Here is a 90,000-nt window from a genome sequence, read left to right on the forward strand (position 1 = left end):
CCCGCACGCCGGAAGACCAAGGGTTCCTATCCCATGTTAATCAGGGTAGGGTAAGTCGACCCCTAAGGCGAGGCCGAAAGGCGTAGTCGATGGGAAACGGGTTAATATTCCCGTACTTGGTATAATTGCGATGGGGGGACGGAGCAGGCTAAACAAGCATGGCGTTGGTTGTCCATGTGAAAGTGAGTAGGTTGAGAGTTTAGGAAAATCCGGACTCTTAAGACTGAGACACGAGACGAGCACCCAAGGGTGTGAAGTTGTTGATGCCATACTTCCAGGAAAAGCCTCTAAGCTTCAGATTATACCGAATCGTACCCCAAACCGACACAGGTGGTCAGGTAGAGAATACTAAGGCGCTTGAGAGAACTCGGGTGAAGGAACTAGGCAAAATCGTACCGTAACTTCGGGAGAAGGTACGCTCCTATCTGTGATGAGACTTGCTCTCTAAGCGGACGGGAGCCGCAGTGACCAGGTGGCTGGGACTGTTTATTAAAAACACAGCACTGTGCAAAATCGCAAGATGACGTATACGGTGTGACACCTGCCCGGTGCCGGAAGGTTAATTGATGGGGTTAGTTTTCGGACGAAGCTCTTGATCGAAGCCCCGGTAAACGGCGGCCGTAACTATAACGGTCCTAAGGTAGCGAAATTCCTTGTCGGGTAAGTTCCGACCTGCACGAATGGTGTAACCATGGCCACGCTGTCTCCACCCGAGACTCAGTGAAATTGAAATCGCAGTGAAGATGCTGTGTACCCGCGGCTAGACGGAAAGACCCCGTGAACCTTTACTACAGCTTGGCACTGAACATTGAACCTACATGTGTAGGATAGGTGGGAGGCTTTGAAGCAGAGACGCTAGTCTTTGTGGAGCCGTCCTTGAAATACCACCCTTGTAGTTTTGATGTTCTAACGTTGGTCCCTGATCGGGATTACGGACAGTGCCTGGTGGGTAGTTTGACTGGGGCGGTCTCCTCCCAAAGAGTAACGGAGGAGCACGAAGGTTGGCTAAGTACGGTCGGACATCGTACGGTTAGTGTAATGGTAGAAGCCAGCTTAACTGCGAGACAGACACGTCGAGCAGGTACGAAAGTAGGTCATAGTGATCCGGTGGTTCTGAATGGAAGGGCCATCGCTCAACGGATAAAAGGTACTCCGGGGATAACAGGCTGATACCGCCCAAGAGTTCATATCGACGGCGGTGTTTGGCACCTCGATGTCGGCTCATCACATCCTGGGGCTGAAGTCGGTCCCAAGGGTATGGCTGTTCGCCATTTAAAGTGGTACGCGAGCTGGGTTTAGAACGTCGTGAGACAGTTCGGTCCCTATCTGCCGTGGGCGTTTGAGAATTGAGAGGGGTTGCTCCTAGTACGAGAGGACCGGAGTGAACGAACCGCTGGTGTTCGGGTTGTCATGCCAATGGCACTGCCCGGTAGCTACGTTCGGAACTGATAAGCGCTGAAAGCATCTAAGCGCGAAGCAGGCCTCGAGATGAGTTCTCACTAGACTTTTAAAGTCTCTGAAGGGCCGTTGAAGACTACAACGTTGATAGGCAGGGTGTGGAAGTGGTGTGAGCCATTAAGCTAACCTGTACTAATTACCCGTGAGGCTTAACCATACAACGCCAAACGCGTTTTGTGGCAGCGTAACAGACAGAAGTTAGTATACTAAAGTAGATTTACGATTATCAGATTTCCGAATTTTAGTTAATTGCTAAGGTGATTAACAAACAGAATACGCTTGGTGACAATAGCGTTTTGGACCCACCTGACCCCATGCCGAACTCAGTAGTGAAACGAAACAGCGCCGATGATAGTGTGGCATTTGCCATGTGAAAGTAGGACATCGCCAGGCTCCTAATTAGAGAAACCCGATTCGAAAGAGTCGGGTTTTTTGTTGCCTGTAGAAAAATAAAACACCCAACCAAGACCCTACTACTTCTATCCTTGTAGGCGTAGTGTGGCATTCGCCATGTGAAAGTAGGACATCCTACTGCGTAGCGCACCATGGCTCCTAATTAGAGAAACCCGTTGCAGCAATGCAACGGGTTTTTTTCGTATGTGGCGCGATTTTACATCACGCTTTATCCGCGAACAGACACCCCATGGCGCAGGACAAACCTGCTGCTACTTACTATCAAAATGCCAAAGCGTAGGCGTGATTGTATATTTGATTATCACTCACTCTACAACCTAACGAATTTCCACTATATTTACTCTTTGTTGCAATTTTAATCTTGGTTTAGTACCTGAGCTATGTAAAACTATTTGGGATTTTTAAACCTCAATCAGGTGACATGAATGTCTCAAATTAAAGCTTGGAAACTTATAAGCCTGTTTTGTTTGATAAGCTTGCTTATGGGCTGTCAGTCTAAAGAAGAGCAGTTAAAACAAACAATTCAACAATCTATAGAAAAAGCTGAAGTCGAGTTGAGCCAGTTAGGTACTGCGCTTGATAATGGCTCACTTCGCAATGCGACAATACTAAAGCAATACGGAAAGGTTTTAGCTGAGCAACAACCGCAACTGTCTGAGATCGCCCGTGTAATTAGCCTTGATGCGACTCGTGAAGGTGCTATCTACTCAGGCCTTACACAGCGCTTAGCCGACGTAAAGTCTACACACTTAATTCCCCCTTATGAAGATACGCTCCATCAACTTGATTTAATTCGTGATGCAGCAAAACCGTCATTATTTCAAGATGCACTCACTGATCCCATCAATATGCTTGCAGATATGTCGAATGGCACACTTGCTCGCGTTGGGGCAATTAGCGGAGCAGCTGAAGGTGAAAGTGTCGGTAATCAATTAGTGGGTAACCCTAACTATGGTCAATGGCAAACAAATAGTAGCGGCACCAGCTTTTGGGTTTGGTATGGTATGTACCGTATGTTAGGTGATGTATTTGACCGAGTTGAATATGGTCGCTGGAGCCGGCACAGAAAATACAGTTATTACAATGACTACGGTCGTTACCGTTACTCGAGTCCAAAACAGATTAAGGCACAACAAACGGTTGAGACGCGTACTCGTCAGTCTTACCAACGCCAAGGTAAACAATTCACTAGCCCATATGCCACTAAGCGCAGTGGCGCTTCAGGGTTAAGCCGTAGCAGTTATACACCGCCACGCACACGTAGTAGCTATGCTTCTAGCAGTAGTTACAGTAAAAGCTCTGGGTCATTACGTAACAGCTCGAGCAGAACATCACGTGGCATTAGCCGCGGTAAGTAGTGAAAAGAATAACCACCGGAGTTACAACACATGTATGAATTTAATGGAATAACAACTTGGTCGTTGCAAGCTATAGCGATCGACTTTGCAATCATTATCGCTTTATTTGTAAGCTTAAAATTTATTAAAGGTTGGGTGTCTAATTTACACGCCAATGATGAAATTACTGAGCGTGATAACTTTGCATTTGGTATTAGCTTTGCCGCAGGCCTTGTGGCACTTGCGATTGTTCTTAGCGGTGTCAGTAGTGGCGCATTTGCCCCAAGCTTACAACAAGAAGCATTGCAAATGTTAGGTTATGGGGTGATGGCGATTGTGCTTATTAAGCTAGGTCATTTCTTCCAAGATAAAGTGGCGCTTCGCAAAGTTAGCTTGCATGATGAAATTGTAAAAGGCAATGCAACGGCTGCACTCATTGATTTTGGCCATGTAGTGAGTGTGGCTATCGTTATTCGTTCAGCCTTATTTTGGGTGGCGACCGAAGGCTGGCATGGTATTCCAATCGTGATCGCGGCCTTTGCAATTGGCAGCATTGCGATGCTACTGATCAGCCAATATCGAGTGCAGTTATTCAAGCGTACTAATCGCAGTGGTGATTGCCTACAACAAGCGGTTATTGACGGCAACTTAGCGGTGGGTATTCGTTATGCTGGCTTTTTAGTAGGTAGTGCACTGGCATTGACCGCTGCTTCGGGTATTGCTCCTTATGCGGCTGACAACATTGTAGCTAGTTTAGGTTACTGGGCATTGAGCGCAGCAGTGAGTTTAGTTGCCTTCATTTTACTGCATTTAGTGACTATTAAAATCATCTTATCTGGTTGTGATATTTCAGATGAAGTAAATCGCCAGAAGAACGTGGGTGTAGCTGCTATCTCTGCAGCGGTTTCATTTGCGGTTGGTTCGACCATGGCAACCTTATTAGGTGCCTAATTAAGTGTCTACTACAACTACCGCCCCAAGTAGAGCGAATCTGCTTGGGCATGATTTTTTATTAATTACTGTGATGGCCGTACTCGCTGGGTGCGGCCTTATTTATGAATACCTTCTCTCTCATTACGCAGGCCGAGTGTTAGGTTCAGTTGAGAGCGCTATTTATGCTATGATCGGCACCATGATTGTGGCAATGGGGATAGGTGCATTTTTAGCTCGCTGGTTTAAAGATGCATTTACTGCTTTTGCTTGGCTGGAGAGTCTTATTGCTTTGGTTGGCATGGGCTGTATTTTAGCGATTGCTAGCATTATCGCTGTGAGTTATTCATTGCCGCATATCTTCTCCGAAATTTTTAACCTGCCGGCGGACACAGTACTCAATGGTTATGTATTCGAGAAGCTACAAGAATGGTCACGTTTCTTACCTTATGTGTTTGGTCTATTACTTGGGCTATTAATCGGTATGGAGATCCCGCTGATTGCGCGTATTCGCCAGCAAGTATATGGCCGCTTTTTAGAAAATAATGCAGGCACCATCTACGGGGCGGATTATATCGGTGCTGGTGTTGGTGCTGCGATTTGGGTGAGCATCATGCTCGCGATGCCAATTATGCAAGCTGCGGCTTGGACGGCATTGTTTAATATTATTGCCGGTCTGGTATTTTTATGGCGCTATCATCAACATGTTCGTTTTGCTAAGCTACTGTTAGTTTGCCATGTCCTGTTGTTGGTGTTTTTTGCATTTGTGCTTGTACTTGGCACAAGCTGGATGAAAAACCTCAGTAATGTTTTATATAAAGATAAAGTCATTTACTCGCAAGCTACTAAGTATCAGCACTTGGTGTTAACCGAGCGTTTGAGCCGTAATCAGCCGAATGCAATTACCGACCTTTATCTCAATGGTCGTTTACAGTTCTCAAGTGTGGATGAACAAATTTATCATTCAATGCTTGTCTATCCTGCAATGCTCGCCTCAAATCGTCACGACCGCGTATTGATCATCGGTGGTGGTGACGGGCTTGCATTGCGTGATGTTTTGAAGTGGCCAGTAAAGCATGTCACCTTGGTTGATTTAGATGGTCAACTGTTAAACTTATTTGGTAATGATGTGGGCGACTATGATGCGCCAGAAAAGATCAGAACACGCTTAACAACCCTTAATAATCACTCTATGAGTGATCCTCGCGCTGAAATACGCACTGCTGATGCCTTTTTAGAAGTCGAAGCTATGCTGGCAAAAGGTGAGCGTTTTGACACTATTTTAATTGATTTACCAGACCCTAATCACCCCGATCTCAACAAGATGTACAGTGACTATTTTTATAATCATGTGCGTCAGTTGCTCGCGTCTGATGGGGCTGTGGCCGTGCAATCAACATCGCCTTATCATGCAAAGAAAGCCTTTTTGAGTATCGCTAAAACAATGAAAGCCGCAGGCTTTGGTTATGTTGAGCAATACCAACAAAATATCCCTTCATTTGGTCAGTGGGGTTGGACAATCGCGACGACGGCCGGTAAATCAGCAAGCCAACGAATTCGTGAAACTAACGAATTACTCGTGCCATCTCGTTGGGTAAGCAAAGAATATTTATTGGCTTCTTTTGTGTTTCCGAATCATTATTTTGAACAAATAAATACGATTGAAGTCAATAGATTAGGTTCTGGGATCTTGTATGATTATTACCGCCAAGCATGGCAAGTTGAAACTGAATTGTATAAAAATTGATATTTTACAGTTGACATAATATGTCAACTGTGCAAATCTTAACTCAAGACATAATATGTCAAAACGTAAAAGGTGAGACATGGAATTAAATGAACTATCAATCAAATTAGCGTCTTTTGAAACCGAAGGTGTGAGCTTTGAGTCTTTCTTGATTGCCAACCCTGGTGAGCAAGATGTGTTACAAGTTATCGTCGATGGGAATGATGAGTTACCTATCTTTGTTACTCAAACAGAAGAGCAATTACTATGTATTAGCTACCTGTTTGCCGAAAACGAAGTGCAAGCAGATATGCGTAATGAGTTAAACGAAACGTTACTACGTTTAAATGTACCAATTCCATTGAGCGCATTTGCAAAAATTGATGATAAATACGCTATTTTTGGCGCACTATCGGTTAATTCATCGTTTGATGATATTACCCATGAGTTGGTAACACTGGCAGACAATGCGATTGATGCACTTGAAGCCGTGACCATTTATTTAAACGATTAATTAGCAATTTCTGGAGTTAAGATTATGAGTATTTTAAAGAAACTATTTACAGCTGTGCGTGGTGGCGCTCGTGAAGCAGGGCAAGCAATTGTTGATGCAAACGGTATCCGTATTTTTGAACAAGAAATTGCTGATGCACAAAATGCCCTACAACGCGCTAAGAAAAGCCTGACTGAAGTAATGGCAAAAGAGATGCAAACAAAGCGTAAAATTAGCGCATTAGACGCATCAATTGCAGAGCACGAAGCGTATGCAGGTCAAGCACTTGAAAAAGGTAACGAAGCGTTAGCATTAGAAATCGCGGAAAAAATTGGTGATTTTGAAGCTGAGAAAGCTGAAAACGAAGAAGTGTTAGCTGGCTTTAGTAACCACATCGTGCAACTAAAGCAACAAGTTAAAGATGCGGAAAAGTCGATTAAAGAAAATCAGCGCCAATTAACAATGGTTAAAACGACTGAAAGCGTGCAACAGGCAACGATGGCTGTAAACAGCACACTTAATACAAATAGTTCATCAATGACATCTGCACGTGAGTCATTAGAGCGTATTAAGCAGCGTCAACAAGACCGTCAAGACCAGTTAGGTGCGGCTAAGCAATTAGAAGCAGATACTAACGGCGATGATTTAAAAGCGAAAATGGCTGAAGCGGGCATTGGTGATACCAACCCTAAAAGCGCAGATATTTTGGCGCGTATTAAAGCAAAACAAAATAGCTAATCAGTTAACGGAAAGACAAAAGGTAACCCATGCACTGGGTTACCTTTTTTGCTTCAACAAGGAGTCAGCCAATGTTTAACTTTTTCAAATCTAAAAAAACACCGGAGCGTCAACTCACTGAGCCTAGCCAATTGCAAGTTGGTGATATGTTAAGCGTCATAGATTCATTTGCTTATCCGAGCTGGCTAAAGGGGCAAACATTACGTGTTGTTGATGTACAAACTTATCAATATCAACGTAGTGCAGAATACGAGTTGGTACTTGAAAGCGAGTCAGGCCAAGTGGTGTTTTTGCAAATTGAGTCTGATGATGGTGAGCAATGGGCAAACTTTGCGATTAAAATTCAACGCGATGATGTTGATGAGATTTTTACTCTTGATGAGTTCGCTCGTATTTTTGATGAAGACGAATTAACGGCAATTAATGTGCAAAATAGCCCAGAGCGTTTTAGTCACTTTTTAGCATCAAGCTACAAACAAACAGAAGCACCTTATGTATGTTATTTCCATAATAAGGACTACCGCAATAAGCCTTTACCTCGTTATGAAGACGAAGGCGGAGAGCCGTGTGAAATGATCTGTTTAAGCTCAGACGATGAATCACATGGTTTAAATATTGAGGTTTGGGAAGGGGGTGAAACAGAAGTATCACTGACGTTAACCAGACCCATAAGTGATATTGTTGATTTATTTCCTGGGGATGCCAAGTGAGTGATGCAAAAGCCAAGTGGCAGCGTCAGGAGCAAGCAGTTAGAGCCACGCAAATGGCGTTTGATTTAAGCTCTGAAGTGCAAAAATCAATAAAAAAACAAGCCATTGACCAAGAGCTTACCCCATCAGATATGATCCGTAAGATTTTGGAACTGGATGTTAAATCGAAAAAAACCAGACAGCGTTTATCGTTTAACTTAAATGATGAAGAGATTGCCTTATTAGCAGAGCGGTTTGGAGTTGCTGCTGATGATAAGCGCGCAGTGAAACAACAAGTTGCTGAGTTACTGATTGCACACAGTAAAAAAAGCTAAGGTTTTGCCTTTACTTCTTTAAGCCCTTACACTGAGAAAAGATGTTTTAACGAAGTGGCATAACTGTGGATATTATTTTACTTGCTTATTTAGTTATTTTTGCATTATTTGGCACCGCGGCAAGTTACTTTGTACGTTACATTTACGCTTACTGGGTGCATAACACGATGCACATAAAATACATTTATAAGGCCGGTATTTGCATCATCAGTGTGGTGATAATATCCGGCCTTATTGCATTATTTACTTAATCTCGATGGCTTGGCAGTGCTGTGAAATACACAGCGACTGTACAGGCAATACAGGCGAGCAATCATTCACAGTTAAAGACTGTTCAGCGTCTTTTTCTGCCATTGTAATTCGTTCGGCAAGTTGCTCAGCCTGTTCTTGCGCTGTGTTTAAGGTTGAATAAACAACGTAGCGGCTTGGCCCTCCACATGCTCGCTCTCCAACTTCTAATACCTTGCACTGGAAAGTTGCTGTACAGCTATTGTTGCTCGCTAACTCGTTCAATTGTTCATTTAAATCGCTTAAATCAACCTTACTAGAATTGCTTGATGTTGTTGTTTCACAACCTGTTAATGCTATTACCGCAAATATACCAGTAGTAATGAAAAGTTTTTTTAACGTTGAACGAACCATTATTGCTTATTCCTTAGTACACACTTTGCGCAGAGCCATCGATTTTAACACAAGTGTTATTAGAACACTGCGTACTGGGCGTGGTTAAATGCTGACAAATACTCATCATGTCGTTCACGGCGTTAAATCGTTTTTCAAGGGCTGTGATGTCTTTTGCAAGTTTTTCAACTTCCGCTGTGTCAGCTGTTTTGGTCGAATAAACAATAAAGCTACTAGGGCCACCACAGGCTCGGCTACCAACAGGTAATACTTTACATTGGCTGCTGTTATCACAGCGAGGGTCATCAATAAGTTGATTTAGTTGTTCATGTGTAGACTTAATCGTGGCTTGGTCTGGCGCAATTTTGTTAACATCAACAGCTGATTTTTTTACTTCAACGGTTTTTTGAGTATCAATAACTTTATTGCGATTGCTTGTAGTTTCGGCTTGCTCATTAATGACTGCATCCGAGCAGGCAGTGAGTAAAACAGGAAATAAAATAGCCAATAGAGGATAGCGCATAACATACCTAAAAATCGTTGAATAAGTACTCACTATCATACACATTGCTCAAAGTGGGGCAATAAAAACGTTAGCTTTCAGTAAGTAGCTCTGTATTTACAGAGCTACAGTAAGATGAAAGTTTTATACCGCTCCACAATAAGTAGTTATTACAAACCACCTTGGGTTAGTTTGGCAGGGTTAAGTAACTCGCTCAGTTCTTCGCGCGAAATATCAGTATGCTCTGCAGCAACATCAATAATTGGACGGCCCTCTTGGTAAGCTAATTTGGCAATTTTTGCTGCTTTGCTATAGCCGATCACCGGATTGAGCGCGGTAACCAGAATAGGGTTTTTTGCGAGAGCTTTATCAACATTGCTTTGGTTTACTGTAAAGCTGGCAATCGCTTTGTCTGCAAGAGCTTCACTGCTATTGGCAAGCAGTTCGATACTTTGCAGAATATTTAAGGCAATCACAGGTAGCATCACATTGAGCTCAAAGTTACCCGCTTGGCCAGCTACCGTTATGGTGGCATCATTACCAATTACTTGTGCGCTGACCATAGCCGCAGCTTCTGGGATCACAGGGTTTACTTTACCTGGCATAATTGAAGAACCTGGCTGTAAGGCTTCAAGCTCAATTTCACCCAGACCTGCAAGTGGGCCTGAGTTCATCCAGCGTAAGTCATTGGCTATTTTCATTTGTGCTACTGCTAAGACCTTGAGCTGGCCTGATAACGCAACGATGGCGTCTTGTGAACCAATGTTATAAAAAAAGTTTTTGCTAGGGCTAAAGCGAATTCCTACATTCTCACTTAAATGCTGACAAAATTCACTGGCAAAGGCTGGGTCGGCATTAATGCCGGTACCAACGGCTGTACCACCTTGCGCAAGTTCACAAACTCGTTCGAGTGCTTGGCGAATGCCAGCCATTGCATGATCCACTTGTAGCTGCCATGCAGCGAGTGTTTGGGCAAAACTCACAGGCATAGCATCCATTAAGTGTGTGCGGCCGGTTTTCACAATATGGCCCACTTCGGCTTGTTTATTTTGTAGGCTTTGACTGAGCTTATCGAGTTTAGGAAACAGTTCATAAATGATATTAATGGCGCTACTTACTGCAATAGCCGTAGGGATCACATCATTTGAGCTTTGTCCCATATTCACATCGTCATTAGGATGAATAGTTTCGTCTGCTAATTTACTGGCTAGGGTGGCAATTACTTCATTGGCATTCATATTCGAGCTGGTACCAGAACCAGTTTGGAATACATCAACAGGAAACTCTGAAAAATGTTTACCGTCGATAATCGCTTGGCATGCTTGCTCAATGGCTTTAGCTTTGCTTTGGCTTAAATGGCCTAATGCTGCATTACTTTGCGCAGCAGCTTGTTTTATATAAGCGAGGGCGGTGATAAATTGCTTAGGCATGGCTAAGCCACTAATTTGAAAATTGTTGATAGCGCGTTGCGTTTGAGCTTGATACAAGGCATTGGTAGGGACTTGTAACTCACCCATGCTATCTGATTCGGTTCTAAATTGGCTCATAAACACTCCTAAATCGGGTTAAATTCTTGGCTGAGAAGGTACGCTTCTCGCTCCAAACTGAAATACTTTTCAATACAGTTATGAGTTTTGTAGTAACGCTTTAGTGCAAGTTGCGGCTTGTAAAGTTGAGCTAAACATTGTTTACGAATTGCATTATGTATTAATGAATCACATATTTTTTCAAGTAGCTCATGAAAAGTACGCCTTAAATAAAGCTCTTGTAAAATAAAATTGTGGTGCTTTTCGTAATAGCGTGCAACGTTTAAGCCCGCTTCAACATAGTTAGCAACAAGTGCTGGGGCGTGTAACCCAGGTCTTTGGCAAACACATTTCATTTGCCATTGATAATGGAGCATAGCATTGTGAGAGCGCATAGAAAAACCGATTAACTGTAATGATAATTGTTATCATTACAGTTAATCGGTTTTAGTGCAAGTTTTATGTAGAGTTATAAAGCTTGAAGTGATTAACTGTTTTGGTTTAATTGTAGCCAAGAATAAAAATCTGGTCTGTTTCATGTTTTTTCGGCGCCTGTACATTTTCTTTATTACATTGAGAAAGAAGGTCGATTACAGTTGCTCTGTCGTCACAACTTGTTAAGGCGGCTTTTTCGCTTTCTGCTCGCTCACTGGCGGCAAGTGCTGCATCCACAGCGGTGTAGGGTGAAATATACATAATGTATCTCCAGTTGGTTAATTCATAGAATAAGTAGCATAAGCTGTACCAGTCTTAATAAAAGTACTTAACCCAATGAAAGTATTGAATTTATAACTTTAAGCTATAAATTACCCGCGACTTTACGGGTTATTTTTGCTTTACTGTTGTGCACTGATTACCAAACATGGTGCACTAATTTGTATGGATAAACCCTTCTCTCAAGCCTGTGAAAACAACAAATTACCTATTTTAAACGTATTAGGAGCGTTCTTCTCGGATGTGACGGATGTATTAGAGGTCGGCTCTGGTACTGGGCAACATAGTGTGCATTTTGCAACGCATTTAGCACATTTACAGTGGCATTGTAGTGATCGCGAGATTAATCACCCTGGGATTTTACAGTGGCATCAGGAAGCTGCGCTGACAAACTTGCATGCGCCATTAACACTCGACCTCAATGATCCTTGGCCTGTTGAAACAGTGAATGCTATTTTTACGGCGAATACCATGCATATTATAAGCTGGTCACTGGTGGAGCGTTTTTTCCAAGGTGTAGCGAAGCATTTAGCGCCGAAAGGTAAATTATGTATTTATGGACCATTTAAGTACCAAGGTAAGTATACCAGTGCCAGTAATGCTGAGTTTGATGCTTTTTTAAAACAGCAAGATGCAAATAGTGCCATTCGTGATTTTGAAGCGATTTGCCAACTTGCAGAGCAAGCTGGCTTAACCCTTGTTGAAGATATGCAAATGCCAGCGAATAACCAATTATTGCTGTTTAAAAGGCAGTAAGCTTTCGCATTGGGCTTTATAGAGCGCCATATGTTGGCGCTCTCTAATAATAAAATCACTAATGGCTGCTGCAAAATCACCGTGCTGAATATGATGCAGTGAATAAGTATTTACGGGCTTAAAACCGCGACTTATTTTATGCTCACCTTGCGCGCCAGAATGAAACTGTTTAAGTTTGTTGGTAATGCAGTACTCAATGCCTTGGTAATAGCAAAGCTCAAAGTGCAAACTATCGAGCTCATAATTTGTTCCCCAGTATCGACCATATAAACAGTTCTGATCTTTAAAACTGAGTGTAGCAGCAATCACCTCTCCTTGATACTTAGCGAACATTAACACCAGTTTGTCGGCCATGTTTTGCTGTAACAACTCGAAAAAGGCGCTGTTCAAATAACCATTGTGGCCTGAGCGTTTTAAATAGGTTTGGCGGTAAAAATGACTAAATTGCTGCATGTGCTGTTTGCTGATGTCAGCACCTTCAAGCCATTCTACGGCTATCTGCTGTTCAGTTATTTTAGCGCGTTCTTTTTTGAGCGACTTACGCTTTCTTGCGGTGAGTGAAGCTAAAAAGTCCTCAAAGCAATTATAGCCTTCATTAAACCACTGAAACTGCACGCCATGACGTTGCATTACTGTGTCGCTAGTCAAAGCATTAGCTTGCTGTTGATGGCAAAAATTTATATGCCACCCAGACCAGCCTAACTGCGTTGTGGTTGCTGTGAGTACACCATCAATGTAGGCATAGATATCAGCGGGGTTATCGTGATTTATACCAATTCTTTGTCCTGCAATTGGGGTAAATGGCACGCCACACAGCCATTTAGGGTAGTAATCTAGGCCATGTTGTTGATAGGCTTCAGCCCAAGCCCAGTCAAATACATACTCACCATAAGAGTGATATTTTAGATACCCTGGTAGTAAAGCAACGACTTGCTCATGCTGGTAAATTGCCAAGTACATGGGTTGCCAGCCGGACTCTTCACTCACACAGCCACTTTGCTCTAGGGCAGCTAGAAATGTGTGATCAGTAAAGGGCGTATCATCAAAAAATGATTGCCAAAGAGCGGCATCAATCTCGCTTATTTGATTAAACCAGCGGTGGTTAAATTCACTCATCGCGCAGCCGATTCAATATCGTTGATAAAGTCGTTGATATGCATAGCGAGCTTATCGAAATAAGGGTTAAATGTAAGCCGTGCAAAGGGTTTATGTTTTGCTAAATTGGCCTCTGTGCGCTCTCCGAAAACAATATTTTCCTGATACTTACAGGCTTTATACAAGGTGTCATTATCTAAATAGCTACCACAATTACGATAATAGGCGTGCTGACCGTAATAAGGGTTACTAGGTTTATTAACGATGCCTATATGTGACATACCTTGTATCTTTTTACAGGTCTCGTTGTCGCAGTCATCACGGATAATTTCGTAATCAGTCGGAAAGTTAGTTGGAATATTGCTATCGTCGCCATAATAAATAAGGCGATCTAATTTATTCTTTATGCGCTTTTTAGGATCATGTAAAGCGGCCAGAAGTTTAAAAGTAACTTGGTTATCAATAGTGGTATCAATGTCACTAAAGGTACTGAATAACGCGATATTTGGTAATTGACGTGGTGCAAGTTCATCAATATTGATGCGACTCATGGCTTGATGACTTGCTGTTGCTGCACTAAATGGGAATGACTCATATTTTGCGAAGTCGAGATCAGCATCTTTATCAATCCAGTTAACAAAAGGTATAGCGTCAATCCATTTGGCTAGCCAACCATTTTTATTATGGGGTTCTGTGGCTAGTGAAAATAGCATAGCGGCTAAAATTTTGTCATTGGTAGGGCCTTGCGTTAAATAATCAATCACCAGTGCCGCCCCTGTTGAATAACCTCCTAGTATGACCTGATCAAAATCTTTCAATGTGCGCTCAATAGCGTAGATGCTTGCTGTTCGCCAGTCATCGGCATCAATGTCCTTCAGAGCTGCGGGAGCGGTACCATGACCAGGTAGTAAAATTGTGCGTACCGTATAACCTTGCTGGTAATAGACCTGTGCAAGATCGTGATAGGTAAAGGGTGAATCGGTTAAACCATGAATTAATAGTACCGCCTTGCGGCTATCGTCATGTTTTAGTTCAAACGGGCTTATTAAGTCGGCAATAGTGGCGTTTTCAGGTCGCGATCCTTGTGCAACCAGTTGTAGATACGTGTCGGTATAAACAGGACATGGCAAGTTTGCGCGGGGGTTTTCGCTGCTGATTTGTAAATAAGCAGCGGTTAAATAGTCACTAAATGCCTGCTCGGTATTAAAGCTAAAAGTACTTTGTGTTCGAGGTAGCGGTTCTCTATATAACCCTTCGCGCTTACTTTTCATCATCAGTGCTTGGTCTTCAAGCTGAGTAAGGCAGGTTTGTTGCTGCGCCATTAATGAGCTGCTAAATAGTCCACTGATGGCCAAAGAGATAGCAACTAAGTTGATGAATTTCATATTTTAAGCGTCCTTTTAAAGCCTTTTTTTAGCTTATCGAGTTATGTTTTATTTGCAAGCAAGCTGCGTCAAGCGAGCGGTAAATGGCGTTTGGTAAATGCTTGCTTTAATACCACCGTCGATTCGATATTAGCGATGCAGTTAATACTGCCTAATTTATGTTTCACAAAGCTTTCATAGCTTTCTAAATCAGCAGCAATAATCTTGAGTAGATAATCATAACTACCAGAAATAACAGAGCACTCAAGCACATGTTCAAGCTTCTCAACTTGTTGTTCAAATTGCTCAGCAGCGGCAACTGAGTTTTGGTTTAAGCGAACAAAGGCATACACAGAGACATTTAAATCAACCGCTTTAGGATTGATGGCAGCATGGTAACCACTGATCACATTTGCTGATTCAAGTTTTTTAATGCGGCGTAGGCAAGGGGTATCTGACAGGCTAACCGAGTGTGCCAGCTCTGAGACAGAAGTTCTTGCATTATCTTGTAGCGCATTAAGTAATTGTTGGTCTTTTTTGTCTAATTTCATTTTAATTTGAGTGATTTTCACTAATCTAGATGTATTCTAGTCTATATTTTGGCGATTAGCACTCATTGAACTCTGTTAACATTATCGCAATATAATTATTTTGGAGTGAGCCTGTGACTGAGAACACCAAGGCATTTGATAGCTGGCTTCGCACCCGTTTTGTTGAGCTCAATAGCGAACTAGAAAAACTATATTGGCAGCAAGACGATAAAGCGAATGTAGAGGGTGTCGGTGAGCACTTTAAACGTCAATTAGAGCAAGAAGGTAATGAGCATATCCGCACCTTACTAGCAGAGGGCAATACCGATGAAGGGTTTGACAACGCCTTTGATTTGTTGGGTAATGTTGGTCTGTATATGGCGGCATGCCGTCGACATGAGATCACTGAGCCTTCTCGTGAAACAAGCTCACCCCTTGTAGAAGCCTCTGCGCTGGCAATGCATATTGGTGCATCTATTGGTGTTACCCCACGTTTTGCAACGGCGCATTTAACCACGCACAATAAAGCGGTTGATGGTGTGTATAAGCGCTTTACTGACCTTGAAGATGAGAAAATCTTTATTGATTACAATACCAAGGGTATTTTAGCGTATAAGCGTGCGGCCGATGCTTTATTAAAAATTCAGCCGTTAGGTATATCGCACCCTATCGCGGCTGACTTACTGGCAGTAGCAAAGCAAGCGCTACTTGATGTGATTGAGTCAAATAATACGCTATACAACAAGCTCGACACAGACCGCTTTTTTTATTGTGTACGCCCATATTACAAGCCGTATCGAGTAGGTAAAGAGGTATATCGAGGTGCGAATGCCGGTGATTTTGCGGGCATTAATGTCATCGATTTATTACTTGGCCTTTGTTTTGCCAATGAACCGAGCTACTCGCAAATGTTGGTGGATAAATTCTTGTATATGATGCCTGAAGATCAGCAAATTTTGCGTGAAAGCATGCGCATGACAAGCATTATGGATGACTTTTTAGCGGCAGAAGCTGAGCGCGATAGCGAATGGTTACAAACTAACTTAAAGCTGTTTATTCAAGTGTGTAAATTGCATGGTGATACTGCAATTGGCCACCATAATCAATTGGTTAGTAAATACATTGCGCAGCCTTCAGAGCAAATGCAGCAACAACATATGGATAAAGTCACAGCCAGTGGGCCGCCTTTGCATGTGCTACTTAACTCACTTGAGCAGTTAAGGGATCGTCGTGCGGCAGCAAAGCGTGATGATATTCGCACTCGGTTTGATGATTTAACTAAGTTAAAACAGTGGATTAAGTAATGAACAAAGACGATTTTGTAATTCCACAAGGCAGCTATTTGCTTAACCACTCTGTTGGGCGACCATTGAAATCTGCTGAGCAGTATTTTCATCAGCAGTTTTTTGCAGCTTGGCAAAATGAAAATAAAGAACCATGGCAACAGTGGCTACAAGGTATTGAGGCGTTTACAAATAGTCTCGCTAAATTATTTAACTCACAAAGAGAGTTGTTTTGCCCCTAAGTGAACTTATCGAGCGGTTTAACCAAGCTCTTGATGTCGCACCCGCGACTTCAGCAAGAAAATTGCAAAGTGTTGATGGCCGAAAGTGACTTTCCAAGTATGGGTTTTGCAATGCAAAAAGCCCTACCTGAAAGTGCTGAAATTGTGTTTATTGGTAAACATGAAGATTTAACCGATGCGCAGGTTTGGCAGTCATATTTAGCGAATAATGAGATTGATTTAGTCTTTATTAGCCATGTTTATTCAAACACGGGCCAACAAGCGCCTATTCACGAAATTATAAATATCGCGAAGCAACACAGCACATTGAGTTTACTTGATATTGCGCAATCTGCGGGGATTTTAGAAGTCGACTTAACTAAGCTTGATGCCGATTTTATGTTGGGCTCGAGTGTAAAATGGCTATGTGGTGGGCCTGGTGCTGCTTATTTGTGGGTTAACAGTAAGCAGCTTTCACTTTGTCAGCCACAAGATGTTGGCTGGTTTTCTCATCAAAATCCGTTTGAATTTGATATTAAGCACTTTGCTTATCATCAAACCGCGTTGCGCTTTTGGGGTGGTACACCTTCAGTGGCGCCTTATATTTTGGCTTCGCATAGTATTAATTACTTTGCAGAGCTTGGTATTGAAAAAGTACGCGCACATAACTTAGCAATGCTCGCACAGTTTCATGATCAATTAGCTGATTATATGCGTTCACCAATACAGGCTGACAAATGCTCTGGAACGGCTATTATGCATTTTGGCGAGCAACAAGCGGCTGTTAAAGCTGCGCTTATTGCAGCGAATATTGCGGTTGATGAGCGTCATTTAGGCTTAAGGGTCTCTGCTCATATTTACAATGATCAGCAGGATATCGATACTTTTATCACGACTGTGAAAAGCGCTTTAAGTTGAGGGCTTGTCTGGCCTTTGCTTTGACTGAACGCCAATGGGTCATTGGTTTTTCGGGGACCAGCGCTAAAATTTGCTCAAAGTCGATGTCATCAATACTGACTTCGTTACTGTGAGCAAACATAATTCGTTTGGGTTGCAGCGTTTTAAGCATCAGCAAAGAGTTTAAATACAGCTTTGGGTAAAAAACAGGAAAGGGGGGCACGAGCTGTCCTTTTACTTTTACCAATAAATCAGCAATATAAATTCGCTCACTAGGAATATGGTACAGACTAATATCTCGGTCGGTATGACCTGGGCTATGTAGTGCTTGCCAATCCTCAAAGCCGGGTAGGGTTGCATCTGCCCCAAGGTAATAATCAGCATCTAGATGGCGGCTGTACCAAAGGTTGTGACGTTTTTTATTTAACCTACCAGCGACCCACCAAGCCAAAGCGATATCGGTTAAGTGCATTAAGAAACCATCAATGCCTCTATACCATTGTCCTGGGGCATTTGACGTGGCTATTTTAGCACCGCTTAACTTTCTTAATGCATGTGCTCCACCGGCATGATCTGGGTGCATATGGGTCACCACAACAAGCTTTAAGTCAGTGACAGGGCGCTTGAGTTGCTCGGTAATATAGTCAAAAACAGTATTCACATCAGCACGGCAACATCCATCAAGCAGCATTAATTTATCTTGATATTCAATTAAATAGATATTTTGAATATAACCCTCGAGCGTATGAATTTGCAAAACGATTGATCCCTAAACTTAATCAGCAAATCAGTTATATCATGTCTGACCAGTTTTGGTAAGCTAAGCTAATAGGATTGTGTGTCTCGCTCTTTGAGCTGCTTTTTGCTTTCTTCTAGCTGTGCTACTTGCTTTTCTAGGGTGGCGATTTGGTTTTTATAGTAAGCGTTAATACGTTCGCTTTGTTTGCTAATAGCATCGTCAATGGACGCTGCACCTAATCTGTTTGCCGCATCTTGCGTCATATTTTTGAGTTTATCGATGCGCTCACTTTGTTGTTTTTGTAGTTCTTTGAGCTCTAATTGGAGGCGGTCTATTTCGCGATCGGCTTTTTGGATTTTTAAATAATCCTCAACACTTAAGTCCGCTGGTTTTTGCGGCTGCTCTGTGGCTGGGATTTGATTACTTGCTGGTGGCGGTGCAATTTTCACGATTGCTGCATCTTTACCACAAGGCTGCTCGGTAAAGGTGGCAACCCCGTCAATCATACACTTATAAATAGTGGCTTGACTGTTGGCGCTGGCAAATAGAGCAAGAGTCACAAATACAAAACGAAACATAGCATCACTTTGTGTAGCAAATAGATACTTAGCATGCATGAAATATAATGAGGTGTGCAAGTTTTTCGGGCATAAAAAAACCGCTTAAAAGCGGTTTTTAATAATAAAATGGTGGAGAAGGAGGGATTCGAACCCTCGATAGAGCTACAAACCCTATACTCCCTTAGCAGGGGAGCGCCTTCGGCCACTCGGCCACCTCTCCAGCGCATAATTCTGATTGTAATTTGCTGAAATAAATCAACAAATAAAAATAAGTGGTGGAGAGATAGGGATTTGAACCCTAGAGGGGCTACAAACCCCTGCCGGTTTTCAAGACCGGTGCATTCGACCACTCTGCCATCTCTCCACATCGTGATGCGAGAATAATACTTAGCTGAATCGGCTGTGTAAATAGGAAAAAGTTTGTTTGCTTGTTTTTTGAGCGTAAAGAGAGGATTTTTTGTAAAAAGGTTTAATTATTTGCTGTTTTTAACTTAAAAGAAGGGGGTTGGGGCAGTAAACGGAGGAGCTAAAGAAGGATCTTCATTAGTGGTTGGGTGTTTACTGCACCGATAAAGTAACCATGGTTGGGGGTTACTTGTGTTGTACTGCGCCGCCAAGTGCTAGTTTTTTTCCGTAACGGTTTAACTTAGCAAGCATTTTTGCTTTTCTGTTAGTTGGTTTTACGGCAACATGAGTTGCTGCACTTTGATTGAGTGTATTAATCGGGTTCATTACTTTGCTCCAAGTTGTGTTTGGTTGAAAACATGGGTATTTTGCAACCAAACTGGACAAAAATAAAACGATAAAAATTGAGTCTATCGGATAACTTTTTTTAATCCGAATCTGCTTTATTAACAATGGGTTAAGTTTTCTTTTTTGCTATGGGTTGCATGGTTATGCAAGGTGTTTTTTTATTAACTTCAGGTATATAAAGAGTTTTTGTTTTATGTTGTTTTGTTTATGCGTTTTTAAATTTATAAAGTGACTAAATATTCAGATTAATATAATTTGAATGGGTGGCTATTTTTGCCCTGTCTGAAAAGAAGTAATCGCTGATGTTGATAATAATAAAGCCAAGCGACAAAAAAAATCATAAAAACAGTGTTGATTGGTTAATAAAAGAATGTAAAAAAAGACAGATCGAGCCTGAATTGTATTTAACCACAGGCAAGTTTGAGAATGATTGCGCTGATATTGCGCTTTTGGCTAAAAACCAAACTCAAGTCGTGGTGATTGGTGGTGATGGAACTTTACACTTAGCTGTTAATGCACTCATAGAGAGTGATTGTTCAATTGCGTTAATTCCTGCTGGCACAGGTAATGATTTTGCTCGAGGCTTTGCGTGTAAACAACAGGCTTGGTATGAAGCCGTTTTTAATAGCCGTACAGAGTTAATCGATATTGGGCAAATAAACCAGCGCTATTTTATTAATGTAGCGGGAATAGGCTTTGACGCTGAAGTGGTGGCTCAGCTAAATAAGACTGAAAGCTATGGTTCATTCGGCTATATTTGGCAGGGTGTAAAACAGCTGTTTTCATTTCAGGCTAAGCCTCTACACGCTGCGTTTAATGGTAAAGCACTCAACTACAGTAACTTAGTGACGATATTTGCCAATCATCAATATTTCGGTGGTGGTTTAAAAATCGCCCCAAAAGCACAGCTAAATGATGGTCAGCTTGACTGTTACTGCATGCCCGCAGATGGTTTGCTGAAAAACCTGCTCAGTTTTGTGTATTTACTACTGGTAAAGCATCATAGTTTGAAAAGGCTAGAATATTCACAACTAGTCAGTGCAGAAGTAACCACCCCTAGACAGCTTATTGAGGCAGATGGTGAGCTGGTGGGTTATACGCCTGCGAAGGTCAGTATTCACCCGCAAGCACTTCGTTTTCATGTGCCATAAAAAAGCGCCGGCAAAATTTGCCAGCGCTTGGTGTTAGAGGCGACATAGTCACTTCTAACTGGGGACGGAGCCTTTTTGCTGAATACTGCGAGCAGCAAAAAAAGCTTTAATCTGTTTTGTTGGTGTTAGCACAATGGCATTGCCAAATAAAACTAAGCTAAATCCGATAAAGGTGTTCGCTTGCCATTCGAATCCTTCAAATAAGGTACTTAGTACTACTGCAACCAGTGGGAATAATACGATCACATAACTTGCCCGTTCTGGGCCGATATTTTTTAGTAGTGCAAAATAACAAGCAAATGCGATAACTGTACCGAACACAGCTAAATAGAGCAGCGACACCCAATAACTTGTTGGAGCATTCAAGGTAAGCTCTACATCGCTTACTAAAACATAAGCAGCCAAGCCTAAAGCGCTATATAACATACCCCATGCGTTGCCTTGTAGTACGCCAATATTACGCTGAGAGTTTCGAACACTGACCATATTTCCCAATGAAGCCACAAAGGTTCCTGATAGCGCAAGTAGTAACCCGACCAACGCACCATTACTCAAGTTGAATTGCTGAATTTGTGGCCAAAACAAGCTAGCAATCCCCATCACTCCAAGAAGTGCACCAAAGTAAATTCGCTTGGCGATAGGTTTGGCAAAGAATAACCGTGTATTGATGATATTCATCAATAACAGCATGGAAAAAGCAATCGATGCCATGGCTGAAGTGAGGTAATTTTGTGCCCAATATAAAACAAGATAGTTTAAACCAAAGTTGAATAATGCCAGTAAAGCGAAAAAGCTATGATCACGCAGTGAATATTGCATAGGTAGCTTTTTTATCAGTACGAAAGCCCACATTAAAACGGCTGCAATAGCAAAGCGATAAAACAAGGAGATTTCAACGGCAACATCGCCTAGTTGAAACTCAATCGCTAGCCAAGTTGACCCCCAAATTAGTACCGTGACAAGGTAAAGAGCGGCACTTTTCATAGTTAGTACTCAAAAGTTTAAAGTATGTTCATTTTAGGCCTCTTCTGTATACTTAACATATACAGAAAACTAAAAATATAACCTATACAGTTTGGTGTCCGATGTCACAAGTGATCAGTCGCAGTAATAGTGAGTTTTTATATCAACAGGTGATTCAGCTAATAAGAGATCTTTGCTCACAAGGGTCGCTATTACCTGGAGAGAAGTTACCGTCGCTGAGAAAAATGGCTGATAAGTTAAATGTAAGTATCCCAACAGTGAAACAAGCTTATCAACTTTTAGAAGGGCAAGGGTTGATAGAAGCCAAAGAAAAGTCAGGATACTTTTTAAAGTCTTCTCAATTAAATCAATCGCGGCCGAAACGAGTGAAGCTAAGTCGCGAGCCAATGATGGTGAATAAGCAAGGCTTGATTGAGCAAGTTTATAGTGCCATACATAAAGCCAATGTTGTGCCATTCGGTATTGCAAACCCTATTGCAGCAGCACCTACAGATAAAGCGCTAGCACGAACAATGCGACGTGTAATGACACTGGCTGGCGCATCGGCAATTAACTACGGCCCAATGGATGGGTTTGCACCGTTGAAAAAGCAATTGATCCATCGCTATTTAGACTTTGGTATTGGTGTTGATAGTGATGAATTGGTGATCACCAATGGCGCACAAGAGGCATTGGCAATAGCACTTAAATGTGTCGCTAAAGCTGGCGATATCATCGCCATTGAATCACCTTGTTATTTTGGCATTATTGAATTGATTGAAAGCTTAGGCTTAAAAGCGTTGGAAATCCCGCTGTGTCCTGATGAAGGGATTTGGCTAGATGACTTGGCGCAAGCACTCGATGAGCATGATATCAAAGCGTGTGTTTTTTCAACGTCGTTAAATAACCCCGTTGGTAGTTTTATGCCAGAGACTAAACGCGAGCAGTTAGTGACTCTTTTAGAAGAGCGTAACGTTGTGCTCATAGAAGATGATGTTTATGGCGATCTACATTTTACTGCTAAACGTGCTACGCCAGCGCAAGCTTATTCAAAAAAAGGCTTAGTGATCACCTGTGCGTCGTTTTCAAAAACGGCTGCACCAAGTTATCGTATTGGTTGGATCATTGCGGGCAAGTTTGCAGAGCAAGCAAGGCGTTATAAACGTGCTCTGAGTTGCTCTGCGCCACTCATTAATCAATGGACTCTGTATGAGTTTATCGCCAGTGGTGAGTACGATCGTAATCTGCGTTTGTTGAGGCAGCGCTTGAGTACAAATAAAGAACGTATGATTTGGTGCTTACAGCAATATATGCCAAGTTGTGCGCGCATTAGTAACCCGCAAGGTGGCTGTGTGATTTGGATTGATCTTGGGGGGCAGTATGATGCGGTAAAGTTATTCCATTTAGCGTTAGAGGCGGGGATCAGCATTACTCCAGGGTTAATATTTTCAGCAGGTAAAAAATACCGCAGCTGTTTTCGCTTAAGCTATGGTTTACCTTGGTCTGAGCATTTAGAACACGCAATTAAAACCTTGTCACAGCTCACAGTATTAGCCAAAAAATAAAAAGCGCAGAGCAGGCTCTGCGCAAAACCAAGTGCGTTGGTTCAGGGATATCTTACTCAGCATGCTGTTTAAATGTGAACAGCTGGTACTCTTTTAATTCAGGTACTAAAGCGACGAGCTCTTGCTCTTTATGGGCAATATCTGCAAAACTGCCACAGAGTGCATCGGCACGCTCTTCTAGTTGTGCGGCTTGAGTTTCTACGCGTGCTTCGATTTGTTCACCCATGTTTTCCATGCGCTGTTCAAAAGCATCCATATCACCACCTGAGCCGATTAGTTCAGAGCCAAGAGCAACTAAAATGCTGCCCATTGATTGCATCATGGCTGACTCAACCGCTGATTCGATTTGCTCATCAAACTGATTTTCAAAGTTTTGGCCAAACTTTTCGAAATTTTGCTGACCCATAGTGAATGCACCTTGTTGATAGAAAGCGTTCTGCACTTCTACGCTGATGTCATCCATTAATTCAGAGATGTCGTTTAGGCCGTCAATGTTAAAAGCATTAGCAACTTCTTCGATTGCTACACCTGCGATTTTTACCCCATCAAGCGCGATGTTTGCCACCTCAGGGAGTTGGCTGCGTAAGCTGTCGGAATAAGCGGCAATAGCCGCTTGTTGTAAGGCATTGAGTGATACGCTTTCACCATCAATATATAAATTATTTTGGTTGATGATTTTCATAGTACGATTATCGGCTGTGTAAACTTCTAATTCGCTTGGCGTGATACGAACATCATTTTTAAATTCAACATCGCATTGCTCACCGCTAAATGAAATATTTGTAACATTATCGTTATGAGCCATAGCCGTTGTGGCGATAAATAAAGAACTTGCTAACAATAACTTTTTCATTTTTTTCTTTCCTGTTTGAAATGACAGAATTTAGTTATCAAATAGAGTGCCAAACTTTTAAAGTTATTTAATATCAATAGTTTGCTTGTTTTTGTTTATTTTGGGAAAAGAAATAGAAATAAAATTTTAACCATTTTTTGGTCAAATTAACCAAAAAATTCATATGCATAAATGAGTTTTATCGAAACGATAAAAAACTCTCACTTTTCAGAAATCGAATTTAGCGCTATTTATTCACAATATTGACATATCACCTATTTAGCATGGGGGTATGGCTTTATTTTGGTAGTTTTTAGGTACTAAATTACTACTGAGCTTTTTAAACTTTGCTAATTCATGGAACAAATTTAGAACCGTTGAATTGGTCTCAAACACTTTATGGAGTGGGTTGTGGGTAAGACATTTAGTTATGACGCGCTAGATGACGATTTTGTTGAAGACGAGTACGAAATGGTCGGGCGTAATCAACACGACAAGAAAAAGCAACGCGTTAAGAAGAAGTTGGAAGACTATCTTGAACAAAAACGCTTGCGAAGAAACTTAGGTGAAGATGATTTTGATGATTATTTGAACGACTAAGTATAAATTTAGATAAAGAGGCGCTGCGCCTCTTTATTGCTTTTTGACGTACGTTTTATTTATGTAATGCCGCGACAATGGTTGATTCTATTTGTTCTGGTTTTGTTAGTGGTGCAAAGCGTTTAATGGCTTTACCATCTTTGCCAATTAAAAACTTGGTAAAGTTCCATTTTATTTTGCGGGTGATAAAGCCTGGCAATTCGGACTTTAGATGTCGAAAAACGGGGTGTGCGTGTTCGCCGTTTACATCAACTTTGCTCATCATTAAAAAGCTGACACCATAGTTGATTAGACAGCCCTCTTTTATTTCTTTAGCATCACCAGGTTCTTGCTTACCAAATTGATTACAGGGAAAACCTATAATGACTAAGCCCTTATCATGGTATTTTTCATGTAGCTTTTGGAGCCCTTCATACTGTGGAGTAAAACCGCACTCACTGGCTGTGTTTACCACGAGCACAACCTTATTTTCAAAGTCAGAAAAGTCGATAGTTTGGCCTTGAAGGCTAGTAGCAGAAAGTTGGTAAAATTCGCTCATAATGATAACTTTTTATTATTGTTACACTGATTCTAACGTGCTTGAGATTTTTCTAAAAGCGTAAATTTTAATCAGCGAATGCATCGGTTAAATGCTCTATCAATAAACGTACGCGAAATGGTAATAGATCTTTACGAGGGTATACTAGCCAAGATGCATTATCGCTGACTTGAAACTCATCAAGTACACTTACTAATTGGCCATTATTCAAATAAGGTTCAACAATATCTAGAGCAAGGTGTGCAATACCAACACCCGCAACAGCGGCACTTAAAATAGCTTGTGGGTGGTTGCTACGCCAATTACCATCAATGCGAACCTCTTTAATTTGATTATCAATATTAAATCGCCAGCGCTTTCGCATAGTAATTAAACAATTATGCTCAGTGAGATCAAAAGGTGTTTTAAGAGCAGGGTGATTAGCTAAATACTCTGGGCTTGCAACGAGTGTCATTACGCGTTTACAGAGTGGTCGTGCAATTAAATTTGAGTCTTGCATTCTGCCAAAGCGAATGGCTAAGTCAAAACCTTCTTCAACTAAGTTAACGTTACGACTATTAAAGTCGAGATCGACTTCAACCTCAGGGTAGCGTTTGACAAACTCTGCGACTTTGGGAGCGACTTGGTTTGCTACAAATTCACCTGCGCCAGTAATACGTATTAGGCCTTTTGGTTGGCGTTGTTCACCCTGTAGTTGGTTGTTTGCATCAATCAATTCTTGGCGTATTGCTTTTAATTTTACTGCGTATTCACGCCCTGCATCAGTAAGGTTGATTTTACGTGTGGTGCGTTGAAATAATACCGAACCTAAACGACTTTCCAACTGTTGTACTTGCCGACTTATATGTGAGGTTGATACTTCCATAGCCTTGGCTGCATGTGTAAAGCTGCCATGCTCAACGACATATAAGAATTCTTCCAAGCCTTGCCACATTTTCGATCCTTAGGGTGCTGCATCAAATTAAGACTATTTTATGCTGATTATTGTTGCATGTCTGCAAAAGTGATTATTTATTTTCATCCTTTATCCCTATATGAAAATAACTACAATAGTCGTGTCACTGATTAATACTCACAAATATGAGAGCGTAAGCATGTTAAATTTTAGCTTTGAGAATCCAACCAAAATTCATTTTGGTGAACAACAAATCAAAGAGATTCAAAATGAGATCCCAAAAAATGCCAAAGTACTAGTTACTTATGGCGGCGGCAGCATTAAGAAAAATGGTGTGTATGATCAAGTTAAAGCTGCATTAAGCGAGCATACTTGGTTTGAGTTTGCCGGTATTGAACCAAACCCTAGCTACCAAACATGTATGAAAGCAGTCGAACTAGTTAAAGAGCAGCAAATTGACTACATCCTCGCGGTTGGTGGTGGTTCTGTGGTTGATGGCAGCAAATTTATCGCAGCTGCAGCTGAGTTTGTTGGCGAACCATGGGATATTTTAGCAAAAGGCGCTGAAGTAAAGTCAGCTGTGGCACTTGGCGTTGTTTTAACCTTACCTGCCACGGGTTCGGAATCGAACACCTTTAGTGTGGTATCAAACTTAGAGACGCAAGATAAACTGCCGTTTGCCAGTGAGTTTGTGCGTCCTCGTTTTGCTGTGCTCGACCCTGCTGTGACATTCTCATTACCTGAGCGTCAGATAACGAATGGTATTGTTGATGCGTTTGTACACACAATGGAGCAATACCTAACATATGATGTGGGTGCCAAGTTACAAGATCGCTTTGCTGAAGGGATTTTAATGACGCTTATCGAAGAAGGCCCTAAAGCATTCTCTGAACCCGATAACTATCAAGTGCGCGCTAATATTATGTGGTCAGCGACGATGGCACTCAATGGCCTAATAGGAGCTGGCGTCCCGCAAGACTGGGCAACTCACATGATAGGTCATGAAATGACTGCTGTGTATGGTTTGGATCACGCACAAACATTAGCGATTGTATTACCACGTATGATGGCAGAGCAAAAAGACACTAAGCGTGACAAGTTATTGCAATATGCTGAGCGAGTATTAGGCCTTGATATTAAAGATGAAGATTCAGCAATTGATAACGCGATAGCTGCAACAGAAGCATTTTTCCACAGTGTTAAAATGCCAACTCGTTTAAGCGATTACGAGTTGGATGAAAGTGTTGCCGATAAACTTGTGGCTCAGCTTGAACGTCATGGTATGACGGCTCTTGGTGAGCGCGAGCAAGTTACGCTTGAGAAAAGCCGCGCGATTTTACTTGCAAGTGTCTAACTTAAGATTATAAATAATCCCATCCCTGCCAGTGTTGTGTAGTAAATATTGTGTGTTTTATAAGCCACAATAACGGCTATGACTGCAGCACTTAGGTAGGGATTTTGCCAATCTAGATTTATCCCTTCGTCATTAATAAACACAATGGGTACCCAAATTGCAGTAAGTACTGCAGGGGCACTAAAACTTAAAAATTGCTGCATTTTCGGGCCGACTTTAAACGGTAGCGCGCGGTGTAAAAATAAGTAACGGCTGAAGAAGGTGATACACGCCATCAATAAAATAGTCGTCATCATTGTGCGTGCTCCTCTTTTACTTGCCAGCGACTAATTACATAACCCACCGTCATAGCGATAAGGGCCGCTGTGACTAGCCACAGCTGAAAGCCTTGGCTTTTTAATAGCGTTGCGACAGCACCTGCGGTGATCACGGTCGCTAAGGTAGCAAGGTTCTTTACACCAGGAATAACTAAAGCAATAAAGGTGGCTGCGATGGCAAAATCAAGGCCAAGATTTGTTAAATCGGGGAGTAAGCTTCCCGCGACTATGCCTAGCAGGGTCCAAATATTCCACGCAATATAAAAACTAAACCCAGCACTTAAAGCATAAATAAGGCGTACTTTTGTTCGATAGGCTTTGCGATGGTGTGAGAAAGCAAATAATTCATCAGTGAGAACAAAACTAACAGGAAGTCGCCAACGAAAAGGCTGATCGATGACCTTGTGGCGCACTGCTAAGCCATATAAAAAGTGCCGTGAGCTAATAATGAGTGTGGTAAACAAAATAGTTAAAAGCGGTGTATTGCCGGCTATTAATTCTATGGCGACCAACTGCGCAGACCCTGCAAATACCAGTAACGACATTGCTTGTGTTTCAAATGCGCTAAAACCATTTTGAATTGCTAAAGAGCCACATAAAATCCCCCAAGGTAACACCGCAAGGCATAAGGGGAGCATGTCGAAAAATCCTTTTAGCAAGGCTCTTAGAATGGGTTTTTGCATCTTATCGCTCTTGTTTGTTGTTATGGCTCAGATCAAAACACCTATTATTGGAGTGTGTCAAAATCGTCGAAGTTTGCAATAATATACATTTCTTAGGGAGGGTTACAATGTCTAAAGTCAAAGTATGGGATGGCTTTATAAGAAGTTTCCATTGGTTGTTGGTTGCGGCTATCGCGACACTTTATTTTAGTGCCGAAGAGGGCATGCTTGAGCTGCACTTTGCAGCAGGGTATTTCACCCTTGCATTGCTAGTTACTCGTCTTATCTGGGGTATTATTGGTAGTAAAACTGCGAGGCTATCAGCACTTATTCACTCTCCTGTTGCTGCGATTAAGTCGTTCACGAGTAGTGAACATAAAGCGGGTCATGGTGCGGCTGGTAGCTATATGGTGATAGCCTTTTTTGCTCTGCTTATCGTGCAGTTAACTTCTGGCTTAATGACGAGTGACGATATATTAACGGATGGTCCGTTAGTAGCGCATGTATCCTCAGATACCGTGGAGTTTGCAGGTTGGTTGCATCATCTTAATTTTGATATTTTGTTGTATGCCATTGTATTGCATGTTTTGGCGATTGTTATTTATCGTATAAAGGGTAAGAACTTAGTAAAGCCTATGCTTACGGGCAGTAGCGATCAAATCTCAGCCACGGAGCCTGTGACTAAATCACCCGTTATCGCATTCGTTATTTTTGCCGTGTGCTTAGTGTTGCTATTTACGACTTGGGGGGCAGAGCCACTCAGTTATCTGCTAGGGTAGCTATCTTAAGGCATTAAAAAAGGCGCTAATAAGCGCCTTTTTAGTTTAAGTTTTAACTAGTCTTTGAATGATTTATGGCAATCTTTACAACCTTTAGCCCACGCGCCGAATGCTTTACCAATCACTTTTTGGTCGCCACTTTGTGCAGCAACGGCTAGTTCGTCAGCATACTGTTGGAAAGCCACTGCTTTTTTCATGAAAGTTTCGTTGTCACTCCAAACAGCTGCAAGTGCAGATGTATCGCCCTTATCAGAACCCGCTACGAAAGCTTCCCAAGGCATTTTTGATAGCGCAGCTGCATTGTTTGCACGCATCTGAAAACGTTCTGCATCAAAAGGTACTTTTCCTTTTAGCATATCGCCCATGTCACCAATTTGTACGCGGATCATTGAAAATGCAGCTTGGCGGTATTCGATAGCGTCACTTGGCTCTTCAAATACAGAGTTTGCCGATGCGCTAAGTGCCATAGTCGACAGTATTGTACCTAATACTAATTGTTTTAATTTCATTCCTTTTGCCCCTTAGATGTCAGAAAGATAAATTAACCGAGTTTTATCTCAGCTAAATAGATTATTCAAGTGTAATGCGGTTAATCTTAACTTAAGTTTAATCTAGGGCGTATTTACCTTTGTAGATTAAAATTTGTTCACTCTAGGGGCGATTTAATCGCGGCGCGAGATTTGTAACCTAGTGGACTAAGTAAAAATCGAGCAACAAAGAGTTAATCGCCCCTAGGAAGAACCCGAAGGGCAGCGCGTGTTTGGCATTGATGCTGCGTTATCGCCTATTTATGTGGAGCAACCACACTACATAGGCTCTGCCTTGCCTAAATACCAAACACACTGCTGCAAAATTAATCATAAAAGGTCAATACGCCCTAATCATTTATATCTATATCTGCGAAGATCATGCCACGGCGCATACTTCGTGTTGCTAAGAAAACTTCACCTAGCAATGATAAAAAGGCAAAAATCAGTAACGCCATTGCAGCAACGAAGCAGCTGGCAATCGTCACACTTAAGTTAATAGATTGAATGTGTGAGAGAAACAAACACATGACCACAGCACAAACGAGTAGGGCACTAAGCACACTTAAGCTAAATGCAATATGGATGCAGCGCGAGCGTTTCAGCAAGGCTCTTAATTCGGTCGTTAACGATAGATTAAAGTCCTCATCAGTACTTACTTTTAGCTTACGCTCAAGCTGTCTTGCGCGGTCAGTAATGCGTGCAAGGCGATTAGATAAAACCCCTAGTGTTGCCGCAATACCAGTAATTAAGAAAACGGGGGCTACGGCTGTTTGGATTACCTTTGCCATCGTTAAAATGTTAATGACGTCTGAGTTCATTTTATCTCGCCTTGCGTTTAAAAAGACAATATTCGTTTACAAACATTTACAACTTACTGTTTTTTATAAAAATATTTTAAAAACAATGGGTTTGAAATAATGTTGTGTCTATTTTTGTGGTTATTGTAATCATAGTGTAATTATTTTGTTGTTCCTGTTTGTCGTCCCGTTTTATATTGATGCCGAAACTCAGTTTCAATCACTGTCAAAACGATAACATAACATATCCTAGGGGACCCTATGTCAAATAATCTAATAAAAAGAACGACAGTCGCACTCGCTGTGGCAAGTGCGATGTGCGCAAGTGCTCAGGCAAATGATTTTGCTAAGTATAACTTAGCAGGAAAAAAACTAATTAAGCCAGTCGCTGTTACCAAACAAGAACGAAACGTAAAAGGTGAGGCAACAAGTTGGTTGGTTAAGCTAAAAGCCCCAGCAGCCATTAGTGCAAAAACTATGGGGGCTGATATTGCTTCAGTACAAGCGGTTGCTAAAACAGCGCAAGCATCTGTAGAAAGCTCTATCGAGAGTATGGGGTTACCTGTACACGTTGTAGCTAAAACATCAACGCTTGTTAGTTCTGTAGTTGTCAATGGTAGTAAGCAAGATGTCGCCATGCTTTTATCGAACCCTCAAGTCGAAGAGATATACCCTGTTTATGACTATGAGCTACATGTTGCGGATAGTGCTGATTATATAGAGGCAACACCACTTGTCTCGAATGGTCTAGCGACAGGTGAAGGTGTTCGTGTTGCTGTACTTGATACCGGTATTGATTATACCCATACGGCATTTGGCGGTGAAGGTACCGATGCAGCCTATGCGGCAGCGACGGCAGATCCAACAAGCGTTGATTGGCCACAGGGTAAAGTGTTAGGTGGCTATGATTATATAAATAATGATGCTGATCCGATTGATGTAACAACTAACCATGGTACCCATGTATCTCACTCAGTGAATGGTATTGCGCCTAATGTGGACTTATTTGTTTACTCTGTTTGTGCGGCTAATTGTCCTGGCTTAGCGCAATTACAAGCATTAGAAAGCGCAATGGACCCGAATGGTGATGGTGATATCTCTGACCGTGTAGATGTAATTAATATGTCTTTAGGTGGTGATTATGGTGATGTTGCCAATGATGCTGTGGGCTTATTTATAAATGAGGCTGTAAAGCTAGGCACAAATGTTGTTATCTCTGCTGGTAATGATGGTGCATATCCATTTATTGTTGGTGGTCCTAGTACAACTGAAAATGCACTTTCAGTGGGTGCAATGACTCACCCTACTGAACCTGATAATGTGTTCAATAATCTAGTAAATGGTGTCCAAGTTGAAACAGGTCTTGCTTCATTTGGTAACACGGATGCGTTTGAATTGACCAGTGAAGACTATGAATTGGTTCACCCAAGTGATAACGCAACGGCATGTGTGGACTTTGCTGAAGATATTGATTTCACAGGTAAAGGCGTCATTATTGATCGTGGTGCATGTGGTTTCTCTGCGAAGGCATTGCGAGCACAGCAACGCGGGGCTGCTTTTGTCATTATTGCAAATAATGCTGAAGGAAGCGCACCTGGCATGGCTGCAGGCCCAGAGGCAGACCAAGTAACTATTCGTGTACTATCTGTAACTCAAGAAGTCGGACGACAGTTAAAAGAGCAGCTAGCGGCAGGTGAGCAGCCTGAATACCAATTTCAACTTGAAAAGCTAGTTCTTACAGGAGCAATAGCTGATTTTACGTCTCGTGGTCCATCAATGGGAGGCTTACTTAAGCCTGAGATTACTGCCCCTGGTGTGAATATAATGACAGCGCAGCCTGGACTTGGTGATGGGTTAACTGGCGTATCAGGTACATCTTTCTCAGGACCTATTACCGCAGGTGCTGTGAGCCTCTTAAAAGAAGCACAACCAGAGCGCAATGCGTTAGAGCTTAAAGCGACACTAATGAATACAGCAAATTTAGATGTCACCATGGAGCCTCGTGCAATAAACCCAGATGCTGAACTTGCTCCAATTAGCTATATCGGCGCAGGCTTAGTTGATGTTAATAAAGCTGCTAACTTACCTGTTGCTGCATGGGCTGCTGATACTAAGCAGGCGGCACTTTCATTTGGCCTAGTTAACGCTTCTGAGACTGTTGAGCTAACAAAAACTATTCAAGTTAAAAACTTCTCGAACGAAGTGAAAGTATATTCGTTATCACTTGAGCAGCGTTATCAAAATGACATAGAGCGTGGTTCATTCTCATTAGAGTACCCTGAAACCATCACCGTGCCTGCTGGTCAAACAATGTCATTTGATGTGACGGCAACAATTGACCCTGCTACGTTGCCTGAATGGACATTGACAGACGATAATATTGGTTCGCAAGCGACAACAGCAGATCTAACCAACTTAGAGTTAGATGGTGCGTTAGTTTTCTCTGATGGCGGCGAGCCTGCTTTCCACTTGGTCTATCACGTATTACCAAAAGCGAATGCTGCCATGAGCTTTACACCCGTTGAAACTGAAAGTGGTGTAGCGCATCAGTTGACTAATACAGGCGCGACAACGTTAAACCCCGTTTTTGCACCAACAGTGATGACTGATGAGATTGATGAAGCGCATCGCTTTGATCTAGTCGGTGCATCGATTGAAACATTCCCAGTAACCGCTGATATCTGTGAAAGTGGTTATGTGACTTTAACAACGGTTATTTTGAATGAGGGAATTACACATTCATACGTCGCGGGCTTAATGGCTGACTTTGACCTTGATCAAGACGGTACATACGATGTAACAGTACAAAATGGTAAGCTTGAATGGTTCTTTGACGACATAGAGCCAGGCACAGCAATCACTTTCACTCATGGTTATGGCAGTTCGTCTGGTCAGTTGGATAATATCTTTCAAATTATCGGTAATAATCATCTAACTTTACAAAGCTGTTTAGACGCATTTGGTTTAACAGCGGATGATCTAGGCAATGTAACTGCAAATGTTCGTTTTAGAACAGAAGAAGAGTTGTGGACACCACTGGCAACAAACCAAGGTGATGTTGCAATGGGAACTTATACATTCAGTGATGCGTCTGAAAATGTCTACGCGGCTTTAACAGATGAAGCGGGGAATGCCGTCAGTTCATTAGCGCCTGGCGAGTCTGCAACTATGTTTAATGCAGGAGCTGATTTCTTAATTTTATCTGACTCAGGTTCGCAAGCATATGTTGCTACTCCGCAAAGTGATGCTAACACCTCGCCTGTTTTAGCGGATGCTGAGTTCTCAGTGGATGAAAATGCAGAGAATGGTACGGTAATTGGCACCCTAGAAGCTAGTTTTGGTGCAGACCTTGCTAACCCTATTTCTGAGTTTATTGTTTTAAGCTCTACTTCTACAGCTGTTTCAGTCACTTCCGAAGGTGACGTTGTCGTGATGCAACAAGAAGTCTTAGATTATGATGCAGGAATGACCGCCATTGAACTTGAAGTGGTTGTCAGTGATAAGTCTGGCAATATCTCGGAGCCCGCCATGGTAACTGTACTTGTTAATAACCTTGCAGATGAAGCATCGGAGATGCCAGTAGAACCTGCGCCTTCAGCAAATAGATCGCGTTCATCGGGTTCACTTGCATGGTTAGCTTTGTTAGCTGCGCCGTTTGCATTTGTGCGTCGTCGTAAGCAAAAGTAGATAATCAATACGTTTATATAAAGGGAGCTGCGGCTCCCTTTTTACATTGCTTCACAAAGCCTACTTATATCAGGAGTTAATTTTACTTATATTAAAGTCGGGATAAAAAAATAACTCAGGAACCCTATGAAAATTAGTCACTCTCTTTACTTGTTAGCTATACCACTTGCTATCGTTGCGGCGTGTAACAAAATACCGAGTTCTGTAAACGAGTCCAGCTCATTTTCAGCTGCAGATAAAGTAAACACCTTGGCACCTGTAGCCAAAAAAATACCTCATGAGATGACTATTCACGGTGATAGCAGAGTTGATAACTATTATTGGATGCGTGACGATACTCGCACTGACCCACAGGTTCTTGCCCATTTAGCAGCTGAAAATAGTTATGTAGAAAAAATGATGGCTCATACAAATGCTTTACAAAATAAGTTATTTGAAGAGTTGAAAGGACGTATTGAAAAAGATGATGAATCAGTACCCATAAAAAAGGGAAGCCACTATTATTTTTCACAAACTCATGGTGATAATGAATACCCTGTTTATATACGAAGTACTGATAAGCAAGGACAGCATCAGCAGGTTATTTTAGACGTAAATAAGCTTGCTAAAAATCATGATTATTTTGCAATAACAGGACTTGATGTAAGCCCAAATGGTGCTTTATTAGCCTATGGTGAGGATACGTTGAGTCGGCGTATATACACTATAAAAATTAAGGATTTGACAACCAATCAATTATTGCCGGATACAATTGAAGGCAGCGAAGGTGATGTTGTTTGGGCGAATGATAATAAAACCTTTTATTATATTAAAAAAGACCCGCAAACCTTATTGGGATATCAAGTTTTTCGGCACAGGTTAGGCACGTCTCAAGCGGATGATGAGCTCGTATATGAAGAGCTGGACATGAGCTATTACACCAGTATTGAGAAGAGCAAAGATCACCAAGAGATTTATATCAAGCATAGTAGCACGAGTGCTTCTGGGGTGTCGGTTATTGATGCAAACGATATCAGTGCCATGCCAAAACGTTTAATTCCACGTGAAACAGGACTCGAGTATGACATTAAGAAATTAGGTGACTGGTATTACATAGTCACTAATTTAAACGCCGTAAACTTTCAGTTAATGAAAGTGCATCGTGAACAAGCTCAGGATAAAGCGAAGTGGCAAACGCTGATTGCTGGGCGCGAAAATATAAAGCTGGAAAGTATTGAGTTATTTAATCATCACTTGGTATACGAAGAGCGCACAATGGGGCAGACCTCTTTAATTGTTCGTGATTTACGTGATCAGCAAGAACAAGTGATTGCCTTTAAGGATCCGACATATACGGTTTCTAGCTATGGTAACTATGAGCTAGATAACCCTAACTTACGTGTTTACTACTCAAGTATGACCACGCCAAGTACAAGTTACGATATTAATTTAGAAAACGGTGAAAAAACGCTTCTCAAGCAGCGCAAAGTGTTAGGTGACTTTAATCCAGATAACTATATATCTGAGCGGGTGTATGTGACAACGCGAGATGGTGTCGATGTACCTGTGAGCCTCGTTTATCGTAAAGATAAGTTTGATAAAAACGGTACTAACCCGTTATTACAGTATGGCTATGGTTCGTATGGTGCGACGATGGATCCAAGTTTTTCGAGTTCGCGACTAAGCTTGCTTGATCGCGGTTTCGTGTTTGCAATTGCACATATCCGCGGTTCACAAATGCTCGGGCGCCCATGGTACGAAGATGGCAAGTTGTTACACAAGAAAAACACATTTAACGATTTTATTGATGTGACAGAATCTCTAGTTGCACAAAAGTATGGTGACAAAAATAGCATTTTTGCCATGGGGGGCAGTGCAGGTGGCTTGTTAATGGGGGCGATAGTAAACCAAGCGCCAGAACTTTATAAAGGAGTGATTGCAGCTGTTCCTTTTGTTGATGTTGTAACAACGATGCTTGATACCAGCTTACCGCTCACGACCAATGAATATGATGAGTGGGGTAACCCAAATGATAAAAAGTATTATGACTATATGTTGTCATATTCACCTTATGATCAAGTGAAGCAACAAGCCTATCCAAATATGTTGATCACAACGGGGCTACATGACTCACAAGTACAATATTTTGAACCGGCAAAATGGGTGGCTAAATTGCGTGAGCTGAAAACGGACAACAATGTATTGTTATTCAAGACCGATATGGAAGCAGGACACGGTGGTGCGTCAGGGCGGTTTAAAAGTTTAGAAGATACCGCACTGTATTATGCGTTTATGCTTGATTTGGCAGGTATCAAACAATAATCAATATACGCACCAGTGGGTGATTCGACCTTAAACTGGTGCATGCTTCGTTAAGTTAAAGCGAAATTGGGTCCCCTTACCCAGGGTACTGTGTACTTCAATATCACTATTCATTAGTTTAAGTAGCTGTTTGCAAATAGCTAAACCAAGTCCACCTTGGCCTCGTTTAATACTATTACGTGCTTGGTAGTGAGGTTCGAAGATTGCCGTTAACTCATCAGCGTGAATGCCTACACCCGTGTCAGAGACTGAGACAAATACTTGTTCGTTGAGTTGAGACACTTCTACAGTGATTAATCCTTTGGAGGGGGTATGGCGTATCGCGTTTTCTATAAGGTTAGTCAGTACACGCTCTAGTTTGGCAATATCTGCTGTCACTGGAAAGTCACAAATTTTGGGAGTGACTTTTATTGTCACCCCAGCTGCTTCAGCGTTTAATGCTAATTTGGCGACACAGTCGTAAATTAATTCGCCAAGATTAAACGTTTCCGTTTTTATCTTTACTTGGCCACACTCTAAATTAGCCAGTTCAAAAATTTGTTCAATTAACAACTTTAATTGCTGGCAATTATCCATTGCAAGGCTGAGATAACGTTGTTGCTCGTGCTCACTCAGATGGGGGTGTGGTTTTTTTATAACCTCAAGAAAACCATGTAATGAAGCCAGTGGCGTTCTTAAATCGTGTGATAAATGAGTAAGTAATTCTCGGCGTTGTTTATCGATTTGCTGCAAAGATTTAAATTGCTCATCAATACGAGATAGCATGCCATAAATTCCCTTACTTAAGTTGCCAATTTCGTTATTCCCCATATAGCTCGGACTAAGCGCCATTTCTGTGAGGCTGTAGTTGGCTGCTTTTATTCGGCTGACCTCTTTATTTAATTGCTTAAGTGGTGAGGTGAAAAAGCGAAATAACAACAACATAGTGATAAATAGCGCGACCATAGCTGCTACAAACCACATTGCCCCTAGCCAAACTGGGTTATCACGTTTGACCTCGTTCAGCGTTGCATCAAAAGCTTGACCACCAATGATCATATACAAGTAACCTTGTAGCTTTTGTTGATTGTAGACAGGTGCAGCAGAGAATATTTTTTGACCTTCAACGTTACGCGGGTCGTCACCATAAATAGGTGTAGAGCTAGGCTGTGCAATTAACTTTTTTATTGGGCTTAGGCTTATTTTCTGTCTCACTACTTTGCCTGGTTTGGCCGAATAGGTCAGCAAATTACCTTCAGGGTCTACAAAGTAATATTCGAAAGCAGGTCCCAACACCATTAAGGTATGAAATAAGTTTTCTAACGCTTTATAGTCATACACACCTTGTTTTATTAATGGATTATCGTTTACAAGGTGCTCAGCGAGGTGGATGTGTAATTGCTGCTGTGCTTGGTGCTGAGAATGTTGTTCAAGCTTTTTACTCCAATTAAATATAAGCGCACACAACAGGCTAAAAATAATGACTAGTGACCAAGCTAGTTTTTGGTAAAGGGTCATCGAAAACATCATTGTATATTTAACTGCCCTGGATTTAATCTATAACCGACACCCCATACTGTTTCTATAAATAGAGCACGATGGTACTGTTCAAACTTATTGCGAAGGCGATTGATATGGGAATTAACGGTATGCTCGTAACCACTGTGTTGGTACCCCCAAACTTGATCAAGTAGCTGCTGGCGGCTGAAAACATGGTTAGGATGCTTTGCAAAGTGTACCAGTAAATCAAACTCTGTCGCGGTTAAGTTGACGGCTTGATTTGCTAAGTAAGCTTGATGACTCGAAAACTCTATGTGTAAGGCTCCGAGCTGAAGTTGTGCTTCATCGGGTTTCTTTTTTATAGAGGATTGAGCAATAAGTAATTGTTCTCGGTGACGTAATTGAGTTTTTACTCTCGCTTGTAATTCTCTTGCAAAAAACGGTTTACAAATATAGTCATCTGCACCCATTTCTAAACCAATAACTCTATCCATGTCACTGCTCAAAGCGGTAAGTAAAATAACCGACACTGTGGGGTAGTGTTCTTTAATTTTGCGGCATAAACTTAAACCATCCATTTGCGGTAAATTTATATCTAATATAACAAGCCCATAATCATTGCTTGCTAGTTTTTTTAATGCTGATTCAGCAGAATCGGCTTCATCAATATGTAAATTTAGGTTGCTAAGTTGAGTTATTACAAGTTGACGTATAGCACGGTCATCTTCAACAATTAAAAGTTTTTCTGGGCGCATAGTCTTGTCCAAATCGCTAAGGCACTTCCTTATGCCCTTAGCGCAAGTGAGTGCTATGTTATTGCGTCCGCGTAATGACAACTTGAGTCAATGGGTTATCAAACTTATGTTGACTACTAAGTACAGAGCTACTTAGACCATCATGTTGACTAACGACACCTGGGTGCATAGCCACATAGTTAACATCATTACGCTCTTCATTAAACCCTTCGCCTGAATCAGCTGGTCCAGGAATTGTCCCTGCGGCTTCTGAATTAGCCTCTGTTCCAGCATCATAAGCAAATGTAGTAAAAGTCAGCGCTTCATCGACAGCTAACGAAGACACATCTATTGCATTAAGACCGGTAAATGCATCATTTGTATTCACCAGCATGGTTGCTAAGCTTATTTTTAATGAATCTAGTTGCTCTGTTGTGAGTGATAATGTTACCTGACTACCTGGCGGTAGAGGCGCATCGGCAGATGCAACTGCGGTTGCAAAATCAACCGCTAATAGGTCGCTGTTGTTTCCTCCTTCGGCCATTACCTCAAGCGCTGTCGATGCAGGGCTACCAATTTCCCAAAGCATGTTTTTGGTATGAGAAATCACAGCAATTGGCGATAATGGTTGTGCAGCAGTTAAGTTACTTACTTGTATTGTAAATTCGTATGTAACGACTGGGCTAACAACGGGAGGTGACACGACTTCAGGTGGAGTCTCTGAGCGATTATTATTTGAGTCACCACAGGCCGCAAGGCTGGCGCCGAGCGCAATGATGATCAAGCTTTTTGTTAAACGAAGCATAATAGCTCTCCTACTTAACCGTTACTGTCAATTTAGCAACTGGGTTTAACCATCTGTGTACTGTGTTATCAAGGTCACTAATACCTGCTTCAAGATCATCATCACCTAAGTTACCAGGATGAATATGTACCATTGTGTTGCTTTCACTGCTTGTGACACCACTACCGCCTGTGCCTGCATTTCCGCCTGGTGCGGCAGGAATACCGGGAACGCCCAAAGCCCCTGAGCCTTCAACAACGCGTTCATCATTTGCTTCAGTGCCTGCATCATAGCCATTTAGGTAAATAGTGTAAGTACCTGCTTCGGTAGGTATTTTCCAGCTATTCAAGCCGACAAACCCATCATTTGTTGGCAACAACATGGCTGTTAGAGATAAGTAGTCGTTACCTTCTGTTGTTGTTAGGCTTGCCATTGTCGATGCGGCCGGAGCAAGTAACCCTTCTGCTGGGTTGGCAACCAGATCGCTATTAGCGGCTGTTGCTTCATCAACAAGAGGTGCAATGTTGCCACCTTCAGCCATTGTTTGTAGCGCTGTAGATGCTGGCATTGCGACTTCAAAAAGTGATGTATCACCGCTGTGGGCTGTAATCAGAATAGGTGTAAAATGAACACCTTGAGTGAGGTTTGTTAGTTTGATATCCAGCTCAGCTGCTTGGCTCGTGAAGCTAGAAATTGCTGTTGCAGCTAGCAAAGTTAAAGATAAAGTTTTCATTATTTGTTCCTGTTTTTGACTGTTCAAAAACAGTATCAAATAGCAATATCATAAAAGCCTCACGAAGTTATCACTTTTTTATCACAGTAACGAAGTGGGGTGAAAACAGCGGGTTAAATCGACTCATAGGTATATTAACTAGGCAAATATAACGCTATAGTGAAGGTGATAAAAAATAACAAGGAGTCATAATGGACGATAATCAAAAGGTTGAAGTTATAACGGATAATAAGGACCATCGAACGTGGGCAATGCTATGTCATTTAAGCTCATTTGCTGGATTGTTAATCCCTTTCGGATCTGTCATTGGGCCACTCATTGTCTGGCTTGCCAAAAAGGATGAAATGCCGTTAGTGGCTGAGCATGGCCGTAAGTCATTAAATTTTCAGTTAACGATGATGATTGCATATATCATTAGTTTCTTGTTGATGTTTGTTGTTATCGGCGTCATTTTATTACCTGTCATCGCAATTTTTGCTTTTATTATGGTTGTTGTATCGGCAATCAAAGCCAACGATGGTAAGGAAGTGGATTACCCGCTGAGCATCGAATTTATAAAATAAAACTGAGAAATTAGATATACTAGAAAAGCTCAGCAGTGTTGCTGAGCTTTTCTTTTTTTGGGTATGTATGGCCTATCTTTCGCTTTTTTTTACTGCATTTATTTCAGCAACTTTGTTACCTAGTTCATCAGAGTTGGTAATGACGGCAATGATTGCCAAAGGGGGCTATTCACTTTGGTTGTTATGGCTTAGTGCGACACTCGGTAATGTGCTAGGTAGTTGTGTTAACTATTGGCTTGGCACACAGGTCATGCGTTTTAAAGATCGTAAATGGTTTCCGGTCTCTGAAAAGTCCATTAAAAAAGCTGAAAAACAATTCAATAAATACGGTATTTACAGTTTATTGTTTGCTTGGTTACCTGTGGTGGGCGATCCGCTCACTGTGGTCGGTGGAATTTTTCGCGTTAAGTTTTTAACTTTTCTCGTACTTGTCGCCCTTGGCAAAGGTGCACGCTATTTAGCTGTGCTTGCCTTTGCTGTTGGGCTTGAAAAGTTTTTTTAGTTTTTTTGCCAATCGAGAGTCAGCGATACTGAGTCTGCAAAACGCAGCGCATGTGGCTTATCAACACGAACTTTGGCGTAATGAACACTTTTATGCTGGTGGCAAATAGCTAAAATCTCGGCAACAAGCTTTTCTAGCAATAAGAAGTGACCTTCCTCGACTAACGCGATGACTTCTTTAGTAATGGTCTTGTAGTTAAGTGCTTTATCAACAGCATCAGTTTCACACGCTTGCTCAGCAGGGTAGTGAATTTCAAGGTTAATCACGACATCTTGCTTTTTTTCACGCTCTTCAGGATTAAAACCAATAAAGGTTCTTAGCCTGAGGTTTGTTACATTGATAATTGCATTGGCCATGATTACCCTCTAACTAACTGCAAAAACTCATTACGGGTTTTTGGATCGGCTCTGAAGCTGCCAAGCATAACAGAGGTACGCATGCTTGAGTTTTGTTTTTCAACGCCGCGCATCATCATACACATATGTTTTGCTTCAACAATTACACCAACACCTTTTGCACCTGTGACCTCTTCAACCGCCTTGGCAATTTGATGAGTAAGCTGTTCTTGAATTTGGAAGCGTCGTGCAAACATATCGACAATACGAGCAAATTTAGACAGACCGAGTACTTTGCCATCAGGAATGTAAGCAATGTGACAACGGCCAACAAAGGGCAGTAAGTGGTGTTCACACATTGAGTAAAGCTCAATATCCTGAATTAATACCATGTCGTCAGCATCAGAGGTAAAGACGGCGTTATTGGTAATTTCATCAAGTGTTTGGCGATAACCTTTAGTAAGGTATTCCATCGCTTTTGCTGCGCGTTTCGGCGTATCAAGTAAGCCCTCTCGTTGAGGGTCTTCGCCTACTGCGCTAATTATGTCTTGATAGCTCTTTTTTAAATCATCGTGCATAGATTTCTCAGTAATACGTTATTTTAAATGTCTGCCGCCATCGACAGGTAATGAACGCCCTGTGATGTAGCGGCTGTTAAGTAGTAGCTCGACGCTATTAATAATTTCTGTGCAGCCAGGTTCAATTTCCATTAAAGACTTTTTGATGGTTTTGGCTCGGTATTCTTCACTGTCATGATCATTAAAAATAATGAGTGATGGGGCAATTGCGTTCACTTTAATTGCTGGTGAAAATTTCGCTGAAAATGATTTAGTTAAGTTATCGAGTGCTGCTTTACTTGCTGCATAGGCTAGGTGTTTAGGGCTGCCTTTTTCCACCACGTAATCTGTCATGTGGATGATATCGGCAGCTTGACCTGTATTCTGTTGATAATGAAGCAGTAGATCAGCCGCAGCTAGATTGATTAAGTAAGGGGTTTTAGCATGTATGCGCATCATATTATCGAACAGTGTCGCATAATCTTGGTTATTGGCTTCACAATCCCAACTCGACGCGTTATGAATAATTGCTTTTAGCTGATTAGTATGGCTTTTTAGTTGTTCAATAAAATGTGTAATTGCTGCATCACTGTCAAAGTCAGCATGAATACACGTTGCTCCTTTACCTGCGAGGATATCAATAGCATCGTGGCGAGTGCGGTATGTGACTATGATTGCTTGTCCTTGCGCTAAAAAGTGCTCGGCCAAGGCGAGTCCAATACGTTGGCCTGCGCCAGTAATTAAAATAGGCGATGACATAAACTATGTATAAATCCTTAGATGTCTGATGTGTTGGGCTTTCTATTCAGTGTGAACTGTAACCACTATAAACCAAATTACAGAACTATTTCATCTTTACTGCAATCATGTTGCAAAATTTTTTACGGGTAAAGTTTTAACACCGATCATTTATCATATTGAGAAATGAGGATATTACTAAGGGGGCGATATCAGTGTAGCGTGGAAGAGAGGGCAACTAATTTGCTTATTGCTTTAAATTGCCCTTGGGTATTTTGCCGCTTAAAGCTCGTCATAAATAGTAGGAATTGCTTGGCGCTTATGTTGAGTACGTAAGTAAATAGCGATTAATTTATCTTCTACTTCGCTTGTCACATCTTTGCCTTCTAAAAAGTCATCAATTTGTTCGTAGGTGAGGCCAAGTGCCTCTTCATCTGTTAAACCTGGGCGATCACACTCTAAATCAGCTGTTGGTGCTTTATGAACCAGCAACGACGGGGCTCCTAGCTGCTCAGCAAGCGCTCTTACTTGACGTTTCGAAAGACCAAATAAAGGCGCTAAATCACACGCGCCATCACCAAATTTAGTGTAAAACCCCGTAATGTTTTCAGCACTGTGATCGGTGCCTACAACTAAACCTTGGCTAAAACCGGCAATTTCATATTGTGCCACCATTCGCTGACGCGCTTTCACATTACCTTTAATAAAGTCAATTTTTGCTTGCTCAGGAAGCTCAACGCCGCCACCGACCACAGCTGCCATTGCTTGTTCGTGCATCCCATCAACCGCCGCTTTAATGTTTACAGTCATGCGCTTACTGGGTTTAATAAAATCAACGGCCATTTGTGCTTCGTCTTCATCTGCTTGCACACCGTAAGGTAGGCGCACCGCAATGAATTGGTATTCGTTGGTGTTGTGTTCTTGGTTTAATTCATCAATGGCTAATTGGCATAAACGACCACATGTTGATGAGTCAACACCACCACTAATACCTAAGACAAGCGAACGGGAATGCGCAGCTAAAAGTCGGCTTTTTAGAAAGTTGACGCGGCGCGTAATTTCCGCCTTTACATCAATCGTGGGTTGGACTTTCATTTCTGCCAGAATATCGGCACGCATGGTTGAGCTCCTATTTTCGTTGTGGTTGTTCAGCGTCTTATACATTATGTTACGAGCAACGCTTTTATTAAAGACCTAAATGCGCTTTTATCCCGTTAATTTGTTGCTTAAGTTCTTCGATTTCGGCACGTAATTGTTGAACTTCGCTGTTGCTGGCCTGTTCAGGCTCATGATCAGCTATATCTTTTGCTAAGCTATCTGAGTCAGCAAATAAGTGCATATAACGGCTTTCTCGTTTACCTGGTTCACGGGCTAAACGGATAACATGTTCTTGCTCGATAAGGGCATCAAGGGCGATTTCAACGTCATTCACATTAGAGAACTCGGCGAGGCGATTACTCCGGGTGCGTAACTCGCCAGGGGTCTGCGGCCCTCTTAGCAATAATAAGCAAATAATCGCACGCTGTTGCTCAGTAAACTGTAAGCTGCCAAACTGAGTATTGCAAAAGCGGTGCGCGTATTTGTTTACTCGGCCCGAAAGACCTTCATCAACAGTGACTAAACGTAAATGGGTCAGTTCATCTATGATATTTTGTACATCCGACTCGCTCAGTGATAGAACCGGTTCACGGTTTGATTTTTGATTGCAGGCGTTGGTTAATGCGTTTAAAGAGAGAGGGTAGTGCTCAGGTGTTGTGATTTGCTTTTCAAGTAAGCAACCTATAACGCGTTGTTGGTTTGGTGTTAAGTGCATTGTTTTACTCTCTGTGTTTATGAGGGCTTAGCCACATTTGTAATTTTTTATTTAAAGCATCAAAGTTAAGTGGTTTGGTTAAATAGTCATTCATGCCAGCACTGAGGCAGCGTTCTTTATCGCCTTGCATTGCATTCGCGGTTAAGGCCACGATATTAACGTCTTGATGTGCATCTCCCGCTTCTGATGCTCTAATTGAGCGTGTTGCTTGATAACCATCCATTTCAGGCATCTGGCAGTCCATTAGAACAAGCTCGTAAGGAGCCTCCTCTCTGTTGAGCAAATATGAGATCGCTTCAAGGCCATTTTCTGCGATATCAAAGCTCACTCCAGCTTGTCTCAACAATGCACTTGCCACTATTTGGTTTACTTTATTATCCTCGACTAAAAGTACTTGTGACTCAGTGTCAGAGTGAACTTCTGCTATTTTTGCGTTTATCGGCTCTTTGTTGGTTTGCTGCTGCTCAATGTATTTTTCATTAGCAAGCGAGTTAAATAAGTCCGAAGGAGTGAGGGGTTTAAAAATAATACTCTCCACTTTTAACACGTGTCTTGTTTGCTTTTCAGTTAAACTCATCGGTGCCATTAAAATACGCTTACCACGGCTTGCATTAAAGTGGGTTTGAAACGCTTTTTGTTGAGCATTAGACGCTTTAGTGAATAGATCGTAGTCGATAAAAATAGCATCAAAATGACAGCCAGTTGGTTGTTGTGCACGGGCAAGTAAGCCGTCAATATTATTAATTACTTCTACTTTAGCACCCCATAGCTGTAATTGTTTTTTAGCAATACCACTGCTTAGCTTGCAGTTATCTGCAATGAGTATCAATTTCTTGTCGATAATATGACTCGGCTCGGGTTGTTGTTGTGCATAGTCTAGTTTTACTTTCACAGTAAAATTAAAGGTGCTGCCTTCACCTAGCGCACTTACTACCCCAACATCTCCCTCCATTAGTTGACAGAGTTGCTTCACAATTGCAAGCCCAAGTCCCGTACCGCCATACTGACGAGTTGTTGATGCATCAGCTTGAGTAAAAGAGTCGAACAATGTGGCTTGTTTATCTGCTTTGATGCCAACTCCCGAATCAACTATGGAACAACACAAGAAGGTGTCGTTGTTTGCTTCTTCGTAGCTAGCTATGACGATTATTTCACCGTTGTTAGTAAACTTGACGGCATTTCCTAGTAGGTTATTGATAATTTGACGAATTCGATTTGGATCACTAATGAGAAATTCATGTTTGATATTAGTGGCATCAAGAATCAGCTTGGTGTTGTTTTGTTCAGCTTTGATTGCAAAGGATTCAATGGTATCTCCCAGTAGTTTCGATACATTGAACGATACATTCTCTATGTCTAGTTTGCCGGCTTCGATTTTTGAGAAATCTAAAATATCATTAATGATATGCAGCAAAGATTCAGCTGATGACTGAGCAAGTGCAATGTGATGACTTTGTTGAATATCAAGCTTGCTTTGTTTAATTATATTAAGCATGCCAATCACGCCATTCATTGGGGTTCGGATTTCATGACTCATACTGGCTAAAAATTCGCTTTTGGCTTTTACCGCTTGCTCTGCCGCTTCTTTTGCTTGGACAAGCTGCTGTTCGGTTTCAATTCGTCGTTGACTGGCGTGTAAACTGCCAATGAGTGCCGCCACTGCAATTAAAAAGCTTTCCTCATTTTTGCTCCACTTACGCCGGTGGTGACACATTTCTGCGCAAACTACCCCCATCGTTTTGCTACCTGTGGGAATGATAACAGTTAGCATCGAACGAATATCAAAGTGTTCTAGGTAATCAACAGATAAGTCTTTTGTTAGGGAATCACATTGTGCATCACTTACGCTTATCACAGCATGGTTATTTATGGCGTCAAAATAATTAGGGAAGTCGATTTGCTGTAGAGCAATAGATTCGCTGAATTGGGGGTTGCTTTGGTCGTGTATCGCAAACCTATTAAGTGATTGTCTATCATCACTGAAGAGCCAGATTCCTGCACGGTCAACGCCAAGGGCATGGCAAATTGCTTGCACAATAATATGTTTTGATAGGTTGAGGTTACCTGTTAAAACCGCATCATTAACAGTTAAAGATGCTAAAATTTCATTGTGGAGGGCTATTTTGCTGTTTTCAAGTTCAACACGTTTACGGGCATCTATATCTTGCAAAGAGCCAAACAGTTTCACGCATCGTTGGTTGTGATGTTCAGCTTCGCCATTGACAAGAACCCAAACAGGATTGCCTTCGTACGTCATTATTTGTACTTGTGTTTCAAAGCTCTCGCCATTTTTAATCGCTTTTTCTGTTAGGTGGCGAATTTTGTCTCTGCTGTAGCCTGGTTTGAAGTAATCAAAATTACTGGGCCATTCGGGCTGGCTTGAAAATGGTAGTTTAAAAATCAATTTGGTCATTTCTGACCAATATACTGTTTTAGTTTCGAGATTAAAGGACCAAGCCCCTATTTTTGCTAAACCGCTCATGGTCTCGAGCATGCGCTCGTTTCTATATTGGCGCTCAAGCATTTTCAGTAAAAAAACAGATGCACCTGCAAATAAAGCACAAATTAGAATAATCGCCAGCCGTAATGGCCAAATAGAAGAATTAGCAGGCTGCCAGCCTTGTTTAGGTGTGGCGTACATTTGCCACTGACCGCCTGAGAATGAAATGCTAAAGCTGAGTGGATTAGTCTCTAGAATCTGTTCATTACCATAAAAAAACTCGCCATCAAGCCCTTTACCATTTCGTCCTTGTAGCGCGAGTTCATATTCATTACTAAGCGAAGTGAGCCCTGCGTTTTGATACACTTTATTTATATCTAAAACGACAGACAGTAGACCCCAAAATTGATTGTTTGGCTGGGTAAATACGGGCACTCGAGCAATGAGCGCTTGGCCGCCTTGTACCAGTTCAAGAGGACCTGCCATAATAATTTTATTTTCGTCCCGTGCTTTTATGGCATCTGAGCGTTGAGCTTTATTTTTTAAAAAATTTAACCCAATTGCCTTTTCGTTTCCCTCCATCGGGTAAGTCATTTTTATAACCATATCGGGTGCACCGCCGATGTTTCTGAGCTCAGAGGAGGTTTCAAATAGTGGTGTTGCGATTTGTGAGAAGCGGGCTTGGTTAAGATTAGGCTCTGCAGCCACTGCAACCGCAAGACCTCGTACGAGTTGAATGTTTGACACCAATATTGATTCCAACTCAGCGCGGTAAGTACTTATTTTCGCAAGCTCTTGTGAGCGGTAGGCGTCTTTCTCTCGCGTATAGTTGATATGGTCAATGACTAGACCGATTAGGATAATTAAACCTAAAGAAAGCCAGAAGGTGAGCTTTAGTTTTTTTAGCTTTTTATTATCATTTTCAGTAGCGAGTGGCATGAGAGGTATCGGTTTTTATACTATCTACCTACTATAGACAATTTCTGTCGTAAATAAAAATGAAGCACACAATCGTAAAACTAAATTTAATTATTTGTATCGAAACACTATTTTTTCATAAAACACTGGTTACTATAGGCTTATAACTCCTTCGGAAGCGTATTTAATATGTTTAAAATAATTAAATGGTTGTTGATGAGTCTACTCGTCGTTGCGTTATTGGCTACGGGGCTTATTTATGGCGCGTTGAACTTAAGCTTGCCCGCTCTGGATGGCAAGGGAAAAAGTACAGCAATTGAACAATCCGTTAAAATCGAACGAGATGTGCTAGGTCAAGCTGTGATTCATGCACAAAGTCGTTTAGATGCGGCATATGCGCTTGGCTTTGCTCATGGACAAGATCGCTTTTTTCAAATGGATTTATTGCGTCGAAATGCAGCCGGAGAGTTAAGTGAATTATTTGGCAAAGCCGCGCTGGAACTTGATAAAACAATGCGCTTTCATCAGTTGAGAAAACGAAGCCAAATTTTACTCGAGCAATTACCTTCGTCAGATCGAGCACTATTGGCAACATATGCAAAAGGTGTGAATGAGGGACACGCACAAACGGGCTTTGATAGTTTTGAATATTTACTAACAGCTGCTACAGCGAAACCATGGCAAAGTGAAGACAGCCTACTTACTATTTTTAGTATGTATTTGGATTTGCAAACTGCGACTTTTGAACGAGATAAAACCTTAATTCAAATAGAGCAGCTATTTGGTAAAGAGATGGTTGCTTTTATTACGCAACCTAGCCTGTATCAAGCAGCTCTCGATAACAGTCAGCTAGCTCCTTACAATCACTCGATTCCTTCCTTATCAGCACCTTTGAGTATGATCACGCATATTGAAGATACTAAGGAGTTAGGCAGTAATAATTGGGCTGTTACGGGGGATTTAACGCAAACAGGTGCTGGGATGTTATCTGATGATATGCATTTGTCGTTTGCGGTGCCGATTATTTGGTATAGAGCGCAGTTAAATTACCCTTTAAATGGCCAGATGCAACAAATAACAGGCGTTTCGCTACCTGGTGCCCCTGCAATTGTGGTTGGCACGAACAATAAAGTCGCTTGGGGTTTTACCAATGGCTACTTGGATACAGCAGATTGGATTGCACTCGACGGGCGCGACAAAACATGGCAGATAGATGAAGCGATTTTACTTAATGATGGCAGTAGTGAAAACTATACGCTGACCATGAGTGAGTATGGTCCGGTAAAAAATATAAACGGTAAGCCTTATGCGCTAAGTTGGGTGGCACATCATGATTATGCGGTTAATATGGACCTAATAAAGCTTGAGCAAGCAAATAACGTTGATGATGCGTTAGCGCTTGCAGCGGATGTTGGTATTCCTGTACAAAATCTAATGGTTGTAGATGATAGTGGGAGTGCAGCTTGGAAGAACATGGGGGCGATTCCTGCACGCAAGGTCCCTAACGAACTTGCTGTCTCAGAGCAAAATTACCCAGTAGGGTGGCACGAAAATGAAACTGAGCGACCCTATGTTAAGGACCCTGCAAGTGGTCGACTTTGGACGGGGAACTCACGTGTTGTTTCGGCTGAAGATAATAAACGCTTTGGTAATGGTGCTTATGCAATGGGCGCACGTTCGGCTCAGATCCGCGACCGTTTATTTGAAAAGCAGCAATTCACAGAGAGCGATTTTTATCAGTTGCAGCATGATAATGAAGCTCGCTTTTTAACAAAATGGCATAACCTACTTGTAAAGCAACTTGAAAGTAGACCCAATGAGTATAAAGCTTCCCTAACAGAGTTAAACAATTGGCAAGCATGTGCATGTGCAGATTCGATTGGTTATACGTTAGTGAAGTACTACCGTGATGAAGTGATTAATGGCCTCTTCAGCCCACTGGAAAATGAACTGCAAACGTATGATGGCAGCTTAAAGCACGTGAAGCGAGATCTTGAGCCTGCAGTTTGGCAGCTAATAAATACTCAACCGAAAGGTTGGCTAAACCCTGATTATGCTGATTGGTCTGAGCAAATGCGAGCAGCATTTGATCGCGCCCTTGATAAGCTGACCACTCAATATGGACAGAACATGCAAAATTGGCAGTGGGGAAGCGTGAATAAGCTCGTTATTGAGCATCCATTTGCAAAACAAATTCCCATACTCAAAAAGTTGCTCAACATGCCAGCGGCTCCAGGGTTTGGTGATACCTTCATGCCAGCAGTACAAGGGCGTAGTTTTGGTGCCTCACAACGATTTATTGTACAGCCAGGACACTTAGATAAAGCTATAATGGCAATTCCTGGTGGTCAATCTGGGCATCCGCTGTCTGAGTTCTATCGTGCGGGATTTGATGACTATGTTAACGAAGGTCTCACCCCTCTTATGCCACAGAGCATTATGCATAGTATTACGATAGATGCGGTTAATTGACCGCATCAGTATCATCCAGTTGTAAACAGAATGCTTTTACAACCGTGGTAGTATTTCTTCCTGCATCTTTACTGTCATAGAGTGCTGCATCAGCTTGCTGCAACATGCGCTCTAAAGATGCAAGGGGTTGCCATTCAATTAAGCCAAAACTCATTGTCACCGATAAGTTTGGTAGCTCTTGGTGAGCGTCTAATGTCGCAATATGTTCACGCAAGGCTTCGATTTTTTGTAACCCGTGATACTCATCGGTATTATCGAGTAAGAGCAAAAACTCCTCACCACCCCAGCGTACAGCTATATCTGTTTCATTTAAGAATTCACCTATTGCTTGTGCAATATTGACTAAAATCGCATCGCCTTTGTCATGGCCATAGGTATCGTTAATTTGTTTAAAGTGATCGATATCAGCCATAACAAGGCACAGGCTTTGATCTGTTTCGATGCTTTTTTTGTAAGTTGCTAAAATTAATTTTTTAGCAAAGCGACGATTATAAAGTTTGGTGAGTGGGTCTCGTGATGCCATTTCGGTTAATTCAACACGCTGTGAAAGCGTAATCTCTCTGATCAGCCCAATAGCGTAAACCATAGGCAAACCAGCAATAATAATATTTGTTAAATGTACACAAGGAATAAGCTGTGGGTAGGTATATTGATAAGGTACATGGTTGAAAAAATGTATAAAAGAGCAAAGGTAGTGATCATCAATAAGCTGTATAGTGCAGCGCGTTTTAGTGATAATTGGTAGTCAATCATCAAAATACAGGAGATAGTCCACAAATAAAATTGAAACCCTAAATCGAGCCCTAGTAGTGGCGCATACCACAACAGCATGAATAAGTACTTCTAAACAAAATACTCTCAATGCTAAAGAGGTCAACCCTTGTTTTATTAGAAAGATACCGCTGCCCCACGCAACGACACTAAGAATATTGACTAAAGCTAAAGTAATAGCGCCCACATGGGCAAAAAGTGGAATGAGCAACGCATGCACTATTAGTGCGAAATATGCGATTTTAGAAATGATTAAAAACTTTACTTGTTCTATTTCTTCTAAACCTGACTGCTTTGATTGTTTTAGTAAATGTTTTATCAAATGAACCTCATACAAGCAGGCGCTTAAACGCAAAGTATAGATGAAAATAGCCTAGCTGATGAATAAATCACCAATATCACCTTCACTCATTAATAAGTTTATTGTGGGTCGATTTAATTAAACGCATATTCATACGCTGTTTATTATGCTGATACTTGGCATAGTGTGTAATTGATGCCACTCTAAAAGAGCTATTTTAAACGTGCTACCGTATAGTTTGCTTTGTGTTTCCTGTTATGCCCTAAAGGAGTATGTATGTCGGCTGAAAAAACGCATCTAGAGATTTGTAATTTAACCAAAGAGCAGTATCCACAAATCAAAGTTCTGATGGATCAAGCTTACCCAGGCTTAGGTGGAGCGTGGCCAAGCCACACCATTTTTCGTTTAATTGACCAATTCCCTGAAGGTCAAATTGGCATTGTTGATGACGGTGTGCTTGTGGGTATCGCTTTGAGTGTACAAGTAGATTACGCTCGTTTTTCTAACCCGCATACTTACGAAGATATTGTTGATGGCCACGACCGTGTTTTTAGCGACTCAGAAGGCGATGCTTTATATGGTCTAGATGTTGTTATCTCGTCAACCCACCGCGGTATGCGCTTAGGCAGGCGTTTATACGATGCGCGAAAAGAATTATGCCGTCAGTATAACTTACGTGCGATTTTGGCGGGTGGGCGCATTCCACGTTATTACAATCATAGCTCTGAAATGTCACCTATGGAGTACATCGAAAAAGTGGATCATAAAGAGCTTTACGATCCGATTTTAAGTTTTCAACTTTCTAACGATTTCCAAGTAAAACGCTTACTTAAAAAATATCTACCAGAAGACCAAGAGTCAGTGGGTTATGCCACGTTGTTAGAGTGGAATAACATCATGTTTGAACCTACAGATACTGTGCTTGAATCAACCAAATCTATAGTGCGTGTAGGTGCTGTGCAGTGGCAAATGCGCTGCGTCGACTCAGTTGAGGAGTTACTTAAGCAAGTTGAGTATTTTGTCGATACGGTGTCTGACTATAAAAGCGACTTTATTTTATTTCCGGAATTTTTCAATGCGCCGTTAATGGGGCTCACCGAGCAATGCAATCAAACTGAGGCAATTCGTTATTTAGCCGAATACACTGAAACGTTCCGTGATGCGATGTCGCGCATGGCGGTTGAATACAATGCCAATATTATTACCGGCTCAATGCCGCTGGCAGAAGGCGATAAGATTTATAACGTTAGTTACTTATGTCATCGAAGCGGTAAAATTGATGAGCAGCGCAAAATACATATCACGCCTCATGAGCAAAATGACTGGGTGATCCAAGGGGGTGACAAGATTGCCGTATTTGAAACGGATGCGGGCCGTGTCGGTATTCAAATTTGTTACGATGTTGAGTTTCCTGAGCTGTCACGAATTTTGGCTAAACAAGGGCTAGATATCTTATTTGTACCTTTCTGGACAGATACTAAAAACAGCTACTTACGTGTTCGTCACTGTGCGCAAGCACGCGCAATCGAAAATGAATGTTATGTTGTAATTGCAGGCTCTGTTGGTAATCTACCTGAGGTAGAGAGCTTAGACGTACAGTACTCGCAATCGGCGGTGCTTACTCCTTCTGATTTCTCATTCCCCCATGATGCGACCTTGAACGAAGCAACACCGAATACCGAAATGCTGTTATTCAGTGATTTAGATATGGATAAACTGAAAATCCTGCACAGTGAAGGTACCGTTAGAAACTTAAAAGACCGCCGTGAAGATTTATATGACGTGATCTTGAAAAAGCGAGATCAATAATGGCGTGGTTGTATTTAATTGTCGCAGGTCTGTTAGAAATTGGCTGGCCTGTTGGCCTTAAGATGTCTCAAGAATCAGAGAGTCGCTGGTTAGGCATTGCTATTGCTGTCGTCTTTATGGTCGCCAGTGGCTTTATGTTGTGGTTGGCACAAAAAGATATTCCGATGGGGACATCCTATGCAGTATGGACAGGTATAGGCGCTGCAGGCACCTTCTTGGTGGGTATTTTATTTTACGGTGATGCCGCCACATTTGGCCGTATTGCCGGAGTACTGTTGATTATCAGTGGTGTGATAACACTAAAAATTAGTCATTAAAAAAGCGGCATAGCCGCTTTTTTAATGACTAGAAATGCACCTAATTGGGTAGCATCACCAAAATGGCAGCCAAGGCAATTAATACTAGACCCGCCGTGTCTTGGCGTTTTAACGGCTGTTTTAACCAAAGAATCGATACCAAAATGGTAAAGAACACTTCAACTTGCCCGAGTGTTTTTACATAAGCAACATGCTGCAGGCTCATGGCGCTAAACCAACCGATTGAACCTAAACAGCTACAAACACTGACAGCGGTAGTAGTGCCTTTATGCTGCCACATTTTCTTAAATGTATCGGGCTCTTTGAGTGCAATATAAGCGCATAGCATTAGCGTTTGTAAGCTGATTATCAGTACCAGTACCCATGCGGCTGAGTGCGGGAAAGTCAGTCCTGAATTTAAACTTGCTTCACGGATCCATGATGATGAAAGAGCAAATGAAGTTCCGCAAGCAAGCCCAAGGAGTGCAGTGCCCAAATTAAAGTGTTTAACATTCGCGATGCCACTTAATAGCAATACGGCGATTGCACCAATAAATACACCCACCCAGCCTAGCAATGACAGTGCGGAGCCAAAAAACATAACCCCTAAAATAGCCGCCATCAGTGCTTCACTTTTGGCAAGCCCAGCACCGACTGCAAAGTTATTCATTTTAAATAGTTTTACCATCAAACCTGTGGCAACAATTTGGACGATACTGGCACCAATAATGTAGCCAATAAAAGCCAGGTTAAAGTCTGGTAGTGCGGCGTCTTGGTATTGATAAAGTGCAAATAAATACAGGGCAGCAATTGGGCTGGCAACAATAAAACGAGCAAGCGTCACCCCTGCTACACTCACTGTTGCACTGAGTTTACTTTGCAGCGCATTGCGCCACGACTGCATAAATGCCGCAAAAATGGTTAAGAAAATCCAAGTCATATTGAAAATAAATTAATGAGGGGGCTTGGGTATAGAGTAACAAAACCAAAGTATTTGGGCATTAGCTTATCGATCAACTTGAGGAAAACTCAGCTGTGACAATATGCCGCAGGGCTTTTATGTCGTCATTAGGCTATAGTGACAATGATGCTATTGCTGGCCGCTGCTGTTATAAGTAGCGGCTTTTTTTTGTTTGCGTTAGGGTAAGCTAATACAGTTAAAAAATAAGGAAATATCATGACAACACTGATTATCTGCGCACTCATCGCAGTTCTTCTACCTTATTTAGCAAAAGCTCCCGTGGCTTTTGCGCAAAATAAGCTTCAAGGATATGACAATAAACACCCGAGAGATCAACAAAGTAAGTTGACAGGTTTTGGGGCGAGGGCGCTGGCTGCTCATCAAAATAGTTTCGAGTCATTAGTTGTTTTTGCTGTTGCTTTAGCGGTGGTGATTGCGACCAACAATATCTATCAAGCCACTGAAATGTTAGCTGTTGTGCATATAATTACTCGTGTCCTATATTGTATTTTTTACTATATAAACCAAGATATTTTGCGCTCGTTAGTTTGGCTGATTGGCTACGTGAGCTGTGTGGCGATGATTGCACTGTGTTTATAGTTCATACTGATTAAAACAGTAAAAACCACAAAGCAAGCGGCTTAAATAAGGCGCTTGCTTTAGGGTCTTAAGTTGATACAGCTTATTTCGAACTAACTTTAATTTTCTCTATTAAATCTTTTGCTTGATAGTTTTCGTCTAAGGCAAAATCGAGTTGCACTAAGGCGTTTTTAAAGCCCGATTCAGATGGCGCATATTGCCATTGTTTTAAGGCTCTTTTTGCTTCTCGATTGAAAACAGCTTCAGGCTCCGCACTAACCACACTGACATTGCTGGTGGCGCCACTTGGTAAAATATCGTATTTCAGAACGACTGAACCGCTAATGCCTTGCTCTGCAGCTTGTATTGGGTAGATTGGTTCCACACGCATAACCGCTTGGTAATCTTTTGTTTTTTCAACTGACATCGGCTGCTTTGCAATTGCAAAGCTGCTAAGCATGCCCATTGTAAAAATAACTAACGCTGTTTTTGCGATAAATGAACTGTTGTCGATCTGCTTTATTTGATTTAGACGTTGTAACATGGTGTTTTTATCTCCGTATTGTGAATAAGCCATTAAGCCTGCTCTGCTAAAGCTGGCACAGTGCACTAATGCCTTACTGTATAAAATTCGTTGTTCTGTCGATTTATTTTTGAGCACTTGCTCATCACATGAAAGCTCTTGAATACGACGTAGGCTTGCATAGCCAAGCCAAGCGACAGGGTTAAACCACAGCAAAATAGTGGCACTTAAGGCGAGGGCATTAACTAGGTTGTCTTTGCGTTTAATGTGCACTGATTCATGCTCTAAAATAAGCGCTAAAGCATGGCTATCGTAGTGACTTTGGAAGTTTGTTGGCAGCACTAGCTTGGTGTTTATAACTCCTACAACCATCGGTGAGCTCACTTGTTTGCTTTGGTATAAGCGCATATTTTGGCTACTGTGCTGATCAAGCGCAATTGGTGCTAATTGCAGTTTTGTTAAGAAGCGGTAATGAAAATACACGGCAGTGATCAGCAGTGCAGCACTAATAAAACCATAAATAGCAAACCACGTTAGCGTAAATTGCGGCATTACTTCTGTATTTGGCGTGATAGTCAGCTTACTGATAAAGTCGTTTTGAATTGGCTTTAAGTGATCGGGTAAGTTCGCTAACAATAAACTAATAGGTAATAGTGCCCACAGTGTATAAACCAAGCGTGCCGATAGCTGACTTAGTAGTTTTCGCTCTAGCAGCAATAAAAACAAAATTGCAGATGAGATCAAAAGCTGTTGATCTAACAGCCAATTAAAAAATGCATCTAACATAACAACGCCTTACTTTTGCTGTTTTTCCCAATCATCAATGACCTTTTTTAGCTCATCAATATCATGTTGCGAGAGTTGCTCTGATTTAGCAAAACCACTTACTAATGGCGCAATGCGGCCGTTAAAAAAGCGTTCAATAAAGCTTTGGCTTTCTTTTAATGTGTATTCTTCACGGGCAATGCAGGGAGTGTAGTTATATTGGCGACCTTGCTTTTCGAAGCTTAGCGCGCCTTTTTTAACTAAACGACTTAGCAGCGTTTTTATGGTTTTTTCGTGCCATTCTTTATCGTCACTTAAACGCGCAATTACTTCACTTGCCGTGGCAGGGTAGTTAATCCACACAGCATCTAATACTTCGAATTCAGCTTTAGAAAGTTCAATCATTTTTATGCCTACAGATGTAATCTTCAATTTAAGATTACACGCGTAATCAATTAATGCAAACTTTTTTGTTAGATAATGTCACTTTTTTTGATACTAACTATCTGTCCTTCGGGCAAATTCAGCGTGGTGAGTGACAGCTTTGCGATATCTGTGCGGTACAAGTCGATGACTTTGTAGCCACAAAAACGTGCCATTTTTCGTATTTGACGGTTTAAGCCTTGTTTTAAGACGATGCAAAACTGCTTTTCGGTGACTTGAGTCACCTCACAAGGGAGCGTTAGTTGTTTATCTACGGGCACACCGCCCGCCATTTTTTTACAGAAGTCGCTATCAAGTGGCTTATCTACCGTGACTAAATAGCGTTTGGGTTGGTGGTAATCAGGGTGGATCAGTTGATTACAAAACTCGCCGTCATTGGTCAAAATCAATAAACCTCGGGAGTCTTTGTCGAGCCGGCCAATTGGGTAAACGCGAGTGGTTTTAGGCAGGCTATGAATAAGGCTTGTTGGGTCGTCAGCATTTAATTTGCAATCTATACCAACGGGTTTGTGATACGCAAAGTAGGTGAGTGGCATTTTTGCTGAAATTTTTTCGCCAAGTACCATCACATCATCGTGCTCATCGACGTGATCTATGTGATTTGCAGCACGGCCATTTACTGTTACCTCACCTTGATCTATCAAGCGTGATGCTTGCTTTCGAGAGCAAATACCCGCATGAGCAATAAATTTAGCAAGGCGTACTTTTTCTGGCATGAGTGATTTTTGTACAGTTAATTTGATCATAGTATATCAAACCCGCGTATAAGAAGTACTACATATAAAAGGGGTTCGACATGGCAATTAAGTTATCTGAACTTGCAGCGCACCAACCACTGCAAAAGGTTATCCTTCACTCGTTGGAAATGGCACTCTACCAAGTGTCTGTGGTGATCAATAACGTTGAATATTATGTCACTGATGAACATGGTGAGTTTATACGTGATCTCAGCCCATTACATATTCAAAAGAGGCTCGACCATCTAAGCTACGGTGAAATGGTGCTACGTCATACTAGTGCTTACGATGAAATGTGTGGGCAGCCAGAGAAGCTCGCCAGCAATATGCTTGAGGTTCCTTATGGCAAGAATCATCTATACTGATTGATTTTAAAGCGTATACTGAGTCATAACATTTTATGGGTATGCTATGTATCAATTAAAAAGTGATGATTCAGTAGAGTTAAGTGACCAGCTAAGAACGCATATTGTTACGTATAATAAGCAGCATTTTAATGCACAACGTATTCCGTTAGGCTTTAAGTTTGTCGATAAAAAGCAGGTAGTGGTTGCAGGTATTAGTGGCCAAGTATTTGGCAATTGGTTATTAATAAGTTGGCTATGGTGCGATGACTCTGTTAGAGGCAGGGGCCTTGCTTCGCGACTGTTGAATGAGCTTGAAAGCAAAGCGACTGCGCTTGGCGCAAAGATGGCTCAACTTGATACACTTGACTTCCAAGCAAAGCCTTTTTACGAAAAAAATGGTTACCAAGTGAAGTACCAAATGGCAAATTACCCACTTGATGGTTTCCGCTACTTTATGGAAAAAAGTCTATCGCTCAAATTTGGCCGTTAGAACATTTTCTTCTGTGAAAGTTATGCCCAAGAAAGGTGTGGCCTCTGGTGCGAGCATAAATGTTCGAATATTCATGTGATCATGTGCATCAGGGTGTTTCAGTACATCATCACGATAAAAAGCACCAAAACAATCTAACGTGTTTTGCTTACTCAATTGGTTAAGTTTGGCAAAGGCAAAGATCTTACATGAGCCATTATTTTCATTTGCTGAGCTAATAAGCCCATGGTTATTAAATCCACTGGGAGTGAAATGGTAGTTTTGCTCGATAACGGCCATTGTATCAGTGAATTCAATCAATGTCGGTGTATCTGCCAGTTTTGCTAAAAATGCATTGAGTGTCATGCTTTATCCTTAATTGTTATTTTTTATCAACTCTAACTCATCCTGTTGTTGATTGATATTAAACTTATAATTTCCGAGAAAGTTCATACCTAGCAATCCCACGCCTGAGTGATTGTCCATCACTAATACATCAAAATTACCTATATACTGCTGACCAATTTGAAAAGAGCGTACCCTATAACGTTTAGCTTTGACGGTGCCATTTGCAGTATTCACTTGTAGCGTACCGACAAAAATGGCTGGCTCTGCGAGGTTATCTAGTTGCGCGTGGTTTATCACGGTGAAGCTGGCCCCCGTATCTATCATTAATTTAACGTGCAGAGTGTCATTAATAACACTATTAACCAAGTAGTGCGCGCCATGGGGGATGAGTTCAATAATATCCACACCAGTTAACGCTTGCTGTACTTTATGATGTAACTCATTCGCTTGGCTTGTAAAAGCGTGATTTTCAGGTAGTTGCTCAAGGGCTACTTGACTTGCAACATAGTCACCTAACTGATAATAAGCCATTGCGTAAGTATATAAGTAGTGTGGGTTGTGTGGTGCATAGTCTAGCCACTGTAAGCTGTGCTCTAGTAGTTGTTGCCATTGTTGTGCTTGAGTGAGGGCAGTGATCTGCAAGGTGACTAACTCTTCAATCTGTTTAGCTAAAGAACCTTGTTGATTGCTATCCAGTCGGTTTGCTAATGCCATTAAGCTCACGATCCCTTGCTGAAGATGACCTTGATTGATAAGTCGTTTAGCATCAAGTTTTAGCATTGTAATATCATAGGGGTGACGCTTTAAAAATGCACTTAGAAATAGCTCGCTTACATCTTCATCGTGACCTGAGAGCCAAGCTTCAACCTCTTGTTGCCAAGCTTGTTTTAATTGCTTGGCTTGGTGAGGATCGCTTGCAAGAAGTTGTGTATAAAACTCAATTGCTTTATCAAATTGTTGATTATCAAAAAATACAATAGCTTGTTCAAACTCACTGGGCAAAACAGTGGTTTTTTCTAGCGAGATAGAAGTGGCTTGCTCTGGCGTTACTTCAGAGGCGTATTGAGAGTTTATTCGCCATATAAAATAAGTATTTAAACAAAGAGAACACACCAATATTAATTTGAGTAGAGTATCCATCTATTTTGCCTGTACAAAGACTTCCCTTAATGTGGTTACTTTATCAGCATAAAACACATTAAAAAATAGTTAGCTTTTAACTAAGTGACGAAGGGCTAGAATGTTACTTATTTCGATATCTGCTAGACCCTTGTATTTGTACTGTGTTTCTTGATTATTCAACCAAACACTTTGACAGCCTGCGTTATTAGCCCCTTGTACATCCGTGTCTAAGCTATCACCAATATGCAAAATTTCACTGTGAGGGATGTTTAGCTTTGCAGCCGCAGTATCAAATAAGGCGCTGTGTGGTTTTGCTTTACCGTGCGGGCCTGCTTGTAGAACTAACTCAAACATGCCATTAAGGTTAAACTTTTCTACCTCGACATTACCATTGGTGATGGCAATTAAACGGTATTGTTTATTTAGACTAGCAAGTAACTCAAGTACATCATTCGCAACGGTTATTTGGCTGCGGGCATCGGCAAAAGCTTGATAGGCCCCATGTGCATGCTGCTGAGCGGTTTCTTTATCAAACCCTAAGTCTGTCATGGCATATAATAATGCTGCTTGTCGCCAGCGCGTCACGTCATCGATTAAAGTCGCATCTTGCTTTAAGGCATTATCGCGGCATTTTAACCAGTAGCTCATGCTATCGACAGGCCATTGTTCTAGCGTTTCAAGATAATCAGCTTGTGCTTGCAAAGCTGATTTGATGATTGGATGGTTGTTATAGAGTGTGTCATCTAAATCAAAACTTAACACAGAAACTGGCGATAAGGCACGATTAAATCGGATCATAATTACAACGGATTACTCAGGTGTTGAGCGCTTTTTAGCGCGTGGATGGGTATTGTCATACACTTTGGCTAAATGCTGAAAATCAAGGTGTGTATAAACTTGTGTTGCTGATAAACTGCTATGGCCTAATAACTCTTGCACAGCACGTAAATCACCGGATGATTCTAGAATATGCGAGGCAAATGAGTGGCGTAACTTATGTGGATGCACTTGCGAGCTTATGCCTTGTTTAATGCCCCATTCTTGCATACGCAGGCGAACTTGGCGTACTGAAATACGTTTTTTTTGGCTACTTACAAAGACTGCGGTTTCATCTGGGTGTGCAAATTGTGGGCGAATTTTTAGCCACGCTTTTAAAGCGTTGAGGGCTTTACTTCCAACAGGGAGTAAGCGCTCTTTGTTACCCTTACCACGTACTAACATTTCGCCTTCTGTAGGGTTAATATCTTGTATGTTAGCGCCAACTAACTCGCTAATGCGCAGACCGGAGGAGTACATTAATTCCATCATTGCTTTGTCGCGAATAGCCAATGGGTCATCATCGGGGAGTTCTAATAGCTTTGCCATTTGATCAACGTCTAAATTTTTGGGTAATGGCTTAGAAAATTTAGGTCCTTTAATAGCTTCGGCAGGATTGTGGTAATGTGTTTGGTTTGCAATGTTTTTGGCTTTTAAAAATTTATATAAGCTACGAATACAGCTCAGTTTTAAACTAATCGTGCGGCCGCTTAATTGTTTACTTCGCAATTGCATACTGTAACGACGAATATGCTCACCTTGTACATTAAACCAGCTTTCACAAAGCTTACTAAAGTACAAAGCAGCAAAGCTTAGTTGGCTGGTGTATTGGCTTATCGTGTGCGCTGAATATTGTTTTTCATAGCGCAAGTAGTCTGCAAAAAGTTGGATAGGCGTGCGCCAAGCATCACTTAACTCGTCTGTGTTTGGCGCAATTTCCTCACTCATGCAAGTTCCAGTAAGCGTAGCTGTAATGAGCGCACAAAATCGAGTACGAAGAAGCTATCTTTAGCAGGTTCGAAGTGATTCACATCATCGCTGCCAAACGCCAAGATGGCCACTGGATGTTTAGTATTACCAATTAAATATAATGCGGTAGATTGCGTTGAATCAGAAAACAGTAAGTCGCGCTCTTGTTGATTTACACGGCCTAAATAAGTGCCCGTATCTTGTAAGCGGTGCGCGATTAAATCATCAAACTTTTTATCATACTTAACAAGGTGGCACTCATTTATTGAGGGGTTGGTACAAATTATATTGCGTAGGTTACTTGCCAGTGTTGTAAAGTCGTAATTGGTCCAAAGCTGACGATGGCATTCACTAAATAAGCGATAAATTAGCTCATTTTCTTTTGCTTGCTCAATTAACGTCGCAATTTTGTTTTTCAGTAAGGTGTTGTGTTCTCGCAGTTGGCGTTGCTGAATATGCACTAACGACGTTGCTGCCTCTGTTTGTTGGTGCAGTTCAAGCCCTGCAAGTACATCAGGGTTGTTAACTAGAAAATCAGGGTGCGCCTTTAAGTATTCTGCAATTTGTTGTTCTGTTTGTTTGCTCATAATGCTACTTGCCCATCAAAAACATGCTCCGCAGGACCGGTCATTCTTACGGGGTGGCCTTCCCCTTGCCAGCGTATTTGCAGGCTACCGCCTGGTAAATCGACCTGTACTGTGTTTGCTAGCTTGCTTTGGGCTTGACCAATCACAACCGCTGCACATGCGCCCGTTCCACAAGCAAGGGTTTCACTAACACCGCGTTCCCACACCCTTAGTTTAATATGATCTTGCGAAATTACCTGCATAAAGCCCACATTGGCTCGTTGTGGAAAACGTTCATGGTTTTCAAGCAGTGGCCCTAAAGTGTCAACATCAGCTGTTTGAATATCATCGACTTCTAATACGCAGTGTGGGTTACCCATTGAGACTGCGCCGCTAAAGATGGTGTGTTCTTCAGTGCGAAGAATATAGGTGAGCTCTCGTTTACTGGCTTTAAGTGGAATTTTACTTGGTTCAAAAGTCGGGTGACCCATATTGACCGTTACTTGGCCGTCTTTCTCAATATATAAAGTTAAATTTCCCGATTTGGTTGATACGGTGATCTTGTGCTTGTTTGTTAAGCCTTTCATGCGTACAAATCGAGCAAAGCAGCGGGCACCATTACCACATTGTTCGACTTCGTTACCATCAGCATTAAAAATACGATAGTGAAAGTCGAGATCAGGAGAATAGGGGGCTTCGACCATGAGTAATTGATCAAAACCTATGCCGAAGTGGCGATCTGCCAGCTTTTTAATTTGATCTCGTGATAAGAAAACATTTTGAGTAATGTTATCAATAACAACAAAGTCATTACCTAGGCCGTGCATTTTTGAGAAATTAACTAACATAACGCTCTAATTCGGGTTTGCTCTGAGCTAATCATGCCACAGAGCAGGGTGGTTATAAAAACGTTTATGGTAAAATTTTCTCACCTTGCCAAAGGCTTTCAAGAGTTTCACGTTGACGGATTAAATAACTTTGTTCTTCATCAACCATTATCTCTGCAACACGAGGGCGTGAGTTATAGTTTGAACTCATCGTAAAGCCATAAGCCCCCGCACTGCGCTGTGCAAGTAAATCGCCCGCTTGAAGAGCAAGTTGACGATCCTTACCTAAAAAGTCACCGGTTTCACACACAGGACCCACAATATCGTAGTTGTGGCTTTTAGTATCGTCTTCGCGCGGGATAACAGGAACAATACTTTGCCAGGCTTGGTAAAGTGACGGGCGAAGCATATCGTTCATGCCGGCATCGACAATAGCAAAGTATTTGTCTTGGTTTTGTTTAATGAACTCAACTTTAGTTACTAAAATCCCAGCATTGGCTGCAATAGCGCGGCCAGGCTCGAAAATAAGCTCTAAATCCTGATAATCAGCTAATCGAGCCGTGATTTTGTCAACATACTCGCTTGGGTGAGGAGGTGTTTCGCCGTTATAGGGCACGCCAAGACCACCGCCAATATCAAGGTGAGTTAGTTCAATGCCAACGGCTTTTAGTTGTTCAATTAAAGTAAGTACTTTTTCAAGCGCTGCTAAGAAGGGGTTGATTTCTGTTAACTGTGAACCAATGTGGCAATCAACACCTGTTATTTTTAGGCTTGGTAAAGATGCAGCATGCTGATAAACAGCAACAGCGGTTTGAATATCAATACCAAATTTATTCTCTTTTAAACCGGTAGAGATATACGGATGGGTTTTTGCGTCGATATCAGGGTTTACACGAATCGAAATAGGTGCAATACGCTTTAGCGAAGTGGCGACTTCTGAGATACGCTCAAGTTCCGCCACTGATTCAACATTAAAGCATTTAATCCCCAATTCAAGTGCATAGGCGATTTCATCAGTTGTTTTGGCCACCCCAGAAAAGACCACTTTAGATGCATCGCCACCGGCTTGAATTACTCGCGCAAGTTCCCCTTTCGAAACAATATCGAAACCAGAACCAAGGCGCGCTAGGATGTTGAGTACAGCAATATTTGAATTCGCTTTTACGGCATAGCATACCAAACTTTTATGCGATTTTGCGGCTTCGGCAAAGGCCAGGTAGTGACGTTCAAAGGTTTTTCGTGAGTAGATATAACAAGGTGTACCATATTGTTCGGCAAGCTCTTTGACAGCGATGTCTTCAGCGAACAGCTGGCTATCTTTGTAATTAAAAAAGTCCATCAATTAGTCCTGTTTTTGTTCTGGTTGTTCGGATGGAGCAGCCTCAGGCTGAGAGTCTGTTGACTGCGGCGTATCATCTGGTAGGTAAAGAGCACCACTTTGTCCGCAGCCGGCTAAGGTGAGCAGAAGGGCAAAGGGTAAAATGGTCTTTAATTTTTGGCTATGAGTCTCTTTCATTAGATTAATACGGTTGCTGGCTTTATAATCGCAGAGTAACAGAATATTTAAAAAATGCAGCTATTCGCGGATGAATTTATTCCTGTTACACTTGATGTACATAATCTGCCCCCAGATCTAGGCTTATAAGCCAGTTAAAGGACATAAAAATGACTGATCATGAATACCACACATTAGCCGATGCATTAATGCTAACGATTGAAGAGCAAATCGATGACTGTGATGCTGATTTAGACTACGAGTCTGCATCAGGTATTTTAGAAATCATCTTTGCAGATCGCAGTAAAATTGTGATCAATAAACAAGCACCACTGCATCAGGTGTGGGTTGCGACTAAATTTAATGGTCATCACTTTGAATTACGTGACGATAAGTGGATTGATAACCGTTCAGGTGCTGAATTTTGGCAATTTATGTGTGATGCTGCGACTCGTCAAGCGGGCCAACCTATTGAATGGCGTTCTGAGCTATGAGTTTAGAGTGCGTAGAGTACCCTGCTCAAGGGGAGCATAAAGCAAGTGTTATTTGGCTGCATGGTCTGGGCGATTCAGGTGATGGGTTCGCTCCTGTTGCCCCACAGTTAGCTTTACCAAAAGAGCTGGGAGTGCGCTTTGTATTTCCCCATGCGCCAGTACAACCGGTCACCATTAATGGTGGAATGGCAATGCGCTCTTGGTACGACATAAAGTCGATGGATTTAGATAAGCGTGCTGACGAGCAAGGTGTCAGAGACTCCGCAGCAAAAGTCGCCGAGCTTATTGAAGTAGAAATAGCGAAAGGTATTCCTGCCAATAAGATTGTCCTTGCTGGGTTTTCACAAGGTGGTGTTGTATCACTGCATTTAGCACCACGTTTAGAGCAAAAACTAGCGGGTGTTATGGCGCTATCAACTTATATGTGCGTACCTGATAAGCTCGCTGATGAGGCGAAGCAAAATAGTTTAAATATATTTATGGCGCATGGTCGTCTTGATGATGTCGTACCGCATAGTGCGGGCAGGCAAGCGTTTGATGTATTATCTGCAAATAACATGGAAGTAAGCTGGCAAGACTATCCGATGGCGCATCAGGTGTGTGGTGAAGAACTGATGGCAATCAGAGAGTGGTTAATTGCTCGCTTGAGCTAACATAGCTTGTAAAGAGGCCAATATGACAAAAAAACTGGTAATAAAAGCAAATATGGGAAGTGCCGAATCAGTCAATACTGCACCTTCTTCAGTAACGTATCAATGGCATTGGCGGCGTATTGTGCTAGTTGGCAGTGTGTTATTTATTGCGCTTGCTATTGTGGCGTATAGCTTTTTAGGTGCAGTAAATGCAGAGCAATCAGAACAGCAAGCTCAGCAAGAAGCATCATTGGCCACTGAAACAGATTTAAGTCGCGAGCTTGACGAGCTGCCGCGCTTGGCGCATAACACGGAGCAGGCCAAAGGCCCTGCAACAATGAGTTTGCAAGATGAACCTACCTCGTCAATTAATACTCAAGTGCAAACCGATTTGCAGCAACAAAGCGACTCACCGCAAGTGCTAGCAGAAGTTATTGAGCCAGATCAAAACGACGAAGTATTAGCAAGCGTTGATGAAACGCCTCCTGAAATTAGTGAGCCAAAAGACGAAGCGCAGCCCGAAGCTGTTCAAAATAAACAGCAGTTTGCTCACACAGCCCATATCGCGAGTGTGGCAATTGGCGCTAAAATAGATACGGATAAAGTGAGTCGAGCGGTATTAACGACAGATGTTGTTGATCGAGAACCAGTCAATGTTCTAAAAAGCGATGTAAAATTGCTTGATATTAGCCAAAGCCTTAGCTTTTTCAGTGAGCTTAAGAATATGCAGGGGCAAACTGTACGTCATGTATGGTATTACCAAGATCAGCAACTGGCTTCAATTGAGTTAGCGATAAGCAGTCCGCGTTTTCGCACTTACTCGACTAAAAATATTATGCTTGAACAAGTAGGTGATTGGCGTGTTGTAGTTGTTGATACCGATGGCAACTTACTTGCACAAAAAGAATTTAGAATTTTAGCTGATTAGCGTCAGCTTAGTAAATAATTGGATTTTTCATGACTCAGACAACAAAATACGTTCGCATTGCGACCCGTAAAAGCGCACTCGCTTTATGGCAAGCTGAATTTGTAAAAGCTCAACTTGAGCACTTTCATGATGATGTCACCGTTGAGCTTGTTCCCATGTCAACGCAGGGAGATATTATCCTTGATACACCACTTGCCAAGATTGGTGGTAAAGGTTTATTTGTTAAAGAACTTGAGCAGGCCATGTTAGATGGACGAGCGGATATCGCTGTTCACTCAATGAAAGATGTGCCGGTTGAGTTTCCGGATGGTCTAGAACTTAATACTATTTGTGAGCGCGAAGATCCTCGCGATGCGTTTGTATCAAATAATTACAAAAGCTTAGATGAATTGCCACAAGGCGCGATTGTGGGCACATCAAGTCTTCGACGTCAGTGTCAAATTCGCGAAGCCCGTCCAGACCTTGTTATTCACGATTTACGTGGTAACGTCAATACGCGCTTGGCAAAGCTTGATAACGGCCAATATGATGCGATTATTCTTGCTGCTGCGGGTCTAATTCGTCTGGAAATGCCTGAGCGCATTGCCGCATTTATTGAGCCGGAAGTATCTCTGCCTGCAAACGGCCAAGGTGCAGTAGGCATAGAGTGTCGTATTGACGATGAAGTGACCAAAGCCCTACTCGCTCCCCTTGAGCATACTGAAACACGTATTCGTGTTAATGCAGAACGTGCGATGAATCGACGTTTAGAAGGTGGTTGTCAGGTACCTATTGGCGCATTTGCACTTGTTGACGGGGAGCAGGTTCATTTACGTGGTCTAGTGGGGGCGGTTGATGGTAGCCAAATGCTCCGTGACGAAGTAACTGGCCCAGTCGCTGACGCACAGAAACTAGGCATTGAACTTGCCGAAAAGTTACTTGCTCAAGGTGCTGATAAAATCTTAGCTGACGTATACAGAGACGCGTAATATGCATATTTTGATAACTCGTCCAGCAGGTAAAGGCACTGAACTTGCTCTTCAGCTTCAGCAGGCGGGTTATCAAACAACCCAGTGTCCAGTATTGACCCTTGACTACTTAACGCCGAGTAGTGAAGAGCTCGCCCCGCTGGAAAATGCAGATAAAATTATTTTTATATCGCAAGATGCGGTTCATGCATTGCTTCGCCTCACTCCTTCTATAAATAAAGCTGCTCAGTTATATGCCGTTGGGCAGCAAACTGCCGATGCTGTTTATGAGGCGTTTGGTCGTCGTGCTGCGGTGCCAAAACAGCATGATTCTGAAGGGTTGCTTGAGCTAAAAACACTGCAAGATGTTGAACTGAGTAATATTGTTTTAGTGAAAGGCGAAGGTGGGCGCACCACCATCGCGAAAACATTGAAGCAGCGCGGTGCATTATTAAATCAGTTGGTTGTGTATAAACGCAGTGCCATTGAAAGTGAACCTAGCAAGTGGATGGACCACTGGCAAACAATTAATGTTGAAGGTATAGTCATTACAAGTAATGCCGCTGTGGATGCCATTTTTAATGGTCAAAATGAATCACAGTTAGGATGGTTAATTAAGCGTCAGTTTTATGTTGCAAGTGAACGTATTGCTGATTATTTGCAGCAAAAGAATGTAATAAGAACACATATACATATTGCTGCGGGGGCAAGCGATAATGCGATGTTCACCTGTATCAATGAGCAAGGTAGCAAAATGAGTGAATCAGATTTAAAACAGTCAATTAAACCAGCAGCCGAGTCCACGAAAAAGGCGCAAGCAGGTAAGACGGCCTCTGGGCAAACGGTTCATCACAAAAAAGGGATTAGTAAAACCGGTAGCTTAGCTTTACTTATCTCCGTGGTAGTTGCTTCTGCGGTTGGCTATGAGTTTTATCAAAAACTTAATAGTGATCAGCAATCTTCACGTGCATTGATTGAACTGACAACCGAAAACCAGCGTTTACAACAGCAACTTGATGCTGTGAAAAGTACGCAGCAAACATTACAGCATTCACTGTATAACAATGAGCAAAAAGTAGCTGATGCATTGAGTGAAAATGTGCAGCAAACTCAGCAACAGTTAGACGCTGCATTGAAACGTGCTGAACAACAGGCTTATACCTTAAATCCGCAAGAAGTAACAAGTTTACAGCGTATGGCTGAGTTTAAGGTTTGGGCGGAGCATGACTATCAAGGTGCGGCTGCGGTATTAACACGTTTAGATTCTTTATTGGCAGAGCATCCTGGCACTGGAAACATACGTCAGGCAATTCACCAAGATTTACAAACCTTAAATGCCATTGAGCCTGTTGCAGTTGAAGCTATCTATCTAAAATTACATGGGGTTGCGCAGCATATTGATGAACTTGTTTTTAACGCGATTTCTTTACCTGAAGAAGTGAGTCAAGAAGACCCAAATAAACTCAGTGAAAATGTTAGTGAGTGGCGTCAAAACTTAGCTAAGTCATGGCAACAATTTAAAGACTTCTTTGTTACCGTGCGTACCCGTGAAGACATGGTTGTTGCGCCATTTTTAAGTGAGCAAGAACGTCATTTAGTGAAGCAGCGTTTGAGCTTGTATCTAGCGCAAGCACAAGATGCTGTGTTATCGAAACAAAGTAGCGTTTACTTCACTGCCGTTGATGCTGCGCATGACTTAGTACAGGACTATTTCAAGCAAGATGATACGGTGACTAAAGCTGCTCTGAAGAGTTTGCTTGAGCTTTCAAAAGAGCAACTCGATTTTAACCCTAATGTATCGCTGAAAAGCACTGAGCAGGTGAAGGAGTGGGCGCAATGATCCGCTTTTTACTGTTAATAATTGCTATTGCAATCTGTTTAGGGAGCGCCCCTTTTTTCATCGATCAAAAAGGCTATGTATTAATCTCATTTAATAAAACGACCGTAGAAGGTACTATTTGGGGCGTCTGTGCACTGATCGTTTTGCTATCTGGTGCTGGGTTTTTACTCTACAAACTGGTGCGTTATTTATGGTCTTTGTACAGCCATACACGCCATCGCTTTTTTGCGCGCAGTGAAGAGCGAAAGCAAGCGGCTATTGAGCAAGGTGTATGGAGTCTTATTAACAATGATTACACTGAAGTTGAATTAGCACTGCATAATAACAGTGTCGCTGAGCAGTGGGCTGACGTCCGTTATGCCTTACTTGCAAAAGCTGCACTGGCTGAAAATGACACCGAAAAAGCGATTAGTTACCTTGATAAGATTAGTCAAAGCAAGCAACTGAAAGTGGCAAATCTGTGGATTGCTAGTGGTGAAACCAGTACGATTTTTGCTGATTTGAAAGCATTAGCTGAGCATAAAAAAGCATCAAATCTTGAACTGAAAATGTATGCTCACGTATTAGTTCAAGAGAAAAAGTGGGCTGCACTCAATGACTTTATGCCGCGTCTACTTCGTAAAAAAGCACTCACAGACAAAGAATGGCAGCAATTATTCAATCGCTATTTTGACGCAGAATCTAGCAGCACGTTAACAGAGCGATTTGAGCAATTAGCAAAGAATTTGAAACCTTTGGCTGAAGTTAGTTACTTCACTGCCATGGCGAAAGCAGGCGATTTAAATAAAATTGAGCTAAGCTTAATTAAAATGATTAAAAATCCGCGGCAGCATAAAGACTTAGCACATATTCTAAGAACTAGTGCTGCAGGGGATGCATTAAAATTACAGGCGAGTTTGCAGGATGTGTTGAAAAAAGACACTGACAATACTCAGTTGCTTTTAGCTTTGGCTTGTCTTGCGAATGCCCATGGTGAGTACGATTTAGCTGCGCGTGTTTTTGATAAAGCGCTTAATGCCAATAATCGCCATGAATACCTTCAGCAGGCTGCGCTTAGTTATAGTAAAAGTGCCCAACCAGATAAAGCGCTGGTGTTATATCAATAGAGTCCCATTTGCCTAAAAGGAGTTAAATGGCTTGAAGAACTTGTTTACGCTGACAATAAGTATTGCGCTTGCTTACTTTCTTACAGGGTATTTAAGTAATTCGTTACTCGCTATTGATGGTTATGCGGTTGCAGCGTGGCCACCCGCAGGGATTGCCCTTGCAAGTATTCTACTACAACGCAACCGAGCCTTAGCAGGGATTATTCTTGGTGCTTTTTTAGTTAATTTGATTCACCTAGACCGTGTTTCCGATATTCTTCATTGGCAGATTATGCTCCAAGCTGTTAGCGTAACAGCTGCATCTACCTTTCAAGCTTGGGCTGCATACTACATTATCACCCATATTGTAAAAATACCGCTTGAGTTGTCATCTCTTAAAAACAGTGTACAAGGGCTCGTTATCGGTGGCCCTATTTGTTGTTTAATTGCGCCATTGACAGGGACCGCACTGTTAATAATAAATCAGGTTATTCCTAGTTATATGGCACTGAATAATTTTATTGCTTGGTGGATAGGTGACAGCATTGGTGTATTGATTTTCACACCACTTGTATTGGCGGCATTTAGTTATAACCTTATGCAACAGCGGGCGCAGATTATTGTTCCTTCACTGCTTATCTATTTGATCATTTGTATTAGCTTTTATGGTGCAGCAAGTGTGAAAAAGGACAAAGATGATCAGCGACAACAAGCGAAGGTCAGTGCTATTAAAGCCAACCTAGAGCACAAAGTAAGTGAAATACAATCACACCTAGCTTTACTTGCTACATTTTTTGCCAGCAGTGATGATGTCGACTTTCAAGAGTTCAAGCGCTTTACTTCTCGACAATTACAAGACAGTAACGAAATTGCAGCTTTTGAGTGGGCTCCTAAAGTGATGCATTCACAATTACCTGATTACCAAAGGTCACTACGCGAAGAGTTAGGGGCATCATTTTATGTGAAAGAAAAAAATGCGGCGGGCGAGTGGCAAGGCGTCTCTCAGCGAGCTATTTATTTTCCTGTTCAATATATTCACCCACTACAAGGAAATGAGTCAGCTCAAGGGTTTGATTTAGCCTCAAGTGAAGTGCGAAGAGAAGCGCTAACAAACTCCCGTTTAACTAAAAATATATCTGTTAGTGAACCCATTAGTTTAATGCAAGGTGATGGTAATGAGCGTGGGGTTTTATTCTTTAACCCCGTTTATGCTGATTTACATCGTCAGGTTGGCTTTAAAGGTTATGTCGTGGCAGTCATTAATTTAGATACTTTAGCGCAAACGCTGAATTACAATCAAACGACCGATATAGAAGCCAGCTTTTATGATGTAAGCGATGCTCAAAACCCTATTGAAATTTCAAACTCTGGGCGCATTGGGATGAAGCAAATTGCACATTTTGATTTTCATATTAGCGAACGGGTGTGGCAAATAAAGTTATCGGAGTCAGTGGCACAGTCATCTTGGCTTATGTATTGGTTTGCACAGATAGTAGGCATGTTATTTGTTTGGTTATTAATTATTTTTTTAATTTCAGTAACGGGCACAAATATACAAATACGCCAACAGGTTGCGAAACAAACCCAAAGCCTACGTAATGAAAAATTAAAAGCGGATAAAGCGAGTCAAATCAAAAGTGAATTTTTAGCCAATATGAGCCATGAAATTCGCACGCCTATCAACGGTATTAAAGGGCTTCATTATTTGGCATTGCAAGAGCAGGACTGGCAGCAAGCGCGTGATTATATTGAGCAAGCTGATAGTGCGCTCAATGTGTTATTGCGAGTGTTAAACGATGTGCTCGACTTTTCAAAAATTGAAGCAGGTCGCTTAGACTTGCATCAAGAACCAATTAATGTCTGTAACTTGGTCAGTGAAATGAGTAATTTACTGCAATTTGAACTGAACTCTCGTGCATTGCAGTTTATTGTCGATTACGATAATACACAGCCGCTGGTGATTCATACCGATGCCATTCGACTGAAACAAATATTACTAAATCTGCTGAATAACGCAGTTAAATTTACCCCCCAAGGAACCATTACCCTAAAAATTTGGCAGCAAAACGATACGACATATTTTAGTGTTATCGACACCGGCATAGGGATTAAAAAAGAGGTGCAAGAAACACTGTTTCAGCCATTTTCACAAGCCGATAGTTCGACCTCACGCCGCTTTGGTGGTACAGGGCTTGGATTAAGTATATGTAAAAAGCTTATCGACTTGATGGGCGGGGATATAACCTTGTCTAGTTCAGAAGGACAAGGGGCACAATTTACGTTCAGCCTGCCCCTAGTATCACCTTTAGAAGCTATCACACATGAAAATGAAGATTTAAGTGATATTGATATCAGCGCTGTTTCATTTGCTGAACTCGCTATTTTATTGGTTGAAGATAATCCATTAAATCAACATGTGGCGTGCGCTATTTTAGAAACCAAAGGCTGTAAGCCTGATGTCGCGAAGGATGGATATGAAGCGATCAAGATGATCAGCGAACATAAATATGATGTTGTGCTTATGGATATTCAAATGCCCAACATGGATGGCTTGCAAGCGACCAAAGTGATTCGCCAAGAGCTGATGATGACAGAGCTTCCCATTATTGGTTTGTCTGCTAATGCCCATGATGATGATTATAAAAAAGGCATTGCATGTGGTATGAACGGTTATTTAACGAAACCGATTGATGCAGAAAAGCTTTTTAAAACTATTTGGCGACTTATACAAACACAGCGCTAATAGAAAGAGGCAGACATTTGACCTCAAAAAAGTAAATAAAATCATCTAAACTTGAAATATCGTCGTGGGTACGTATGATCCGCGCAAATTTACTGAACCTGAGTGCTAATTATGATCAATAACAAACTCCCTTTGCTTGATATTCACCGTCACCTTGATGGGAATGTTCGCCCACAAACGATCTTAGACCTTGGTCGTCAGTTTAACCTTGAATTACCTGCTGATAACATTAAAGCGCTTATTCCTCATGTACAGGTAATAGACCCTGAGCCAAATCTAGTGGCTTTTTTGCAAAAGCTAGATTGGGGTGTCAAAGTACTCGGGGATTACGATGCGTGTCGCCGTATTGCTATTGAGAATGTTGAAGATGCAATCGCTCAAAAACTTGATTATGTAGAGCTGCGTTTTAGTCCTTACTATATGGCTCAGAGCCAAGGGTTACACCCAGAAGGTGTTGTTGAGGCCGTGGTCGATGGTATTAAAAGTGCCTGCCAAGGTGCTCCAATTAAAGTGAACCTGATTGGTATTATGTCGCGTACCTATGGTACTAAAATTTGTCAGCAAGAGCTTGATGCCTTATTAGCATTTAAAAATGACTTAGTCGCTGTTGACTTGGCAGGAGACGAAATGGGCTTCCCAGGAGAGTTGTTTGTTGATCATTTTAAGCAAGTGCATAATGCTTACTTGGCAGCGACTATTCACGCCGGTGAAGCACGTGGCAGCGAAAGTATCTGGCAAGCAATTAACGAGTTGGGTGCAACCCGTATTGGTCATGGTGTAAAAGCGATTGAGGATGCTGCGCTTATGGATTACTTACGTGACAACCGTATTGGTATTGAGTCTTGCTTAACCAGTAATATTCAAACAAGCACGGTAGCCGAACTTGCTACCCATCCATTAAAAACCTTTTTGGATCATGGTATTCTAGCGTCAATTAATACCGATGATCCCGCTGTAGAAGGTATTGAAATTGCGCACGAATATCAAATTGCTGCTCCTGCTGCTGGTTTAAATCAAGCTGATATGGAAAAAGCACAAGCAAATGCGCTTGAAATAGCCTACCTAAGCGATACTGATAAAGCTGTATTACAGCAACTGGCTGCAAATCGATAATCCCGAGCTATTTATACTTGGTGCTCTTGGCATGAAAGGTAATTTTCATACAATGCTTTGAGCACATCTCCGCGACTGATCATACCGACCACTTTCGTTCCCTCGACAACCGGATAGTTTTTGGGTTTTCCTGTTTTCATGTTATCAGCAAGCTCAATAATATTTTGATCACTACTGACAGTCACCACGTCGGTGCGCATGAGCTGTTTAACTTTTACAACACCATCGCAGAAATAGCTATTTTGCATTAAAGGTTGCAGCAATTCTTGCTCTGAAATAAAGCCGACCAAACATTGCTTGTCATCAAAAACAGGCGCACCCAAAAGTTTAAATTTTTGTAATTCACTGATGGCCGTAGTCATTTCTGTTTCTGGCGTAATATGCGGTAACTTACGTTGCATGAAATCTTGTACTTTGGTGTTTAGCATGTGGGTTTCTCCCCATTCGTTATTCTAAACAAAGTATGGTCAATGAAACGCTGTTTGTGAAATCGTTTGTATGGATTTGATGATTATTAATTGGACAAAATAGATCGTTGAAGGCATTAATAAAAAAGGCATTCTATATTGAATGCCTGTGAGAGTTTTTGAGTCTTTATTTACTTGATGAATGCGAATGCGTCGGCATACATATTCTCACGGATTGCGCCATGATTAATAAAGTCATCACGTACAATACCAATCATGTCAAAACGACCTGCCATATAAATATCATAGGGTTCGAGTGACACGATATCTGCCATAACAGCTTTGTGAACATAGCCTGTTTTACCTGTCCAGCTTGCTGATGCATTTTCGACGACAGGGATGTATTGAAAGTGTGGATTACTGTTAGCCCATGCTTGCATTTCATCATGAGCATACAATGCTGCTTGTTCGCGAACACCCCAGTAAAACAATACGGTGCGTTCACAACCAATTTCTGCGAGGTGATCAGCCATTGACTTTGCGTATGAGAAGCCTGTTCCGCCAGCAAGTAAAATGATTGGACGCTCACCTTCCGCACGAAGTTGCGATACACCTAAGCCAACTTCTATGTTTACTTGCTGCTGCTTAGTATGTGCTTGGCGTAAATGCTCAAGTGCTTGCATAGCATATGAGTCTGCACCAGATGCACCAATATGCAGTTCAATTTGCTCTGTGTGAGAAGGACGGCTAGCAATTGAAAAGGCACGCTTATCTTTTTCGCCTAATACAAGTTGCATATATTGGCCTGCCTCGAATGACACAGGCTGCTGTGGTTTCAAAATGACTTTATGTACATGGTCTGTAAGCGGGCTGATCGCAACAACGTCAGCGAGTAATGTTTGCATAGTTTACCTTTAATAAGCAGAAACGCATGTCGCGGTTGTAGGTTTATACAACCGTTAATTTTTGAACAGTTTATCATAGACACAGGCTAGAGAATATCTAAGCTGTCCCATATTTCATCAACACGTTGTTTAATTTCAGGACTCATTACAATGGGTTCACCCCACTCACGGTCTGTTTCTCCAGGCCATTTATTGGTGGCATCCATCCCCATTTTTGAGCCAAGGCCAGATACTGGCGATGCAAAATCCAGATAATCGATAGGTGTATTTTCGATCATTGTAGTATCACGCGCAGGATCCATACGTGTGGTAATTGCCCAGATGACATCATTCCAATCACGTGCATTGACATCATCATCGCAAACAATGACGAATTTGGTATACATAAACTGACGTAAGAAAGACCACACCCCCATCATGACTCGCTTAGCGTGGCCTGGGTATTGCTTCTTCATAGTTACCACGGCCATACGATAAGAGCAGCCCTTCGGGTGGTAGATAAAAATCAACAATTTCAGGGAATTGCTTCTGTAGGATCGGCACGAAGACTTCGTTCAATGCGACACCTAAAACGGCAGGTTCATCAGGTGGACGACCTGTGTAGGTACTATGGTAAATTGGGTTTTCACGGTGTGTGATATGAGTCACCGTCATCACTGGAAATTCATCGACTTCATTATAGTAACCCGTGTGATCGCCATAGGGGCCTTCAGGTGCCGTTTCATCCGGCATAATATAGCCTTCAAGAATAAATTCAGCTGTTGCGGGTACTTGTAAATCATTTGAGATAGATTTAACGACCTCTGTCTTACTTCCACGTAACAGACCGGCAAAGGCATATTCACTCAAGGTGTCAGGCACTGGTGTAACAGCACCTAATATGGTGGCGGGATCAGCCCCAAGCGCTATTGATACAGGATAAGGTTCACCAGGATGCTCTTTACACCACTCTCTAAAATCGAGGGCTCCACCACGATGAGATAACCAGCGCATAATAATTTTATTTTTGCCAAGTAGTTGCTGGCGGTAAATACCTAAGTTTTGGCGCTTTTTATAAGGCCCCTTTGGTGACAGTGAGTCCCCATGTGATTAAAGGTGCTGCATCGCCAGGCCAGCAGTGCTGAATTGGAAGCTGTGTTAAATCAACATCGTCACCTTCCACTATCACTTGTTGGCAAGGGGCTTTTTTTACTTCCTTTGCTGGCATGTTTAGCACTTGCTTAAATACTGGGATTTGTCCGAGTGCTTCTTTGATACCTTTAGGTGGTTCAGGTTCTTTCAAAAAAGCGAGCAGTTTGCCTACTTCACGTAATTCACTAACATCATCCTGTCCCATGCCCATTGCAACACGCTTTGGTGTACCAAATAAATTTGCTAATACAGGGGTAGAGTGACCTTTAGGGTTTTCGAATAACAACGCAGGGCCTTCGGCACGCAATGTACGGTCGGCAATCTCAGTCATTTCAAGGTAGGGATCGATTTCTTGCTTGATCCGTTTTAATTCACCTTTTTGTTCCAATAACTCGATAAACTCGCGAAGATCTTTGTATTTCATTGTGGCTACTTAAACGCTGGATAAACTGTCGCCATTATACTTAAAACCTGTGATTAAGCGAATTTCAGCAACCAGATTTTGCTAAGATTGGTTCAGTGCACAATGATATTTTTTTCCCTTTAAAATGAACATCGCTTCAGCACCTTTTGACCAAAAAAGAACAGTGTCATTGCTGTATTTAACACCTGATGCACTTACTTGTCGGTTTAATACAAAGCTCTGTTCTTTGAACAACAGCTCAGCTTCATCTTCGCTAATGTCAGCAATGCTCACTGTGGAGTCTTCGCCACATGTATAATTATTTGGATCACTTTGCTTTGCACACGCGCATAAGCTAACGAGAATGAGTCCTGAGAGAAGTGGTTTTATCATTGCGACACCCCCTGTTTACTGAATGAAGTATAAGCCTAACAAAGAAAAATTAACCGTTGGTGAAAATGACTAGATAAGTTATGTTGTGAGTGTAATTAATTGGCAAGGAATGACTATGGCAGGCACTAACTTACTCACATTACTTGACGATATCACGACACTTTTAGATGATATTGCGACTATGAGTAAAGTCGCGACTAAGAAAACGGCGGGTGTGCTTGGCGACGATCTTGCACTCAATGCGCAGCAAGTCACTGGTGTGACAGCTGACCGTGAATTACCCGTTGTTTGGGCTGTTGCTAAAGGCTCCTTTGTTAATAAAGCGATACTGGTTCCAGCCGCGTTAATAATCAGTACATGGCTTCCTTGGCTTATTACCCCTTTGCTAATGATTGGTGGTTTATTTTTATGTTTTGAAGGGGCTGAAAAAATTGTCGAAAAGTTCTTCGGCCATAAGGAGAGTTCCGAGCAGCCATCCTCGGCACATCAAGATTTGCGAGAATACGAAAAGCAGAAGGTCAAAGGAGCTATCCGTACCGACTTTATTCTTTCTGCCGAAATAATCGTCATTACGCTAGGTACTGTTGCTGGTGCGACACTTTTTAATCAAGCGTTAGTGCTGAGTGTTATCGCGGTGATCATGACGATTGGCGTGTATGGCTTAGTAGCAGGTATCGTTAAGCTGGATGATGCGGGACTTTATTTGCTTCAAACAGCAGAAAATAGTGGTAGTAAGTTAAAGGAATCACTTGGTAAATTTTTACTTGCATTGGCGCCAAAATTAATGCGCTTCTTAGCTATTGCGGGGACCATTGCCATGTTTTTAGTCGGCGGTGGTATTTTAGTGCATGGTATTGCGTTGCTACATCATACTCAGCAAGCCGTTACTCGTTTTGCATTGCAACATGCAGGCGCTGCTGGAGAGTTTGTTGCGCCCATTCTATTTGATGGCATGCTCGGCATACTTGCAGGACTCATAATTGTGGTGTGTCTACAGGGCTGGCGTAGATTAACAAGTTAATTGAAAAGGCCGGCGAGATAACCCCGCCGGCAAGAGTGTAGCACGGGAACGTTAGCGTGCTAGTGTGCAGGGTCTGACTCAAGTTTAATTAGCAATTACCTAATTAAACTCAAGCAATGATATGGTTATGTTATATTGTATCAATAGTGTTGTAAACACTATTTTACGTGAACCTTTAAAGATTATTCTAAATGGGTGCAGTCGAAAGATAGGCACAATTCTGCGAGTTCAATTTTTGCCTTAGGGTTGCTCTGTTGTGCTGCTTTGTTTAACCAGTAAACTGCTTTAGCTGTGTCTTGAGGGATGCCTTGTCCATCTCGGTACATCTGAGCTAGATTGAGCTGCCCCCATGAATATCCCGCTTCTGCAGACAGGGTAAAGCTCTCAATAGCTTCCTTATAAAGACCATCCTTAAAGTAAGTGATCCCTTGCTGGTTATTTTTATCAAGCTTTACACCTGTATAGAGAGGTTTAGGTTTAGGTGGATGCATTACAAAGCCACCAAATAGGCTATAAAGTTCTGGACGTAAAATCTTATAGATGATGTTATCGCGGTAAAAGTCATGAACTTGCTGTTTTGTTAAGGTAATTGTGTTACTGGCAAAGTAATTATCTTGTACCAGCATGCTGGTTCGCATCGCAATTTCGATATCTTTATTGTATTTATAAGTGTAGTTACCTACACGAAAGGTCATTGTATTATCATTAAATTCAATTAACTGGGCGACTTTTAAGTTATTAACGCGTTTGGGTTGACCCGTAAATTGTTCCGAAAGAACAAAGTAAGTATCAAATTGTTTTGGTTTCTCTAGGTAGTGTATTTCATTTTCGCTCTGACGTTGACTACTTAATATAAACGTCGTTAAAAGGTAGCTAATAACTAAAAGGCCTATGAAATACTTTATAAATGAAATGAGCTCTAAAACGGGCAGAGAGTACCAAGGCACATCAGTTATATGACCACAATCATCACATTGGCGCTGATAACTAATAGATAAAGGGGCGACAGGTAAAATAGTAAAACGAAGCAGCTTACTGTTATTAATCAGTGAAAAATGTTTACTCTGACAGTGAGGGCAAGTTGTAGCCTGTTTATAGAAAACATCAGCAACAGCGGTATTAAAAAGTAACATAGCTTCTTCCTTGGTAATACCCTTAAGTTAGAACATATACAGGGAGTTATAAAGTAGCAAACTGTAACGAAATATGAACTGAAGGTGTGGTGAGAGTCGTACTTATTTTTGCTTTAGAGAAAAGAGCGAATGTCTGCTATGATCACCTACATCTTCGAGGATGTCCCTCAATTATCAAGTGTGGAATTTTACTGTGACAGCAACTGCTTTTACATCATTGGCGTTACCGCAAGAGTTAGTCGAAAATTTATCGACCTTAGGTTATTCACAAATGACCCCAGTGCAAGCACAAAGCTTGCCTGTGATTTTGCAAGGGAAAGATATCATTGCGCAAGCGAAAACAGGTTCAGGTAAAACAGCTGCATTTAGTTTAGGAGTATTAGCTAAGCTAAATGTAAAACGTTTTCGTATTCAATCATTAATCTTATGTCCTACTCGTGAATTAGCCGAACAGGTGGCCCAAGAAGTACGTAAGCTAGCGCGTAGCATTCATAATATAAAGGTATTAACGCTATGTGGGGGCGTGTCTATTGGTCCGCAAATAGGTTCACTTGAACATGGTGCTCACATCGTGGTGGGCACACCTGGCCGTGTCGATGATCACATTCGCAAAGGGACACTCAGTTTAGATGATGTCGAGACATTGGTACTGGATGAAGCCGATCAAATGCTTGATATGGGATTTCAGGATACGTTAGACGCGATTGTTGACTGTATTCCAGCCCAGCGCCAGACGCTGTTATTCAGTGCGACCTATCCAAAGTCGATTGCAGCTATTGCTGAGCGAGTACTTAGCAACCCTGAAATGATCAAGGTTGAAGAAGAGCAAGAAAAAAGCACGATTAAGCAATACTTTTATAAGTTGGATAACAATAAGCAGCGTTTTAATACACTAAAGCTACTGCTACTGAAGTTTCAACCTGAAAGCTGTGTGATTTTTTGTAACACCAAGGTAGAAACGCAACAGATTTGTGATGACCTTTTTGCTGAGGGCTTCAGTGCAGTTGCACTTCATGGTGACCTTGAGCAGCGAGAGAGAGAGCGAACATTAATTCGCTTTGCGAATAAGAGTGCTTCGATTTTAGTGGCGACAGACGTGGCTGCTCGCGGACTGGATATTAATGATATGGACATGGTGGTGAACTACCACCTTGCTCATGACCCACAAACGCATGTTCACCGAGTTGGCCGTACTGGGCGAGCAGGTAAAAAAGGCATTGCTTGCTCAATATATGGGGAAGCAGAACAATTCAAGGTGGCGCAAATCGGTGACCACTATGAGCGTGACTTTGACCCTGAACCACTACCGCCGTTTAGTTTACTCGAAAAGCCAGCTTATAAGCCAACGATGGCAACCATCATGATTGATGCGGGTAAAAAGCAAAAAATTCGTGCGGGTGATATCTTAGGGGCGTTAACTGGTAAAGAAGGGGTTGCAGGCCATCAAGTTGGTAAAATTAATGTGCTGGATAATGTCGCTTTTATTGCTGTTGAGCGTGTTGCTGCAAAACCTGCTTTACGAAAATTAACAGAAGGCAATATCAAAAAGCGTAAAATCCGTGCGCGTCGCCTCACTCGTTAACTGATCATAATGAGCAATATAATTTAAGTTGCTCATATTCACCTTGTATTTGTTTAAACACCACCGCAGAGCCCTGCTTATCTGGGTGGTGTTTTAATGCAAGTTGCCGCCAACGTTTTTGTACATCCTTTAACGAATATTCAGTATTTAAATTCCACCGCTCCCGTATTTCTTGGTGTTGTAAGGGAGTGAGTTTTTTTGTGGTATTTACAGAAGTTTGCTGACCAAAATGTTGCCAGAAATTATCGAGAAGTGCTGCAATTTCATCGTTAGATGTGTCGTAATTGTGCCAATCTAGGTAGTAGTCCCTTAAAGGTTCAGCTTGTAGTAATGCAGTATGTGAGGGTGTATTTACAAGCTCTATATGCAGCGAAGCGATACGGAGATGGTAGTCAGGGACCAGCTGTAATTGCAACTGATAAAGTGCATTCATGACTAGAAAATTGCGCTTAAACAAGTCTTTTTGCGGGTCATCATCGAGTGCTTTGATGTGATTCGTTTCTGATAAGGCGCTTGCTAATGTGTGAACTTTCCAAATCGGCTGTCTTATAAGTAAGCAAAAAATCTCGTCAATCAGTGGGTTAACCATTGTTCGTAAGCCGATGTTTAGTGTAATCTTTATTTTATACACGCTATCACAGCAACGTTATTAAAACCATGCTCGTGTTTTTAATCGTTGGCGCATTTAATCAAGGTTTAATTTTAGTGGCTTATGCTACTAAGCTTTTAGGGATATATACAATATGCTTATAAAATTGCGCAGCGGCTTAATTAACTTGATGTTTTTTTGCTGGGGCTTATTTTTATTTACCGATATTGCGCATGCCCACCCTTCATTATTGGAGCGTTTTAATCAATCTCAGCAATGGGATGAAAAGTTGCAGTTAGGAAAAAAACTGCTGGCTTCTTCTGTGTTAAGTTCACAAAAACAGCATGAAATTCATATGCAACTAGGCGATTTGGCACTCGAGCAGGGCAATTTTACTGCTGCCGTTGAGCATTACCAGTTGGCTGAGAAAAGTACGACTTTGGAATCGGATCCTGAGGGGTATTTTTTAGCAATGAAAATGCAAGGTGTCACCTATTATTACCAAGGTCTAATGCAACAAGCCGTCGCGACGTACCTACGTGCTTTGAAAGTCGCGGAAAATATGAAAGATCCTATTTCTAAAGCAAATTTGCTCAGTAATATTGGCCTTGCTTATTTTAATATGTTCAATATGCATCAAGCACTGGATTACTATAAACAAGCTAAAACATTGTTTGAGCAATACGGCACTGCTCAAGATAAAGCTGATATTTTGCATAATATCGCAGGCATTTATATTCGTTTATCGAGTTATAGTACAGCACTTGATATGTATCGAGAGACGCTTGAGATCTATCAAGAGCTAGGTGATAAAGATGGAGTGGCACAGTCTTATGGCAATATGGGGGTCGCTTATTCTGAGTTAGGGCAATATCAGTTGTCACTACATTATTATCAGCGAGCTTTACGCTATTACCAATCAACAAATAATGCCTATTACTTATCATCGCGACATGGCAATATCGCCAATGTTTACTTGCGCACAGGCGATCTTGAACTTGCTATTAGTCATGCCGAGAAAGCGGTAGAGTTTGCCCAGCAGATAGATAATAAGTCCTTGGAGTTAGCGGGCCTATTTTCGCTTGCGAAAATAGAGTTACTGCAAGGGAAGTTAGCAAAGGCAGAGCAAACCCTTAATGCCTCCACAAAAATGGCAGAAGAATTTAAGGATGAATTACGCGTTCTTGACGGTTTGGGCATGCGTGCATTAATTAAAGCAGGGCAAGGGGATTATAAAGCGTCGGTGGCCTTGTTTGACCAATTTGTGCGCGACACGAATACCGCTAAAAATGAAAAGTTGCTGAAATCCTTGGGTGAACTACAAAGTCAAATACAAGCAAGCCAACTAAACCAAGAGATCCTTGATTTAAAACAACAGCAAAGTGTGCAAGAGCTAGAAATGTCTAAGCAACGACAGTTGGCTATTATGTTATTTATTCTATTTATAATGTTGGTGGTGACAGGGGTCACTGTTTATCGACGTAGCATAGAAAAAAGAGCAAAAGAGCAGCTGTCTCTGATGGTTGCTAAGCGCACTAAAGAGTTAGAAAAAACAGCGGATCAACTACGCAAAGCTAATGAAATAAAAAGCCAGTTTTTAGCGAATATAAGTCATGAAATACGTACCCCGCTGACAGCCATTTTAGGTCAGACCGATAACTTGATGAATGGCCTTTATAAACCCGAATCTCTCAATGACGAATTGCGTGTCATTCACAAGCAAAGTGAGCACTTAAAAGAGCTTATTAATGACGTACTTGATATTAGTAAAATCGAAGCTAATAAACTGGAATTAAACTTAAAAGAAGGTGATCTCGTTAAATTATCAACGGATGTTCATGCCATGCTAAGTGGGCAAGCCATAGATAAAAACTTGCAGTTCACATTTCATAATGAGTTAGGTGAGCAATTTTATAGTTATTTAGACTTTACTCGGATCAAACAAATTTTGATCAATCTATGTGCTAATGCTATCAAGTTTACTCATCAGGGAGAGGTGAGGTTATATGCTTCCTTATCCCAGCATGGGGTATGGTTTCGAGTAACAGATACTGGCATTGGTATGAATGAAGAGCAGCTTAAGTTGATCTTCGAATGTTTTAGTCAGGCTGATAATAGTATAAGCCGACGTTTTGGCGGAACGGGATTAGGACTGAGCTTATCGCAGCAGCTAGCGATGATGATGGGTGGTTATATAAGTGTTGAGAGTGAAGTAAACAAAGGCAGCGAGTTTTCATTTTACTTACCCTGCAAAGAGCATATGCCAGCTATGGATAAAATAGAGCATGATGTAAGCAATCTGCAAGCATCTTCGGGACTTAGCGGTAAGGTACTCCTAGCGGAAGATCATGTTGATAATCGTAGATTAATTCACCGTTATTTAGAGTCGATGGGATTAGAAGTCATTGCTGTAGAAAACGGTGAGCAAGCCGTTGAACAGTGTCTGCAAGCTTTTCCTGACGTTGTTTTACTTGATATTCAAATGCCGGTACTCGATGGGTTAAGTGCGCTTAAATTGTTACGTGATTGTGGTTTTACTCAACCTGTTTATGCGTTAACAGCGAATGCTATTAGCCATGAAGTTGAAGCCTATTTAAAAGCAGGCTTTACAGGCTATTTAGCCAAGCCGATAGACAAAAAAGTGTTTTACACTCAGCTTGCGAAACACTGTAAAAATGCCATTAATATAAAGGACGAGCAACAGGATATGAGCGATTTGGTTGCAAGCTTTATTGGTAGTTTTGACTATGAAGCTTCACAAGTTCAGTTGCATTTCTCAGAGCAAGATTTATTTAATCTACAACAAGATGCACACCGAATTGGAGGGGCTGCAAAAATGTTTGCCCTCGATGAAGTTGCCAACAGCGCGATGGCACTTGAATTGGCACTTAAGCATAATCAACTTATAGAGCTGCCAAGTTTAGTCGCTCAATTACTTGATCAGCTGCACAGTGCATCAGAGACTCAAAATAGCTCAATGTCACCCTCCTGAATTTGTTCGATAGCTTTACTATGGGAGCTTTCAAATCGGGAGCGGTCAACTCGCTGTATTAAATCTGTTGACGGGTGAGTGATTTTAAAGATAGACAACTTCTCATCTAATGTATGTGCTAGTTTTACTAAATCTTGACTTGAAACAGCCTGAATCTGTGAACTGGATAGCGCATCTGAATTAAGTTCTACCATTGACTCAATACTCGCTTGAGCTTCATCAGACATCTGACTTTGTATGGCAACTTGCTCATGGATATTTTCTGATAACGCATTGATGGCAAGCATCGCTTGTTCAATCTTATTGGTTTCTTTGGTGGACTCTTCTGATAGCTCAACTGTTTGCTCGGTTTCTTTTAATGCCGTTTGCATTAGCTGAACCGCACGTTCAGTACCATGTTGAATTTTGGACACCATCTCTTGTACTTCTTGCGTTGATTGGCTTGTGCGGGCTGCCAAGTTACGTACTTCATCTGCAACAACAGCAAAGCCTCGTCCTTGCTCACCAGCCCGTGCTGCTTCAATCGCTGCGTTTAACGCCAGCAAGTTCGTTTGTTCGGCAATTCCATTGATTACATCTATCACAGAGCCTATAGCATCACTGTCTTTTTTTAGCAGAATAATTTGCCCACTCGTTTGATTAATATTTTCTGCTAATTTTATTAGGCTTGCTTGGCTTTTATCTGCATCTACACGTGTCTGCTTAACTGAGTTTGTTGCATCGGATACCGCATGGTAAATTTTTTCTAAGCTGGTATCTAATTCCCTTGATACATCAATGGTTTTTTCAATCGTGTTTGCTAGGTCAACACCATGAGCATTTTGAATAGTCGCTTTTTGAGTCATAGAGGCATAAGTGTCTCGTAAGGCATCAGCCATTGGTAATAATCGTGCTGATGATGCATAAATCTCACTTAGCATATGTTCCACAATTGTGAGGTTGGCATTTAATGCATGACATGCTTTGGGGAGGTGTTTATTACCTTCATCAAATCTGAAGGTAAAGTTGATTCCATTTTCAGAGGTGATATTTGAGACAAAATGAATTAAGTGGTCGCGTTGCTTTTTGTCATTTATATATAGAAAGCTTAGCATGACAAGCCACGGCAAAATAATAGCTGCGCTGAGCGTGATGCAGGCAAGAGGGCTAAAATTAAAAAAATAAAAACTAGCAATACAACTAAGTAGGCTTATTACAAACAGGGTTATAGCTACTTTAAAGCGAATCATTGAAGTGTCCTTTGCCCTTAATCTTATTAGGTATAGAACAGCTTTAATGTATATTCCAACTTATACCAATCGATACGACCTAAAAATAGCTTTTTTAAGTGTATTGGTATTATAGGTAAAGCACAGAGAGTGAGTTATAAAAAATGCCTGTGTTTTAAACAGGCATTTTTTGAAGTCTATCCGCGTTTATTTACGCTTCATTGAGTCGAAAAACTCATCATTGGTTTTACTCATTGAGAGCTTATCAATTAAGAACTCCATCGCATCTATTTCAGACATCTCATGAACTATCTTACGTAAAATCCACATTTTCTGTAGTTCATCAGGTTTAGTTAGTAACTCTTCGCGACGTGTACCTGAGCGGTTAAAGTCAATCGCAGGGAAAACACGCTTTTCAGCAATCTTACGATTTAAGTGTAGCTCCATGTTACCTGTACCTTTAAACTCTTCGTAGATAACTTCGTCCATCTTCGAACCGGTATCGATAAGCGCAGTTGCGATAATTGTTAAACTACCACCTTCTTCTACGTTACGAGCTGCACCAAAGAAACGTTTTGGTTTGTGTAATGCATTAGCGTCAACACCACCGGTTAATACCTTACCAGACGAAGGAATCACTGTATTGTAAGCACGTGCAAGACGAGTGATTGAATCAAGTAAGATAACCACGTCTTTTTTGTGCTCTACAAGGCGTTTTGCTTTCTCGATAACCATCTCTGCAACTTGAACGTGTCGGCTTGCTGGTTCATCAAAGGTTGATGCAATCACTTCACCTTTAACAAGGCGTTGCATCTCAGTTACTTCTTCTGGACGCTCGTCGATTAGAAGCACCATTAGCTCACAGTCAGGTTGGTTATAACTGATTGATTGTGCAATATTTTGTAGAAGCATCGTTTTACCAGCTTTTGGCGGTGCAACGATAAGTGCGCGTTGGCCTTTACCAATTGGTGAGGCCAAATCAAGTACACGCGCTGTAATGTCTTCAGTACTACCATTACCACGTTCCATACGTAAACGTTCGTTTGCGTGAAGTGGAGTAAGGTTTTCAAAAAGGATTTTAGTGCGTGAGTTTTCAGGTTTGTCGAAGTTAACTTCATTGACTTTCAGGAGTGCGAAGTAACGTTCACCATCTTTTGGCGGACGAATTAAGCCTGAAATTGAGTCACCAGTACGCATGCTGAATCGGCGGATTTGACTCGGAGATACATAAATATCATCTGGGCCTGCTAAATAAGATGCTTCTGATGATCTTAAGAAACCAAAACCATCTTGTAAGATTTCTAGTACACCGCCGCCAAAAATGTTTTCACCGCTTTTAGCGTGTGCTTTTAGAATGGCAAAAATAATGTCTTGTTTTCTTAAACGGGCTACGTTTTCGAGCCCCATGGACTCAGCTAGGTTTACAAGCTCTTTGATCGACTTGTCTTTTAATTCGCGTAAATGCATATTGGTGGGTTCTTTATTACAATTATCATACTCAAATCATCGTTTGATACATGAGTGAGGTTTGTTGGTATAACTAAGGATTAGTTGGCTTTATAAACTAGCAGGTCACTAGCTAGGCGTCCAGTCTTTAAACAAAATAAAGTTAAAAAAAGGGCAAAAAGCCCTTTTTCACAGTCAAAATTAGATGTTGTTCTCTAAAAACTCAACTAATTGAGTCTTAGAAAGTGCACCTACTTTAGTCGCTGCGACTTGACCATCTTTGAAAAGAAGTAACGTAGGGATACCACGAATACCAAATTTAGGTGGTGTACCTGCATTTTGGTCGATATTAAGTTTACCTACTGTCACACGTCCGTCAAATTCACCCGCTACTTCGTCAAGAATTGGGGCGATCATTTTACAAGGTCCGCACCATTCAGCCCAAAAATCAACAAGTACAGGTTTGTCTGATTGAAGTACGTCAGCTTCAAAGCTATCGTCAGTTAATTGAATAATTTTCTCGCTCATTGCGATCTCCGATAAGTTAGGCGAAATATTTAATGCGTATTTAAACACTCTTGTTTCTTATTGCAAGTTTAAACGTTATGCTTAAACGCTATGACTAAGACACATTTGACCGATAAAAAGTTTTCAGACTTTGCTATCGCACCGGAAGTGGTTGCCGGTTTAACCGAAAATGGGTTTGAATATTGCACTCCCATTCAAGCTAAATGCCTACCTTTTATCTGTGAGGGCCGCGATATTGCTGGCCAAGCACAAACGGGTACGGGCAAAACGTTGGCGTTTTTAACTGCCACGTGCCATCGGTTATTACAATCTAGCAAAGCATCTAGTAAACATCCAAGAGCCCTGATCATGGCCCCAACTCGGGAGCTGGCGATTCAGATACACAAAGATGCAAAAATTTTAGCGCCACACTGTAATCTTAACTTAGGTTTAGTATATGGTGGCGAAGATTACGAAAAACAACGTGCACAATTAGAAAAAGGCGTTGATATTTTAATTGGCACCACTGGACGCCTTATCGATCTTTACAAACAGGGTTGTTACACCTTGAACGAAATTGAGGTCGTGGTGCTTGATGAAGCCGATCGGATGTTTGATTTAGGATTTATTAAAGACATTCGTTATATGTTTAGGCGTATGCCAGAAGCATCTGAACGCTTGAATTTATTGTTTTCAGCAACCTTGTCTTATCGCGTGCAAGAGTTGGCATTTGAGCATATGACAAACCCAGAGCACGTACAAGTTGAGCCAGACGTAAAAACTGGCAAACGTATTCAAGAAGAGCTATTTCATCCATCACAAGATGACAAAATTAAGTTACTGTTAACGTTAATTGAAGAAGAATGGCCAGATAAAGCAATTGTGTTTGCAAATACCAAACACAGTTGTGAAAATGTTTATGCATGGATGAAAGCGGATGGCCATCGTGTTGGATTACTAACCGGTGACGTGAACCAGAAAAAACGTCAATCAATTTTGGCTCAATTTACCAAAGGCGATTTAGACTTTTTAGTGGCAACAGACGTTGCTGCTCGTGGTTTACATATTCCAGAAGTAAGTCATGTATTTAATTTTGATTTACCAGATGATTGTGAAGATTATGTACATCGCATAGGGCGTACCGGCCGTGCTGGTGCATCAGGCCATGCGATTAGTTTTGCTTGTGAGCAATACGCATATAACCTTCATGAGATTGAACAGTACATAGAGCACAGCATTCCATTATCGCATTATGATAAAAGTGCATTGCTTGATGATTTAACTAAGCCTACTATTCAGAAAAAGCGGAACTATTCTACAGGCCCACGTAATCGTAATAACAACGGACGTCGCCCAAACAATAGTTACCAAAAATCACGGTCGTCATAAACGGCCGTTTTTAAGACTTAGTAGTAACTAGAGGTTTTTGAACGGTGGGGCAACTTCAACCGCAAAAAAATGTGTATGCAGTTATTGATTTAGGCTCTAACAGTTTTCATATGTTAATCGCAAAATCAATCGCTGGCGGTCTGCAAACGATCGGTCGAGTCAAACGTAAGGTGAGGCTGGCTGCTGGGCTTGATGAAAACAATGTGCTTAGCAAAGAAGCCATGCAACGAGGTTGGGAGTGCCTAGC

At 41.6% G+C, this 90,000-nt stretch carries 89 protein-coding genes, 2 tRNA genes, 2 rRNA genes and 2 pseudogenes (2 of these 95 only partly in view); 41 read left to right on the plus strand and 54 right to left on the minus strand.

The window, feature by feature from the left end; translation table 11 throughout:
* The 10 genes from L0Z67_RS00335 to L0Z67_RS00380 form a co-directional block, all read left to right on the plus strand.
* Positions 1-1,615, plus strand: a 23S ribosomal RNA gene (locus tag L0Z67_RS00335) (it extends 1,270 nt beyond the left edge of the window).
* Between the two features lie 121 nt (positions 1,616-1,736).
* Positions 1,737-1,851, plus strand: a 5S ribosomal RNA gene (gene rrf / locus L0Z67_RS00340).
* Between the two features lie 446 nt (positions 1,852-2,297).
* Positions 2,298-3,230 carry a CHAD domain-containing protein gene (locus L0Z67_RS00345; protein WP_193988082.1) on the plus strand — a complete coding sequence of 311 codons (933 nt, stop codon included), beginning with the start codon at positions 2,298-2,300 and terminating at the stop codon, positions 3,228-3,230.
* A 30-nt stretch (positions 3,231-3,260) separates the two neighbouring features.
* The gene (locus tag L0Z67_RS00350; protein ID WP_237114659.1) at positions 3,261-4,160 is read left to right on the plus strand and encodes a DUF350 domain-containing protein; all 900 of its coding nucleotides are present in this window, start codon (positions 3,261-3,263) and stop codon (positions 4,158-4,160) included.
* A gap of 73 nt (positions 4,161-4,233) precedes the next feature.
* Positions 4,234-5,886, plus strand: coding sequence for a polyamine aminopropyltransferase (locus L0Z67_RS00355; protein ID WP_405128699.1), 1,653 nt, complete (start codon positions 4,234-4,236; stop codon positions 5,884-5,886).
* Between the two features lie 79 nt (positions 5,887-5,965).
* Positions 5,966-6,379 carry a YjfI family protein gene (locus L0Z67_RS00360; RefSeq protein WP_062569423.1) on the plus strand — a complete coding sequence of 138 codons (414 nt, stop codon included), beginning with the start codon at positions 5,966-5,968 and terminating at the stop codon, positions 6,377-6,379.
* Between the two features lie 24 nt (positions 6,380-6,403).
* The gene (locus tag L0Z67_RS00365) at positions 6,404-7,096 is read left to right on the plus strand and encodes a PspA/IM30 family protein (protein ID WP_062569424.1); all 693 of its coding nucleotides are present in this window, start codon (positions 6,404-6,406) and stop codon (positions 7,094-7,096) included.
* Positions 7,097-7,167: 71 nt separating this feature from the next.
* Positions 7,168-7,806 carry a hypothetical protein gene (locus L0Z67_RS00370; RefSeq protein ID WP_062569425.1) on the plus strand — a complete coding sequence of 213 codons (639 nt, stop codon included), beginning with the start codon at positions 7,168-7,170 and terminating at the stop codon, positions 7,804-7,806.
* Entirely contained in the window at positions 7,803-8,120 is a 318-nt protein-coding gene (locus tag L0Z67_RS00375; protein ID WP_062569426.1) for a hypothetical protein, read from the plus strand. Before L0Z67_RS00370 ends, L0Z67_RS00375 begins: the two co-directional genes overlap by 4 nt.
* Positions 8,121-8,185: 65 nt before the next feature.
* Complete coding sequence (locus tag L0Z67_RS00380) at positions 8,186-8,371, plus strand: hypothetical protein (protein WP_062569427.1); 186 nt, start codon at positions 8,186-8,188, stop codon at positions 8,369-8,371.
* On the opposite strand, the gene L0Z67_RS00385 is transcribed toward L0Z67_RS00380, so the two are convergent.
* The 5 genes from L0Z67_RS00385 to L0Z67_RS00405 form a co-directional block, all read right to left on the minus strand.
* The gene (locus L0Z67_RS00385) at positions 8,364-8,762 is read right to left on the minus strand and encodes a hypothetical protein (RefSeq protein ID WP_062569428.1); all 399 of its coding nucleotides are present in this window, start codon (positions 8,760-8,762) and stop codon (positions 8,364-8,366) included. The two genes, L0Z67_RS00380 and L0Z67_RS00385, sit on opposite strands and share 8 nt — an antisense overlap.
* A 13-nt stretch (positions 8,763-8,775) precedes the next feature.
* Positions 8,776-9,264 (minus strand): hypothetical protein, encoded by a 489-nt coding sequence (locus L0Z67_RS00390; RefSeq protein WP_062569429.1) that lies wholly within the window; start codon positions 9,262-9,264, stop codon positions 8,776-8,778.
* A gap of 149 nt (positions 9,265-9,413) precedes the next feature.
* Positions 9,414-10,790: a class II fumarate hydratase gene (locus tag L0Z67_RS00395; protein ID WP_405128339.1), complete on the minus strand. Its 1,377-nt coding sequence runs from the start codon at positions 10,788-10,790 to the stop codon at positions 9,414-9,416.
* A gap of 8 nt (positions 10,791-10,798) precedes the next feature.
* Positions 10,799-11,164 carry a hypothetical protein gene (locus tag L0Z67_RS00400; RefSeq protein WP_405128340.1) on the minus strand — a complete coding sequence of 122 codons (366 nt, stop codon included), beginning with the start codon at positions 11,162-11,164 and terminating at the stop codon, positions 10,799-10,801.
* A 106-nt stretch (positions 11,165-11,270) separates the two neighbouring features.
* On the minus strand, positions 11,271-11,465 hold the full coding sequence (locus L0Z67_RS00405; protein ID WP_054554610.1) for a hypothetical protein: 195 nt from the start codon (positions 11,463-11,465) through the stop codon (positions 11,271-11,273).
* 183 nt (positions 11,466-11,648) lie between these two features.
* On the opposite strand from L0Z67_RS00405, the gene L0Z67_RS00410 reads away from it, so the two are divergent.
* Positions 11,649-12,239, plus strand: a complete 591-nt coding sequence (locus tag L0Z67_RS00410; RefSeq protein ID WP_405128341.1) for a DUF938 domain-containing protein — start codon at positions 11,649-11,651, stop codon at positions 12,237-12,239.
* Here the strand turns inward: L0Z67_RS00410 and L0Z67_RS00415 are convergent.
* The 3 genes from L0Z67_RS00415 to L0Z67_RS00425 all read right to left on the minus strand — a co-directional run bounded on the left by L0Z67_RS00415 (position 12,216) and on the right by L0Z67_RS00425 (position 15,249).
* Positions 12,216-13,355, minus strand: a complete 1,140-nt coding sequence (locus L0Z67_RS00415; protein WP_237128294.1) for a GNAT family N-acetyltransferase — start codon at positions 13,353-13,355, stop codon at positions 12,216-12,218. The genes L0Z67_RS00410 and L0Z67_RS00415 overlap by 24 nt on opposite strands.
* A complete protein-coding gene (locus L0Z67_RS00420; RefSeq protein ID WP_405128342.1) occupies positions 13,352-14,719 on the minus strand; it encodes an alpha/beta hydrolase in 1,368 nt (455 codons plus the stop codon). The genes L0Z67_RS00415 and L0Z67_RS00420 overlap by 4 nt, the downstream gene beginning before the upstream one ends.
* A 68-nt stretch (positions 14,720-14,787) precedes the next feature.
* On the minus strand, positions 14,788-15,249 hold the full coding sequence (locus L0Z67_RS00425; protein ID WP_062569435.1) for an Lrp/AsnC family transcriptional regulator: 462 nt from the start codon (positions 15,247-15,249) through the stop codon (positions 14,788-14,790).
* A 113-nt stretch (positions 15,250-15,362) separates the two neighbouring features.
* On the opposite strand from L0Z67_RS00425, the gene L0Z67_RS00430 reads away from it, so the two are divergent.
* Together L0Z67_RS00430 and L0Z67_RS00435 are read left to right on the plus strand one after the other, a co-directional pair.
* The gene (locus L0Z67_RS00430; RefSeq protein ID WP_193988087.1) at positions 15,363-16,532 is read left to right on the plus strand and encodes a monodechloroaminopyrrolnitrin synthase PrnB family protein; all 1,170 of its coding nucleotides are present in this window, start codon (positions 15,363-15,365) and stop codon (positions 16,530-16,532) included.
* Positions 16,532-17,650 (plus strand): annotated as a pseudogene (locus tag L0Z67_RS00435) (aminotransferase class V-fold PLP-dependent enzyme). Before L0Z67_RS00430 ends, L0Z67_RS00435 begins: the two are co-directional and overlap by 1 nt.
* Here L0Z67_RS00435 and L0Z67_RS00440 read toward each other — a convergent pair.
* The 5 genes from L0Z67_RS00440 to L0Z67_RS00460 form a co-directional block, all read right to left on the minus strand.
* Positions 17,622-18,386, minus strand: a complete 765-nt coding sequence (locus L0Z67_RS00440) for an MBL fold metallo-hydrolase (protein WP_062569438.1) — start codon at positions 18,384-18,386, stop codon at positions 17,622-17,624. The pseudogene L0Z67_RS00435 and the gene L0Z67_RS00440 overlap by 29 nt on opposite strands.
* Positions 18,387-18,454: 68 nt before the next feature.
* Positions 18,455-18,946 carry a DUF4124 domain-containing protein gene (locus L0Z67_RS00445; RefSeq protein ID WP_062569439.1) on the minus strand — a complete coding sequence of 164 codons (492 nt, stop codon included), beginning with the start codon at positions 18,944-18,946 and terminating at the stop codon, positions 18,455-18,457.
* 109 nt (positions 18,947-19,055) lie between these two features.
* Positions 19,056-19,148, minus strand: a tRNA-Ser gene (locus L0Z67_RS00450).
* A gap of 53 nt (positions 19,149-19,201) precedes the next feature.
* A tRNA-Ser gene (locus L0Z67_RS00455) sits at positions 19,202-19,292 on the minus strand.
* 227 nt (positions 19,293-19,519) lie between these two features.
* Positions 19,520-19,660 carry a hypothetical protein gene (locus tag L0Z67_RS00460; RefSeq protein WP_165381466.1) on the minus strand — a complete coding sequence of 47 codons (141 nt, stop codon included), beginning with the start codon at positions 19,658-19,660 and terminating at the stop codon, positions 19,520-19,522.
* Positions 19,661-19,983: 323 nt separating this feature from the next.
* Here L0Z67_RS00460 and L0Z67_RS00465 point away from each other — a divergent pair, with 323 nt between their 5' ends.
* Entirely contained in the window at positions 19,984-20,832 is an 849-nt protein-coding gene (locus L0Z67_RS00465) for a diacylglycerol kinase family protein (protein WP_062569440.1), read from the plus strand.
* A 54-nt stretch (positions 20,833-20,886) separates the two neighbouring features.
* Here L0Z67_RS00465 and L0Z67_RS00470 read toward each other — a convergent pair whose 3' ends face one another.
* The gene (locus L0Z67_RS00470; protein WP_062569441.1) at positions 20,887-21,816 is read right to left on the minus strand and encodes a DMT family transporter; all 930 of its coding nucleotides are present in this window, start codon (positions 21,814-21,816) and stop codon (positions 20,887-20,889) included.
* 101 nt (positions 21,817-21,917) lie between these two features.
* Here L0Z67_RS00470 and L0Z67_RS00475 point away from each other — a divergent pair, with 101 nt between their 5' ends.
* Positions 21,918-23,360, plus strand: a complete 1,443-nt coding sequence (locus L0Z67_RS00475; protein WP_267135681.1) for a PLP-dependent aminotransferase family protein — start codon at positions 21,918-21,920, stop codon at positions 23,358-23,360.
* Between the two features lie 52 nt (positions 23,361-23,412).
* Here the strand turns inward: L0Z67_RS00475 and L0Z67_RS00480 are convergent, their stop codons facing one another.
* Positions 23,413-24,213: a YggN family protein gene (locus L0Z67_RS00480; RefSeq protein WP_405128343.1), complete on the minus strand. Its 801-nt coding sequence runs from the start codon at positions 24,211-24,213 to the stop codon at positions 23,413-23,415.
* Between the two features lie 390 nt (positions 24,214-24,603).
* On the opposite strand from L0Z67_RS00480, the gene L0Z67_RS00485 reads away from it, so the two are divergent.
* Positions 24,604-24,792, plus strand: a complete 189-nt coding sequence (locus tag L0Z67_RS00485) for a PA3496 family putative envelope integrity protein (RefSeq protein WP_083515317.1) — start codon at positions 24,604-24,606, stop codon at positions 24,790-24,792.
* 55 nt (positions 24,793-24,847) lie between these two features.
* Here the strand turns inward: L0Z67_RS00485 and L0Z67_RS00490 are convergent, their stop codons facing one another.
* Together L0Z67_RS00490 and L0Z67_RS00495 are read right to left on the minus strand one after the other, a co-directional pair.
* Positions 24,848-25,330: a glutathione peroxidase gene (locus L0Z67_RS00490; RefSeq protein WP_130150266.1), complete on the minus strand. Its 483-nt coding sequence runs from the start codon at positions 25,328-25,330 to the stop codon at positions 24,848-24,850.
* A gap of 67 nt (positions 25,331-25,397) precedes the next feature.
* The gene (locus tag L0Z67_RS00495; RefSeq protein WP_193988094.1) at positions 25,398-26,264 is read right to left on the minus strand and encodes a LysR family transcriptional regulator; all 867 of its coding nucleotides are present in this window, start codon (positions 26,262-26,264) and stop codon (positions 25,398-25,400) included.
* A gap of 160 nt (positions 26,265-26,424) precedes the next feature.
* Between L0Z67_RS00495 and L0Z67_RS00500 the strand changes: the two genes are divergently transcribed.
* A complete protein-coding gene (locus L0Z67_RS00500; RefSeq protein ID WP_237114663.1) occupies positions 26,425-27,579 on the plus strand; it encodes an iron-containing alcohol dehydrogenase in 1,155 nt (384 codons plus the stop codon).
* On the opposite strand, the gene L0Z67_RS00505 is transcribed toward L0Z67_RS00500, so the two are convergent.
* Together L0Z67_RS00505 and L0Z67_RS00510 are read right to left on the minus strand one after the other, a co-directional pair.
* Positions 27,576-27,875: an AzlD domain-containing protein gene (locus L0Z67_RS00505; RefSeq protein ID WP_405128344.1), complete on the minus strand. Its 300-nt coding sequence runs from the start codon at positions 27,873-27,875 to the stop codon at positions 27,576-27,578. The genes L0Z67_RS00500 and L0Z67_RS00505 overlap by 4 nt on opposite strands.
* Entirely contained in the window at positions 27,872-28,579 is a 708-nt protein-coding gene (locus L0Z67_RS00510; RefSeq protein WP_237114665.1) for an AzlC family ABC transporter permease, read from the minus strand. Before L0Z67_RS00510 ends, L0Z67_RS00505 begins: the two co-directional genes overlap by 4 nt.
* 107 nt (positions 28,580-28,686) lie before the next feature.
* Here L0Z67_RS00510 and L0Z67_RS00515 point away from each other — a divergent pair, with 107 nt between their 5' ends.
* On the plus strand, positions 28,687-29,337 hold the full coding sequence (locus tag L0Z67_RS00515) for a cytochrome b/b6 domain-containing protein (protein ID WP_062569449.1): 651 nt from the start codon (positions 28,687-28,689) through the stop codon (positions 29,335-29,337).
* Between the two features lie 56 nt (positions 29,338-29,393).
* Here the strand turns inward: L0Z67_RS00515 and L0Z67_RS00520 are convergent, their stop codons facing one another.
* Together L0Z67_RS00520 and L0Z67_RS00525 are read right to left on the minus strand one after the other, a co-directional pair.
* Positions 29,394-29,846 (minus strand): cytochrome c, encoded by a 453-nt coding sequence (locus L0Z67_RS00520; RefSeq protein WP_193988106.1) that lies wholly within the window; start codon positions 29,844-29,846, stop codon positions 29,394-29,396.
* 368 nt (positions 29,847-30,214) lie between these two features.
* Positions 30,215-30,685 (minus strand): DUF2721 domain-containing protein, encoded by a 471-nt coding sequence (locus L0Z67_RS00525; protein WP_062569451.1) that lies wholly within the window; start codon positions 30,683-30,685, stop codon positions 30,215-30,217.
* A gap of 240 nt (positions 30,686-30,925) precedes the next feature.
* Between L0Z67_RS00525 and L0Z67_RS00530 the strand changes: the two genes are divergently transcribed.
* The gene (locus L0Z67_RS00530) at positions 30,926-34,351 is read left to right on the plus strand and encodes a S8 family serine peptidase (protein WP_237128299.1); all 3,426 of its coding nucleotides are present in this window, start codon (positions 30,926-30,928) and stop codon (positions 34,349-34,351) included.
* 126 nt (positions 34,352-34,477) lie between these two features.
* On the plus strand, positions 34,478-36,652 hold the full coding sequence (locus L0Z67_RS00535; protein WP_405128345.1) for a S9 family peptidase: 2,175 nt from the start codon (positions 34,478-34,480) through the stop codon (positions 36,650-36,652).
* Positions 36,653-36,682: 30 nt separating this feature from the next.
* Here L0Z67_RS00535 and L0Z67_RS00540 read toward each other — a convergent pair whose 3' ends face one another.
* From L0Z67_RS00540 to L0Z67_RS00555, 4 genes are read right to left on the minus strand one after another with little or no spacing between them, the layout of a single operon-like run.
* The gene (locus tag L0Z67_RS00540; protein WP_228074381.1) at positions 36,683-38,149 is read right to left on the minus strand and encodes a HAMP domain-containing sensor histidine kinase; all 1,467 of its coding nucleotides are present in this window, start codon (positions 38,147-38,149) and stop codon (positions 36,683-36,685) included.
* Positions 38,150-38,157: 8 nt separating this feature from the next.
* Positions 38,158-38,886: a response regulator transcription factor gene (locus L0Z67_RS00545; RefSeq protein ID WP_062569454.1), complete on the minus strand. Its 729-nt coding sequence runs from the start codon at positions 38,884-38,886 to the stop codon at positions 38,158-38,160.
* Positions 38,887-38,944: 58 nt separating this feature from the next.
* Positions 38,945-39,670, minus strand: coding sequence for a spondin domain-containing protein (locus tag L0Z67_RS00550; protein WP_405128346.1), 726 nt, complete (start codon positions 39,668-39,670; stop codon positions 38,945-38,947).
* 10 nt (positions 39,671-39,680) lie between these two features.
* On the minus strand, positions 39,681-40,382 hold the full coding sequence (locus L0Z67_RS00555) for a spondin domain-containing protein (RefSeq protein ID WP_237128301.1): 702 nt from the start codon (positions 40,380-40,382) through the stop codon (positions 39,681-39,683).
* Positions 40,383-40,573: 191 nt separating this feature from the next.
* Between L0Z67_RS00555 and L0Z67_RS00560 the strand changes: the two genes are divergently transcribed.
* Positions 40,574-40,945, plus strand: a complete 372-nt coding sequence (locus L0Z67_RS00560) for a DUF4870 domain-containing protein (protein ID WP_062569457.1) — start codon at positions 40,574-40,576, stop codon at positions 40,943-40,945.
* A gap of 67 nt (positions 40,946-41,012) precedes the next feature.
* Entirely contained in the window at positions 41,013-41,447 is a 435-nt protein-coding gene (locus tag L0Z67_RS00565; RefSeq protein ID WP_062569458.1) for a YqaA family protein, read from the plus strand.
* Here L0Z67_RS00565 and folX read toward each other — a convergent pair.
* The 6 genes from folX to L0Z67_RS00595 all read right to left on the minus strand — a co-directional run bounded on the left by folX (position 41,444) and on the right by L0Z67_RS00595 (position 48,269).
* The gene (gene folX / locus L0Z67_RS00570) at positions 41,444-41,803 is read right to left on the minus strand and encodes a dihydroneopterin triphosphate 2'-epimerase (RefSeq protein WP_062569459.1); all 360 of its coding nucleotides are present in this window, start codon (positions 41,801-41,803) and stop codon (positions 41,444-41,446) included. The genes L0Z67_RS00565 and folX overlap by 4 nt on opposite strands.
* A gap of 2 nt (positions 41,804-41,805) precedes the next feature.
* Entirely contained in the window at positions 41,806-42,360 is a 555-nt protein-coding gene (gene folE / locus L0Z67_RS00575; protein ID WP_062569460.1) for a GTP cyclohydrolase I FolE, read from the minus strand.
* A gap of 18 nt (positions 42,361-42,378) precedes the next feature.
* Positions 42,379-43,098 carry a dihydromonapterin reductase gene (gene folM, locus L0Z67_RS00580; RefSeq protein WP_062569461.1) on the minus strand — a complete coding sequence of 240 codons (720 nt, stop codon included), beginning with the start codon at positions 43,096-43,098 and terminating at the stop codon, positions 42,379-42,381.
* Between the two features lie 261 nt (positions 43,099-43,359).
* On the minus strand, positions 43,360-44,196 hold the full coding sequence (gene nadE, locus L0Z67_RS00585; protein WP_062569462.1) for an ammonia-dependent NAD(+) synthetase: 837 nt from the start codon (positions 44,194-44,196) through the stop codon (positions 43,360-43,362).
* A gap of 67 nt (positions 44,197-44,263) precedes the next feature.
* Positions 44,264-44,890, minus strand: coding sequence for a DUF480 domain-containing protein (locus L0Z67_RS00590; RefSeq protein ID WP_237128302.1), 627 nt, complete (start codon positions 44,888-44,890; stop codon positions 44,264-44,266).
* A gap of 4 nt (positions 44,891-44,894) precedes the next feature.
* Positions 44,895-48,269 (minus strand): response regulator, encoded by a 3,375-nt coding sequence (locus L0Z67_RS00595; protein WP_405128347.1) that lies wholly within the window; start codon positions 48,267-48,269, stop codon positions 44,895-44,897.
* A 168-nt stretch (positions 48,270-48,437) separates the two neighbouring features.
* Between L0Z67_RS00595 and L0Z67_RS00600 the strand changes: the two genes are divergently transcribed.
* Positions 48,438-50,720, plus strand: a complete 2,283-nt coding sequence (locus L0Z67_RS00600; protein WP_405128348.1) for a penicillin acylase family protein — start codon at positions 48,438-48,440, stop codon at positions 50,718-50,720.
* Here L0Z67_RS00600 and L0Z67_RS00605 read toward each other — a convergent pair.
* Positions 50,713-51,306, minus strand: a complete 594-nt coding sequence (locus L0Z67_RS00605; RefSeq protein ID WP_405128349.1) for a GGDEF domain-containing protein — start codon at positions 51,304-51,306, stop codon at positions 50,713-50,715. The genes L0Z67_RS00600 and L0Z67_RS00605 overlap by 8 nt on opposite strands.
* Before the next feature lie 159 nt (positions 51,307-51,465).
* On the minus strand, positions 51,466-51,813 hold the full coding sequence (locus L0Z67_RS00610; protein ID WP_405128350.1) for a hypothetical protein: 348 nt from the start codon (positions 51,811-51,813) through the stop codon (positions 51,466-51,468).
* 255 nt (positions 51,814-52,068) lie between these two features.
* Here L0Z67_RS00610 and L0Z67_RS00615 point away from each other — a divergent pair, with 255 nt between their 5' ends.
* Complete coding sequence (locus tag L0Z67_RS00615) at positions 52,069-53,601, plus strand: carbon-nitrogen hydrolase family protein (RefSeq protein ID WP_062569466.1); 1,533 nt, start codon at positions 52,069-52,071, stop codon at positions 53,599-53,601.
* Positions 53,601-53,918, plus strand: a complete 318-nt coding sequence (locus tag L0Z67_RS00620) for a multidrug efflux SMR transporter (RefSeq protein ID WP_062569467.1) — start codon at positions 53,601-53,603, stop codon at positions 53,916-53,918. Before L0Z67_RS00615 ends, L0Z67_RS00620 begins: the two co-directional genes overlap by 1 nt.
* 40 nt (positions 53,919-53,958) lie before the next feature.
* Here L0Z67_RS00620 and L0Z67_RS00625 read toward each other — a convergent pair whose 3' ends face one another.
* Positions 53,959-54,837 (minus strand): multidrug transporter, encoded by an 879-nt coding sequence (locus L0Z67_RS00625; protein WP_405128351.1) that lies wholly within the window; start codon positions 54,835-54,837, stop codon positions 53,959-53,961.
* 237 nt (positions 54,838-55,074) lie between these two features.
* On the opposite strand from L0Z67_RS00625, the gene L0Z67_RS00630 reads away from it, so the two are divergent.
* Complete coding sequence (locus L0Z67_RS00630) at positions 55,075-55,458, plus strand: MAPEG family protein (RefSeq protein ID WP_062569468.1); 384 nt, start codon at positions 55,075-55,077, stop codon at positions 55,456-55,458.
* Positions 55,459-55,540: 82 nt separating this feature from the next.
* Here L0Z67_RS00630 and L0Z67_RS00635 read toward each other — a convergent pair whose 3' ends face one another.
* The 3 genes from L0Z67_RS00635 to L0Z67_RS00645 form a co-directional block, all read right to left on the minus strand.
* Complete coding sequence (locus tag L0Z67_RS00635) at positions 55,541-56,746, minus strand: TonB family protein (RefSeq protein ID WP_193988114.1); 1,206 nt, start codon at positions 56,744-56,746, stop codon at positions 55,541-55,543.
* 9 nt (positions 56,747-56,755) lie between these two features.
* Entirely contained in the window at positions 56,756-57,130 is a 375-nt protein-coding gene (locus L0Z67_RS00640) for a BlaI/MecI/CopY family transcriptional regulator (protein ID WP_130150308.1), read from the minus strand.
* 68 nt (positions 57,131-57,198) lie between these two features.
* Complete coding sequence (locus tag L0Z67_RS00645) at positions 57,199-57,885, minus strand: pseudouridine synthase (protein WP_193989013.1); 687 nt, start codon at positions 57,883-57,885, stop codon at positions 57,199-57,201.
* 80 nt (positions 57,886-57,965) lie between these two features.
* Between L0Z67_RS00645 and L0Z67_RS00650 the strand changes: the two genes are divergently transcribed.
* Together L0Z67_RS00650 and L0Z67_RS00655 are read left to right on the plus strand one after the other, a co-directional pair.
* A complete protein-coding gene (locus tag L0Z67_RS00650) occupies positions 57,966-58,271 on the plus strand; it encodes a DUF6482 family protein (RefSeq protein WP_062569471.1) in 306 nt (101 codons plus the stop codon).
* Between the two features lie 46 nt (positions 58,272-58,317).
* Entirely contained in the window at positions 58,318-58,743 is a 426-nt protein-coding gene (locus L0Z67_RS00655) for a GNAT family N-acetyltransferase (protein ID WP_237128307.1), read from the plus strand.
* On the opposite strand, the gene L0Z67_RS00660 is transcribed toward L0Z67_RS00655, so the two are convergent.
* The 8 genes from L0Z67_RS00660 to L0Z67_RS00695 form a co-directional block, all read right to left on the minus strand.
* A complete protein-coding gene (locus L0Z67_RS00660) occupies positions 58,720-59,088 on the minus strand; it encodes a HopJ type III effector protein (protein WP_062569473.1) in 369 nt (122 codons plus the stop codon). The two genes, L0Z67_RS00655 and L0Z67_RS00660, sit on opposite strands and share 24 nt — an antisense overlap.
* A 9-nt stretch (positions 59,089-59,097) precedes the next feature.
* Positions 59,098-60,210, minus strand: a complete 1,113-nt coding sequence (locus tag L0Z67_RS00665; protein ID WP_405128352.1) for a retroviral-like aspartic protease family protein — start codon at positions 60,208-60,210, stop codon at positions 59,098-59,100.
* A gap of 69 nt (positions 60,211-60,279) precedes the next feature.
* Positions 60,280-60,990, minus strand: coding sequence for an HAD-IA family hydrolase (locus L0Z67_RS00670; protein WP_237114676.1), 711 nt, complete (start codon positions 60,988-60,990; stop codon positions 60,280-60,282).
* A 12-nt stretch (positions 60,991-61,002) separates the two neighbouring features.
* On the minus strand, positions 61,003-61,956 hold the full coding sequence (locus tag L0Z67_RS00675; RefSeq protein WP_237114677.1) for a tyrosine recombinase XerC: 954 nt from the start codon (positions 61,954-61,956) through the stop codon (positions 61,003-61,005).
* Positions 61,953-62,564: a DUF484 family protein gene (locus L0Z67_RS00680; RefSeq protein ID WP_062569477.1), complete on the minus strand. Its 612-nt coding sequence runs from the start codon at positions 62,562-62,564 to the stop codon at positions 61,953-61,955. The genes L0Z67_RS00675 and L0Z67_RS00680 overlap by 4 nt, the downstream gene beginning before the upstream one ends.
* Complete coding sequence (gene dapF, locus L0Z67_RS00685; RefSeq protein ID WP_130150323.1) at positions 62,561-63,391, minus strand: diaminopimelate epimerase; 831 nt, start codon at positions 63,389-63,391, stop codon at positions 62,561-62,563. Before dapF ends, L0Z67_RS00680 begins: the two co-directional genes overlap by 4 nt.
* A gap of 64 nt (positions 63,392-63,455) precedes the next feature.
* On the minus strand, positions 63,456-64,709 hold the full coding sequence (gene lysA, locus L0Z67_RS00690) for a diaminopimelate decarboxylase (protein ID WP_193988119.1): 1,254 nt from the start codon (positions 64,707-64,709) through the stop codon (positions 63,456-63,458).
* Between the two features lie 3 nt (positions 64,710-64,712).
* A complete protein-coding gene (locus L0Z67_RS00695) occupies positions 64,713-64,886 on the minus strand; it encodes a lipoprotein (protein WP_157066204.1) in 174 nt (57 codons plus the stop codon).
* 149 nt (positions 64,887-65,035) lie between these two features.
* On the opposite strand from L0Z67_RS00695, the gene cyaY reads away from it, so the two are divergent.
* The 8 genes from cyaY (at position 65,036) to add (ending at position 74,647) form a co-directional block, all read left to right on the plus strand.
* Positions 65,036-65,359 (plus strand): iron donor protein CyaY, encoded by a 324-nt coding sequence (gene cyaY, locus L0Z67_RS00700; RefSeq protein ID WP_062569480.1) that lies wholly within the window; start codon positions 65,036-65,038, stop codon positions 65,357-65,359.
* The gene (locus tag L0Z67_RS00705) at positions 65,356-66,012 is read left to right on the plus strand and encodes an alpha/beta hydrolase (RefSeq protein ID WP_062569481.1); all 657 of its coding nucleotides are present in this window, start codon (positions 65,356-65,358) and stop codon (positions 66,010-66,012) included. The genes cyaY and L0Z67_RS00705 overlap by 4 nt, the downstream gene beginning before the upstream one ends.
* Before the next feature lie 22 nt (positions 66,013-66,034).
* Positions 66,035-66,919 carry a DUF2914 domain-containing protein gene (locus L0Z67_RS00710; protein ID WP_405128353.1) on the plus strand — a complete coding sequence of 295 codons (885 nt, stop codon included), beginning with the start codon at positions 66,035-66,037 and terminating at the stop codon, positions 66,917-66,919.
* Between the two features lie 29 nt (positions 66,920-66,948).
* Complete coding sequence (gene hemC / locus L0Z67_RS00715; RefSeq protein WP_062569483.1) at positions 66,949-67,887, plus strand: hydroxymethylbilane synthase; 939 nt, start codon at positions 66,949-66,951, stop codon at positions 67,885-67,887.
* A gap of 1 nt (position 67,888) precedes the next feature.
* Positions 67,889-69,706, plus strand: coding sequence for a uroporphyrinogen-III synthase (locus tag L0Z67_RS00720; RefSeq protein ID WP_062569484.1), 1,818 nt, complete (start codon positions 67,889-67,891; stop codon positions 69,704-69,706).
* Positions 69,703-70,812, plus strand: a complete 1,110-nt coding sequence (locus L0Z67_RS00725; RefSeq protein ID WP_405128354.1) for a heme biosynthesis HemY N-terminal domain-containing protein — start codon at positions 69,703-69,705, stop codon at positions 70,810-70,812. Before L0Z67_RS00720 ends, L0Z67_RS00725 begins: the two co-directional genes overlap by 4 nt.
* 31 nt (positions 70,813-70,843) lie before the next feature.
* Positions 70,844-73,534, plus strand: a complete 2,691-nt coding sequence (locus L0Z67_RS00730) for a CHASE domain-containing protein (protein ID WP_062569486.1) — start codon at positions 70,844-70,846, stop codon at positions 73,532-73,534.
* Positions 73,535-73,645: 111 nt separating this feature from the next.
* Complete coding sequence (gene add / locus L0Z67_RS00735) at positions 73,646-74,647, plus strand: adenosine deaminase (RefSeq protein WP_237114681.1); 1,002 nt, start codon at positions 73,646-73,648, stop codon at positions 74,645-74,647.
* An 11-nt stretch (positions 74,648-74,658) separates the two neighbouring features.
* Here the strand turns inward: add and L0Z67_RS00740 are convergent, their stop codons facing one another.
* From L0Z67_RS00740 to L0Z67_RS00755, 4 genes and pseudogenes are all read right to left on the minus strand, one after another.
* Positions 74,659-75,075, minus strand: a complete 417-nt coding sequence (locus tag L0Z67_RS00740; protein WP_062569488.1) for a CBS domain-containing protein — start codon at positions 75,073-75,075, stop codon at positions 74,659-74,661.
* A gap of 170 nt (positions 75,076-75,245) precedes the next feature.
* Complete coding sequence (fre, locus tag L0Z67_RS00745) at positions 75,246-75,959, minus strand: NAD(P)H-flavin reductase (protein WP_237114682.1); 714 nt, start codon at positions 75,957-75,959, stop codon at positions 75,246-75,248.
* 86 nt (positions 75,960-76,045) lie between these two features.
* Positions 76,046-77,514, minus strand: a pseudogene (gene ubiD / locus L0Z67_RS00750) (4-hydroxy-3-polyprenylbenzoate decarboxylase).
* Positions 77,515-77,595: 81 nt separating this feature from the next.
* Positions 77,596-77,886 carry an MliC family protein gene (locus tag L0Z67_RS00755; RefSeq protein ID WP_062569491.1) on the minus strand — a complete coding sequence of 97 codons (291 nt, stop codon included), beginning with the start codon at positions 77,884-77,886 and terminating at the stop codon, positions 77,596-77,598.
* A gap of 115 nt (positions 77,887-78,001) precedes the next feature.
* On the opposite strand from L0Z67_RS00755, the gene L0Z67_RS00760 reads away from it, so the two are divergent.
* Positions 78,002-78,907 (plus strand): DUF808 domain-containing protein, encoded by a 906-nt coding sequence (locus L0Z67_RS00760; protein WP_062569492.1) that lies wholly within the window; start codon positions 78,002-78,004, stop codon positions 78,905-78,907.
* A gap of 182 nt (positions 78,908-79,089) precedes the next feature.
* Here the strand turns inward: L0Z67_RS00760 and L0Z67_RS00765 are convergent, their stop codons facing one another.
* The gene (locus L0Z67_RS00765) at positions 79,090-80,040 is read right to left on the minus strand and encodes a tetratricopeptide repeat protein (protein ID WP_062569493.1); all 951 of its coding nucleotides are present in this window, start codon (positions 80,038-80,040) and stop codon (positions 79,090-79,092) included.
* Positions 80,041-80,233: 193 nt separating this feature from the next.
* On the opposite strand from L0Z67_RS00765, the gene dbpA reads away from it, so the two are divergent.
* Positions 80,234-81,622, plus strand: a complete 1,389-nt coding sequence (dbpA, locus tag L0Z67_RS00770; protein ID WP_130150347.1) for an ATP-dependent RNA helicase DbpA — start codon at positions 80,234-80,236, stop codon at positions 81,620-81,622.
* Between the two features lie 4 nt (positions 81,623-81,626).
* On the opposite strand, the gene L0Z67_RS00775 is transcribed toward dbpA, so the two are convergent.
* Positions 81,627-82,211, minus strand: a complete 585-nt coding sequence (locus tag L0Z67_RS00775) for a DNA-J related domain-containing protein (protein ID WP_062569495.1) — start codon at positions 82,209-82,211, stop codon at positions 81,627-81,629.
* A 154-nt stretch (positions 82,212-82,365) separates the two neighbouring features.
* Between L0Z67_RS00775 and L0Z67_RS00780 the strand changes: the two genes are divergently transcribed.
* Entirely contained in the window at positions 82,366-85,203 is a 2,838-nt protein-coding gene (locus tag L0Z67_RS00780) for a tetratricopeptide repeat protein (RefSeq protein ID WP_405128355.1), read from the plus strand.
* Here the strand turns inward: L0Z67_RS00780 and L0Z67_RS00785 are convergent.
* From L0Z67_RS00785 to trxA, 3 genes are all read right to left on the minus strand, one after another.
* Positions 85,176-86,432 carry a methyl-accepting chemotaxis protein gene (locus L0Z67_RS00785; RefSeq protein WP_062569497.1) on the minus strand — a complete coding sequence of 419 codons (1,257 nt, stop codon included), beginning with the start codon at positions 86,430-86,432 and terminating at the stop codon, positions 85,176-85,178. The two genes, L0Z67_RS00780 and L0Z67_RS00785, sit on opposite strands and share 28 nt — an antisense overlap.
* A 186-nt stretch (positions 86,433-86,618) precedes the next feature.
* Entirely contained in the window at positions 86,619-87,878 is a 1,260-nt protein-coding gene (gene rho / locus L0Z67_RS00790) for a transcription termination factor Rho (protein WP_062569498.1), read from the minus strand.
* A gap of 180 nt (positions 87,879-88,058) precedes the next feature.
* The gene (gene trxA / locus L0Z67_RS00795) at positions 88,059-88,385 is read right to left on the minus strand and encodes a thioredoxin TrxA (protein WP_054554679.1); all 327 of its coding nucleotides are present in this window, start codon (positions 88,383-88,385) and stop codon (positions 88,059-88,061) included.
* Positions 88,386-88,475: 90 nt separating this feature from the next.
* Here trxA and rhlB point away from each other — a divergent pair, with 90 nt between their 5' ends.
* Entirely contained in the window at positions 88,476-89,753 is a 1,278-nt protein-coding gene (gene rhlB / locus L0Z67_RS00800) for an ATP-dependent RNA helicase RhlB (protein WP_062569499.1), read from the plus strand.
* A 44-nt stretch (positions 89,754-89,797) separates the two neighbouring features.
* Positions 89,798-90,000, plus strand: the start of a protein-coding gene (gene gppA / locus L0Z67_RS00805) for a guanosine-5'-triphosphate,3'-diphosphate diphosphatase (protein ID WP_062569500.1). Its footprint extends 1,291 nt past the window's final position; the window shows 203 of its 1,494 coding nt (coding positions 1-203); it begins with the start codon at positions 89,798-89,800; the stop codon falls past the right edge of the window.

The sequence above is a fragment of the Pseudoalteromonas sp. PB2-1 genome (assembly GCF_045040605.1).
GTDB lineage: Bacteria > Pseudomonadota > Gammaproteobacteria > Enterobacterales > Alteromonadaceae > Pseudoalteromonas > Pseudoalteromonas arabiensis.

Excerpts from the sequence above, each read along its gene's own strand:
- L0Z67_RS00345 (WP_193988082.1), top strand. The coding sequence starts at position 2,298 with ATGTCTCAAATTAAAGCTTGGAAACTTATAAGCCTGTTTTGTTTGATA.
- L0Z67_RS00350 (WP_237114659.1), top strand. The coding sequence starts at position 3,261 with ATGTATGAATTTAATGGAATAACAACTTGGTCGTTGCAAGCTATAGCG.
- L0Z67_RS00355 (WP_405128699.1), top strand. The coding sequence starts at position 4,234 with ATGGCCGTACTCGCTGGGTGCGGCCTTATTTATGAATACCTTCTCTCT.
- L0Z67_RS00360 (WP_062569423.1), top strand. The coding sequence starts at position 5,966 with ATGGAATTAAATGAACTATCAATCAAATTAGCGTCTTTTGAAACCGAA.
- L0Z67_RS00365 (WP_062569424.1), top strand. The coding sequence starts at position 6,404 with ATGAGTATTTTAAAGAAACTATTTACAGCTGTGCGTGGTGGCGCTCGT.
- L0Z67_RS00370 (WP_062569425.1), top strand. The coding sequence starts at position 7,168 with ATGTTTAACTTTTTCAAATCTAAAAAAACACCGGAGCGTCAACTCACT.
- L0Z67_RS00385 (WP_062569428.1), bottom strand. The coding sequence starts at position 8,762 with ATGGTTCGTTCAACGTTAAAAAAACTTTTCATTACTACTGGTATATTT.
- L0Z67_RS00390 (WP_062569429.1), bottom strand. The coding sequence starts at position 9,264 with ATGCGCTATCCTCTATTGGCTATTTTATTTCCTGTTTTACTCACTGCC.
- L0Z67_RS00395 (WP_405128339.1), bottom strand. The coding sequence starts at position 10,790 with ATGAGCCAATTTAGAACCGAATCAGATAGCATGGGTGAGTTACAAGTC.
- L0Z67_RS00400 (WP_405128340.1), bottom strand. The coding sequence starts at position 11,164 with ATGCGCTCTCACAATGCTATGCTCCATTATCAATGGCAAATGAAATGT.
- L0Z67_RS00405 (WP_054554610.1), bottom strand. The coding sequence starts at position 11,465 with ATGTATATTTCACCCTACACCGCTGTGGATGCAGCACTTGCCGCCAGT.
- L0Z67_RS00410 (WP_405128341.1), top strand. The coding sequence starts at position 11,649 with ATGGATAAACCCTTCTCTCAAGCCTGTGAAAACAACAAATTACCTATT.
- L0Z67_RS00415 (WP_237128294.1), bottom strand. The coding sequence starts at position 13,355 with ATGAGTGAATTTAACCACCGCTGGTTTAATCAAATAAGCGAGATTGAT.
- L0Z67_RS00420 (WP_405128342.1), bottom strand. The coding sequence starts at position 14,719 with ATGAAATTCATCAACTTAGTTGCTATCTCTTTGGCCATCAGTGGACTA.
- L0Z67_RS00425 (WP_062569435.1), bottom strand. The coding sequence starts at position 15,249 with ATGAAATTAGACAAAAAAGACCAACAATTACTTAATGCGCTACAAGAT.
- L0Z67_RS00445 (WP_062569439.1), bottom strand. The coding sequence starts at position 18,946 with ATGTTTCGTTTTGTATTTGTGACTCTTGCTCTATTTGCCAGCGCCAAC.
- L0Z67_RS00460 (WP_165381466.1), bottom strand. The coding sequence starts at position 19,660 with ATGAACCCGATTAATACACTCAATCAAAGTGCAGCAACTCATGTTGCC.
- L0Z67_RS00465 (WP_062569440.1), top strand. The coding sequence starts at position 19,984 with ATGTTGATAATAATAAAGCCAAGCGACAAAAAAAATCATAAAAACAGT.
- L0Z67_RS00470 (WP_062569441.1), bottom strand. The coding sequence starts at position 21,816 with ATGAAAAGTGCCGCTCTTTACCTTGTCACGGTACTAATTTGGGGGTCA.
- L0Z67_RS00475 (WP_267135681.1), top strand. The coding sequence starts at position 21,918 with ATGTCACAAGTGATCAGTCGCAGTAATAGTGAGTTTTTATATCAACAG.
- L0Z67_RS00480 (WP_405128343.1), bottom strand. The coding sequence starts at position 24,213 with ATGAAAAAGTTATTGTTAGCAAGTTCTTTATTTATCGCCACAACGGCT.
- L0Z67_RS00490 (WP_130150266.1), bottom strand. The coding sequence starts at position 25,330 with ATGAGCGAATTTTACCAACTTTCTGCTACTAGCCTTCAAGGCCAAACT.
- L0Z67_RS00495 (WP_193988094.1), bottom strand. The coding sequence starts at position 26,264 with ATGTGGCAAGGCTTGGAAGAATTCTTATATGTCGTTGAGCATGGCAGC.
- L0Z67_RS00500 (WP_237114663.1), top strand. The coding sequence starts at position 26,425 with ATGTTAAATTTTAGCTTTGAGAATCCAACCAAAATTCATTTTGGTGAA.
- L0Z67_RS00505 (WP_405128344.1), bottom strand. The coding sequence starts at position 27,875 with ATGATGACGACTATTTTATTGATGGCGTGTATCACCTTCTTCAGCCGT.
- L0Z67_RS00510 (WP_237114665.1), bottom strand. The coding sequence starts at position 28,579 with ATGCAAAAACCCATTCTAAGAGCCTTGCTAAAAGGATTTTTCGACATG.
- L0Z67_RS00515 (WP_062569449.1), top strand. The coding sequence starts at position 28,687 with ATGTCTAAAGTCAAAGTATGGGATGGCTTTATAAGAAGTTTCCATTGG.
- L0Z67_RS00520 (WP_193988106.1), bottom strand. The coding sequence starts at position 29,846 with ATGAAATTAAAACAATTAGTATTAGGTACAATACTGTCGACTATGGCA.
- L0Z67_RS00525 (WP_062569451.1), bottom strand. The coding sequence starts at position 30,685 with ATGAACTCAGACGTCATTAACATTTTAACGATGGCAAAGGTAATCCAA.
- L0Z67_RS00530 (WP_237128299.1), top strand. The coding sequence starts at position 30,926 with ATGTCAAATAATCTAATAAAAAGAACGACAGTCGCACTCGCTGTGGCA.
- L0Z67_RS00535 (WP_405128345.1), top strand. The coding sequence starts at position 34,478 with ATGAAAATTAGTCACTCTCTTTACTTGTTAGCTATACCACTTGCTATC.
- L0Z67_RS00540 (WP_228074381.1), bottom strand. The coding sequence starts at position 38,149 with ATGACCCTTTACCAAAAACTAGCTTGGTCACTAGTCATTATTTTTAGC.
- L0Z67_RS00545 (WP_062569454.1), bottom strand. The coding sequence starts at position 38,886 with ATGCGCCCAGAAAAACTTTTAATTGTTGAAGATGACCGTGCTATACGT.
- L0Z67_RS00550 (WP_405128346.1), bottom strand. The coding sequence starts at position 39,670 with ATGCTTCGTTTAACAAAAAGCTTGATCATCATTGCGCTCGGCGCCAGC.
- L0Z67_RS00555 (WP_237128301.1), bottom strand. The coding sequence starts at position 40,382 with ATGAAAACTTTATCTTTAACTTTGCTAGCTGCAACAGCAATTTCTAGC.
- L0Z67_RS00560 (WP_062569457.1), top strand. The coding sequence starts at position 40,574 with ATGGACGATAATCAAAAGGTTGAAGTTATAACGGATAATAAGGACCAT.
- L0Z67_RS00565 (WP_062569458.1), top strand. The coding sequence starts at position 41,013 with ATGGCCTATCTTTCGCTTTTTTTTACTGCATTTATTTCAGCAACTTTG.
- folX (WP_062569459.1), bottom strand. The coding sequence starts at position 41,803 with ATGGCCAATGCAATTATCAATGTAACAAACCTCAGGCTAAGAACCTTT.
- folE (WP_062569460.1), bottom strand. The coding sequence starts at position 42,360 with ATGCACGATGATTTAAAAAAGAGCTATCAAGACATAATTAGCGCAGTA.
- folM (WP_062569461.1), bottom strand. The coding sequence starts at position 43,098 with ATGTCATCGCCTATTTTAATTACTGGCGCAGGCCAACGTATTGGACTC.
- nadE (WP_062569462.1), bottom strand. The coding sequence starts at position 44,196 with ATGCGTGCCGATATTCTGGCAGAAATGAAAGTCCAACCCACGATTGAT.
- L0Z67_RS00590 (WP_237128302.1), bottom strand. The coding sequence starts at position 44,890 with ATGCACTTAACACCAAACCAACAACGCGTTATAGGTTGCTTACTTGAA.
- L0Z67_RS00595 (WP_405128347.1), bottom strand. The coding sequence starts at position 48,269 with ATGCCACTCGCTACTGAAAATGATAATAAAAAGCTAAAAAAACTAAAG.
- L0Z67_RS00600 (WP_405128348.1), top strand. The coding sequence starts at position 48,438 with ATGTTTAAAATAATTAAATGGTTGTTGATGAGTCTACTCGTCGTTGCG.
- L0Z67_RS00605 (WP_405128349.1), bottom strand. The coding sequence starts at position 51,306 with ATGGTTTACGCTATTGGGCTGATCAGAGAGATTACGCTTTCACAGCGT.
- L0Z67_RS00615 (WP_062569466.1), top strand. The coding sequence starts at position 52,069 with ATGTCGGCTGAAAAAACGCATCTAGAGATTTGTAATTTAACCAAAGAG.
- L0Z67_RS00620 (WP_062569467.1), top strand. The coding sequence starts at position 53,601 with ATGGCGTGGTTGTATTTAATTGTCGCAGGTCTGTTAGAAATTGGCTGG.
- L0Z67_RS00625 (WP_405128351.1), bottom strand. The coding sequence starts at position 54,837 with ATGACTTGGATTTTCTTAACCATTTTTGCGGCATTTATGCAGTCGTGG.
- L0Z67_RS00630 (WP_062569468.1), top strand. The coding sequence starts at position 55,075 with ATGACAACACTGATTATCTGCGCACTCATCGCAGTTCTTCTACCTTAT.
- L0Z67_RS00635 (WP_193988114.1), bottom strand. The coding sequence starts at position 56,746 with ATGTTAGATGCATTTTTTAATTGGCTGTTAGATCAACAGCTTTTGATC.
- L0Z67_RS00640 (WP_130150308.1), bottom strand. The coding sequence starts at position 57,130 with ATGATTGAACTTTCTAAAGCTGAATTCGAAGTATTAGATGCTGTGTGG.
- L0Z67_RS00645 (WP_193989013.1), bottom strand. The coding sequence starts at position 57,885 with ATGCCAGAAAAAGTACGCCTTGCTAAATTTATTGCTCATGCGGGTATT.
- L0Z67_RS00650 (WP_062569471.1), top strand. The coding sequence starts at position 57,966 with ATGGCAATTAAGTTATCTGAACTTGCAGCGCACCAACCACTGCAAAAG.
- L0Z67_RS00655 (WP_237128307.1), top strand. The coding sequence starts at position 58,318 with ATGTATCAATTAAAAAGTGATGATTCAGTAGAGTTAAGTGACCAGCTA.
- L0Z67_RS00660 (WP_062569473.1), bottom strand. The coding sequence starts at position 59,088 with ATGACACTCAATGCATTTTTAGCAAAACTGGCAGATACACCGACATTG.
- L0Z67_RS00665 (WP_405128352.1), bottom strand. The coding sequence starts at position 60,210 with ATGGATACTCTACTCAAATTAATATTGGTGTGTTCTCTTTGTTTAAAT.
- L0Z67_RS00670 (WP_237114676.1), bottom strand. The coding sequence starts at position 60,990 with ATGATCCGATTTAATCGTGCCTTATCGCCAGTTTCTGTGTTAAGTTTT.
- L0Z67_RS00675 (WP_237114677.1), bottom strand. The coding sequence starts at position 61,956 with ATGAGTGAGGAAATTGCGCCAAACACAGACGAGTTAAGTGATGCTTGG.
- L0Z67_RS00680 (WP_062569477.1), bottom strand. The coding sequence starts at position 62,564 with ATGAGCAAACAAACAGAACAACAAATTGCAGAATACTTAAAGGCGCAC.
- dapF (WP_130150323.1), bottom strand. The coding sequence starts at position 63,391 with ATGTTAGTTAATTTCTCAAAAATGCACGGCCTAGGTAATGACTTTGTT.
- lysA (WP_193988119.1), bottom strand. The coding sequence starts at position 64,709 with ATGGACTTTTTTAATTACAAAGATAGCCAGCTGTTCGCTGAAGACATC.
- L0Z67_RS00695 (WP_157066204.1), bottom strand. The coding sequence starts at position 64,886 with ATGAAAGAGACTCATAGCCAAAAATTAAAGACCATTTTACCCTTTGCC.
- cyaY (WP_062569480.1), top strand. The coding sequence starts at position 65,036 with ATGACTGATCATGAATACCACACATTAGCCGATGCATTAATGCTAACG.
- L0Z67_RS00705 (WP_062569481.1), top strand. The coding sequence starts at position 65,356 with ATGAGTTTAGAGTGCGTAGAGTACCCTGCTCAAGGGGAGCATAAAGCA.
- L0Z67_RS00710 (WP_405128353.1), top strand. The coding sequence starts at position 66,035 with ATGACAAAAAAACTGGTAATAAAAGCAAATATGGGAAGTGCCGAATCA.
- hemC (WP_062569483.1), top strand. The coding sequence starts at position 66,949 with ATGACTCAGACAACAAAATACGTTCGCATTGCGACCCGTAAAAGCGCA.
- L0Z67_RS00720 (WP_062569484.1), top strand. The coding sequence starts at position 67,889 with ATGCATATTTTGATAACTCGTCCAGCAGGTAAAGGCACTGAACTTGCT.
- L0Z67_RS00725 (WP_405128354.1), top strand. The coding sequence starts at position 69,703 with ATGATCCGCTTTTTACTGTTAATAATTGCTATTGCAATCTGTTTAGGG.
- add (WP_237114681.1), top strand. The coding sequence starts at position 73,646 with ATGATCAATAACAAACTCCCTTTGCTTGATATTCACCGTCACCTTGAT.
- L0Z67_RS00740 (WP_062569488.1), bottom strand. The coding sequence starts at position 75,075 with ATGCTAAACACCAAAGTACAAGATTTCATGCAACGTAAGTTACCGCAT.
- fre (WP_237114682.1), bottom strand. The coding sequence starts at position 75,959 with ATGCAAACATTACTCGCTGACGTTGTTGCGATCAGCCCGCTTACAGAC.
- L0Z67_RS00755 (WP_062569491.1), bottom strand. The coding sequence starts at position 77,886 with ATGATAAAACCACTTCTCTCAGGACTCATTCTCGTTAGCTTATGCGCG.
- L0Z67_RS00760 (WP_062569492.1), top strand. The coding sequence starts at position 78,002 with ATGGCAGGCACTAACTTACTCACATTACTTGACGATATCACGACACTT.
- L0Z67_RS00765 (WP_062569493.1), bottom strand. The coding sequence starts at position 80,040 with ATGTTACTTTTTAATACCGCTGTTGCTGATGTTTTCTATAAACAGGCT.
- L0Z67_RS00775 (WP_062569495.1), bottom strand. The coding sequence starts at position 82,211 with ATGGTTAACCCACTGATTGACGAGATTTTTTGCTTACTTATAAGACAG.
- L0Z67_RS00780 (WP_405128355.1), top strand. The coding sequence starts at position 82,366 with ATGCTTATAAAATTGCGCAGCGGCTTAATTAACTTGATGTTTTTTTGC.
- L0Z67_RS00785 (WP_062569497.1), bottom strand. The coding sequence starts at position 86,432 with ATGATTCGCTTTAAAGTAGCTATAACCCTGTTTGTAATAAGCCTACTT.
- rho (WP_062569498.1), bottom strand. The coding sequence starts at position 87,878 with ATGCATTTACGCGAATTAAAAGACAAGTCGATCAAAGAGCTTGTAAAC.
- trxA (WP_054554679.1), bottom strand. The coding sequence starts at position 88,385 with ATGAGCGAGAAAATTATTCAATTAACTGACGATAGCTTTGAAGCTGAC.
- rhlB (WP_062569499.1), top strand. The coding sequence starts at position 88,476 with ATGACTAAGACACATTTGACCGATAAAAAGTTTTCAGACTTTGCTATC.